The organism is Halorhabdus rudnickae (assembly GCF_900880625.1).
GTDB lineage: Archaea > Halobacteriota > Halobacteria > Halobacteriales > Haloarculaceae > Halorhabdus > Halorhabdus rudnickae.
Genome location: NZ_CAAHFB010000001.1, coordinates 2,023,717 through 2,139,059, shown reverse-complemented (window position 1 = coordinate 2,139,059; position 115,343 = coordinate 2,023,717). Strand labels below are relative to the sequence as shown.

Here is a 115,343-nt window from a genome sequence, read left to right as displayed (position 1 = left end):
ATACAGTTCCTCGATCCCGTCCTCGCGAAGGTGCTCGGGCAACCACCCGGGTACCCCCGGAATGTCCGCGACGTCCATTGAGAGGTGGTAGGGTCGTCCCCCGGTTTAAGGGTTCGCTCGCGGCCTGGGCAGTCGATTGCCCATCTGTTCGCGCGTCTACCCACCCATTCCCGAAAACACATCGAACTGGTAGTCGATCGCCCAGACCTTCCAGTCGCCATCCTCCATTCGAAGGTCGACCGTCGCCGTATACGATCCGCTCTGCTCAACCATCGGGATTTCGTAGGACAGGTCCGCAACGACGGTCGCCGTCTCGTCGCCGTCTCCGCCACCGCTTTCGAGGGTAAGTTCCTCGATCGAAGAGTTGATCGACGGGCCGCTCTCGTCGCTTTGGAGTTCCTCCTCACCGTACATCTGCATAGCCATATCGATCAACTCCTGAAAGTTCCCCTGCATCATCTCGTCGAACTGGTTTCGCTTCTCGGAGTGGGTCAGCTCCTTCGCCCGTTCGGTGTTCTCCTTGTTCAGTGCATGAAAGAAACACCGGACGGATCCCATTGGTCCGCTACAATCGGGGCCAAGCAGGACATTACTCGCCAGGACGCCACCGCCGCCGAGAGCCAGCGCCCCAACCCCACCGTACATCAACAGTTTGCGGCGGGTAAGCTCGGATCCCTGGCCCCCTCTGGGTGGGCGAGCAGTCCCGGACCCGTGAGGGGAGCCAGCCTCACCCTGGCGAGCGTTCTGGGCAGGCGGTTGTCGGCCCCCCTCGGCGGGCGTCTGGGCGGGACGGCCCTGTTGACTGGACTGGGACTGTCCCGCACCAGGCTGGCCGTGCGCTGGGGCCTGCTGTCCGCCAGGCTGTTCTCCTCCCAACGACGCCCCACACTGTCGACAGAACTGGTGCTGTTCCCCCACTGGCGCGCCACACGCCGGACACTCCACCATAGTGACAGACAGCTATCAAGGTAAGAGTAAAAAAGTGTGGGATTTGTCATGAGGGCGTTCGACGGAGACGAATCTTGGCCGTACCGTATCGCAACTCCGCCACGTGACACGTGTGGAGACGGGCATCCAGCGACATCCAGGCGAATCGATGTCGATTGGTTCAGCTGGTTGTGGGACGAACTACTCCGTCGCTGAATCAGACGATTTCGAGCACGACCAGTACGCCGAAGTCAGCAACGAGACGCGCGACGACAGCAACGAGGACAATGGGACCGACACCGGTAGCGGTGACCCGGCGATGGGGCTCTCGTACGGCGGCGAGTGGCTCCTGTTCGAGTCGAGGGCGACCGTCTTGGCCTGAGCGCCATCTGAGGGTGTTTGACGGGCCGCGCCGTCACACATTTCACTGCTTCCGCCGAATCGCCGGTATGCACATCGAATTCGACCGTGACACCTGCATCGGGATGTTCCAGTGCGTCGCCGAGTACAACGCCTTCGAACGCGACGAGGGAGCCGGCAAGGCCGTTCTCGACGGTGGGGAAGAGAGCGACGACGGCGTCATCACGCTGGAGGTCCCCGAAAGCGACGAACTCGACGCGAAGTTCGCCGCACGAACCTGTCCCGTCGACGCAATCGCCGTCTACGACGACGATGGCGAGCAACTGGTTCCGTGAAGAGACGTCCTTGCCCCCGAAGTCCGGTATACACCGTGTGAGGCCCGTCAAGTGCAGTATCGATAACCACTGGGCGGCCCCAATGTCCGCTCACGAGCAGTCTCTTCGCTACGCTCGGCTGCGAGAGGAACATAGCCCGCTTGCCGAGAGGTCGAACTATCAAACGTCGTTTCCCAAGCATTCGCGCTCGCAAGGCGAGTGCGTTTCACCGTCAGAGCAGAGCTCTGGCGAGCTCTCGTTCGCTAACGCTCCACGGGGCGCTTCGCTCACGAGAACACTGCGAGCGGGCCAACGGCCCGCGAGCAGATGTTTTTGGTCCAGCTTTTTGCAAGTCGAGCGGGACCGAAGGTCCCGCTGACCGTGCGAACGGACGCTCCGCGTCCGTGAGCAGATGGGGGTCGCTGTGCGACCTCCCGCAGTAAAAAGGTGGTATAGTGGGACCGCTCGGATTGTGAACCACGCCGAGACGTGCTCGCTATCGCTGCGCGCGACTCGTCTGATTCAAATCCTCGCTTTTCGGTTTGCGGGCGCTCGCGAGTATGCTCGCGCCACGCAAAATGGGACCGCTCGGATTTGAACCGAGGTCAACGGCACCCAAGGCCGCAAGGATACCAAGCTACCCCACGGTCCCGTATCACCCATTTACGACGACGCGAGGTAAAGCGTTTCGTTCCGGCCAGAAAGCACATGCCACCCCGAAGCGAAGTTGTCATATGGTAACACTTCTTGAAGTCGGGATACTGCTGGTCGTCCTTGGGGCCGTCCTCGGCGCTTACTGGATCATCAAGGCGGTCAAGCCCTTCATCTGGAACGCGATCGTCGGTCTCGTCGTGCTCGTACTGGTCGAGATGTTCCTCGGAGTGAGTGTAGCGATCACACCACTAGTGGTATTGATCGTCGCCGTCGGTGGCCTGCCAGGTGCGATCCTCGTGATCTTGCTGTCAGTACTGGATGTCGCGTTCGTCCCCGGGGCAATGGTCGTCCTGCTCTAAGGCGGGGTTGAGACTGATTTCGCTGGGCAGCAAGCAGAAACGAGACATCGAGAATCGCGTTCGTCGGTCAGTTCTCGGGCTCGTCGGGCGCCGAACTCACCGCGGTGGCTGCAAACACGTCGTCGTAATCGAGCCGGACCTCGCCTTCTACCGCCGGATCAGTGACGTCGAAGACCGTAAACGGAGGGGAATCTCCACGCTGGGACTCGGACGTGCCCCAGATCGGTTCGTCCGACCAGTCCCAGGCGCTGAACCGATAGGATACCGGCGCGTCGTCGGGATTCCAGACGACGAGCCGCTCGTTTCCGTCGTGATCGAGCAAGTCGACGCCGGCCCCGGTGATCGTCTCGGCGAGCGCCCGCAGCTGGGCAGTGGTAAGCGGTCGGACGTAGTCTGCCAGCCATTCGATGCCGTCGGGTTCGAAGTCCTCGAAGATAGACTCCTTCACAGTGACGTGGGTCTTGAAGGACCACAGGAGGTCCTCGATGTGCTCGCTCGTCCGATCCCGACGATCGACCAGCGACTCCTCGGCAGCTTCGACATCGACCGTCAACCCCGTCTCGATCGCGACGGGATCGAACGTGACCTCGAGTGTGGCCTCGTCGGTTCGGTAGTCCGTCTCATAGTCGACCGGGGCTTCGATGTCGACGCTCGCCGGTTCCGTGACTCCGCGGAACACGAGTTCGTACTCACGCTCGTCCGGGAGGGCCGAGAGATCACCGTCGGCTCCGTCGATCTCGAAGGTCAGCCGATCGCCGTCGAACGTCTGGACGAGTTCGGTGCTCGCGAAGGCACCGTCGCGGTGGGCCATCGTGGTCCCGTCGTCCTCGTAGAGTTCGAAGGTATTGTCCGCCCCCGGAAAGGCGACGATCCGCAGGCGCTCGGGGGTGTCGGCGTCGCCGCTCGCGTCGGCGTCCATCGGGACGATCGCGCCCGCCTTGGCGTAGACCGGGAGATCGTCGAGGTCGCCGTAGCGAGCGAGCCACCGTTCGCCCTCATGATACTCTCCGGTAAAGAAGTCGAACCACTCGCCCGCCGGGAGCCAGACCGAGCGACGTGCCAGGTTCGTCTCGTCGTCGCGCTCACTGAGGTGTGGCGCGGCGAGCAACTCACTGCCGAAGTAGTACTGGTGGACGGTCTCGTAGGCCGCTTGGGCGTCCGGGTGGTGGTAGTACATCGGCCGGACGAGGGGGACGCTCTCGGTGTGATCGCGCCACGCCATCGTGTAGAGATAGGGAATCAGTTCGTGACGTAGCGTCAGCGCGTCCTCGAGGGTTTCGGAGATCGCACCGTCGAATTCCCAGGGGCGCTTATCGACGAAGCGATGTTTCGTCGTGTGGATGCGGTTGATCGGCGAGAGCGAACCGAACTGGGTCCACCGGGCATAGAGTTCAGCGAACTCCCGGGAATCACCTTCCCCACCCATGTGCCCGCCGATGTCGTGACTCCACCAGCCGTAGGCGACGTTGGCCGAGGTGGCCGTCAGGTGGGGCTGGAAGCGGAGAGACTCCCAGCTAATGTAGGCGTCTCCGGAGAAACCGATCGGATAGCGGTGCCCGCCCAGGCCGGGCCACCGCGAGAAGATGAACGGACGCTTGTCCGTCCGCGTCCGGTCAAGCGAGTGCAGGTGGTTCAGTGCCCATAGCGGGTCCAGCCCGTCCATCTCCGGGGACTCCTCCCACTGCTGCCAGTCGAGCCACCAGAAGTCGATGCCCTCCTCGTCTTCCATCGGGTCGATCAGGTGGTCGAAGTACCCACGAAGGAATTCGGGATCGCTCGCGTCGAACTCGACCGGTTCCTCGCTGTCCGGATCGATCCCCATGAACGTCGCGAAGTCCTCGTACTGGGCCTCGTGAGGATGGACGCCCTCGGCTGGGTGGAGGTTAAGCGTCGTCCGGATATCGTTGTCGTGGAGCCACTCGACGAACCCGGCCGGATCGGGGAAGTACTCGTCGTTCCAGGTCCAGCCAGTCCAGCCGTCGTGGTAGTCGTTCTCGACGACGTGCCAGTCCATGTCGATCACGGCGACCGACAGCGGAATGTCTCGCTGTTGGAACTCCTCGACGACGCCGCGGAGTTCCGTCTGGGAATACTCCCAGTAGCGACTCCACCAGTTGCCAAGCGCCCACCGCGGGATCATCGGGACCTCGCCCGTGATCGACCGGAAGTCCGTCAGGCGAGCCTGGTAATCGGTGCCGTCGCCGAAGAAATACAGATCCTCGTATCCCTCGGGCGCGTCGCGGGGTTGTACCCAGCCGTCCTCGCCGAAGACCAGCCGGTCGGTGTCGTCGACGACGGCCCAGCCCTCTCGGGAGGCGAGTCCGTCCTCCAGGGGAGCAGCACCGTCGACCTGGTCGACCGTCCGCAACGCACCGCCGAGGTTGCCCTCGTTTTCGTCGCCGTACGTCCAGACGGTTCCGTCAGCGAGTTCGACCGACAGCGTCTCGCCGGTGAAGCCCTCCTCGGTTCCGTGGTCGTATTCGAGTTCCACTGTGTCGGTCTCGACGACGAGTCGATCCTCGTCTCGGGTGACCTCGAAGTCCGGAACCGGCTGGTCGCGATACCAGACCAACTGACTCGGTCGATCCTCGAAAGTTTCCGTCGGATCGTACTCCAGCCGGAGGACCCGAGGCGTCAGAACCGTGATACGGACGTTCGGTCCGTGGATTGTCGCGGCCTCGGAGGCAACCGGTTGGAAGTCGGGGACGTGTCTGTCTGCCAATCCGTCAGATCGATCGTTCGGTCTCTGAGTCATTGTGATGTAGTGTGTGGTGGTGTTTCGACGTGTCTCAACGCTCTGTCGAGAGCGTGATCGACTCAATCTCGTAGTCCTCGAGGAATGCACCAGGACCGCCGAGGCTGACCGAACCCCGGTCTGTCTCGATCACGATGCTGTTCTGGAGGGGGAACGAGCCGTTCCTTGGTTCGAGGAACTGCTGATTGACCTCCGTGACCGTCCCCGAGACGTGTTCGCCCTGATCAGTGTCGACCTCCGCGTGGAGCGTCAGGCCCTCGCGCTCGTGTAACGTGGCCTGGAACGTCGCATCCCGAAACCACTCGAACGTGCGAGGCAGTGGATCCGGGTCCGTCTCGTAGAGGACCTCCGAGGAGGGCCAGTACGTGCCGATGAAGACGCTGAATATGGATCCAGCGAGATTCTCCTCCGAAACGTCAACGACGTGTTCCTTGCCGTGTGGCCCGGTAACGACGGTCGAATCGCCGATCATCGCGTCGGTGTCGTCGGTCGTGTACAATACCGGGAGCTGTTCGTCCCAGTATCGGACGGCGTCGGCGAGGCCGGCAAACTCCTCGGGAACGGGATCAGTGGAGTCGACGAGCAACAGGAGGACGAATACGTCGCGTTCTTTGGCGGCCCGCAACTCGGATTTGAACTCGGCGAAGAGGTTTACGGGGATAGTGAGAGCGACCTCGTGTTCGGCGGTAGCGATCGCCTCACGGACGTGTTTGATCGCCGTTTCACGGGACCTGACGACCTGAATCTCCGGGGACTCGGTCGTCGTTTCGTTGTACGTCTCCTCGAGTTTGGGTTGGATCGATTCGAGCCGTTCAGAGAGGTTCTCGATCGCTTCGGCGGGCGGGAATGCCCGGATCGTGGTCGGAGAAGCGTGCTCGTTGACCTGGACCACCCCACGGTTCTCGAGTCGCTCGGCGATGTTGTAGACCGCCCGCTGGGTGACGTCCGCCTCTTCGGCGATCGTCCGGGTCGTCGTCGCATCCTGGGCAAGGATCGCGAGATACGTATCGATCTCCGTCTCGGAGAACCCGAAGACCGAAAGCTCATCTCGGATATCAGTCTCGTTCGATGATGACGATTGAACCATTGTATCACACTTGGAATGTAACAATGAATGGGTTTTCATTCCGTTCGGCCGGTGCCGTCAGGAACGCCCGTTCTGGATGATCTCCTCGAAGGGGTCCCAGTCGACGTAGATCATGATCGCCGAGCCGACGAGCACCACCGACAGCATACAAGCGGTGATGATCGTGATCACGAACGTCGCGGTGCCCGGCTCGATCGTCGGCACCGAGAAGGCCAGAAAGACCAACAGGACCACGCTGGCAACGAAGAACGCCCGGCGAATATCCGTCACGTGTCGATCACCCAGTGGGCCATTGTCTTGCCCGAGGATACGATGGACGTGTCGGAAGCGTCTCGCCGGCGGGGAAGCCGTCGGGACGAGTCGGGCTGAAAGATGCAATCGAGCGCTCTGTGGCCCGGCGTCCCCTGGAACATTTCAGTCGTCCACCTCGGCTGTCGCCGGCTCGGCCTCGGCGCTGGGTTCCTCGATGGGCAAGGGTTCACTGTCCCAGTAGTCGTGGTCTTCGTCGGTCCGGAAACAGGCCGCCGCTCTGGTGTCTCGCACGGACTCGTCGTTGTCGAGGGCAGGCTCTTCCCGTTTGCAGATCTCGCGTGCCTCCGGACACCGCGTGTGGAATCGACAGCCTTCTGGCGGATCGACCGGGTCGGGGATGTCGATCGACCGCACCGGCGGGTCCTCGATCTCTTGGGCACTCGGATCGAGATCGGCGGTCGCCCAGCGTAATACCTTCGTATAGGGATGTTGGGGATCGCCAAGTACCTCTTCGGGCGGACCGATCTCGACGATCTCTCCAAGGTACATGATCCCGATCCGGCCGTCGGCCTTCTCCGCAAGATACCGGGCGTTCGACAGCGTATGCGAGATAAACACGAAGGAAGTGTTGAACTCGGCCTGGAGTTCGAGCAGGAGGTCCATCGTCTCGACGCGCAGGGAGACATCCAGCGCCGAGACAGCCTCGTCGGCCAGGATGACGTCCGGGTTCATCAACAGCGCCCGGACGAGGGCGACCCGCTGTTGTTCTCCACCGGAGAGTTGGTGGGGGAACCGATGGGCGTAGTCCTGGGGGGGTTGCATCCCGACGCGGTCGAGCAACCCGAAGATCCGTGCGCGGCGGTCCTCGACCGACATGTCCGGTTCCCACTTTTTGAGTGGCGCTTCCAGACTCGTCAAGACCTTCTTGTTCGGGTTGAGTGCCGATCCCGGATCTTGGTGGATGATCTGTAACGTCCGCCTGATTTCGTCGTGGGGAATCTCGACATCGCCACGGCCGTCCTTGGCGTCCCAGACGTCCTGCCCGCGGTAGGAGACCGAGCCGTGGGTCGGTCGCTGGACGCCGATGACAGTCTTACCAAGCGTCGTCTTCCCACAGCCACTCTCACCGACCAGCGCGATGACGTCGTTCTCGCGGATATCCAGAGTGACGTCGTCGACTGCACGTACCGGCTGGGACTCGCCGAACATCGAACTGATCAGCCCCTCGTTCTGTTCGAAGTGGACTGAGACGTCGTCTAGGGACATGACGACGTCGTCGTCCTCGTCCATCGTCCAACCGTCGGCCGGAGTGTCCTCTTGTTCAGCCAACTCGGCCAGCCCCGTCTCCGTCACGTCGAACGGGACGGTATCGGCGGCCTCGTCGTAGTGGAAGCACGCCGATCGCTGGTCGTCGGCGACATCGTACCACGGCGGATCCTGGGTGTGGCACTCTTCGGTCGCCAGCGGACACCGCGGCGCGTAGTGACAGCCATCCGGGACGTGGGCCGGATTCGGCGCCGTCCCGCCGATTGGTTTCATCGTCTCTAGTGGCGCGTCCAGGTTCGGGACCGCCTTCAGCAACGCTCGGGTATAGGGGTGTCTGGACTGCCGGACAACCTGCTCGCTAGGGCCAACCTCGGCGAGTTCGAACGCATACAGAATCGCCAGCCGGTCGGCCACGCCCGCGACCAGCGGAAGGTCGTGCGTGATGAACAGCAGGGTGAGATCGTATTTCTCCTTGAGGTCTTCGAGGAGACTCAGGATCGATCGCTGCATCAGGAGGTCCAGCGCCCCAGTCGGCTCGTCCATGAGCAGGACCTTCGGTTCGAGGACCAGCGACAGCGCGATCAGTGCCCGCTGGCTCATCCCGCCGCTCAATTCGTGGGCGTACGATTGGAGGACGCGGTCGGGTTCGAGGTAAAGGTCCGAAAGGAGCTGCCGGGCCCGTTCCATCCCTTCCTCGACATCGTAATCGTGGGCTTTCAGGGTCTCCTCGAAGTGCCCACCGATCGTCAGCGTCGGATTGAACGACGACAGCGCGCCCTGGAACACCATCGAGATCTCTTCCCAGCGCAGCGAACGCAGTTCCTCGTCGTCCAACTCCAGGACGTGGACCGGGTCAGCGTCCGGTTCCGGATAGTAGCGAATCTCGCCGGTGGTGATCCCGGGCTGCTGGACGGCGTTCATCATGCTGTTTGCGAGCATCGACTTGCCCGAGCCGGACTCGCCGACGACGCCCAGTACCTCCTCCCGGCGAAGGTCGACGTCTACGTCGTCGAGCACCATCGCGTCTTGGTTTTCGAGGTCGTACGTGACGCTGACGTTACGCGCTTCGATGATCGGATCGTTCGATTCGCCGGCCATCGCAGTTTGCTCTTCGATCATGACATGCCAACTCCCTGATCCTGTTGTCCAATCCCAAGCGCGTCCGATGACGAGGAACCGCCACCGGGATCGCCGTCGCCGTCGTCACCATCGCCCTCGATCGTCTCGGCGTGTCGCGCCCGAACGCGGGGGTTGAAGATGCGATCGGCGCCCTGGGCGAGTAGCGTCAGTCCCAGTGCGAGTCCGATGACGGTGAACATCGGGACCAACAGCCAGTGGATGGCGAGCAGCGAGGAGGTCGCCCCGGCACGGTGGACGGCGGCGTCCATCATGACGCCCCAGTTCGTGCTGGTGTAGGGCAACACCCCCAGGAAGTACAGCCCGACCGAGCCGAAGATCACGGCCCGGGCCTGCTGGACGAAGTTCATCGTGATGTACGGCATCAGGTTTGGAACGATATCCCCGAGGACGATCTTCGGCGTGGAGATCCCCATGATCCGGGAGGCCTCGACGTACTCGGACTCCCGCAGAGTCAACACCTGCGAACGGATCGCCCGCGCCAGGCCGGCCCAGGCGTTGATGGTGATGAGGATCCCGATGACGATAGGATGGCCCTCGATCTGCAGGACCGACGCCAGCACGATCGTCAGCGGGAGCCCCGGGATCGTCATCGCCATGTCGTTGATCGTCATCGCGATACTGTCGAAGCGGCCACCCTTGTAGCCGCTCACGGTGCCGATCGCTGTGCCGAGGATGACCGAGAAGACGGCACCCGAAGAGAGCATCAACAGCATTGCCGGCGTCGCGTGGACCGTCTGTGAGAGCAGGTCCACGCCCGAGGCGGTCGTCCCGAGCGGGTGCTCGAGTATCCGGAACGCACCCAGGAGCCGCGGCCCCTGGTTCTGGGTCGGTTCGGCGACGACGTGCGGACCGACGATCCCCATCAGCAGGTAGAAGGTAACGACGATCAGACCCGTACGCGCTCGCCAGTCGCTCCAGACGATACGGGCCGGGGCGAAGAGCTTCTCGTCGAGCCACTGCCGGCGCCGTTCGCCCTTACTCATCGTGAACCCGGCCGTCTGCTCAAACTCCGATACCGGCGCGCCGCCGTCAGTCGCGGCCCGTCTACGACGGTCGTGGCCAGTGATCGGCGACCGATCCGGGGCGTCGGCCGGAAGCGTCGCGTCGCCGCCGACGGCGTCGACGAGCGGGTCGTCGGCCGCCCCGTCCGAGCGTGGGCTCCCGGAAGTTGCAGTCGGTTCGTCGTCAGTAGGACTCACGCGAACCACCTCCTCTGGCCCGCGGGTCGATCCAGCCGTAGGTCAGGTCGGCGACGGTGATGCCGATGACCATCGCCACGGTGATGAGGATGAACGCGCCCATCATCAGCGGGTAATCCCGGGAGTTGATCGACTGGATCATGTAGAAACCGACCCCGGGGTAGGCGAAGATGTTCTCGATGATGATTGCACCGCCGAAGGCGGTCCCGATGGCGATCATCAGGCCGGTGTACATCGGCAGAATAGCGTTGCGGGCGACGTAGCGGATCGCGATCCGGCGGGTCGTGAGTCCCCGGAGCCGGGCCACACGGAGGAAGTCCTCCCCGAGGATCCGGATGGAGTTGCCCCGCATGTTCAGTGCCCACCCACCGAAGGCGACGATCGCCATCGAAAGGATCGGCAGGGCACCGTGATGGAGTACACTCAGGATGAACGGGAGATTGAACCCCACGGTGAGCTCCGAAGCGTAGCGCCCGCCGGTCGGGAACAGTTCCAGCTGGTAGCCCAGGAACGTCAGTCCCAGCAAGGCGACGACGTAGTTGGGCGTCGAGTTCAGAAACAGGCCGACGCCGGTCGCACCGACATCGAACCGCGACCCTTCCGTATACGCCATGAAGGCGCCCAGCGAGATCCCGACAATAAACCCCAAGAACAGCGCTGTTCCCGTCAGGAAGATGGTCCACGGGACGGCCGGACCGATGATGCTGGCAACGGGGTCGCCGAACCAGACCGAGCGGCCGAAGTCGCCCTGGAGCAGCCCCGTCATATAATCGATGTACTGGACGTGTATCGGTTTGTCCGCGGTGATCCCCGTCTGGGCCTCGATCCGCATGTTGATGGCCTCCTGGGAGAGGTCGCTGCCGCCCTGTTCGATGATCTTGGCGCGCAGGTAGTCCATTGGTCCCCCGGGCAGGAGTCTGATCAAGGCGAAACTGAACGACACCACGACGAAGACCGTAAGGACGGATTGGCCGAGGCGTTTGAGTACGTAATTCATGGTAATCGGATGACGAAATCGGTGGAAGGTGTTGGTGGTGGTCGAAATGTATCGTGGTTTTGCACGTGGTGACTGGTGGTCGAGCACTGAGCGACCACAGGGGACGCCGGGTGGTGGACCATGGCAGCCGAACTGTGGGCGTCCGCCGTCAGTGGTCGCCGGTCGCGATCACTCCTCAGGCGTCGCCAGCTCCGAGATCAGGTCGACGGGGGTGACCGTCTCGCTATCGCGTACCTGATCGTGCAGGATCGGGGCCTCGTACTCGGTCGGGACGTTCCAGTAGTCCGTCGCGTCGCCGCTGTTGTAGATCCAGTCGAAGTGGAAGTACGGGTGAGCGTGGTCGTAGGAGGCCCAGCCCTGCAGGGCGAGTTTGAAGTCGCCCTCGATGTAGTCACCGCCCCAGTAGGTCGCCGAGTCCTGCATGACGGGTTCGGACTCGATCCCGAAGTCCTCGAGGTGGCTGACGATCGTCTCGACGCCGGTAACCCAGTCGGAGAAGCCGGCAGGTCCCTTGATCGGAAGTTCAAGCGGTTCCCCGTCCTTCTGCCAGGTGCCACCTTGCTTCTCGTAACCGGCGTCTTCGAGGAGGGCAGCGGCCTCGTCGGTCTGCTTTTCGGCACGGCCGTAGGTGTCGAACTCGTCGACGACGCCCTCGAGCCAGTGGCCTTCGACCTGTCCGGTGAACTCGCCGGTCAGACCGCTGGGATAGGTGACGCCGATCTTCGACCCGGTGCCTGCACCGGAGTTCTTCGCCGCTGCCTCGCGGTTGATGACGTGAGCGATCGCCTTCCGGACGCGCGGATCGTCGACCGGTTCCCGCTCGTGGTTGAAGACGATGCCCATCCCCCAGTGGCGGGAAACTAGCGCGGTCTGCATGTAATCGGGTAGCCGACGGGTCTGGTTCTCCGGCATGAACAGCGTCGCCGAACCGTCGGTCTCGCCGTTGATAAGCGACTGCCACCGTCCGGAGTTGTTGGGCTTGTAGAGGTACTCTATCTCCGGGATATCGATACGATCGGCGTCCGGATGGTCCTCAAACTTCGTGACGAGCGTCCGCTGACTGTCTGCGTCTTCCCACTGCCAGGGACCGTTGCCGATGGGTTCCTCGTCGGTGAAGTCAGTGAGATCACCCAGCGCCTGCGAACGCTCCTCCTCGGTTTCAGCGTCGTCCAGCGACTGAACGAACTCGCCGTAGGTACCTTCGTAGGCACGGAGCTGGACGGGCGCGAGCAACGAGAGGATGATGTCCTCGTTGACCGGGTTCGCCAGTTCGATCTCGGCCGTTCGATCGCCGGTTCCCCGGATCCGGTCGGGTATCGCGTTCATGTCGCCGTCCGGGACGACGTACGGGCCGAGCCCACCAGCTCCGCCGCTGTTGTACAGATCCAGCTTGATGTGGTCAGCGACTTCCTGACCGGTGACCGGATCGCCGTTGTGCCAGGTCTGGCCCTCACGGACAGTCAACGTGACGGTCGTTCCGTCGATTTCCCAGTCATCAATGAGGTAGGGGTGATACTCCCGCGTCGCGAGGTTGTACCGCATGAAGCGATCGAACATCGCACGGCGAGCCTCGCCGTCGTTGGTCCCGTTCCAGACGTTATACTGGGAGTCCGAGGGGACGGCCCACTGGGCGAACGTTAGGCGTTGTTCGTCAGACCCCTCTTTGGGATTCCAATCGCCCTGGCGTGGGAGCCAGCTGGTTGGCCAGTAGACCTGCATCTTGTCACTGCCGGCCGACGGCACGTTCCAGCTGTCGGTCGCCTGGAACGACTGAGCCAGTTTCTCCATGATCGGCAACACCGGCAGCGTCTGGTTGGTGACGTACGCCAACTCCTGGATCGTCGCCCGCGAGACACTCTCAATCTGCTCGGGCGTTTCCGTCGCCGTGCCCGCGTCGCTGTCTCCCGTGCCGTCGTCGCCAGAATCGCCGGCTGACGCGTCCGTCTCCGTCGGTGCTTTCCCGCCACAGCCGGCAAGTGTGGCCGCAACCCCCGCCACGCCGAGGCCCTGGACGAACCGTCGGCGCGAGAGTGGTGATTCGTGTGAACGTTTGTCTTTGGGACCGGGCATTGTCGTGGACAATAAATCACACCAAAATAAAAGTTTTGGTAGAATCGCTTCTTCAAAAATTTAGTTAGAATTCCTTCTTCAAGACTTAGACAGAATTAAGTGATCCGTTCGCAATGGTCTATCCATGAGACACAATCGATCCGGACAATCACGGGACGGAAAACAGCCCGACGATGAGGATCGTCCATGGTGGAAAGAGGCAGCCATCTACCAGATCTATCCCAAAAGTTTCAACGACACTGACGGCGACGGCGTCGGCGACATCCCCGGCATCCGACAGAAAGTCGACTATCTCGACGACCTGGGGATCGACGCCGTCTGGCTTTCTCCCGTCTATCAATCCCCACAGGCCGACAACGGCTACGACATCAGCGACTATCGCGCCATCGACGACCAGTACGGCGATCTCGCCGACTTCGAGGAACTCCTCGCTGAACTCCACGACCGCGACATCCGCCTGCTGATGGACCTCGTCGTCAACCATACTTCCGACGAGCACGAGTGGTTCCAGCGGTCTCGTCGCGGCGAGGAACCCTACGACGACTATTACTACTGGCGCGAGGGCGATCCCGACCAGCCCCCGAACAACTGGGATTCCTTTTTCGGTGGCTCAGCCTGGTCCTACGACGACGAACGCCAAGCCTGGTACCTCCATCTCTTCGACGAGAAACAGCCCGACCTCAACTGGCGCAATCCCGCCGTCCGCGAGGACGTCTACGAGATGATGCGCTGGTGGCTCGATCGCGGCATCGACGGTTTCCGGATGGATGTCATCAACCTCATCTCAAAGACAGAGGGTCTCCCGGACGGCGATTCGCACGGAGGTTTGGTCGGGGCCGAACATTTCATGAACGGTCCGCGGGTTCACGAGTACCTCTCAGAAATGATCGAAGAGACTATCGACACCGTCGACCGCGAGATCATGACCGTCGGCGAGACGCCAGGCGTCTCAGTCGAAGACGCTCGCCAGTACGTCGGCGCGGACGGCGACGGTCTCTCGATGGTGTTCCAGTTCGAGCACGTCAACCTGGGCGATGGCGACAGCAAGTGGGACGCCGGCGAATTCGACCTCGTGGCGTTCAAGGAGGTCTTCGATCGCTGGCAGACCGGACTCGCGGCCGACGGCTGGAACAGCGTCTATCTCTCGAATCACGATCAACCCCGGTCGGTCTCGGAGTTCGGTAACGACGGCGAGTACCGACGGAAGTCCGCCAAGCTCCTGGGGACGTTCACGCACACGCTCGGTGGGACACCCTACGTCTACCAGGGTGAAGAACTCGGCATGACGAACGCGAACTTCGAGTCGGTCGAGGAGTTACGAGACGTCGAGGCGATCAACTTTGTCGAGGAAGCCTTGGCAAGCGGGGAGGCCGACGAGTACGACGACGTGCGCGAGGCGGTCGAGGCGATCGCACGGGACAACGCCCGGACGCCGATGCAGTGGACCGACGGCACCAACGCCGGCTTCACCGACGGCGACCCCTGGCTCAAAGTCAACGAAAACCACACTGAAATCAACGTCGCGAACGAACGCGACGAACCGGATACAGTCTGGCAGTATTATCGAGAGCTGATCGACCTCAGACACGAAACCGACGTTCTCGTCTACGGCGACTTCACGTTGCACTATCCCGACCACGAGTCGGTGTTCGCTTACACCCGGACGCTCGATGACGAGCGGGCGCTGATCGTCCTGAACTGGGCGGACGAGCCCACCACGATCGAGGTTCCCCACGACGTCTCGACTGACGACCTCGAACTCGTCCTCACAAACGACACCGTGACGGCTGACCCGGACGGAGAGTTCGAACTCTCGCCTTGGGAAGCACGCGTCTACCTCACTGGGAATCGATGAGTTCCGGGAACACACCGGACACGTACGTCCGAACGGCCGACGATCCCAACGACGAGGACTGGTGGAAAGAGGCGGTCATCTACCAGATATATCCCAAAAGCTTCAACGATACTGACGGCGACGGCGTCGGCGACATCCCCGGCATCCGACAGAAAGTCGACTATCTCGATGACCTGGGGATCGACGCCGTCTGGCTTTCTCCCGTCTATCAATCCCCACAGGCCGACAACGGCTACGACATCAGCGACTACCGCGCCATCGATGACCAGTACGGCGATCTTGAGGACTTCGAGGAACTCCTCGCTGAACTCCACGACCGTGACATCCGCCTGCTGATGGACCTCGTCGTCAACCATACTTCCGACGAACACGAGTGGTTCCAGCGGTCCCGTCGCGGCGAGGAACCCTACGACGACTATTACTACTGGCGCGAGGGCGATCCCGACCAGCCCCCGAACAACTGGGATTCCATTTTCGGTGGCTCGGCCTGGTCCTACGACGACGAACGCCAAGCCTGGTATCTCCACCTCTTCGACGAGAAACAGCCCGACCTCAACTGGCGCAATCCCGCCGTCCGCGAAGACGTCTACGAGATGGTGCGCTGGTGGCTCGATCGCGGCATCGACGGTTTCCGCCTCGACGCCGTCAACCTCCTTTCGAAGGCCGAAGGCCTGCCGGACGGCGACCCGACCGACAGGATCACCGGCCAGGAACACTTCTTCAACGGCCCGGAGATCCACACGTATCTCGGCGAACTCCACGACCGGACCGTCGAGCGCTACGACGCGGTGACCGTCGCCGAGATGGGCGGGATCACCCACGAGGACGCCCTGGAGTACTGTGGCGAGGACGGCGATGGCGTCGACATGGTCTTTCAGTTCCTCTGGGACGGACTGGGTGGCGACGACGATCCCGAATGGGAGCCGATGGACTGGACGCTTCCCGAACTGGCCTCGATCGTCACGGACTGGCAGACCGGTCTCGCCGGCGAGGCCTGGGTCGCCCCGGTACTGGAGAACCACGACCAGCCTCGGAGCGTCTCGTGGTGGGGCAGCGAGGAGTACCGCCGAGCGTCGGCCACGATGCTCGGCACCTTCCTGCTGACGATGCGGGGCACCCCATTCGTCTATCAGGGAGAGGAACTCGGTATGACGAACGTCGAGTTCGACAGTCTCGACGAACTCGGCGACCCGTCGACGAAACAGCGCGTCGAAAACGCGATCGCCGACGGCGACATCGGGGGGTTCGAGGACGCCCGGACGGTGATCAACCTGGAGAGTCGCGACCACGGCCGGACGCCGATGCAGTGGACCGACGGCACCAACGCCGGCTTCACCGACGGCGACCCCTGGCTCAAAGTCAACGAAGACTACACTGAAATCAACGTCGACCGACAGCGTGACGATCCCGCCTCGACGCTGACCTACTACCGGGAACTGATCGACCTCAGACACGAGAACGACGTCCTCGTCTACGGCGACTTCGCGTTGCACTATCCCGACCACGAGTCGGTGTTGGCCTACACCCGGACGCTCGGTGACGACCGAGCGTTGATCGTCCTCAACTGGGCGGACGATCCGACGACGGTCGCCGCCCCGGACGGCGTTGCCATCGACGACTTCGAACTCGCGCTGGCCAACCACAGGACAGCCCCGGCGACCCCAGGCGAACGATTGGCACTCGATCCCTGGGAAGCACGCGTTTATCTCGCGTGATCTCGGTGCGTCTCGAGACGGGAACGAATTAGGGACCGCCGTACGTACTGCAACTGAGAACCCCCTCGCGAAGTGATCCTACCATGACCGAGAACTTACAAGAGAAAATCGAGACGCTATGGACCGACGTCTACGGGACTGAATATCCGGAGAAGCGAGCGGAACTGTTCGACTTGCTCGAACAGCGCAGCGAGGAAGTCGAGTACGTCCCCGAAGAGACCGACTGGTATCAGACCGGCGTCGTCTACTCGCTGTACGTCGATCTGTTCGCAGATGACTTCGACGGACTCGTCGAGAAACTCGACTATCTCGAGGAACTTGGCGTCACGGTCGTCTGGCTGTTGCCCGTCTTGGAGTCGCCGATGGTCGATCAGGGCTTCGACGTCTCGGACTTCACGCGCGTCCGAGAGGAACTCGGCGGCAACGAGGCGTTCCTGGAGTTCCTCGATGCGGCCCACGAGAGGGGTATCAAGGTCGTCTTCGACGTACCAATCAATCACTCCTCGGACCAGCACCGCTGGTTCCAGAACGCGCGACAGGACGAATCGGCCGAGTACCGCGACTACTACATCTGGAACGACGACACCGAGAAATACGAGGAGACTCGTCTGCTGTTGAAAGGGGTCTCAGACTCAAACTGGACCTACAGCGAGCCCACCGACGACTACTACTTCCAGCGGTTTTACGACGTCCAGCCCGACCTCAACTACAAGAATCCGGATGTCCTGATCGACATGATCCGGATCCTCACCCGCTGGAAGGTCGACGGTGTGGATGGTTTCCGGATGGACGCCGCACCCTTCCTCTGGAAGCGCGAGGGGACCAACTGCGAGAACTTGCCCGAGACTCACGCCATCCTGAAGCTCTTCCGGGCGGCCTTCGATTTCGTCGCGGACGGAACCGTCATGATCGCGGAGGCCAACCTCGAACCGGCGGACGTCGTCGACTACTTCGGCGACGGCGATGAGTGCCACGTCGCGTACAACTTCCCGCTGATGCCGACGTTCTTTCTGGCGCTCGCCGAGAACGACCCCACGTACGTCACCGACGAACTGGCGAGTCTGGAAACGCTCGATGTCCCCGCGAGCGCCCAGTGGTTCACGTTCCTGCGCGTCCACGACGAGTTGACCCTGGAGTTTGTCGATTCGGACGAGCGCCGACTGCTCAACGACGCCTACTTAGAGGACGACCAGTGGTCGTTCCGCGAAGGAGAAGGCATCTCCGGGCGGCTGTACAACCTCCTCGGGGAGGATCCAGGGCGTGTCCTGCTGGCGTACTCGATGCTGTTCTCGGTCGAGGGGACGCCGATCGTTTACTACGGCGACGAAGTCGGCATGGAGAACGACGAGGCCTTCCACGCCGAGATGAACGAGGAACTCGGCTACGACGACAGTCGCTACCTCCATCGGGGCCCCTTCGACGAGGCACGGAAGCGTGAAGCGAGAACGGACCCAGATAGCGACGCAGGCGTCATCTGGAACGGCCTCGGCGAGATGATCGAGACGCGGACGGCCAATCCCGACCTGTTCACGGAGACACCGACATACCGCGCCGAGAACGACGTTTTCGTCTCGGTCCGGGAGACTGACGGCCGGCGGCTGACGATTTACAACAACGTCTCGCCGGACCCTCGAACAGTCGACGGTATCGAACTCGACGGCTTCGATTACGAGTGGGTGGTCGAATGACCATGGGTCGATCCGAGCCGACGGTGACGGCCCAGGAGTGGGACGGGGACGCGCCGGTGGCGTTTCTGCGAGACTATCTCGCGGAGCGGTACGCCGACCATCCCGACGCGACGGTCCTCTCCAAGCGGATCGACGAACATCTCCCGACGTTCTGGGAGGCCTTTTCAGCCGTTTACGGCGATGGCCCCGAAGCCGCCGAGTGGGCGATCCGCGCCGTCGATGCCGCGATCGAGGGCTACGAGGATCGCGACGACGGACTCCGTGAACTGGATCAGGAACGTACCCGAGATCCCGACTGGTTCCAGCGGCCCGACCACGTCACGTACATGGCCTACGTCGATCTGTTTGCCGGCGACCTCCAGGGCGTCCGCGAGAAAATTCCCTATCTGAAGGAACTCGGGGTGACCTACCTGCATCTCATGCCGCTGCTGGAACCCCGAGAGGGACGCAATGACGGCGGGTACGCCGTCACGGACTACCGATCGGTGAATCCCGACCTCGGCACCATGGACGATCTCCGAAAACTGGCGGCGGATCTCCGGGAGGAAGACATCCTGCTGTCGCTTGATTTCGTGATGAACCACACCGCGCGGGAACACGAGTGGGCACAGGCCGCCCGCGAGGGAGAGGAGCGCTTCGAGGAGTTCTATCTCACCTTCGAGGACCGGACCAAGCCCGACCAATACGAAGAGACCGTCCCGGAAGTGTTCCCGGACTTCGCGCCGGGGAATTTCACCTACAGCGAGGCGATGGACCGGTGGGTCTGGACGAGCTTCTATGACTTCCAGTGGGACTTAGACTACGGGAACCCGGACGTCTTCGTGCAGATGCTCCAGGAGATGCTGTTTCTCGCGAACGTCGGGACGGATTCGCTGCGTCTCGATGCGGTCCCGTTCCTCTGGAAGGAGATGGGGACGGACTGCCGGAACCTGCCGGAGGCCCACGAGATTCTGCGGGCGTATCGCGCCCTCGTGCGAATCGCCGCGCCGGGCGTCCTGTTCAAAGCCGAGGCGATCGTCTCACCCGATGAGACGATCAAGTATCTTGGGACCGGCGGCCACGAGGGCGAGGAATGTGAGATCGCCTACGGCGCGCCGCTGATGGCCCACGCCTGGCACGCCCTCGCCAGGGAAGACACCCGGCTGCTCTCTCATGCCATGAGGGAACTCCCGCCGACGCCGGGTTCGGCGACCTGGCTCAACTACGTCCGGTGTCACGACGACATCGGATGGGGCCTCGACAACGGCGACGTCCGGGCCGCCCTGGGGCGTGATCCGACCGGCGAGCGCCGGTTCTGTGCGGACTTCTACGCCGGGGACACGACCGACAGTTACGCTGAAGGGTACCGCTTCCAGGTCGAGGAGTCGACCGGCGAGGCTCGTACCTCTGGGACGATGGCGGCCCTGACCGGCCTCCAGCGTGCCCGGATCGAAGGCGAAGACGAGGATGTCGAGATGGCCATCCGGCGCGGCCTGCTCCTCCACAGCGTCGTCTACGCGATGAAGGGAATGCCCTTGCTCTACAGCGGAATCGAACTCGGCCAGCTCAACGACTTCTCGTACCTGTCCGATCCCATCAAAACCGACGACAACCGCTGGGTCCACCGACCGTCCTTCGACTGGGACCGGGCCGCCCGTCGCGAGACGGACGGAACGGTCGAACAGCGACTCTTCGACGCGATCGCCGCCCTCTCGGAGGCCCGTAAAGGCCTGACACCGGTACACGCACAAGGCGAGGTGCGCGTTCTCGACGTCGGTCCGGACGAGATCTTTGTCGTCGAGCGCGTCTTCGAGGGCGAGCGCCTGCTTGCCCTCGGGAACTTCTCGGGAGACCCACAGGTAGTCTCTCTCGGTGCGCTCGCGGACATCTGGAACCGCGGCGGGCTGACAGATGTCCTCAACGGGGACTCGGCGGTTTTCGCCGACCGGCGGATCTTCCTGGCGCCCTATGGCTACCGATGGTTCCAGCCCGATCCCGAGTTCGAACCCGGCGATCCCGTCTCGACCACCATCGAGGTCGATGTCGAGACGGACTGGGGCGAGAACGTCTATCTCACGGGAAGCCTCGACGTCCTCGGCGGGTTCGATCCCGACGAAGCTGTTCCGATGGCTGCCGAGGAGTATCCGACGTGGACAGCAGCGATCGAGGTCCCCGAGGGAACGTACTTCGAGTTCGAGTGGCTCATAAAACGCGACGGCGAGGTCATCGAGTGGTCGCCGGATCGGTACGGCGCGAAAGCCGGCGAGGGAGCGATACTCTCCGGGCTGGATCGGCCGTAGGCTGGTTTTCGGACCTCGTCTCGTTCGAGGCGGTTCGTTCTCGTGACGTCGGCCTTCCGCTGTGTCTCTCAGATGGGTCCAACGGTTGGGTGCACACATTCGGAAACCAGTCTATCACGACGTCTCTGCCAGCAGTAATTCGACGCCGAAGACGGGTGTTACTGAGCGTATTATTACACTGTTGTCAGTACCGATTCCGGGTTGAACGGCCCTTTCGCCAACACGGCATCTTCCCGATTGACAGGACGTGTCTGCGACCGGCTGATGGACGGGTACATTGGTCCCGCCACAGTTTCAATTCTTGAAAACGACACGGAATGATTATTAGAGTCGCATAAAATCATTTATTATGAGAAGGTCCCCCATTACTCCATATACGGATGCCCTCTGGTGGATGATGGACCAGATCAGCGTCACCCAATCAGTCGAGCGGAAGGTCATCGCTGCGGTCGTGATTCAGTTCTCGATTTCGGTAACGCTGGTTCTCGTATCGCTGGTTTTCGGTGGGCTGGTCCGGATTGCGCTCACGGTCGGTCTACTGGGTGTCGCCGCCATCGCGTTCATCAATACGATCATCATCACGCGCTGGGACATCATCGAGCCGATCGAACGACTCGAGACCCACGCGAGTTCGATTGCCGAGGGGGATTTCTCGACGGATGTCACGCGGGTCGATCAGGACGACGAACTCGGCGATCTCACCGACGAGTTCGCGGATATGCAAGCGTATCTTGACGTCGTCGCCAGACAGGCTGACGCGCTCGCGCGTCAACAGTTTGAGGATGAAGTACTCGATCAAGACGTTCCAGGCGATTTCGGCGCGTCATTACGAGAGATGAAGGAGAGTCTTACGGAGTACGCCAGGGAGACGCGGGAGATGACCGAGCAACTAGAACGTCGGTCTGAGCGACTCGACGAGTTGGTCACGGCATTCGGTGGCGCTGCAGAGCGCGCACGCGACGGTGATCTCACAGCGACGATCAACGAATCCGACTTTCAGTTCGAAGACGAGGCCTACCGGGACGTCGTCGACAATTACAACGCACTGATCGGGACGCTCGCGGAAACGCTCAGAGACGTGGTCGGCTTCGCCGAGCGTGTAGACATCGCCAGTAACGAGGTTGACGCCAACGTCACAGCGATCAGCGACGCAAGCGAAGAGGTCGCCCGTTCCGTCCAAGAGATCAGTGACGGGGCCGCCGATCAGACTGAACAGCTCCAGACGGCCTCGGAAGCGATGAACGATCTCTCGGCGACCGTCGAAGAGATCGCCGCGTCCGCCGACGGAGTCGCCGGAACCGCAAGCACGGCTGCCGAGCGCGGCCAGACCGGCCAGGACGTCGCCAGCGAAGCCATCGAGGAACTGACTGTTCTCGAAGCGAGGATCGACGAGACGGCGAACGCTGTCGAACAGTTAGCGGCGGACATCCGCGAGATCGACGAGATCGCCACGTTCATCGATGAGATCGCCGCCGAGACAAATATGCTTGCGTTGAACGCCTCAATCGAGGCCGCCCGCGCGGGCGAGGCAGGCGAGGGCTTTGCCGTCGTCGCCGGCGAGATCAAAAGTCTCGCCGAAGAGACGGCCGACGCAGCGGGCGACATCTCCAATCGAATCGAGACTGTTCAGACGTCGTCTGCTTCGACAGTCGCGGACGTCGAGGACATGACCGAGCAGGTGGGAACGACCGCCCATTCAGTACGAGATGCCGTCGAAAACTTCGAGGACATCGTCTCGCTCGTCGAAGATATCGACAGCGGCCTCCAGGAGATCAGCGCGGCGACGGACGATCAAGCTCAGACCGCCACCGAGGTTGTCGATCTCGTCGATGAAGTCGCGTCGATCAGTGAGCAGACGACCACTGAAGCCGGGGACGCCTCAGCCGCGGCCCAACAACAGACGGCGACCGTCGAATCAGTCACTGACGCCATCGAGGGCTTGTCGACCGATGCTGCGAGACTCTCTAGGCGTCTGGAAGCGTTCACTGTCGAACCCTAAACGCTGACAGGCCGGATGGCCACCGGCAGCAGATTCCAACGACTGATCGCGGAAGCTCAGCACTCCCGGTGGCGATCGGGTGGTGACATTCCGGCTCGCTGTCCCGATTCGCCCAAGCAGGGACGACAGTTTTGCTCTTCGATCGTCGACTCCCAGTCGGAGTCATCCTCGCTCAGGCTAATCTATCGGCTCGTGGTCATCGCCCCGGTTACGAGCACGGCCCGACTGAGCCCTCGGGGCCACATTCGAAGAGCCGCCCGCGAGAAGAGCATTGGGAATCGAGCCGCTAGATAGCTCTCTTCCGTCTTCCACTGCCCTTCCGGCTCGTTCGATCGATGATGTTTCCTCCCTCCGCTTGCATGGAGACAACTCGGGTATGAATGCATTTATCGCCGGAGATCTCTCGAGAGTGAGAGAACGTGCGCGTCCGCCGATACGATAGATGGCGCTGCCGAACGACACTCTCGTCTCAGGAATTGTTCGGCAGTGGCTCGTCGGCGTGCCAGTGATTGTGGCCCTGATCGAACAGCGTCGGCGTCTCGAAGACGGCCAGCGTCTCGACCTCGACGGTGACCGCGTCGTCCGAGCGGTCGACGAGTAAGTCCTCGCCGGAGAACAGATCGTGCGTGTCGACCGGCAATCGGAGGTCGACCCAGTGGGGATGATCGGCGAAGTTGATGACGACGACCCGTTTTGCCTCGCCCGCGTCGCGGCCGAACACGAGTACGTCGTTGCCGGCCTCGGTCCGGTGGGCCTCTCTGACAAGATCCGATTCGGGACCCAGGACCGGCGAGTCGTGATAGAAGTCGATCAACGACGAGACGAACTCGAAGTGGGCCTCGTCGTACTCGTCCCAGTTCATGAACGCGCGCTTGTAGGGGTCAGCCTTGATGTCGCCCGTCTGATCATCGCGACCGAAATACGGACTCTCACGGCGTTCCCCGTACTCCGTGATGAGGCGCTCCTGGCCGTAATAGAGGAACGGGACGCCTGGGAGCGTGAAGGCAGCGGCAAGCGCACCGCGCTGGGCCGCCGCGGGATCCGCACGGTGACCGTGGGTTTTCGCCTCGTAGTAGAGTCGGGACTCGTCGTGGTTCTCCGTCGAGTTGATGAGGCGGGAGTACGCCGGGAAACCGTCGTTTTGCCGCACCTCGATCGCGCCGATGAGGTCCTTGGGCGGGCGCTCACCGCGAGCGACTGCGTGGGCAGTCCGCATGAACTCCGTCGAGTCGAAGTGCAGATCGAATTCGGATTCGCCCATCTCCGGAATCCGCGGGATCGACTCGTCGAGCCAGAGGAAGGCGTCGTCCTTCCCGCGAGTCAACTGCCGGGCCTCCTTCCAGAAGGAGTGGGGGACCCCCCACGCGATGTCACACCGGAACGCATCGACAGTGTCCGACCAGAAGTCCACGACGGCGAGGATATGCTCCCGCAACGCGAGATTGCCGAAGTTGAGGTTCGGGTGCAGACGGACGTCGAAGAAACTCGTCTGGGCCGGCGTGGAGTCGATACCGTTGGTCCGGGACTGGCGGTCGAACCAGTCGAAGTACGGCGAGTCGGTATCCCAGGCGTCGATCTCCGGGAACGTATAGGGATCGTCGGGTTCCTCACCCAGTTCCGCGATCGTATCCTGCCAGTGGTTGTGTTCCCAGCCGGCATGGTTGACGACCAAGTCGAAGGCCACCTTGATGTCGTGATCGTGGCATTCCTCGACGAAACGTTCGAAGTCCTCGATCGTCCCGAGATCGTCGGCGACGGCGAAGTAGTCGCTGGCGTCGTAGCCGTGGGGACCGCCCGGCGGGGTGTCGACCGTTGCGCTCCAGGCGGGGACGATCGGTGTCAGCCAGACGAGATCGACGCCCAGCTCGTCGAGGTACTCGATCTTCTCGGTGAGGTATTCGAAGTCCGTCGCGCCCTTCTCGCCTGCGAACGATCGCGTGAATATCTCGTAGACGACAGCGTCATCGATCCACTCCGGCGGACGATTCGGGAGGTCGACCGCCTCGGCGTCCGGGTCGAGGACGATCTCGTCAGTCGTCCCCAATCGCACGCCGTCGTAGGGAGCGGCGAACAATCGCGTCGGTCCTTCGAGAGCCTCGACCGGGATTCGGGCAGTGTGTCCCTCGACGGCGATGTCCTCGCGATCGAGGGCCGCGGCGTCGTGCGGGCGGAACGTCACGTCGAGATCCTCGGGGACGGCGTAGCTATCCGGAGCGAGTTCCGGGTTCGACTCGACCACGAACTCGTCGGCGTCGGTGTCGTAGTGTCCTTCGAGTTCGATCCGCGGCGGTCCGCCGGTCGTCTCCCGGGCGTCGGTCGGAAGCTCGCCCTCGATGTCGTAGAGCTCGTCGCCGTCCTCGGTGACCGGCGGCGGGAACACCTCCATTGTCAGCTCGTGGGTGCCATCAGGTGCGTCGAGTTCGAAGACGTACGTTCCCGGCCTGTCCGGCTCGAACTCGGCAGTGTTGTGATTGCCCTCGTCGTACTGCTCGGCCTCGTCCTCGAAGGGGGTCGGCGCGTACTCCAGCCCTGCCTTGCTCCCCGCCGGCTTCTCGGCGAGTCGCCAGACGAACTCCCCTTTCTCGTAGGGACCTGGGTCGCGTTCGGGCGCCCCCGCGATCGTTGGTGCGAGGTTGTCCCTGTCGTAGCCGTGGGCCATGTCGACGAAGATCGGATCGACAATGCTCTCCCCCAACTGCACGAATCGTGGCGGACCCGGATGATGGTCGTCGGAAGCGTCATATACTGTCATTGTAATAACCACATCGACGACAACAGGTGTCGATAATTATTCCGAGTGGCTGGAACGGTGTTAACTTTTACCGATGACCGCCGTGGGAGCACAGAGCACAGGTAGCCCCGGTGGCACAGATATTTTTAACATCCGTACCAAACGAATAGACGATAGACATGCACCATCCCGGACCACCTCGTTTCCTGGCCGTCGGGGAATCGACCGAACTCGCCCCCCGAGATCCCGACCCGTCTGGCACCTACACCTGGCGTATTGAAGACGCGCCGGACGGGAGTTACGCAGTGCTCGGCGACGATCCCGTCGAGACGTTCGTCCCCGACGTCCCAGGGGTCTACACCGTCGCCCTCGCGGCACCGGACGGGACACACGAACTCACGCTCCGGGTGTTCCCCGCCGACATGGCGATCGACGAGGAGGTGGCCCAGCCCGCCACGAGCGGGCAAAGCGGCGCGAGCGGGATCAGCGGTCGCTCGGGCATGAGCGGATACGGCGAGCGTTCCGGCTCGGGCATCGGCTCCGGACTGGGACGGCCCGAACCCGGCGAGGCGCGCCCGCGGCTCACGCTCGACGCCGAGCGAGACGGTGACAAGATCGTCCTGCAGGCACGTCCACAGACCGAACCACACCGAGGGGCACCGCCTACCGATCTCGACGTCGAGTTCTACGTCGATGACCGCGACGAACTCGCCGGACACACAATCGAGGGCCAGAAGTTCCGGATCCCGATCGACGCAATCGACGAGGCGGCGCGCGTCCACGCCATCGCCGTCGGCGACCAGTACAGCGTCCCCGACTCGGTTCGAATCGACGGCGACGGCGCGATCGAACGGCTCAACGACCCGCCGGCCTGGAGCACGGAGATGACGCTCTACGAGATCTACGTCCGGGGCTATGTCGATCCCGACCCCGGACAGACAGTCTTCGGGGCGATCGCCGAGAAACTCGACCATATCCAGGATCTCGGCGTCGACACGCTGTGGTTCACGCCCGTCCTCCAGCACGACGGCAACGAGCACGGCTACAACATCACCGACTTCTTCTCGATCGCCGACGACCTCGGCGGAGAAGAGGCCTTCCGGGAACTCGTCGCCGAAGCCCATGACCGGGACATGCGCGTGCTGTTCGACCTCGTTCTCAATCACTCCGCACGGGACCACGAGTTCTACCAGCGCGCGCTGGCCGGCGACGAGCAGTACCTCGAATGGTACGACTGGGAGGATCGTGAGGCCCGCGAGCCAGAGACGTACTTCGACTGGGAACTGATCGCGAACTTCGATTACGAGAATCTCGAAGTTCGGCGGCACCTGCTGGACGCCGTCGAGAAGTGGGCCGGCGTCGTCGATGGCTTCCGGTGTGACATGGCCTGGGCCGTACCCCAGCCCTTCTGGCAGGAGATACGGGAGACGGTCACGGAGATCGACGACGACTTCCTACTGATGGACGAGACGATCCCCTACGTTGCGGACTTCCACAACCTCTGTTTCGACGTCCACTTCGACGCCGGGCTGTACTTCGACCTGCTGCAGATCGGCCACGGCGATCAGCCGGGCGAGGCACTCTTTGGCTCCCTGGAGAGTCGCTATCAGATCGGCTTCCCGGACCACGCTGGCTTCCTGACGTACATCGAGAACCACGACGAGGAACGCTACGTCTCGGAAGTCGGCCACCACGCCGTCAGGGCGGCCGCGACGGCGACGTTCACACTGCCGGGCATCCCGATGATCTACGCCGGCCAGGAGATCGGCGAGCGACAGCGCCGCGGGGAGACCCACTGGGGCCACACTGACGAGGATCTACTCGACTTCTATCAGCGACTCAGCCGAACGCGCGAGGCGATCGAGGCGCTGGGTGGCGACGCTGAGTTCGAACCGGTCGAGACCGACGCCGACTCCGAGCAGGTCGTCGCCTACGCCCGCGAGAACGACGATCGGTACGTCGTCGTGTTGAACTTCGGCCACGAGGCGGTCGAGGTCGGACTCCCAGGGGAGACCGTCGAGCCGGTCGACGAACTGGCAGACGAGACCGTGGCCGCCGAGGGCGGCGTCCACGTCGAAAACGCCGTGATACTGCAGGCAGCGTAAGAGCGTGCCTCCGGCTACGAGACGCCCCACGCGTCGTGTTCCTCGACGACATCCGTCGTTTCTTCTCCATCGTACCCGTCGAAATCGGAAACCGTCCCCCGGCACTGGTGGACGACAGTAATCCGGACCGTCCCGCTTTCAACGTGCCAGCGGAGCGTATCGCCGTCGTCGATGTCGAGTTCGTTACGGATGTACGGGGGGATGTTCGTTTGGTTCCCCGACACTGTACTCTCTGCATCGACGCGGTCGCTGTCCATACACGACTGTTTGTACACTCACTGATGAATAATAGTGTGCGAGCACACTTCGTAGACGGTCAGCCAGCCAGGGATTCGCCAGCGGCTCCTCAGGCCCGATCGGCGTCCCGTGTCACGTCGGCGAGTCGGTCGGCGACTGCGGGCTCGAGTTCGGATTCGCGCATCCGCCAGCGCCAGTTGCCCTCGGCGGTCCCGGGGAGGTTGAAGCGGTGTTCGTCGCCAAGGCCGTGGAAGTCCTGGAACTGTGCGAACGTGATGACGGCCGGCGTCTCCCAGACGGTTTCGATGACGTCCCAGTTGATCGCTCCGCCCTCGTAGTCGACGGCGAAGTGCAGACACTCGCGCTGTTTCTGCGAAAGATCGTCGACCCAGCCGACCGTCGTACTCGTGTCGTGCGTGGAGGTGTAAGCGACGGAAGGTTCGTCGTAACTGGCCGGATGATGGGTTTGCTCGGCGTCACACCAGTCGGCCATCCCGGCCACGCGCATCCCGGGGAATTCGAAGGCGTCCCGGAGTTGGCGTGTCGCGTCGGTGATCACGCCCAGGTCCTCGACGACGATCGGGAGCTCCCCGAGCTGGTCCCGCACGGCCTCGAAGAAGTCCCGGCCCGGTCCCGAAACCCACTCGCCGTTCATCGCGGTGTCCTCCTCGGCAGGGACCTGGTAGTAGCTCTCGAAGCCTTTGAAGTGGTCGATCCGGAAGACGTCAAAGCGATCGAGCAGCCCCGCAAAGCGCGTCACCCACCAGTCGTAGTCCCGGTCGGCCAGGGCCTCCCAGTCGTAGACGGGCGTACCCCAGAGCTGACCCGTATCCGAGAAGTCGTCCGGCGGCACCCCGGAGACGTAGATCGGCTCGCGCTCGTCGTCAAGTTTGAAGATCTCGGGGTTGGCCCAGACATCGACGCTGTTGGTGCCGACGTAGATCGGCATGTCGCCGACGAGGTCGATCCCGCGGTCGTGGGCGTAGGCCAGCAGATCGGCCCACTGGCGATCGAAACACCACTGGCAGAACTCACGGAACCGAACGTCCTCGGCGAGTTCCTCACGATAGTGCTCAAGAGCATCGGGGTCGCGAAACTTTATGTCGTCGGGCCAGTCCATCCAGGTGTCAGCCTCGAAGTGGTCCGAAAGCGCCCGGAAAAGCGCGTAATCGTCGAGCCACTCGGCGTTCTCACTCCGGAAGGACTCGAAGGCCGCCCGTTCGTCTTCGTCGGCACCGTCTTGAAAGCCTGCGAAGGCATCACGGAGCGCACGCTGCTTGAACGGGCGGATGCGCTCGAATTCGACTTCGCGGTCGTCGAAGGTGGGCCGCTCGGGGTCCTCAAGCCAGCCCGCTTCGACCAGCGGATCGAGTTCGATAAACAGCGGATTGCCGGCGCGTGCCGAATACGCGGAATACGGCGAGTTGCCCTGGCCCGGGTCAGTCGGGCCGATCGGACAGGTCTGCCAGAGAGACTGCTCGCCATCGACGAGAAAATCGACGAATTCGCGGGCCGGTCCGCCGAGTGTTCCGATCCCGTCAGGACTGGGGAGCGACGATACATGCAGGAAGACGCCGCTTTGTCTTTCGAAGGACATATTCGGTGGTTTGTCCGGGGAGAACTTCAATGTAGGACATGCCGACGACGTGTCGAAGCGAAATATATTGACACCACTGAAATACGGGTTCCGAGGAGATTGACCACACTAGACGGGTGAATTTCTATCCACCACGACGCTTATGTTGTCGCCGAAAATATATTTACAACAGGAGTATTACTCAATGAAACAGAACTCTATCACTCTCCTAGAACAGGAGACCAAGCGACTTCTGGAGTGGCACGCCGGAGTGGTCGATCGACACGACAGCCCCTCAGGCCGCAAAGGGGGCCATCGCCCGCCTCGGCGCACACTACAGGGAAGGGTGCATGGAAGTCGGGTTCTAGACCCCGGTGCTCATCGAGGCGGTACGACCTGCTCCTCCCCGAGGACGAACAGAGCTACGCCTACACGCGAACGCGGGGCGACCTGTGCGTGCTGGTCGTGCTCAACTGGTCGGAGGACCCACAGAAACCCGGTCTCGATACGCAGGTGTCCGGAATCCTCGATTCCGAGCAACACCCATCCGACGACCTGAAACTTCCAAGCGGGAGCGACGACGCCGTCGGAACCGATCTCACGACCCTCGAAATGCGTCCCTGAGACGGGGGCGCCTATCGGCTGGCCCGAGACGCAGGATTTCGATCGTTTGGCCGTCCAGAGTGTTCTATCTCGTGGCCGGAAACAGACCAGAACTCCGAAACCAGTCAACCTCGACTTGTCTTCTCACCCAACCGCGACGTGTCTTTGAAAATTGCGTTGGTCCGCCATTTCACCCAACTGCGATCCGTCTCCGCACGCAACCTCGGTCGGTCTGCTACTGCGTGTAGGCGTCCAGGAGGTACTCCCGGACCATCCGGCGGGTGTGGTAGTAGGGACCGTTGAACGCGATCGTCTGGCGCATCATCTTGATCCACTGCTCGCGATCCTCGTAGTAGGTCGGGATGACCTCGTTCTCGAGTTGGTTGTACAGCGCCATCGCGTCCTGGCGGGTTTCCTCCTCGTCGGTGGTTTGGTCGGGCGTGCTCTCTTCGGGGGCCGGGCCGATCTTCCAGCCCGTTTCGCCCTCGATGTGTCCCTCGACCCACCAGCCATCGAGCGTCCCGAGTTGCGGGATGCCGTTGTAGGCGGCTTTCATGCCGGAGGTGCCACAGGCTTCGAGGGGCCGACGGGGATTGTTGAGCCAGACGTCGACGCCCGCGGTCAGCTTCGCGCCGACCTCCATATCGTAATCCTCGACGTACTGGGTTTCGATGACGTCGTTGAGCTGCCAGGCGTTGTGGAAGATGTCCCGGATCTTCTGCTCGCCGTTCTCGTCGCCGGGGAAGGCCTTCCCGGCGAAGACCAGCTGGATGTCCCCGACGTTCTCGGCGATGTGCCGGAGCCGATCGTTGTTGTAGAAGACCAGGTTTGCCCGCTTGTAGGGGGCCGCCCGCCGGGCAAAGCCGATCGTCAATGTCTCGGGATCGAGATCCGACCCCTCGCGTTCGTTGATGAACTCGATGGTCTCGCGCTTCTGTGTCTGGTGGGCGTCCCACAGTTCCTCGTCAGGGAGCACCGTCGCGTGCTTGAACTTGTAGGGATTGGCCCGCCAGCCCGTGATGTGCTCGTCGTAGAGGTCGCCGAAGGCATCGCCGATCCAATAGGGGACGTGGACGCCGTTGGTGATCGCGTCGATCTCGAAGTCCGGGAACATGGTCTGTGAGACTTCCTGGTGCTTCTTGGCGACGCTGTTGGCGTGCGACGAGAGATTCAACGCGAGCAGCGACATGTTCAGCCCCGCCTCGTGGCTGAACGGCCGCAGCTCGTCGGGGGCGACGGGATCGGTGACCATCTCCTCGACCATGCCCCAGTCGAATTCGTCGTGGCCGGCCTCGACGGGCGTATGCGTCGTGAAGACGCACTGCTCGCGAACCGCCTCGGCGTCCATGTCGTTGCGGGCGAGCAACTCGGCAGTGAGGAAGGCGGCATGGCCCTCGTTCATGTGATAGGTGTCGACCTCGAAGCCGAGTTCGTCGAGAATTCGGGTCCCGCCGACCCCGAGGACGAGTTCCTGGGCGAGGGTGAAATCTTCACCGTGCCCCGGCGCGTACAGCCGCTTGGTGTACTGTCGAGCGTCGTCGTCGTTATCCTCGACGTCCGTATCGAGGAAGATCACTGGCACAGTCTCCTCGCTCTGCTCGGAGACGACATCGTAGCGCCAGGCCGTCACGGTTACGTCGCGGCCATAAATCTCGACCGTCACCTCGACGTCGAGAGGCTCAGCATGCTCCTCAACCGGCCACGGGTCCGGATCACTGATCTGTGACCCATCCTCCTCGAGAGTCTGTTTACAGTAGCCCTCCTCGTTGAGCGGCGTGACACAGACACCGTCGACACCCAGGTCGGCGAACGATCGGATCGTATCTCCCGCGAGCACACCGAGCCCGCCACTGTAGGTGTGCAGGTCGTTCTCAATCCCGATCTCCATCGTGTAATACGCGATTCGGCCTCGCACGTCGGAATTCCCTGTCGGAGAATTCATTTTATCTACATAAAGTATACTGCCTCAAAAGCGTACTGATTTTCCCCAGATTATGGGATCTCATTCATAACTAGTATTTTACAATTTTTCTGAATACCACAATACAAAGGCAGCATGAGTCCTACCAGATATATTATTTATAATGGACATAAAGAATCTTTAACCGCCGCTATCATCGGACATTGAAGTCGGGGTTCGTATCGGGATCGAGTAATCGGTCTGAAGGGCCCATCCGGAACGAATGCAGTCTCTCACAGGCCCCAGAATGCGGCAATCCCCAGCGTGGTGACGACGAAGATCGCTTGCAGTGGCGCGCCCGTCCGCACGTAAATCCGAACTCGTAGCCGCCCGGTCCGTAGACGAAGAGGTTCGTCTGGTAGCCAATCGGCGTCATGAAGCCGGTCGAGGCGGCGAAGGTCACAGACAGCACAACGACAAAGAGTTAGCCCCGAGAACCACGGCAGCCTCGACAGCGACGAGTATCATCAATACCATGCTTGCGATGTGCGAGATGACGTTCGTCAGAACGCCGTCACGATGTAGATCAATCCCAGGACGCCGATCGGCGGAAGCGAGAGCTCGACAGCGACGATCCCGACCGTCGCCCCGGGTTGTCGGGTCTCGTCATCGCCGGTGAACGCTCCGACTTTCCGGCCGAGGATCTGGATCGCGCCGGTCCGCCGGATGCCTGCGCTGGGGATGAACATCACCAGAACGGATATCGTCGCCACGCTGGCGAACCCGCTGAGTCCGCACTCGACGGCCGTCACTTCGCTTCCGGGCGTACGGAGGGCGTACACCGGGTCGGCGAGCTGTCCCCAGTCGACGAATATCGTCGAGACTGGCTTGACGACCAGCAAAGACACTATAATCCCGATCGCAGTCACGTCTACGGGGACGAGCTCGGTGACGAACAGCACCAGCGCTAGATGAGAGGGAACGCGACGGCCATTCCGGGATCAAGGCCGGCAAGCGTGGCACAGAGAAACAAACGGATCGGCGAGGACAAGCTCTGTTCGGAACCGACTCGACGGCAGGACGTGATAGACAGCTTTCGGGTCGTGGAGTCGCTTATCGGAGTACATTCCGACGTGTGTCCTCCGAGAGAGAAGTCGGGCCAACGGCGTGGGGACTGCAGGATTCACACTCATAAGAGACACCGCCATCGTCGTAGCTCCAGATCGCCGCCCCGAACAGGAAGAAGGCGTCTTTCTGCCGACGTGCAACGACGGCATCGGCCTCGCCGCCGCAGTTGGGACACCAGTCTTTGTCGGCGGGTTCCTGCCAGATTAGTTTGTGACGGCCAAAGGTTGCGTCGTCGACGGCCTCGGATTTCGACGTTTCGATGACCGCTTCCGGCGGAATGGGAGCAGCCTCGATCTGGTTGTCATATCCACTGTCAACCGCCGTCGACGACGAGAGGTACGGACCGACTTGCACTCGATTGTCCCGCCCGACGAAGCAGACCGTCACCTCGGCATTTGTTCCCGTAATGTGGACCTCGTTACCCCAGCCGATCACAGAGACCGTCAAATCCTGTGTTGTCTCCCGGACGCGGATCTTGTTTTTTGCCCCGCGAATCAAGACCCCGTTCCGTGGGTCTCGTGTCTCCCGGGAGTGTTCCCATCCCGTCAGCGTCACGTCGAACCCGTCGGACCCGGCCGTGGGTGTCGCAGTGCTGTCGTGAAACACCTGTTCGGCCCCAGAGGCGTCGAGGCTGTCGGTAGCATCGTGGGCGACGAAAACGTCTTCGACATCACGGATAACGACATCGCCCGAAACGTTTTCAACATAGCCGTCTTCCAGATCGCCAGCGATCGCCTGCTGGACGGTCGGCTCCCCGGCCGTGGTTCCGGTGGCGGGAACATCAGTAAACACGTACTCGGCATCTTCGATATATAGCGTCCCAGCAACGCTATCGGGTCCGACGAAGACATCTTCGGCTCCGCGGAGTCCCGCCGGCGTCTGCTCGATACCCGAGAGGCGAACGTCGCCCGAATAGCGGTCTGTCGGTGCGTTCCAGTTGGTCATCTTCGAAGCTCCGAATTGTCTCAACGTTCGGAAGCCGGCACTTGAAAGGCAGACATCTCTTATCGGCCTGAGTGTCCGATCGGGTAGGCTGGTATCGGTCGGTTGGCCCGACCTGCCAGATCAGGCTGGTCCCGACCGATACCCGACTGATAGTGAATACTGTTGGTCTGTTCCACATCGACCGCACGCAGTTGTGCAGTCGTCGCGGTAAATCGCTACAGTAATCACGATGAGTCAGGACGGGGCCGGAATACGAAGATTCATTATTCATTGGACAATGCACCGTGAATATGCATCGACGCACGTTCCTTCGAGGAACTGGGGCACTCGCGCTCAGTGGTGGGATCGCAGGCTGTAGTGGGCTGTTGGGGTCGACGGAGCCACCGGCGAGGAAGGCGTGGCTGTTCGAGGATGTCGCCGTTGACGACACACAGATGACGATCGATATCGATTCGAATCCACGGGTCGAGTCCCGGAAAGAGCCGACCCAGAACGCTGGCATCGTCGGAATGGTCTCGGCTGGGCTCCCGATCGGCGTCGCACGAGGGGCAAAAGGAAAGGGCGCCCGGGGAAGTGGCGGATATAAGAACGCACCGAGCCACCACCGCCATGGTCGGTGGGCGATCTGGCATGGCAGCGGGCACCGTTCCTGGCGAGATGATCACGAGGACGAACTCAGGACGTACCCGGCGACAATCGCAACCTTAGGAGTTGCGTACCTCGGAAGCGACGCTGCATACGAACAGGATCCACCCGGACCGGGCCCGGGAAACGTCAGCTGGGATCGAACCTGGGAAAACGTCTCCGATGGCGCGACAAAGACCGTGGACCTCTCCGAGATTTCGCCTGCCGGGAACGTCCGTGAGGGGTGGTACCGCGTCGGGACGGAATTGAACGCGGAAAATACCGGGCTGGATTTCGAGTGGCAGAGCGTCGACTTCGAGGTCGACAAGGAGTTGGGGACGGAAGTCGATAAGGCCTGGTACGTTGCCCCGCGTGTGTGAGAAGATTTTGGTAACCGCCACGACGGTGGAGGCAGAGCCGCAGTCAGAAGTCCGGATCCGAAAGTCCCCGGTCACGAGTCTCGCGATCAACGAAAGAGAGATGTCAACCACAGCAGAAGGGTGCCACTGATGGTTCGCAGGGTAGTGACGGACAGGCGCGTCACGCTCGGGCTGACGTTCGTGGTCGCGTTCTGTTCGATCGCGTACGAGCTCGTCTACTCGGAGCTGTTGACCGTCTTCTATGGCGGGACTGTGCTGCGGTACTCGATCACGATTGGACTCTACCTGTTCTCGCTCGGGGTGGGGGCACTGCTCTCGACACATCTGGATGACCCGGTCGAGAACTTCCTGCGGACGGAAGTGTACCTCGCAGTCGCCGGACCCGCGGGTGCAGGCATCATAATCCTGCTAAATTCGTTCCCGGATGTAGTATTCGCGGGCAAGCCGGCGATCACGCTCGTGGCGGCCCACGTGCCGATCCTGCTAGTCGGCGTGCTCTCCGGGTTCGAAATTCCGCTGTTGAACGAACTCCTGGCCGACCGCGAACAGACGATCTTCGCCGCGCTCGGTCGGATCTATCCCCGGTCGGTTGTCCGACGGGTGCTGGGAGTATGTTTCGACGTATCCGACGCCAACCACGAGTCGTTCTCGGAAGTGCTCGGCGTCGACTACCTCGGGAGTCTCGCGGGGACTGTCGTCTACGCCCTGGTGTTGTTTCCGGCGTATGGCCTGGTAGTGACGGTACTCGTGCTCGGCCTACTCAATGCCCTTGGGGCGCTTACGTTCGCAGGGTGGGTGTTGTGGGGACGGTCCTGGACAGCGAGCGACAGTCGAACTGACTTCGGTGCGAGCGGCAACCCGGGAAGTTGGCGGCCGCTGCTGGTTGTCGGATTGCTGTTGACCGGGGCCTACGCGGGGCTGGTCGTCAACGCCGGCGCGGTCGATCGGGCCGTGACCGGCGCGTACATCGGTGATCAAATCGAGAGCGAATATCGCCCGGGTCAGGCCGAGGTGGCCGTCGAGTCGTTTACACGGACGCCATACCAGCGAGTTACCCGCTATGAACGGACGATCACCGGCCGGCAAAAAAGCGAAACCTGTCTGCGGCTCGATCAGGCGATACAGCTGTGTGACAGCTGGGTCGACTCCTATCACAGCGGACTGGTCGACGTGCCGATGAGTACGTTCGAAGATCCGACATCGGTGGACGTGCTCCTCGTCGGCGGTGGCGACTACATCGCCGTCGACCATCTAGAAGAGTACGGCGTCAGCATCGATCAGGTCGACATCGACGGGACGTTCATGCAGATGGCCCGCAATCACCAGTACCTGGGGCAGTTCAACGACGGCGCAGAGACGTACGATCGGTTGAACACGACCGTCGGCGACGCGTTCACGTACCTGCGGCGGACCGACGACCGTTACGATCTCGTCATTCTGGACGTTCCGGGTGTGCGCTCGGACGATTCCATGCGGCTGTACTCGACGGAATTCTACCGCCTGGTGAAGCGCCATCTCACCGAGGACGGTATTGCCGTCACCTGGGCGTACTCACCGTATTTCCACGGCCAGCATCACAAGTCCTTCGTGAATACTCTCAGGGCGGCCGGGTTCGACCGCCATCTACCCTACTCCGTCTACGAAGACTTCGACGGCGACAGCGAGCGCGAGCGAGGTGAACGGTTCTATCTCCTCTCGGACGACACGACACCGACACCCGACCTCTCGCGTGCGCGAAGTGCGTATCTCGACGCCACAGCCGAACAGTACGACGGCTGGAATTGGCAGTTCCTGACGCGGTATCGCGGTGTCGACCCGAACAGCGTCTTCAATCCAAACTACGACATCATCGTCGAGAAATGACCCGATCCACCCTCCAGTTCGTCCACAGTGCCGAGCCACCCTCGACGGACCTACGAGTCTTTGATTCACTAACGACCCGGTTTCTCGGGACGACGTTTCGGTTCCGCGTCGTCGGGAGTTCACATTACATCAGCGCACCGGCGTATGACTTTCATGAGCTGTCCTCCTGTGAGCCGGTGGCGGCCAAGGCCGTCGAAACGATCCGTTTGGACGGCCCACAACAGGACGACAACCGCGAGTGCAACGAGGCAACCACCAGCCTTGGGTATGAGACGGACGCCCTCCACTGTGAAACGATTATCGAGCGACGGCCCCTGTCAGCGTTTCCCGCCGACGCGTCGTTCGACCTCGCCTACTGGTTCGGGGATGATGCCGCGACGACGGTCAACATCCAGGCGGGCGGCTACGAAACCTACCACACCTATCCAGAATTCGATCTGGCGCTCTATACACAGACGATATTCGACGCCGTGCCGAACCCGCAGGAAGTGGATCGGGAATTCGGCGAGCAACAGCCTGTAGGTCAGCCGACCGATTGAGCCAGTTTCAGTCGGTCGATCCGTTCCGGTTCGCTTCGAATATCGGTATGTATTTGTTTGACAGAGAAGAGAGTGACAATCTATATATTGGAGTCATCCTACAGCGGTGGTATGTCTGACGGCTACGAACTCGGGGGTGGAGGCCACGGTGATCCGGGATCCGGATCGTCGGACCTCACTCGGGAGTTAAATATCCTCCAGCTTTCTCCAGCTGAACGTCGAGCGGAGGGGATCGACGAGCGGACAGTCACTGAGGCGTTTCTGGCAGTGGCACGGCGAGGCAGTGCCGAACAGAAGGATCTTCGCGGGATCACACTGCCGGAACTCGCCCTCGACCGACAGTACATCGACGGGACAAACAGACACCCGATCGATCTACGGAACGCGACAGTCGAGGGAACGATCTCGGCCGCGTTTGCGGCGATCGACTTCCCGATCCGTCTGGACGGCGCGACGGTGGGCGAAATAGACATCAGGAACGCAGAGTTTGGGGGGCGACTATCGGCAACGAACCTCACCGTTACCGGCGAAGTCGACGCCTTCGAAGCTCGCTTCGACGGGAACGTGAGTTTCGACGGGGCGACCTTCGAGGGGCCAGTTCAGTTCGACGACGCAGTCCTCGACAACGATGTGGCTTTCGACGGGGCTACCTTCGAGACGCAGGCCGCCTTCAGGGGGGCAGAGTTCCACGGCGATTCGAACCGGCTCGATGATAACACTAGCTTCACCGATGCCACGTTTCGCGGCCGTGCGGATTTCACACAGGCGGAGTTCGGGTTCGTCCACTTCGAAAACATAACCTTCGAAGGAAGCGCAGTCTTCGAGGAAACGAAAGTGTCGGGAGACATGGAGTGTTCCAACACCGTTTTCGAGTCAGTTGCGAATTTCGACGACGCACGATTTGGAGAAGACACGGATTTCGAGGCGGTAATCTTCGAGGAAAACGCGAGTTTCCGGGGAGCGGAATTCACTGGCGGTCAGCGGGCGCTCGAAGCCGATTTGACATTCGAAGAGGCACAGTTCGGCGGCGAGGCGACCTTCCGCCAGGCAACGTTCCGATCGGCAACCTTTCAGACAGCGCGTTTCGACGAGCGAGCCGACTTCGAGAACGTGGCCTTCGAAGGTGACGCCACGTTCGCCGATGTCATATTCGCGACCGAGGCGGATTTCGACGAGGCGTTGTTCGGCGGTGACGTGGACTTCTCGGACGTCAGATTCGAGGGAGAGTGTACGTTCAGAGGGGCTGAGTTTACCGGCGATGACGACTTTCTGGAGGAAGACGCGTCGTTCGTGGGGGCCTATTTCGGGACCGACGCACACTTTCACAACGCCGAATTCACTTCGGCGGCGTTTACAGACACCTTCTTCGGTGGGAAAATCGACTTCAACGGCTGTACTGTCCACGATCGGATCGACTTCCAGGCGACACAGATCGACGGCGACGCGTACGTCGACTTCACGAAAGCCTCGATCAGAGGCGGCCGAATCGGCCAGCCGGCCGAGGGATGGGTCCGGTACGACATGACGCTGGCAAGCATCGGTGACCTACGGCTGACCGTCGAGCGTGAATCCGACTCGAAGGAACTGCTGGATTACTTTCGGTTCTGCCGGACGGAATTCGACGAGTTCTCGGATTTCGAATTCAGCTTCAGTGAGCATCGGGATTATCTCGACCGCAACAGCTGGAAGCTCCACACCTTCGACGAACCGCCCGAGGCAGATCCAGACTACGCCCTGGAGATGACGCCGGAGGTGATCGAAACGACATATCTCAAGGCCAAGCAGGCCGCCGCTGAGGCCGGAGACATGAAAGTCGCCGGCGAGTTCCGCGTCAAGCGCCAACAGCACAGCCGCCGGAAGAACCTCGAAGTCGTGCGGGACCAAACAGCCGCCTTCTCGACGCGGATCAAAAACGCCGGCCGGGCCTTCGAGAATTTCTTCCTCGGTGCGACGTGCGGCCACGGGATGCGGCCGATCCGAATCGCGCTGGCATTCGTCGTCGCTCCAGTCGTGTACGTCTTCCCGTACGTCTTCGGCGGATCACTGTTCCAGACAGGTGCCGCCGACGGCCAGCAAATCGCCCTGGCAAACATCGGGCACGCGCTCTCCCCCGAAGGACTGACGATTCTCTTCGAGAACGCCCGCCTCAGCTATATTTCCTACACGACGATCGGGTACGGCGTAATGGATCCAAAGGGGCCCGTGGCCGTCGTACTGGCGGTCAGCGAGGCGTATCTGAGTGTCATCCTCTCGGCGCTGTTGATTTACGCCCTGGTCAAACGCTCGGAATTATAGCTCCTCGTCGGCGAGCTCGACCGCCGAGACGATATCGAACGGATCCTCGCCCTTCCGGATGCCGTCGAGCAACAGGAACGCTCTATCGGGCGAGAGGAAGTGTCGCGTCACGGCTCGGCCCATCGGCGTCGGGTCCAGTCCGTCGATGAACTCGTACTCCAGAAGTTTCCCGAGGGCGTGTTTGGTCGGCACCTCGCCGAGCATCCGGTCGTTGAGGCGCTTTGTAGCGCTCCCCCCGACGACGACGTTCGCCAGCGTCTCCTCGACCGCCGCGCTCTCGTCGTAGCGGTTTGTGACAGGTTCCATCTCTCCTTTCAGGAGCTTGAATGCGACCTCATCTTCGGTCATCTCCTGACTGTTGTGATAGACCCCGTCGGGTTCGACCAGCAGGTAGACCGTCCCCTTGTCGTGGTAATCGGGCCGGCCCGCTCGCCCGAGCATCTGGGAGAACTCCTGAACGGTCAACCACTCGATGCCCATCGCCAGCGAGTCGAAGATCACCTGCGACGCCGGGAAGTCGACGCCCGCCGCCAGCGCCGCCGTGGTGACGACTGCAGCCAGTTCCTGGTCGGCGAACATCGACTCAACTTTGCCGCGTCGACTGTTGTCCAGGCCGGCGTGGTAGGGCGCCGAGGAGTACTCCAGCCGGCGGGAGATCTCGTGACACCGCCGCCGGGAGTTGGTGAAGATGATCGTCTGGCCGCGATATCCTTTCGAGGATTTCGAGTCGAAAGCCCGTCTGACGAGCTTGTTCTCGATGTCGACTTTCTCGTAGTCGTCGGCGAACGTGACGTGGCGCTCGATCGGCACGGGCCGTTCCTCGAACTCGATGAGTTGGGCGCCCAGCGACTCCGCGAGCGACCCCGGATTGCCGACGGTCGCCGAAAGATAGATCCACTGAGTGTCGCCAGGATCAGTCACCTCACCGCCGCGACCGTCACGCGCTGCCGTCTGCCCGCCTTCTTCGCAGTAGTGCTTCAGCCGTGAAATGAGGCCGTCCAGGCGGTGGCCGCGCTCGCCCTCGCCGAGGGTGTGAACCTCGTCGATGACGACTGTCCCGATATGACCGAGGTTGTGGCCGACCCGCAGGGCGTGGTCGATCCCTTCGTAGGTGCCGACGATCACGTCTGCGCTCGGGTCGAATCCGCCGCCCTCGCCACGGATACGGCTCGATCCCACCCGAAGACTCACGTCGACGATGTCGCCGTACTCCTCTTGGAAGTCCTGGTACTTCTGGTTAGCCAGCGCCACGAGCGGGACCAGAAACAGCATCTTGCCGTCCCCGTTGAGCACGCGGTCGATTCCGGCCATCTCGCCGATCAGCGTCTTGCCGGTCGCGGTCGCGGAAACGACCAGTTGATCCTGGCCCTCGGTGACGCCGTGCTCGACGGCGAGGCTCTGGACCGGCAGGAGTTCGTCGAACTGCGATTCGAGCTTTTGTTGCATCCCCGGATGGAGATTCAACGAATCCGTCGGGACGAGGTCGACGTCCTCGACGGTTGCGCTGATCTCGTCGAACTTGGTGAGTTCTGGGTCGAGTTCGCCCGAGAGGAGGTTCTTGATGCGTTCGAGGTCTTGCACTTCGAGTAGTAGCTCCTCCAGCCGATCGCGGGCCGTCCCCGTCACGTCACCGTGATAGGCGAGTTCGCGTTCGAGTTCGGCGATCGCACAGTCCGGACAGATGTCCTCGCCGTCGGCCTCGATGGCTGTTTCGCTCGTTATCGGCGAGTACTCCCCCGCAGAGGCACAGTACCGGCAGGTCCGGACGACCTTCGCGTCCAGTTGATAGGCGTCGAGCATCTCGCGGGCGACGCGTCGCCCGCGACGAGATGTCTGTTCGGAGACGCGGATACGCTCGGCTCGCCGGGCGAGTTCGACGAACTGATCGGGGCTGCGCAGATCCTCCTGGCTCCCCCGCTGGACCCGCAGGCGGGCGGGTCGAGGACCGGCGTCGGTCTGTTTGACTTCGAGGCGACCGCCCAGCATTCGCTGTCCGTCCCGCTGGACGACCACCTGGAAATCCTCGCCGTCCTCGTGGAGGAACAGCGTATCGACGGCCGCAAGCTGCTCGGACACATCGTCAGTTGGGGCAGGGCGGTACTTGAGTCGCTCGGACCCGGCGGCGGAGACTCCCGGTGCTCGAGGTGAGGACACTCTCCGCGACACGGATCCTTAAGCATCGTGCGCGAGTAGTTCCTACTATGCGACGTTTCCGGATCGGCAGCGCGTTCGGGATCCCGATACAGCTGGATCTAACGTTCCTGCTCGTGCTCCCGCTTTTTGCCTGGCTCATCGGCGCACAGGTCGGGCAGTCCGTCGAGCTGATGAACGAGGTCTGGGGGGCCGGTATCCCCGTCGAACCGCTGTCCAGCGGCCAACTCCCGTGGCTGCTCGGGGTCGCGGCAGCCGTCGGGCTGTTCGTCTGTGTCGTCCTCCACGAACTGGGCCACTCCCTGGTGGCGATGCGTTTTGGCTTCCCGATCTCCTCGATCACGCTGTGGCTGTTCGGCGGGATCGCCCAGCTTGACGAGATGCCCGAAGACTGGCAGAAGGAACTGTTCATCGCGCTCGCTGGGCCAATCGTCAGCGCCGCCCTTGCGGGACTTTCGTACACTGGGTTCCGGCTCGTCCCCACGGGCGAGGCTGTCGGGATCGCCTCGGTGAAGTTCCTACTCGGATATCTCGCGCTGATGAACATCGTGTTGGCAGCCTTCAATATGATGCCGGGGTTCCCGATGGACGGCGGACGCGTCCTCCGGGCGTTGCTGGCTCGCACCCGTCCCTACGCCCGGGCGACCCAGCTTGCCGCCGAGGTCGGCAAGCTCTTTGCCCTCCTGTTGGGTCTGTTCGGCCTGTTCGGCGGGGGTGGACCCTTCCTGATCGCTATCGCCTTCTTCATCTACATCGGCGCCTCGGGCGAGGCCCAGATGACGACGATGAAAGCCGCCTTCGAGGGCGTGACGGTCAGGGACGTGATGACGCCAGTCGATCACATCCAGACGGTCGATCCCGAGCTGTCGGTCGCGGAGTTGATGGAGCTGATGTTCCGTGAGCGTCACACCGGCTTTCCCGTCGTCGAGAACGACGCGGTCGTCGGGCTGGTCACTCTCGAGGACGCCCGCGCAGTCCGGGAGATCGAACGCGAGGCCTTCAGGACCGAGGAGGTGATGACGACGGATCTGAAAGCGATCCATCCCGACGAGAACGCCATGACGGCTCTGACGCAGATGCAAGAGAACAACATCGGCCGACTGATCGTCATGGAAGACGACGAGTTCGTCGGACTGATCACGCGCTCGGACCTCATGACGGCACTTTCCATCATCAAGGAGAGTGGCCGAAACTCCGTGCGGAGCGGACAGTCCCTGGGTAACGGCCGACCGACGACGGTGTCCCAAGAGGACGGACAGAAAGCGAGTCAGGAAGACCGCCGCTTCGAGGACTGAGCTGATGGGGCCGCGTATCAGGCCGGCAGCGAAACGCTACTGGCAGGCTCTCCGCGTCGGGCGTCACGGACGGTGAGTCGCGTCACCGTCCAGGTGATCGGCTCGATCGAGCGCTCTGTGAGGCGGGCCATCGACTCGCGATCGCCACCCCGTGCGATCGTGACGTGTGGGACGTATCCGTCGCCCTCCATGCCTTCGACCGGCGGGAACACCTCAAGAAGTCGCTCGTGAATGCGGCGAAGTTCCGGACTCTCGACGGCGAGGTAGACGACTGGAGAGGGGCCGCTCGTCGCTTCGGCGAAGTGATCGATCCCGGTCACTCGCGCCTCGAAAGCGGGTTGGCCGTCGAGATACTCGCGAAGTCGGGCTGTCAGTCGTGGCACGGACCGATCCTGACCGAGCCGTTTGAGCACCAGCGTGTGCTCGCCGCGGGTTCGTTCTCGGGCCCGTGGCACCTCCCGAGCCAACTCGCTCGCCAGTCGGGCGACCGAGGAGGGGACCGGGACGTTCAGACTGTACACGTTTCTACCCGCGTGACCGAGCAGAATAAGCGCGCCGATCGATCGCAGTCGGGTGAGTCGCCCGGTGCTCGGGATGTAACCGGCCTCAGATCCGATCGAGCAACCACAGCACGATCAGGACAACGATTATCAGTCCGAGCAGCGGGCGGAACAGACTGAGGAGAGCGGCGAACCATCCGAGTACTTCGGTGATAATCTCGATGATGATCCAGACCAGGACCAACACGAGGACGATCTTCAGCAGGTCTTCAACGTCGAGGCTCATATTCGGGATCCACAGGCAAACAGCATAGGCGTTGTGGCGGACAGTGTGGGTGGACACGAGAGGTAGCGCGTCAGATACCCACATGCGAGATCGAACCCGGAAGTTATTAGTATCGCTTACCGGATACTCCGGGGTACATGACGGCGATCCACCGGTTCGACGCGGGTGTGGCCGCGACCGGCGGGTCCGTCTCCCTTCTTCGACGACGACCGGGCCGTTAGGCCCGAATACATCCACATCCAGACCGGTTTCGTATCGCTTTCATCGCCGCCCACCGTCGGGTTTCGGGGCGGTCATCTCTCACCCGACAGCATCCAGTACCCATGCCACAACAGGACGGAAACGGAACGGTCGCGCTTGCCTTCTCGGGCGGGCTCGACACCACAGTCTGCGTACCGCTGCTCAAGGAAGAATACGGCTACGACGACGTCATCGGCGTCACGGTCGACGTCGGCCAGCCCGACTACGAGTTCGACGAGGCCGAGGAGACCGCCGAAGCGCTTGGCCTCGATCACTACGTCGTCGATGCGACCGAGGAGTTCGCTGACCTCTGTCTGTCCGCCGTCGAGGCCAACGCCGACTACCAGGGCTACCCGCTGGGGACCGCGCTCGCCCGGCCGGTTATCGCCGAAGCGATCGCCGACGTCGCCAAAGAGCAAGGGTGCAGCGCCCTCGCTCACGGCTGTACCGGGAAGGGCAACGATCAGTTGCGCTTCGAGGCAGTCTGGCGTGACACCGATATGGACGTCATCGCGCCGATCCGCGAACTCGGGCTCACCCGCGAATGGGAGAACGAGTACGCCGAGGAGAAAGGCCTGCCCGTCGAGGGCGGGGCCGGCGGTCGGTACTCCATCGACACGAACCTCTGGAGTCGCTCGATCGAGGGCTCGGAACTCGAAGACCCCGCGACGATTCCCGAGGACGACATCTACCTTTGGACCGAGAATCCCTCGGGCAAGACGGCCGAACTCGTCGAAATCACCTTCGAGGACGGCACCGCCGTCGGCGTCGACGGAGAAGAACTCGGTTCGGTCGAACTCATCGAAGAGCTCAACGAGCGCGCCGGTGCCCACGGGATCGGTCGGACGGACATGATGGAAGACCGGATGCTCGGCCTGAAGGTCCGCGAGAACTACGAGCACCCCGCCGCGACGGTCCTGCTGACCGCCCACGAGGCCCTGGAAGGACTCGTGCTCACCCAGGAGGAGCGCCAGTTCAAGACCACGATCGACCAGCGCTGGGCCGAGAAGGCCTACGAGGGGCTCATCGACGCGCCGTTGATGGATGCCCTCGAAGGATTCATCGAGGAAACCCAGTCCCGCGTGACTGGGACGGTCACGGTCAAGCTTGAGGGGGGCCATTGCCGCGCAGTCTCGCGTGAATCGGCGTACTCGGTGTACAGCGAGTCGGCAGCCTCGTTCAACGAGGAGGCCGTCACCGGGAGCATTACCCAGGAAGACGCCACAGGCGTCGCGAAGTACCACGGGTTCCAGTCGCGTCTGGCCAATCGCGTCACGGAATCGCTGTCCGACGAGGACTGAACCATGAGCGAGGAACCCACGGCCAACGGTGCAGGCGACGACGATACCGGGAACGAGGGCGTCGTCCGCCGAGAGCGCTTCAGCGGCGGCCCCGCCCGGGGGTTCCTCTCGTCGCTCGCCGCTGATCGGCGCATCTTCGCCGCAGACCTCGCGGTCGATCGCGCCCACGTCGTCATGCTCGCCGAACAGGACATCGTCGACGACGGGACGGCTGGAGAGATCCTGACTGCCCTCGAAGAGATTGAAGACGCGGGCCACGATGCACTCCCCGACGGCGAGGACGTTCACGAGGCGATCGAGACAGCCGTCATCGATCGCGTCGGTCTCGACGGTGGCCGGATGCACACCGCCCGCTCGCGCAACGACGAGGTGGCGACCTGTATTCGCTACCGCCTGCGTGAGGACCTGCTCGACGCGATCGAGACGACACTCGAAGCGCGTGGCGCCCTGATCGAGACCGCCGAGGCCGAGCGCGAGACGGTCATGCCGGGATTCACCCACCTCCAGCCGGCCCAGCCGACGACCGTCGCCCACTGGGCGCTCTCCTACGAGCGCGCGCTCGCTCGCGAGACGGCCCGCCTGATCGACGCCTACGACCGCACGAACCAGTCGCCACTGGGGGCGGCGGCCTTCGCGGGGACGCCATTCGATGTCGAGCGCGAGCGCACGGCCGCGTTGCTGGGCTTTGCGGGAACGATGGACAACGCGATGGACGCCGTCTCGGCGCGGGACTTCCTCGTCGAGTCGACGGCCGCGCTGGCGACTCTCGCCACGACGCTTTCGGGACTGGCCGAGGACATCGTGATCTACGCGAACAAAGGATTCGTCGAAGTCGACGACGCCTACGCATCGACCTCCTCGATCATGCCCCAGAAGAAAAATCCCGACACGCTCGAACTCGTCCGTGCGCGGGCGGGCGATGCCGCGGCAGGTCTCAACGGTCTGCTGAATACGCTAAAGGGGCTGCCGCGGGCATACAACCGCGACCTCCAGCGTGCTGGCGGGCACGCCTGGCGGGCGATCGACGGCGTCAGCGAGGCGACCGAAGTCGCGGCTGGTGCGATCGCGACCGCCGACTGGAACGACGAGGCCCTGGCGGCCGCAGCGGGCGAGGGCTTTTCGACCGCGACGGGCGTCGCCGACGCGCTGGCGATGGCCGGCGTCCCCTTCCGGACGGCCCACGAAGTCGTCGCCAGCACAGCAGAGGCAGCAGGCGACGATGGGGACTTCGAGGCGCTGGACGCCGCCGCGCGTGACGTACTCGATGCATCGCTGACCGAGTACGTCGACCGCCAGACGATCGAATCAGCGCTCGATCCCGGCCAGAGCGTTGCCAGTCGCGACTCGGCTGGCGGTCCGGCACCCGAGGCCGTCGCCGACCAGATCGCGGCTGCACGGACGGACCACGACGCCGACAGCGATACGCTGGCAGAGCGCCGGGCGGCCATCGCGGACGCGGTCGAGAGCTTGCAGGCAGAGGTGGAGACGTATGTCTGAGACGGGCACAGCAACGACCACGACACCGATCAAGAGGACACACGACATGACCACGACACCGACAACCGAATCGTCCCGCCCGTCGACCGACGACGGGCCGGCACGCGAACCGCACGCCGGGCTGCCACCGGAGCGTGACTGCCAATGAACGTCGGGATCCTCTATTCGCGCATCCGCCAGGACGAGAAGCTGCTCCTCTCGGAACTGCGCGAGCGTGACCACGACGTGACGAAAATCGACGTGCGAAAACAGCGCTTCGGCCTCGATTCAGCCCCCGAAGCGTTCGAAGACGTGGACGTCGTGCTCGATCGCTGTCTGGCGACCAGTCGGAGCCTCTACGCGACGGAGTTCCTGAACGCCTACGACATTCCGGTGGTCAACAGCCACGAGACGGCCGAGACCTGTGCCGATAAGGTAACCAACAGCCTCGCACTTGAGCAGGCCGGCGTTCCGACCCCCACAACGGAGGTCGCGTTCACTAAGGACACGGCCCTGGAGATCATCGAGGACTTCGGGTACCCCTGCGTGCTCAAGCCTGTCATCGGCTCGTGGGGCCGTCTGATGGCCAAAATCGACACCAAGGACGCCGCCGAGGCCATCCTCGAACACAAGGCGACGCTTGGCCACTACGAGCACAAGGTCTTCTACGTCCAGGAGTTCGTCGAGAAACCGGGCCGGGACATCCGCGTGCTTGCGACCGACGGCGAGCCGGTCGGGGCGATGGTCCGCTCCTCGGATCACTGGCTGACCAACGCCGCGAAAGGGGCCGAGACCGACCCCTTCGAACTCGACGAGCGCGCCCGCGAACTCGTCGCCGAAGCCAGCGAGGCCGTCGGCGGCGGGCTGTTGGGTATTGACCTGATGGAGACAGGAGAAGATGAAGACGGGGACCCAACCGGCTACACCGTCCACGAGGTCAACCACACCGTCGAGTTCAAGGCGCTGAACGACGCCGTCGAGACCGACGTCCCCGGTCAGGTCGTCGACTGGCTGGAGACGAAAGCGGGGGTGAACGAGTGATGTCCGCGAACGAAGGCGAACCGACCCTTTCGGCTTCCGTTGTCGGCGCGAGCGGCTTTACCGGCGGCGAACTCCTGCGGTTGCTCGCCGGCCATCCCGACTTCGAGATCATCCAGGCGACCAGCCGCTCGAAGGCAAACAAGACGATCGGGCACACCCACCCGAACCTCCGGGGGCTCGACCTTCGCTTTAGCTCCCCGGAAGACCTCGAATCCGTGGACGTGCTGTTCGCGGCGACGCCACACGGCGTCTCGATGGAGCAGATCGACGCCTTTCAGGACGCTGCCGACACCGTGGTCGACCTCTCGGCGGACTTCCGCCTGGAGAGCGAAGCGCAGTACGACGAGTGGTACGATGGCCATTCGCGTCCCGAGTTGCTGGACGAATCCGAGTACGCGCTGCCGGAACTCAACCGCGAGAACCTGCCCGGAGCGGGCCTGATCGCTTCGGGGGGATGCAACGCCACGGCGACGATCCTAGGACTGCTCCCGCTGTTCGAAGGGAGCGTGCTCTCCGGGGACGAACAGATCGTCATCGACGTGAAAGTCGGCTCCAGCGAGGGTGGGGCTGGTGGCGGCGAAGCCTCCAGCCATCCCGAGCGCTCGGGCGTCGTCCGTCCCTACGCGCCGACGGGTCACCGTCACGAGGCCGAGATCGAGCAGTTCCTCGGGACGAACGTCTCCTTTACGGTCCACGCAGTGGAAATGATCCGCGGTGCGAGCGCGACGATCCACGTCTTCCCCGAGGAACCGGTCTCGAAGGGTGACCTCTGGGGAGCCTACCGCGGTGCCTACGAGGACGAACCGTTCGTCCGGATGGTCGCCGGGGGCGGTGGCGTCTATCGCTACCCCGAACCGAAAGCCGTTGCTGGCTCGAACTATGCCGAGGTCGGCTTCGAGCTCGATCCCGGCAACAAACGCGTCGTGGTCTTCTCGGCCATCGACAACATGATGAAAGGCTCGGCCGGCCAGGCCGTCCACGCGGCCAACATCGCGCTGGGCCTGGAAGAGACGGCCGGGCTGGACTTCGCGGGGATGCACCCGGTGGGGTCGCCATGACGGAGGTGACCACGGAATGACGGTGGTTGTCAAAGTCGGCGGCGCTCGCGCCGTCGACCCCGAGGGCGCGCTGGCTGACGTGGCCGATCTGGTCGCGGATGGCGAGGATATCGTCGTCGTCCACGGCGGCTCGACCGCGGTCGACGAGACGCTCGAACGCATGGGAATCGAACCGGAATACGTCGAAACACCCTCCGGCGTCGTCGGGCGGTTCACCGACGCGGAGACCATGGAGGTCTTCGAGATGGTCTTTGGCCACCTCAACACGCAACTGGTCGCGGGATTACAGAGTCAGGGCGTCGACGCGGTCGGACTCAACGGGGTCGACGGGAAACTCCTGGCCGGCCCCCGCAAGTCGGCCGTTCGTATTTTGGAGGACGGCAAGCGCAAGATCAAGCGCGGCGACCACTCGGGCACTATCAAGAAAGTCAACGACGAGCTGCTGTATACGTTGTTAGACAATGGATACACGCCGGTTGCTGGACCACCGATGGCCGGCAAAGATGGTGATGAGTGGCTGGCTGTGAACACCGACGCCGACCGCTCCGCGGCGGCGATCGCCGGAGCACTCGACGCGACCCTCATCCTGCTGACCGACGTCGACGGCGTCTACGCCGATCCCGACGATCCGGCGACGCTGATCGAGTCAGTCGAGACGGGCGAGGACTGGAAGGCACTCGAAGACGCCGCCGAGGGGTTCATGGAACGGAAGATCATGGCTGCCGAGGAGGCGCTTGACGGCGGGGCACCCGAGGTCGTCGTCGCTGACGCCAACGCCGAGGCACCGATCAGTAGTGCTCTCGAAGGCAGTGGTACACACGTTCACGAGACAGCGATCGAGACGGAGGAAGACACATGAGCGGATTCGTATTTTCCGAGAAGCCGATTCAGATCGAGAGCGGTGATGGCACCGTCGTCTACGACGACGCGGGCACAGAGTATCTGGACATGGGCGCGAGTTACGCCTGCGTCCCGCTGGGGCACAGCCACGAGGCCGTCGATTCGGCCGCCAAAGAGCAGATCGAGGACCTGACCTACGTCCAGGCGTCCTATCCCGTCGAGACCCGGACGAACCTATACGACACCCTCGCGGTCGCAGCGCCGGGCGACATCGACAACGTCTGGCTGTGCAACTCGGGCACGGAGGCCAACGAGGCGGCACTGAAGTTCGCCCGGAGCGCCACCGGCGACTCGAAGATCGTCGCCACGATGCAGGGCTTTCATGGCCGGACGATGGGCGCGCTGGCGACCACCTGGAAGGACAAGTACAAGAAGCCCTACGAGCCGCTGATCGGCGACGTGGAGTTCGTCCCCTACGACGACAGCGAGGCGCTCGCCGAGGCCGTCGACGATGAGACGGCCGCCGTCATCATGGAGCCGATCCAGGGCGAGGGCGGGATTCATCCCGCTTCGACCGAGTATCTGAAGGCGGCCCGCGAGCTCACCGAGGAGGCCGGCGCGGCGCTGATCTTCGACGAAGTCCAGACCGGCATGGGTCGGACTGGGGCGCTGTGGGCCTGCGAGCAGGCTGGTGTGGTTCCCGATATGCTTACGGCCGCGAAAGGGCTCGCCAACGGTTTCCCGATGGGTGCGACACTCGTCAAGGACTGGATCGCCGAGAACTACGGCTCTCACGCCTCGACGTTCTCCGGTGGCCCAGTCGTCTCGGCCGCGGCAGAGGCGACGGTTTCGACGCTCGTCGAAGACGATATTCCGAATCATGCCGCTGAAGTCGGTGAGTACCTTCGCGGTCAACTTCGTGAGGAACTCGGTGACAGCGCCCGAGAGATCCGTGGCGAGGGACTCATGATCGGCGTCGAGATCAAACGCGGAGCCAATCGCGTCCTCAAGGATCTCGCCTTGAACCATCAGGTGCTGGCGCTGCCGGCCGGTCGGACGGTCGTGCGGTTGCTCCCGCCGCTGATCGTCGACGAGGATCAAGCTGATGCGGTCGTCGCGGCGCTGTCGGAGGCGATCGACTGATGAGCGCGACGAGCGTCCCGACCGCAGAAGTCTCGGACGAGACAGCCCGCAAGTTGCTAATCGACCTCGTCGAGATCCCGTCGGTCTCGGGCGACGTTGCGGAAGCCGCCGAGGAACTCGTGGAGTTCTTCGAGGAGCACGACCGGGAAGTCTGGATCGACGATGTTGGGAACGTCCGCGCACCCGCAGACGATGGCGTCCTCTTGACGTCCCACATTGACACTGTCCCGGGTGACATCCCCGTCAGACTGGAGGAGAACGATGATGGCGAAGAAGTGCTGTGGGGCCGTGGAAGCGTCGACGCCAAAGGGCCACTGGCGGCGATGGCCGCCGTCGCGGTCCGAACGGGTGCGAGCTTCGCCGGCGTCGTCGGCGAGGAAGTCGACTCGACCGGTGGTCGCTATCTGGTCGAGGACCGCGATAGCGAGCCCGACGTTGTCATCAATGGCGAACCGTCGGGTTGGGACGGAATCACGCTAGGTTATCGTGGCTTGCTGGGCGGTACCTACGTCGCCACAAGCGAGTCGGGGCACTCCTCACGGCCCGAGAACAACGCGATCCAGGACGCCATCGACTGGTGGAACCGCGTCGAAGCCGAGTTTGCCAAAGACGAGTGGCACCCGGTTTTCGAGCGGGTTACGTGCAAACCGGTGGACATCGACGGCGGGATCTCCGGGGACGGTCTCTCCGTGGAGACGACGCTGCGCGTGCAATTGCGGGTCCCGCCGGAATACACGACCGACGAGATCCGCGAGTTGGCGGACGGTCACCTCCGGAACGGCACGGTCAACTGGGACGACTGGGTCGAGCCGGTGATGATGAGTCCCCGGACAGAAGTCGCTCGGGCCTTTCGCGCAGCGATCCGGAAACGCGAGGGCGACCCGCGCCTGCTTCGCAAGACCGGCACCAGCGACATGAACATCTACGCCGACGACTGGGACGCCCAGATGGTGACATACGGCCCCGGCGACTCGGATCTGGATCACGCCCCCGACGAACACCTGCCGCTACCGGAGTACGATCGCTCGGTGGCGGTGCTTGACGACGTCACCACGACCCTCCTGGAGGAGTAAGGATGCCACGCAACGTACTCGATGTGGACGACCTGACGAGCGACGAACTATCGGCCATGCTCGACCGTGCGGCCGCGATCAAGGCCGGCGAGGTGGCGGGCACTCCCCTCGAAGACGAAACGCTCGCGATGATCTTCGAGAAGCCCTCGACCCGGACCCGGGTTTCCTTCGAGACGGGAATGACCAAACTCGGTGGTCACGCGATCTTTCTCGGACCGGATGACATCCACCTGGGGGACAGCGAGCCGATCAAGGATACCGCCCGGGCGGTCTCGCGGTATGCCGACGCGATCATGGCGCGGCTGTTCGACCACGCCGACGCTGAAGAGCTGGCCGAATACGCCACCGTCCCGGTCATCAACGGGTTGACCGACGACGCCCACCCCTGCCAGACGCTGGCAGACCTGCTGACGATCCGTGAGGAGTTCGGCGGTTTCGACGAGGTCAGAGTCGCGTGGGTCGGCGACGGCAACAACGTCGCCCAGTCGTTCGTCCTCGGTGCGGCAATGGTCGATCTCGAGTTGACCGTTGCGACGCCGGAGGGATACGGGATCGACGACGACGTGCTTGAACGGGCGGCAGAAATCGGGACCGCCCCCGAGACGACACACGATCCCGAGGCCGCCGTCGAAAACGCCGACGTGATCTACACGGATGTCTTCGTCAGCATGGGCGAAGAAGACGAACGCGAGGAGAAACTCGACGCCTTCGAGGAGTTCCAGATCACAACAGAGCTGCTCGGCGACCGTACGCTAATGCACTGTCTGCCGGCCCATCGCGGCGAAGAGGTCACCGACGACGTAATCGAGAGTGACAACGCCATCGTCTGGGACCAAGCGGAGAACCGGCTGCACGCCCAGAATGGATTGCTGGTGTGGTTGGCTGAGCGGTAACGTTGTGGATGTGAAAGCATACGCCGTCGAAGACGGCGTTTGACTGCTCGCGAGCAGGTCGTTTTTCGCCACCGGGAGAGCGATATCTCCCGAGCTCACACTCACGTCGTCCGTGTGAACCACGTTTTCCGAGTCGAGCGGGACCTCTGGTCCCGCTGACCATGCGAATAGCGTGGAAGCTTCGCTTCCACGTACATGCGAGCGGGCCATCGGCCCGCGAGCATACGGCGGCGAAGCCGCCGTGAGCAGAGAGTGGTGCGCCGGAGGCGCACCCGACGAAGTAAAAAGGTGGTCGCGTGGATCCGCGGCTTTTTTCCACTGCGCTGCGTCGGGTGACACAATGAGCTATCTGGAGATCACCCAGGACGAACCAGCTGAGTCGACTGACGGCGTCTGGCTGACCTGTATCGAGTGTGGCGAGACCTTCGCGCCGTTTTCGGGGATCCGTTACACCTGCGACGAGTGTGAGGGGTTGCTGGAAGTCCGGTACGCCGACCTGCCGACCTTCGAGGACTTCGGCGACGACGAGACGGCGTTCCACGGCGGCGTCTGGCGGTATAGCGATGCCCTGCCATTCGAAGAGGGCGTGACGCTCCCGGAGGGCAACACCCCGCTGCACGAGGTCCCGCGACTCGAAGACGAAATCGGGGTCGAACGCCTCCGGGTCAAACACGAGGGGATGAACCCGACGGGGAGTTTCAAGGATCGCGGGATGACCGTCGGCGTCCGCGTCGCCCAGGAGGTCGGGGTCGATCGGCTGGCCTGTGCCTCGACGGGGAACACCTCCGCCGCGCTGTCGGCCTACGGGTCACGGGCTGGACTGCAAGTACTCGTCCTCCTTCCGGAGGGGAAAGTCGCAGCCGGGAAGATCGCACAGGCAAGCCTCCACGGCGCACGTATCCTCGAGGTCGACGGCAACTTCGATCGGTGTCTGGACATCGTCCAGAACCTCGCCGACCGCGGCGAGGCCTACCTCCTGAACTCGCTGAACCCCTTCCGACTGGAAGGCCAGAAGACCATCGGCTTGGAGATCATGGAACAGTTCAACGCCGAGGAGGGTGGGTTCCCCGATCGGATCGTCCTGCCGGTCGGCAACGCGGGCAACACCGCCGCGCTGTACAAGTGCTTTCGCGAACTCGAGACCAGCGGCGCGATCGACGAGAGTCAGATCCCGAAACTGACCGGCGTCCAGGCCGAGGGGTCGGCCCCAATGGTCGAGGCCATCGAGGAAGGCTGGGACCACATCGAACGCTGGGACGACGTCGAGACGAAAGCGACGGCGATCCGAATCGGTAACCCGGTGAACGCACCGAAGGCCCTCCCCGGGATCCGCGAAACCGATGGGACGGCCGTCGCCGTCAGCGACGACGAGATCACCGACGCCCAGCGGACGCTCGCCGAGGAGGGAGTCGGAGTCGAACCCGCTTCCGCGGCGTCGATCGCCGGCCTGCGGAAACTCCGTGAGGAGGGCGTCGTCGACGACGACGAGCGGGTGGTCTGTCTGACGACCGGCCACCTCCTGAAGGACCCCGACGCCGCCGTCGAGGCCGGTACCGAACCCGAGCCGGTGCCCGACGACACCGACGCGGTGCTGGAACACTTACGCTCCTGACGGGGCACGGCCCGGTCGATCCACGTCCGACGGACGCCCGTCGTGCCGAAAGCCGACGCTCGTCTGCCGACGTTTTTTGCGGCCCGAAGTGGGAGATGAGTTGCCATGTCAGCCGAGCACGATCAGGGATCGAAAGCAACCGAGCGGTCGCTGTCGACTGAAAAGCAAACGGGTGACGAACCGCGGGCCGGGACGCGTTCACAGCCCCGAGAGTCTGGATCGGTACCAGGAGCCGAGAAAGAAGTACGGACAGCGATCGTCGATCGTGGCGGTCCACCGATCGAAAACCCATCGGACGCCCATTGTGCCGTCGCTGCAAGCGATCGTCTCTGGCAGACCTACGGAGGGGGCGACATCGACGGGTGTTTCGTCTGGACGACACCGGACGGCGATGGCGGTCACTGGGAGGACTGACAACGGGACCGTCCGACGTCGATCAGAGGCCGTTGAGTTCGACGACCGTCGTATCGAGGATGCGCTCGTCGTCGTTGAGCGCCTCGAGGACGGCATCGGTCGGCCGGGAGTCAAGGTTGTACACTGACAGGGCTTCGCCGCCGAACGCCTCGCGGCTGTTGAACATACCGGCGATGTTGACGTCGTGCTCGCCGAGGACGGTCCCGATGTAGCCGATGACACCCGGTGCGTCGGCGTTGCGGACGATGAGCATGTGGCCGTGAGGGACCGCTTCGACGCGGTAGTCGTCGATGCGGACGATCCGCGGATCTCCGTTGGCGAACTGCGTGCCTTCGACGCTGAGTTCGGTCCCACCGCTACGGACGGTGAGTGTAACCAGACTCCGGAAGTCCGGCGTCCCGTGATCGGTGACGACATCGACATCGATACCCTCGCGGTCAGCGACTTCTCGGGCGTTGACGGCGTTGGCGTCGAGCCCGAGGGAATCAAGGACACCGGCGAGTGCGCTTGCCGTGATGGGGTCGAGAGTCTCTGTCGCGATCTCGCCCGCGTAGGCCACCTCCACGCCGTCGACATCGCCCTCGAACAGCTGGACTGCGATCCGGCCGGCCGTCTCTGCCAGGTCGGCGTACGGTCGGATCGTCGGGTACTGATCCGGCGACATCGCCGGGACGTTGACGGCGTTCTCGACCGGTTCGTCGGCGAACGCAGCGAGCACCTGACGAGCGATTGCCGTCGACACCGATTCCGTCGTGCCGACGGTGCTGGCGGCGACGCCTGGCGTCACGATGACGTCTTCGACGTCCCGGAGTGGGCTGTCATCGGGAAGTGGCTCGACAGAGACAGCGTCCAGCGCGGCGCCGTGGAGGTCGCCGTCCGCCACTGCATCCGCGAGGGCAGCCTCCTCGAGGAGTGCCGGGTCCCCGCAGTTGACCACGTATCCTTCCCCGAGCGTCTCGAACTCGGACTCACCCAGGCGGGGCACGGCGTCGCTGCTGGCGTGCAACGAGAGGAAGTCTGCCCGCTCGAGACACGTCTCGAGATCAACTGACTCGGCACCGATCCGAGCGATCCGGTCGTCGGCTGCCTCGGGGGCGGCGACCACGAGATCCACGCCGAGATTGTCCAGGCGCTTTCCGACCTCTTGGCCGACATCGTCGAAGCCGATGAGACCGGCGGTCTTGCCTTCCAGTTCCGACCCGAGGATGTCCCCTTTCGCCCAGTAGCCATCCTTGAGTTTGACGTGGCCCTGTGGGATCCCGCGGGCCGTGGCAAAGAGCAACCCGACGACGTACTCCGCGACCGATCGAACCGCCTCCTCCGGCGCGTTCGCGACGATCACGCCGTGTTCGGTCGCCACCGGAACGTCGATCGTCCCGACGTCGATCCCCGCGCGACCGACGATCTGCAGGTTCGAGGCGCGTTCGAATACCTCGGCGGTCACCGCCACGTCGCCCGCAACGATCAGTGCGTCGGCACCGACCGCGGCCGACGCCAGGTCCGATGGTCCCTCGGCCTCGACGGTCCGCACGTCGTGGCCTGCCTCCGTGAGCAGCGCCAGTCCGGCCTCCTCGACCGGCCCCGTTACTACGATCTCCATATCAGGGGTGACTGCACGACCCGGCATAACGCTTGTTTTCTCACGCGCGAGGAAAGAACACTGACACGACGGACCGAAACCGAGCCGCAGGACGACCGATCGTTCGAGCCCCTATCGCCACGCCGACAGCGTCGCCGCTTCCGAGAGCGGCGTCGACAGATACGCCCCATCGCGTGTGACGTCCGCGATGACGAAGACGTCCGCTTCGCCCTCGTCGATCGAGGCCATGACTTCGCCGTCCGATCGACTGTCTGCCGCGAGCGCGTCGGGCTCTTGCGACATACTATGTGAGTAAGTAACATTCATACATAAACGTGCCGAAAACCAACAGACAATGCCGAGGACTATCCGACAGCTGTCAGACGGGTTCGCCGGCTCGACTGGCGACTGCGGACTTCGAGAGTCACGGAGATGGGCCGCCACGCCTGACACCGTGACTAAACAAAGATTTTGTACGTGGACCAAGGAGTAACTGCCAGTATGAACGTCGCGGACGTCATGACGCCACGTGAAGACGTCGTCACGGTCGACATCCCGGGGACCAGAGACGACGTTCTGGAGTACTTACAGGAGCGGGAATTCTCGTCGGTGCCGGTCGTCAAAGAGACCGACGACGGCGAGGAATTCCGCGGGATCGTCACGCGGGACGCCCTGATCGAACACCCCGACGAGGACCAGCTGGCGTTGCTCGTCGAAGAGGTCCCGACGACCACGGCCGAGACGACTCTCCAGGAGGTAGCCCGGACGATCATCTCGACGGGTGAGCCCCGGATCCCCGTCGTCGATGGTCACCTCGAGGGAATCGTCACCATCACCGACCTCATCCGGGCGATCGCCGAGGGTGACGTCGACGACGGCGATACGTCCGTCGGCGACCTTGCCCGTCGGGACGTCAACTGTGTCTACGCCGAAACCCCGTTGACGGTCGCCGAGCGGGAACTCAGTCACGCTGACGTCCCATACGGGGTCGTCCTCGACGACGATGCGGAAGTGTGTGGCATGCTGACCGAGGTCGACGTACTGACGGTCGCCGAGGTCGTCGAGGGCGAAGCCGAGACCGGCGAATCCATCGCCAACCAGGACGACGAGTGGATGTGGGAAGGCATCAAGGCTGTCGGGAACAGCTACATGCCGACCCGGAACGTCGAGTTCCCCGACGAGCCCGTCAGCGAGTACATGACCGGGGACCTCGTGACAGTCAGCAGCCGCCGGACTGCACAGGAGGCGGCCCAATTGCTCATCCGCCACGACATCGAGCAGGTCCCGCTGGTATCGGGCGACGACCTCGCGGGTATCGTCCGCGACATCGACGTACTCAAAGCGCTACGATGACCCAGGTCAGCGCCGAGCAGCTGGTCGAACTAGCCAAGCGCCGCGGGTTCTTCTTGCAATCGGCCGGCGCCTACGGCGGCGTCTCGGGCTTCTATACGTTCGGTCCGCAGGGAGCCGCCCTCAAACGCAACATCGAGGACACCTGGCGCGAGCGCTTCGCCATCCAGGAGGGCCACATGGAGGTCGACGCACCGACCGTCCTGCCCGAGCCCGTCTTCGAAGCCTCGGGCCACCTCGACGGCTTCGACGACATGCTCGTCGAGTGTCCCGAGTGCGGGGAGTCCCATCGGGCCGATCACATCGTCGAAGACGACCCGGCGACCGGGATCGAAGAAGCCGAGTCACTGGCCCCCGAGCGCGTCGAAGAGGTCATCGCCGAGTACGAACTCACGTGCCCGACCTGCGGGACGGGACTGGCCGGCCAGGCCATCGAGCAGTTCAACCTGATGTTCGAGACCAATATCGGCCCGGGTTCGTCCTCGCCTGGCTACCTGCGTCCCGAAACGGCCCAGGGGATCTTTATCGAATTCCCGCAACTCGCCGAGTACGCCCGCAACCAGCTTCCCTTCGGCGTGACCCAGATCGGCCGGGCCTACCGCAACGAGATCAGCCCCCGGAAGTCACTGCTTCGCGTGCGGGAGTTCAGCCAGGCCGAACTCGAACTGTTCGTCGACCCCGAAGAAGACGAACCGGACCTCTCGTCGGTGGCCGACGTCCGAGCACGGTTTTACCCGGCCGAAGCACAGGACCGCGCGGACGGCGACGTCATCGAGACCACGATCGGCGAGGCCGTCGCCGAGGGGATCGTTGCCGACCCCTGGATCGCGTACTATCTGGGCGTCGCCGCCGAGTGGTACCAGCGCATCGGCCTGGACATGGATCGCTTCCGGTTCCGCCAGCACCGTCCGGGAGAACTGGCCCACTACTCCGAGGACTGCTGGGACGCCGAGGGCGACGTCAGCGACCCCGGAGACGAACCGGACTGGATCGAACTCGGCGGGTTCGCTTATCGGTCCGATTACGACCTCTCGAAACACGACGCTCACTCCGAGGAGGACTTCACCGTCTTCAAGCAGTACGACGAACCCGTTACCGTCGAGAAGCCGACCGTCGATCCGGACATGAGCTACCTCGGGCCGGAGTTCGGCGGAAGCGCCGGGGACGTGGCCGACGCGCTGGCCGAGTTGGCCGAGTCAGATCCCGATGCCTTCGAAGGCGAGGAAGTCACGGTCGAAGTCGACGACGAGTCCTACACCGTTCCAGTCGAGAAGACGGGTTTCGCCATCGAGGAGATCACCGAATCCGGCGAGCACGTCACGCCCCACGTCGTCGAGCCGTCACTGGGTATCGACCGGGCGCTCTATACTGCGCTGGATCACTCCTATCGCGAGGACGAGATCGACGGCGAGGAGCGGACGTATCTTGCACTCCCCCCGGAAGTCGCGCCGACGACCGTCGGTGTCTTCCCGCTGATGGACAAGGACGGCCTGGGCGAGCGCGCTCGCGAACTCGCCGCCACGTTGCGCGACGCCGGGTTGTCCGTGGCCTACGACGACTCCGGCGCGATCGGTCGGCGGTACCGGAGGCAAGACGAGATCGGAACGCCGTACTGCGTGACCGTCGACTACGACACGCTCGAAGACGGAACAGTGACGATCCGGGATCGGGATAGCACCGCACAGCGGCGGGTCGCGGTCGACGATCTCGCGGCGACGATCGACGCGCTGGTCGCCGGCGAAGACGACTTCGAGGACCGCTAAACCCGTGATCGACGGCGCGCTCGAGCGGCTCGACGACGAGATCGCCCGGCGACTCGTTCACGCGAGCACAAGCGCCGTCCCGCTGTCGTACGTCTTCATAGAAGCAGTGTCCTGGCAGGTCGTACAGGTGTTTCTCGGGCTGGCCGTACTGGGTGCGTTCGGTCTCGAAATCGTCCGTCTGTACGTAGGCTTAGACTGGGCGATCTTCGACCGACTTACCCGGAGTTACGAACAGGAGAACTTCGCGGGGTACTTCCTGGGCGCGTTCGGGCTCGCCATCGTCGCCTTTGCGTTCACGCCGCCGGGATCCGACCACCTTGTAGCAGGGCTCACCGAGTCAACCGCAGCGGTGCCGGCAATGTTGATGTTGACGATCGCCGACCCCTTCAGCGGGCTGCTCGGTTCTGGCGAACTCCGACCAGCCAAGCAGACGTGGGTACTGCTTGCGACGTTCGGCCTCAGCACGTTGCTGGCCGCGCCGTTCGTACCGACACTGCCGGCGGTGCTGGGCGGGATCGCCACGACGGTCGCAGACGGGATCAAACCGGTCGTACGAGGATACGTCATCGACGACAACCTGACGATTCCGATCACCGCGGCGGTGACGATGCACCTGGCCGTCGAATTCCTCACGGCGCTCCCACTGTAGGGACACTTTCACCGCGGTACGCGAACGCTTAACCGCGATCATCTCGAATCGCTCGTCAAATGGCGACGACCGACGCCGCCGGCGAGTTCGTCGACCGCCCGCTCGTCGAGCCGGGCGTCCTCCAGCGCCGCGAGTACCAGCTCCAGCTGGCCGAAACGGCCCGCTCGGCCCACACGCTGGTCTGTCTCCCGACTGGGCTGGGCAAAACGACCGTCAGCCTCCTGGTGACCGCACACCGCTTACAGGAGGCCGGCGGCAAATCTCTCTTGCTCGCGCCGACGAAACCGCTGGTCCAGCAACACGCCGACTTCTATCGGGAAGCCCTGACGATTGACGACGAGGAGATTGTCGTCTTCACCGGGGAGGTCAAACCGGACGACCGTTCCGAATTGTGGGAGGAAGCGACGGTCGTCATCGCCACACCTCAGGTCGTCGAGAACGACATCCTGGGCTCGCGGATCGACCTCTCGGCCGTGACCCACTGCACGTTCGACGAGTGTCACCGCGCCAGCGGCGAGTACCCCTACACGTTCATCGCCGAACGCTACCACGCCGAGGCCGAGGAGCCCCTTGTCACGGGCATGAGCGCCTCGCCCGGCGACGACGAGGAAGCGATCCTCCAGGTGTGTGCCAACCTCGGCATCCGCGAGGTCAAGGTAATGACCGAAGACGACGCCGACGTGGCCGAGTATACCCACCAGACCAGCGTCGACTGGGAGCGCGTCGAGTTGCCCGAGCCGGTCGTCGAGATCCGCGACGCGATCCAGGACGTGATCAAAGAGCGGATGACCCAGCTGAAGGAACTCGGCGTCACCTCGAAAACGCAACCCGATGTCTCCGAACGCGAGATCCGCAAGATCCAGGCCAAAATCCAGGAGTTGATGGATGCAGACCAGTCGGAGGGCTACCAGGGGATGAGCCTGCTGGCGGAAGTCCGGAAGCTCCGGACGGCCGTGACCTACGCCGAGACCCAGAGCGTCGAGTCGCTGCGACGGTATCTCGAACGCCTGAAAAACGCCGCCCGCTCCTCGGGTGCCTCGAAAGCCGACCAGCGGCTCGTCAGCGAGCCGAAAGTCCGGGAAGCAGTCCGGAAAGCTGAGAACTTCGACGATCTGCACCCGAAATTCAGACGGACCCGGATGTTGATCGCCGAGACCCTGGGGATCAACGACGGCGAGCGTGTCATCGTCTTCACCGAGTCCCGCGATACTGCCGAGACGCTGACGGACTTCCTGGGCGAACACTTCGACACCCGGAAGTTCGTCGGTCAAAGCGACACCGACGGCAGCGACGGGATGACCCAGACCCAACAACAGGAGACCCTCGACGCGTTCCGGGCCGGCGACTTCGAGGTGCTAGTCTCGACTAGCGTCGCCGAGGAAGGGCTGGACGTCCCCGAAGTCGATCTGGTACTGTTCTACGAGCCCGTCCCGACGGCTATCCGGTCGATCCAGCGCAAGGGCCGGACCGGCCGCCAGACCGAAGGGGCCGTGGTCGTGCTGATCGCCGAAGACACCCGCGACGAGGCTTATTTCTGGAAGTCCCGCCAGGACGAGAAGCGCATGGAGGAAGAACTCCGGTCGCTGAAGGACGTCACTGGCGAGATCGAATCGCGCCTTGACGAACAGGTCGATCTGACGACCTTCGACGGCGACAAAGACAATGCTGACGCCACCGCGGATGACGATTCCCACAAAGGTACTAAATCGCGAGACGGGGCTGGTGAGAGTGATCCGAGTGACGAAAATACCGCCACGAGCGACACCGACGGCCAGACTGGCCTGGACGCGTTCGCACCGACCGGTGACGATGCGGTCGAGTCAGCCAGTGACGACGGAGACGAAGACGACGGGAGGGTGTCAGACGGAACGGTCGCCACCGCCGGAAGCGAGGAGGGGAGCGAAATCGTCATCGACCAGCGTGAACTCGACAGCGCAATCGGCCGTGACCTCGCACGCCGCGAGGGTATCGAAACACGCCTCGAGACGCTACAAGTCGGCGACTACGTGCTCTCGGATCGCGTCATCGTCGAACGAAAGACGGTCTCGGACTTCCTTGACACGCTGACGGGTGGCGACCGATCGGTCTTCGAGCAGGTCAAAGACGACGCTCGCTATTACGACCGGCCAGTCGTGATCTTGGAAGGCGAGGGACTCTACGAGAAGCGCAACGTCCACCCCAACGCGATCCGAGGTGCACTGGCGTCGCTGGCGGTCGACTTCGGCGCGAGCGTCCTCCGGACCGCGGACGAAGACGGGACTGCTGATCTGCTGGCGACGATCGCGACCCGCGAGCAGGAGACGGCCGATCGGGAGATCAGCGTCCACGGCGAGAAGCAATCGAAGACGCTGGCCGAACAGCAGGAGTACGTCGTCGCCTCGATCGCCGACGTCGGGCCGGTGACTGCCCAGGCCTTACTCGAGGAGTTCCGGACGGTCGAAGCGGTGATGGCCGCCAACGAAGACGACCTGCTCGAAGTCGATGGGGTCGGCGAAGTGACAGCGGAACGTATCCGCGAAGTCATCGGGAGCGAGTACGAGGGGTGACCGGAGTGGGAACTGTCAGGCCGATCAAGGAAGACGAACTCGACGCGCTGCGGGATCTCTACGGGATGCTCTTCGAGGAGACACCGGCCCAATCCCCGGCCGTCGAGGCGGCCTGGGACACAATCCAGAACGAGGAATCAACGGTCGTCCTGGGCGTCGAGTACGAGGGGACGCTTGTCTCGACGTGTCAGCTCTCGATCGTCCCGTCGATCTCCCACGGCGGCCGGCCGTTCGGCGTGATCGAATACGTCGTGACCCACGAAGACTACCGCGGGAATGGGTTCGGTCGGGAGTGCATCGAGGGAGCGATCGAGCGCGCACGCGAGCGTGACTGCTACAAAGTCTTACTCCAGACAGGACGGGACGACTCGCGCGTACACGACTTTTACGAAGCCTGTGGGTTTGACCCCGATGCCAAGACGGGATACTCGCTATTGCTCGATGAGACGTAAGCGGAAGTGAACGACGCCCCTGCGGTGGTGTTCGAGCGACCGCGGACCTACCGGTCCTCAGTGGTGATCGCGCCATCCCGAGCCGAGGCCACCAGTAGCTGGCTCACTCGATCCCGAGTGCCGTCGAGAACACCCAGTAGAGGCCGTATCCGACGCCGACCGAAGAGGCCAGCGTTATTAACCAGAACGAGACAGTAACGCCGATCTTCCGCCGGGAGACGCCCGCCGAGCCCGCCGCGAGGCCGCCGCCGATCACCCCAGAGATGATGATGTTGTTGAACGAGATAGGGATCCCCAGCGCGATTGCCGCCTGCGCGATGATGAACCCCGGGACGAGGGCGGCGATCGACCGGCGAGCACCGAGTTGAGCGTACTCTCTGGAGGTGGCCTGCAAGAGGCGCGGGGCACCCATCCAGGCGCCGGCGAGGATCCCCGCCGCGCCGATGGCCAACAGCACGAGCGTCGGCAGGCCCAGTTCCGAGACGAACAGCGATTCGAGGGGACCGGTCGCCAGGCCGACCTGACTGCCGCCACTGGAGAAGGCGACGACGCTGCCTAACAGGACCAGGAAGGTCCGGATGCCACCCTCAGTCGAGGCCTGCGTTCGTCGCCGGATCGCGACGAATCCCAGCGCGGCAAACCCGACGGTGACCGCGACCCGAACGAGCGGCTGTGGCAACTCGACGAGCATCGTAGCGAACCCCGCCAGGGAGTTCTGCGTGCTCCCGGCCGGAGAAGGGATGACGCCGAGTTCGACGTTCGCGACGATTCCCGCGACCACGGCCGCCAGTAACGGGACGCCGACTGTCTCAGGGATATCGTCACGACGCAGGATTGTCGCTGTGCTGTAGGCCAGCCCACCTGAAACGGGGGGCACCAGAAGCCAGAACAGCGCCAGTTGCTGATACTTCGCCATGGCCGGGTCGCCCCCCAGCGACAACCCGACCCCGACCATCGCACCAGTCGTTGCGAAGGCGGCAGGGACCGGATACCCCGACCGGACGCCAAAGGCCATGAACGCCGCGGAAGTGAGCAACCCGGCCGTGGCCGCAAGCGGGGTGATCCCGACGTTCAAGATGAGGTCTCTGCCGACAGTCTCGGAGATCGATCCACCCTGTAAGAGTGCGCCCAGGGCCGCGAGGATACCGATGAGAAATGCCGCCCGCATCGTCGAGATGGCGTTTGCACCGATCGCCGGGGCGAACGGCGGCGAATTCGAGTTCGCGCCGAGTGCCCAGGCCATCCCCACACACGTCAGCGTCGCTAGAACTGCCAGCAGCCCGGAACTCAGTGCCATGCGTCAATCACTCTACTGGTCTCGAGAGCCGTCAAGCGGTCCCTGGGCGTGGCGTCCATTGATCCGATATCGGGAGATAGCCCGCCGCCCTGTTAACCTTATCCCACACTATGATGGATTTCCGTGATAGATTAGCGTCCGGAGACGGACGCCGGGGGGAAACGAGAACACGTCCGTCCGGTCACGTGGCTTCGCGCCACTCCCCGTCGTAGACGTACCCGGCGAGTTCGCCTTCCCCGGCCAGTTGCTCGAAGAGATCAGCCAGTTGGGACCGGCCTTCTGGGACACGGTTCAGAAAAGCACCTTCGAGTAAGTACACGCCAGCGTTGATCAGGTGAGACTCCGACTCTTCTGGTTTCTCAGTGAACCCGACGATCTGGTTGCCCTTCATCTGGACTACTCCGTACTCGGATGTTTCCCCGGACGTGGTCAACGCCATCGTCGCGAGGACGTCCGAATCCCAGTGTGTCCGTGCCATATCGCCGACATCGATGTCACAAAGAACGTCGCCGTTCATCACCAGGAACGTTTCATCTTCGGCGATGTCGATCCGATCGAGACTCCCGGCGGTCCCCATGGCTTCATCCTCATAGAGGACGTTCACGTCTGGGGCCTCCGCCTCGAGGTAAGTCCTGACCGGCGGATCCGCGGTGGCGACGTAGACCCGCTCGATCCCCGCTTCCGTGAGGAATGTAAGTGCGTGTGCGATCGCGGGCTCGTCGTCGACTTCGACGAGACAGGAGCTCTCCCGCCCGCCCCCCAAAATAACGGCGGTACGTACCCCCTGGCTGCGGAGATAGTCCCTGAGAAACGTCTCGACGCCCTTCGACCGGTTCCCGATCCCCTCCTCCTCGATCCGGCGGTCCAACGTCTCCACCAGATCCTCGTCGAGCGTCAGGGAGATCCGCTTTTTGGCCATACCCCATCATATTACCGCCCGAAATAAAATACGTCGGTCCGTGGACGGCACCGACATCACTCTAACGTCATCTGACCGATACTGCGCTACGCTCCGGTCGTGAGAGCCTGCCGTCACTCGACGCTTCCGACCGGCGTCGCCTGCGCGACTGGTTTCGAGGAATCCATGTGCTCCCACTCCTCGCTAAGCGTGTCCATAATCTCCGGTAACGTCGTGTATTCGAGTTCCCCAAGGGGTAACCGATGAGGTTCAAACGGCCCGTGTTCCCGCAGATAGTCGGCCTGTTCGCTTGCCTGCTCGCGTGCCCGATCGAAGGCAACATCGTCGAAGAGGTCGTTCGGGCCGACGAGATTACCATCCGTGATCTGAAAGCCGGCTGCGATACATCGTGGCGGCCCGTCAAAGCGGGATGTCTGAGAGTGTTCCATCGAGACAGGCATCATGGGTCCGACGTGGCTCCCGCGCATCCACCCTGACACCATATGCGGAAACGTAAACGGCTCCAGGACCTCACCAATCGCCGGGAGACCGGACTGTGATCGGACGATCGCCACGGGGTCGTCCTTGCCGACGTACTCACCGGCGACATCGACCAGTTTCTCGGTCGACACCGAGGCGACCGGTTCGTCGGGGTCGTTCTTGTTGCCCTCACGGGGATAGACGCGCTTGATGACATACCGAGAGGGCGCACCGATCAGTGCCAGCAGCTCGTGGGCGTCTTCCGGCGTGTCCAAGAAGACCCTCCGATCTTCCTCAATATCCCAAACCTCGAAGGTGAATCCTTCGTTCATGCTGGGATCGATAACGAGTCCCGCGGTGTTGAACGGGTCACCAAAGACCTTGTACATAGGGAAGTTGAACGCCCCAGGCTCGGTCTTGTCCATCGCGAAGACGACGATCGGATCCGATGGGCGTTCAGTGAATTCGATCTCGGCCGCCCCGGGACCAAGCCCACGAACGTTCCCTGAAAACGCGTCCGAAAGCAGGTCCTGCCCCGCCCCATACAGCCCCAGGTCCTGGGCGACCGCTGTCCCGGACTCGAAAGCGTTCCAGGCGAGTTCGTGGATTCGCTCATCGTCGCTGCCCCGACGATGGGTCAAGATGAGTTGGAGATCGTCACCAGCACTGGTGACGTGATAGTTCTCCAAAACGTCCGCGTGATCCTCGAGGTGAGACTCGATCGCATCCTGAACGCGAGGGTGGGTGTCTGAATGTCCAACGTAGCCGCCAACGTCCGCCTTGATCGCGGACACGGTGATTTTTGTCATTTGACCTCACCAGGTAATACGTCGTAATACTTCCCAAGATTAAATACGTTGTGCTAGCGGCGGTCCTCGATCGAACGGCGAGTTCGGCGAGAAGGCGAGACGAAAACCACGAGAAGATGATCCCGAAACGGCCAGAGAACATATGAGAGTGTCCCGAGTCGAGACAGAGGTCTGCGTGCGATTGACCGTGTCTGGACCCGAAAAGGAAGATCGAGCCGAGAACGCCGGTACGGTTTTGTGACAGGCACCTGAAAATCCGCTATGGACGACCGCGAGGTCGACGTCTCGACGGGCGGGGAGAATATACGGGATATCCATCACCTACTTGCGAAGAAGAAGATCGAAGTTCGGATGTTTTCAATTAGTACATTTACAAATATGAAAATAAAATATATTATTGATGAGTGAATAAAAATATATATATATATATATAGTTAATGTATTTTGAATTGTATGTCGGAGAAAACACGACGTGACGTACTGAAGATGAGTGCAGTAGCAGCAGGAACTGGTCTGTTTTCCACTGTTGGAGCTGCACGGAAACGGACTGGACACAATCGAGGCAATGGTAAGGGCAAGAATAGACACAATCGAGGCAATGGTAAGAGCAAGAATAGAGTCGTCGAAACAGAAACGATTGTTGATGAAAGCGGGAAAACTATTGCAGGAGTTATCATCGACAACGATGGGACAAAAGAACACTATATCGGGCAAGTAGATGCTGAACAAGAAAATGTGAAGGTGAAACAGACATCCCAATCCCAATACCAATCAATGACCTCTGGGGTCGGAACAATGTCGTATGATACTGCTGAGAGGCAGATTTCAACTATGGACAGCGAAAATGAGGACGTCATCAAACGATTCGAGGTCTACAAGAACACGAATGGAGATTGCGGTGCGTATGACTACACGCATCGACGGGACCGGATTGCCTTCGAACTGTTTTCCGAACTGGACGAAGTTGGTGCAGGATCAGTGGCTGCGGCGCTGAGCTCAGCTATCGGAGCCTCTTCCCTAGGTGGTCCGGCTACCGTTGCCCTTACTGGTGCTGTCACGTTTGTCCTCTTAGGAGGCGCTGCACTTACCGAGTATACGTCATACACTATCGGCGCAATCGAATTTGACAAAGGTGCATGGGGTCACACACAGACGATGAGTGGTGCCAAATGGGGTACTGGTTACGGAGTTACGATGCCAAACTTGATTCCGGCCGGTTATACTCCGGGTCATCCAGGGCGCTTGTGAAAATATATTAATATCGAAACATGAATACTCGAATGAGACAATGACCGCATATCGCCATCGAATCGACAACTGGCAATTCGTTGCGTTCTATGTTGGAATCACCGTTGTCATCGGTGGTGTTGCATACGTCGCTCTCGGTGCAATCGATCGGACGGTGACAGAACTTCCGAGACTGTCGCTCGTGCTGGGAGGGGTGACTGGTGCTGCCAGCATGGGGATGGCGTATGTCGAGACACTCGAAAACTGGTTCGAACTATACGAACCATACGGGATCAATGTGGTGGTCTTCCTGCCGTTGCTGTTCGTCTGGATCGAGTCCCTGGCGTGCTTCGCAGGGTTTACGATCGGTTACCTCGTCGGACTCGTCGCGACGCTCGCGGTCGGTGAAGTGTCGCTGGCTCTACGATCGTCGATGTAAATACCTCCCATATCCCTGTCGTTCTGATACCCCCAGCTGGAACAATCTGAAAGAATTCGCCAGCCCCACGCACGCCAGCATTGTCAGGACCGCCAGCAGCCAGAAGGTTGCCGCCAACGTCCTCACCCCCTCAGTACGTTAAATCATATTTTGGCTGCGACACTTCAAGACGGTTCACCCACGGCGTGTTAACAGTCCTCTCCCGGTGGTGAAATGCAGCTGATAGAGCGTTCCTAGTAGAAGACCTGTTGAGCCTGGGGAATTTTATCCCATGCGAGAGAATCCCACGTATGGACGACCGCGAGGTCGATGTCTCGACCGGCGGCCAGAACATCGAGGGTGAGCAGCCCGAACCCGAACCCGAGTCGGTCACCGACGAGACGACGACCCACGGCGAGGGCGTCGAACTCGAACGGACGATCGGTCTGGTCGGAGGGCTAGCGATCGGTATCGGGACGATGATCGGTGCGGGGATCTTCGTCTTTCCCGGCCTCGCCGCCAACCAGGCCGGCCCGGCGGCGGCGCTGTCCTTCGGGATCGGGGGTGTCATCGCCTTGCTGGTCGCGCTGCCGGCCTCGGAACTCGCGACTGCCATGCCCCGCAGCGGCGGCGGCTATTACTTCATCTCCCGTAGTCTGGGGACCGCGGGCGGGGCGATCGTCGGTCTGGGGCTGTGGCTCGGACTGGTCTTCGCCGCGGCCTTCTATCTCGTCGGTCTGGGCCACTACGTCGTTGCTGTACTCGCCGAAGTCGGCATCACGCTCTCGCTCGGGCCAGCCCGCCCCCACGTTGTGCTTGGCCTGATCGCCGGGGCCGCACTCACCGCACTCAGCGTCGCCGGGACCGAGCGCACGGCCGCGCTACAGAACGGCATCGTCGTCATCTTACTCGTCATCCTGACGGGTGTACTCTCCTATGGCGTCCTCGATGCGCTGGGTGTCTTCGGCCGGGGGACTGTCCCCGATACGTTCTTCTCGCGGGGCTATTTCCCGGTTCTTGAGACTGCTGCGCTGGTGTTCACGTCCTATCTGGGATTCGCCCAGGTCGCGACCGTCGCTGGCGAGATCAAGCGCCCGAGTCGGAATCTGCCAGTGGCGATGGTCGGGTCGGTCATCATCGTCACCGTCTTTTACGCGGTGACGATCCTCGTCGCGACCAGCACGTTCGGGGCGGATCGTCTCGGGACCTTCGGCGAAACGGCCATGGTCAACGTCGGCCGGGACCTCCTCGGGTTACCCGGCGCAGTCCTGATCCTGGTGGCTGGTCTGCTCGCGACGTTCTCGAGTGCGAACGCCTCGATCCTGAGCGCCTCGCGATCGATCTACGCGCTGAGCCGCGACGCCCTGCTTCCGAAGAAAGCCAGCGAGATCAACCTGCAATACGGCACGCCCCACGTCGCCCTGGCGATGGCCGGCGGGCCGATTCTCGTCCTCGTGGCGACCGACAGCGTCGAGATCCTGGCGGAGGTGGCCTCGTTCCTGCACCTGGTGATGTACGCGCTGATCTGTCTCGCGTTGCTCGTCCTCAGGCGACGTGATCCGGCGTGGTACGATCCAGACTTCCGGATGCCAGGCGCACCAGTCCTGCCGGCGATCGGTGGCCTCGCGAGCGTCGCCCTGATCGCGTTCATGAATCCAGCCTCGATCGTCATCGGCGTGCTGATCATGGTACTGTCCTACGGCTGGTATCGCTACTACGCCGACGACGTGCAACTCAAAGGAGACATCTAAGATGACCCGACCATCAGTACTCGTCCCGATCCGCATCCTCGAAGGCGAATCGCTCCCGGAAGGCGTCCCAAAACTCCTCGCGAACGCCCACGTCGTCCTGCTGGGGTATCACGTCGTCCCCAGCCAGACCGCGCCCGGCCAGGCCCGGATGCAGTTCGAGGACCGCGCTCTCGATCGGCTCGAAGAGTTCGAAACCGCCCTAGCCGACGCCGGTGCGACTATCGACCACCGGCTGGTGTTCACCCACGATGCCCAGCAGACGATCGACCGCCAGATCACCGAGAACGATTGCCTCGCCGCGCTGGTGCCGCGTGCGCTGGCTGACCTCGAGGACATCCTCGTCGCCGTCCGGGGCACTGTCGGCATCGATCGGCTGGCACGCGTGGTCACGGGGCTGTTCGGCGACCGTGACATCGACATCACGCTCTATCACGTGACAAGCGCCGACGAGACCGACGAAGACGCCGACGTCCTGCTCGACGGACTTACCGACCGGCTGGTCGAGGCCGAGATCGATCCCGCCCGGATCAAGACCCGGACCGACCGGGACGTGAAACCGATCGAGGCGATCGCCGACCTCGCCGAAACGTACGATGCCGTGGTCATGGGTGAATCCGATCCGACGCTCGCGACGTTCGTCTTTGGCATGCCCGCCGATCAGGTCGCAGAGCGGTTCCTCGGCCCCGTGTTGGTTGTCCAGCGAGAACCGACCGACGGCGAGTAATCCTGGTCGGGACCACTGTCATCTCGTCTGCTATCGATTGAATCGTCTCGAATCCGAGTGGTTGGAGAAGCTTCGTCTCTCGGCGTCCGCTCGGGAACCATGCGTGGCCCACAGCGCCGCGAGCTTGAGGCGGTGAACTTGCCTCACCCCGGTCGCTGGTTCGTCGGACGTGCGCCGACGCTCATCACGAAAGGATACCTCTCTGACCCCGAGTATTCCCGGTTCTGTGACGGGATTTACGGATGTCCCCCGGTTGCCTTGTCAGGACGAAAGATCCAACCGAAGTTCGAACATACCCCCATATTTCAAATATACCCGTAATGTAACCCTGTAGCAACAGTTTGATGTTATCCTTCACTAACTACTATCAGCATGTCAAATACGAGAAAAACTATCAATGTATCGAGACGGAGCGTACTGAAAGGCCTCGCCGGGGCGGCCACAGCAGTGACGACGGGCGTTGGCGGTTTCGTACCGGCTGGGGCTTCGGGGGGCGAGTCGGTTGCACTCCAGTATTTTCACGAGGATTGGGAGAGGACCACGAACGACCTCGATCGAGTCGCATCGAGAGGATACGACGCGATCTGGATCCAGCAGCCCGCCAAAGGCGCAGTGACGAAAGAGGAGCAGAACGGTCGGAACGACCCGCCGCTGGGGTACCAGCCGGTCGATCTGCGGAACTTCGACAGCGAACTGGGGACCAAGGCTGAACTCAAGACGCTGATCGACACTGCACACGACAAGGGCGTCGAGGTGTATCTGGACACAGTCATGAACCACATGGCGGCCGAGCCTTACGATACGTTCCCATATTTCTCCTCGCAGGACTTCCACAACGAAGGCGGGATCGAAGACTGGTCCTATCAGTTCGATTCGCGTGACGAACGCTGTTTCGAGAACGGGACCCCGAAAGATCCGGGCAGGATCGAATGTGACCCGGACATGGTCGAGAACGGCAACCTGCTCGGACTGAAGGATCTCGACCAGGACAAGCAGTACGTCCGAGACCAATTGAAGCGGTACATGGAAGACATCGCTGCGCTCGGTGCCGACGGCTACCGCTTCGACGCCGTCAAGCACATCCCAGAGTCGTTCTTCGCGAATTACGCCAACCAGTGGGCGCAGAACCTGGACATGTTCCGGGTTGGCGAGGTACTCAGCGGTTCGACTGACTACCTCTCCGGGTACGTAAACGCCGGCCCGGGTATGCACGCCTTCGATTATCCGCTGTATTTCGTGCTGCAAGGGGTCTTCGACTATGGCGATATGAGTCGGCTCCAGGGGGCTGGATTGGTCGCCCAGAACCCGATGCGAGCGATGCCCTTCGTCGAGAACCACGACCAGAACGGCCCTACACAGTACGAACTGGCCCACGCGTTCGTGTTGACGATCGAAGGGTACCCAGTCGTCTACAACCGCTACCCCGACTGGGTTCTGGAAAACGACGCCATCACCAACATGGTCTGGGTGAAGTCGAATCTCGCTGGCGGGGAGACGCGCTGGCGATACACCGACGCCGATCTGGCGGTCTACGAACGCGAGAAAAACCTGCTCGTGGGACTCAACAACAGCAGCTACGACCGGACCCAGACGGTCCAGACGTCCTGGTCCCGACAGGATCTCAAAGATTACGCCGGCAATGGCAACCCGGTGACGACCAACTCAGATGGGACGGTCCAGATCACAGTCCCATCGGAGGGATGGGTCTTCTACGCGACGCCGGGACAATGACGACGGCACCGGCGTGGTAAGGCATTCTGACGCTCCGGATCGAGGTGCGACCGCCGAGGCGTGTCCGTGTTGATCACCAGTAACACCGATTCCCGAGGGGAGACATTTTCGCTATCTCCAACGACGATGAGCGCCGCGGAACCCGATTTCAATATATTGCTATACAGTTTATCGCCATCGCCCGGGCAAAACGACGAGCAGCAGGGGTGCGACGACCCTACCGGGACAATGAGGCCGTCACTTGGCCCGAGAAATACGCGACTCGAAACCAATGACGGGGCCACACGGCTCGGGCCTTGCGCGTGAGCGCCGACACGGATTCGGATTGGTACCGTCACGGAACATCGCTACACAGTATACGACGCGTCCGAGCTCCTCACGCCGTTCGGATCAGATACATCGTGGCCGGGGCAGAAGACCAGACAGATCGGTATCGATTCAGCACTCTGTCGCATCCGGAAAGAATGTGGGAGAGATCGCCCCAGCTCTTCGTTGCCATTGAGTGGCCTGAGCACCCGTCTTACGGGGACTACGACCGAGCAGCGTGGTGACCCGACCGTAGCCCACATAAACCATATATGGCTATACTAAAATCAGGCTCGCCGCCTGAGTCGACCCCGAACGAACGGCCGGACTGGCGTGACACCGAGCTCGAATCGGTCCATCTCGACGACGTCGAACGCCTCATTACTGGCGAACAGCGAGGCGGTGCGACGCGTGAGATGACACCCGCCGGCGAGTCGCTTCCAGGCCGGTGCGACAGTCGTCTGGACCGCCTCCCGCCAGCCATCATCGGCGACGTGTTCGAGAAACCGGAATTCCCCGCCCGGACGCACCACCCGCCGGACCTCCGAAAGCGAGGCCGCGACATCCGGTACCGTACAGAACACCATCGAGGATACCACGGCGTCGAAGTGGTCATCCGGGAACGGCAGGTCGGCCGCACCGGCGTCGTGGAGTTCGATCTCGGATGCAGCGTCTGGGAACCGGTTTCGGGCTCGATCCCGCATGTGTCGATCAGGTTCAGTAGCATGGACCGACGCGCGCCCGTCAAAATAGGGGAACATCGCGCCGGTGCCCGCGCCGAGATCCAGCACGGTCCCCGTGAGGTCACGGGCGAGGTACTCCCGGTGCGGTTTGAGGATCGTTCGTTCGACGAGAGCCATCGCCGGGTCGTAGATCATAGCGAACAGCGGATGGGCGGGGTCGCCGTTTTCGGTCATTGGTTCCGGTAGCTGCCGTTGAGGCGTGGGACTTGGCTTCCCGGCTGTTCTTGACCCCTCTCTATATTTCCCGAACGATTTCACACCTCGGTTCCCACAGGACGTATGGAGTTGCGCAGCGAACCCGCGGAGTGGCAGGAAGACGATCCGGAGCCGGTGTCCGTCCGCATCCAACGCGCCGATGAGACCGTCGAGACATCCATCTCCGTGGATGGCGAGTCGTATACGATGCTTCGCCAGGGGTAGCTGACGGACACCGAGACGCTTCGCGTCGGGATGATGGCGGCAGCGCCGGCTGGAGATGGGTTCGAGGTGATGTTCGGGAACTTCACGGTCGAGTGAGCACGGAGCGTGATCGGCACCAGTTGCGGCCCAGTAGTGAACCGATTGCTTTACTATCTGGAACACACAGGTCCCGGTATGAACGAATTCACGGACCGGTTCACCGATCGATTCGAACCGCTTGGCGTCACACTGGGCGCTTTTCTCGTCGTCGTGGCGCTCGGAACGATTGCGGGGATGCCCTGGACGACCAACGGTAGCGTCCTGGTATCGGCCATACAGTTACTCGGCATCGCAGGCATGATTGCGATCGGTGTCGGTCTCGCCTGGCTGGCCCGTCTCGAGTAAGAGTCGCCGGCTCGTTTTTAGCCCCTGACAGGCAGGTAGGCCAGTCCAAGCAACAGGATCGCAGCGAGCAGACTGAGGATCGCCACACCCCAGAGACCGAGCATCCGTTCGTGGTAGTAGTCGATCTCCTCGAGTTGTTGCTGGTAGGACTCGTAGTCCTCTCCGTGTTGGAGGATCTGGACCGACGAACTGCCGGGGAAGTGCGCGAAGTACGACTGTCCGTTCAGCGTGACGTTCGCTCCTTCCGAGAGGGAGATCGTATTCGTGCGCTCGTCCGACCAAGAGAGGGGGACGGTCCCGGCCGTGATGTTGCCGACCGTGACCGTCGACCCCTCGTAGGTCAGGGTAGCACCCTCAGAGAGAGATGCCGTGTCTGGTTCGGGTAGATACGTCGCAAGCGGCGTCGTCGAGTCGTTCGCTCGCCAGACGACCGATTTTACGCCGTCGACTGTGACTGTCTCGTTGTAGACGGCCGGATCGTTCACCAGCCGGGTCGAGACGTCGAACTGCTGGTGGAACGATACAGAGTCCGGATCCGTGGCGTTGGGGACGGACACGAGGTACGGTTCGCCCCAGGTCAGCGTCACGCCCTCAGCGTCGACAGTCGTCACTGTCGTCTCGTTGCCGCGGTAGTTCAGGGTATCGCCGACCGCGATCGTTGCGGTCTCGGAGTCGTTCCCGACGGGTTCGAGTGTGGCCGTCGGCGGATCGGTCGACGTGTTCACGCCGAGCTGGAACGTCCCGTCGGCGGTGGATATCTCTGCGCCGTCCGCAAGCGTACTCGACCAGCGGGCCGCCTGGCCGTCCCAGGTGAGCGTCAACGGCGAGACGGTGGTTCCGTTCTCCAGGGTAGCCGAGAACTCGGCCGCGGGGTTACGCCAGGTGAGTTCGCCCGATCCGTCATCGACGGAGGCCACAGTGTACGTCCGATCGCCCACTGAGAGCGTGTCGCCAGCGGCGTAGGCGTCACCGGCCAGCGACACCGACGGTTCCTCGGTCACGCCCATGAATCCGTAGGCGCCGGCCCCGACGACGAGGAAGAGCGCGATGTAGATCGCCGCAGCACGTCGTTGCATATCACGTCGATGCGGCGGGCCGACCGGTAAACGTTACGACACCGGGGAAATCGGTCGACAACGGGCGGTCCCCGTCACGTCGGTCGCGGGACCGGTAACGCCCGATGACGCCGCGGCGGCACGAGAAAGTTACCTCGATTCGTGGTAAAGATGTACTCCAGGATCCCGTTGTTGACCCGCTGGCGGATCGCCGGCTCGTCGGTCAGGTCAGCCCCGTTCATCGCTTCTCGGACCGCCTCGAACGCCGAGATACCGCGCTGCAACGACGGGAAGTGCAGCGCGGCGACGTCGCCGTCGGTCGACTCGACGTGGCGTCGCAACAGCCGGACGTTGCCCTCCGCGTCGCGGTTCGCCCGGGCTGCCTTCTGGGCGTGGCCGACCCGTCCGAACTCGCTGGCATGCTCGCGGACGTTCTCGATCATCTCCGGGGTGAGTCCGCTGTCGCCCCCCAGGTTCTCGCCGACGCCCTCGACGAGAGCGTCTTCGGCGTGGGCGGGACTGAACAGTTCCGCGACGCGTTGTTCGAAGTCCTGTTCGACGTACCAGTCCTCGAGTCGCTGGCGGAGCCGCGAGACGTGTTTGGTCGTCCCGCCGGCGAACGGGCCCGAATCGATCGTGACGTAGTCCTCGGTGGCCTGGTTGCCCCGGAATCCCGCCTCGAACCCCATGAACAGGGGGGCAGCCTCGGGGACGGGTTCGGTGTCCGGGATCCCCGCAACGTCCTGTCGGTCGGCCGGCATTCCGGGACCGACGAAGCCCGAACGGCGGTCGTCGACGGTCAGCGCGTCCGTGATCGGAGGCGCGACGGTGACGCCGTTTGCCTGCTCGCGCTCGCCCGTCAGGGCTGCCTCGGCTTCCAGAATCACGTCGGCGCGGTCGCTTGCGAGGTGCAACAGGGCGTCCTGGGTGTCGAATTCGGGTTCCTCGAAAGGAGAGAGCCGCCGGGGTTGCGGAAGGTCGATCTCGTCCGGCAACGATGTCTCAAAGCGCTCGAAGTACGCCGGCGAGTAGGCGATCGAATAGACCAGGCCCTCGTTCGAGCGCTCGTAGGCGTGATCGAGCGTCCGGAGCGCCTCACGAACGGCCCCGCGGTCGGCGTCGGTCGGTGGCCCCTCGCGGTCGAGTGTCAGGTACAGCAACGACTGGTGACGTGGCAGTTCGGCGTTGCCGTGCTCGTCGGTCCGGATACGATCGTTCCAGGCGTGCTGACGTTCGCCCAAAGTCTCAGGGTCCTCGACGCCACTCGGTACGGGTTCGTCAGTGACGTCGAGACACGCGCTCAGTGCGGCCGCTCCGCCAGCAGCCACGGCGGCCTTCAGGAACTGCCGGCGGTCGTATCCCGGTCTCGAGTCCATCACTTTCCTTTGACGATCCGGGGCCAAAACCGCGTCGGCACCGGCGATCCGGATCGTCAGTCCTCTCACAGCGACAGATCAGCGGTCGGTACGTCGAAAAAGGCTGTCTCGTAGCCCTCGTGGCGGGCGACCTGGGGTGGAGTGTCGACGGTGAGTGACAGTTCCCCGCCGTCGCCAGTGGGAACTGTCGTGCCGTAGTGGTATCCCAGGTCAGGGTCGATCGTCCGGGTCAGTTGGCCGTCGGTGACCGGCCCGCCATCTTCGAGCGTCGCCGAGAGACCCATCCGCGAGAGCGAATAGCCGTTGTACCGCGTGCGTGGCGAGACCGCGAGATACGATCCCGATCCGTCGACGCCGGTGGGCGGATCGACGAGCGCCGCGACGTAGCGGACATCGTCCGCCATCGTCGTCGCCGTTCTCTCGGGCAGTTCCTCGGGAGCGGGAGCGATGCCTGTCGGGACCGCGTCCATCGACATCGGTTCGAGCGCGTCGCGTTCGCCGGCACGGTCGAGGCGTTCGAACCGGATCTCCCGCATTGCACTCTCGTCGAACGTAAACGTGAAAGTCGCCGTCGCGGGTTCGGTGAACCGGCCGGCGAACGCCCCTGTCGGGCGGCTCGTCGTGGCTCCGACGCGGACGTTCACCTCGTAGGTCTCGCCGTCGGAAAGCCCGGTGAAGTTTGCGCCGTGGTGGACGCCCATCGGCTGGGAGAGCATCGCATAGATAGTCTCCTGGGAGACCAGCGACCCGTCCTGCATGATCTCGATTGAAACGCCCACGTCAGGGAGGACGAGTCCGGTCTGAGGATCCCAGACAGTCGCCATCAGGTGCACCGAATCGTCGTCTGCGATCGACGTGCGCTCGCGCCCGTCACCGGTGACCGTCCAGAAACGATGGGGGTAGCTATAGGAGAGGGCAACGGCATAGTCGCCGACCGTCATCGTACCGACCATCTCCATCCCCTCGACGTGGCCGGGGACGTAGACTGCATCGGGCCGATCGTCGAGCACCGGCGGGACATCGATCGCACGCGACTCGAGCGATCCACAGCCCGCGATCGCGGCGACGCCAAGCACCGATCCGGCGCGAAGAAACTGCCGTCTGAACACGGTTGCCATACGCGGCGATCCCCAAAACGGATTGCGATTGCGGCGGTCGCTACCGCGAGGCCGGCGATCCGCCGGCCCCGAGTTCGCGGCGTTTCGTCCGGGCGGCGTACAACGTCGCGACCGTCAGCGAAATCATCGCGGCGTCGAGGATGTGTTCGAGTGCGTGGAACGAGCCGATCCCCAGACCGGCGAACGCCAGCCCCAATCGGCCAGCCATCACCACCAGCACCCCAAGGAGAAACGCACGGATCCAGGCCACCTCCGGGCGCCGATCGACCGCCACCCGGGCGAGGGCGAGACCCACAAGCGTCCCGCCAGCGACGACCACGACAGTCAGCCCGCCGTCGATCGTCCCGGTCTTGGGGGCGTGTAATACCCACGAACCGAACGCTACCATAGAAGGGTTGACGTCGGCAGGCGTACAAACGGTTTCGGTTCGCTCCGATTCATAGTTCTCATGCTACAGCTCCGGCAAACCATCAGTCCGAACGTTCGGGCCTGACCACGTCCCGACAGTCCGGACAGGTCGCGTACATCGCCTCGCCGTCAGTGCGTTCGTACCGGATAATGACGCGGCCGGGGTCGATCGCGGCCCCACATTGGGGACAGCGGCCGACGATACGGGTATCTGAGTGCATTGTGTCGAAAGGGGAACGACGGAGCGTGCGACTGCGTGTCACCAGCGACGCTCCACTTTCGAATGGGTCGGGAGGGAGTAAATAAGCCATCCCACCGGAGTGAAAGTGAAACTGCGCGACTGCGTGGCGAGGGTGTAAATTCGCGAAACTGGTTTCACCACGCCAGTCGAAGTCACTGCAGTGACCGACGAACGCTATCGCACGGTCGCCGGCCCCGGCGAAGCGCGCTTTACGATTTCGGGCTCGGAGTTCATCGGCCACGCCCGCCCTGTCGAAACCGTCGAGGCAGCCGAGTCGTTCGTCGATTCGATCCGGGCGGAATACGACGACGCGACCCACAACGTCCCGGCCTACCGGGTGCGGGCCGATCCGCTCCGGGAGTGGGCCAGCGACGACGGCGAGCCCTCGGGTTCGGCGGGGAAACCGGCGCTCAACGTCCTCGAAGGGCAGGATCTGGAGAACGTGGTCGTCGTCGTGACGCGATTCTTCGGCGGGACCGAACTCGGCGTCGGCGGCCTGGTGAGTGCCTATTCGCGAGCGGTGAAAGAGGCGATCGACGACGCCGACGTCCGGGAAGAACGACCACACGAGCGCCTGGCGATCGAAGTTGCGTACGACGATTCCGGGACTGTACGGGGGATTCTGGAGAGTGAAGGTGTGGAGTTCGAAGCCGCATACGAGGAGGTCGTTTCCTTCGAGGTTCGGGTGCCGACCACCGAGACCGACGCCCTTCGCGATCGGATCGCGAGCGCGACCAGCGGCCGGGCGACAGTCGGAGCGACAGCCGATTCTCCAATGTGACCGCCGGCACACGGTGACGCCTTCGCGCTGGCGACCGCCGAAGACGCCGACGCGACGCTACTGATCGGTGAGGTCGACGATTACGACGGGATAGCGGAGGTTCCGATGGGCGGTTCCGCGACGGTGGCGTCTAATCGGTGTCGTTGCAGACGCACGTACAACCATGCACCATGTGATGTAATATACTATTCGAAACACTAATGAATGCATAGGAATGACACCTTCCCAAGGAATATTCATGTCCAAGCCGCCAGGCCGGGATGATCGCGGTCAGTTCACGTCCGGCTTCGACGATCAGGACATCATCCGGTACTTCGCCGTTGGACGGCCGTTCCACACCGCCGGAGAGGTCGCCGACCGGTTCGACATCGACCGATCGACCGCCTATCGTCGTCTCCGGAAGCTATCGGAGGCGGGGCGACTAGAGAAAGTCTCCCTCGGCAGTCGTACCGTGGTGTGGTGGTACACGGACGACAGCGAGGGCAACGAGGACGACGCCGGGGATACGCTGTTCGATGCCCCGGCGTTTGCCATCGATGACCCGGTCGGCGACGACGAGATTGACGATGTCCTTTACGGACCAGTCGAGCAATGAGCGGGGTCGGGGCGACACCGTTGTTCGTCGACACGGGTGCGTTTTTCGCGTACTTCGTTTCGAACACGCCACGCCACGACCAGGCGCGGGCAGTCATGGACGCGATCGGGGACGATAGACTGCACTTTCGACCGCTGTACACGACGAACTACGTCATGAGCGAACTAGCGACGCTCGTGTTGCGAAAGGCCGGCCACGAGCGGGCGACAGCGACGCTGTCGTGGATTCAGGACTCAGACGCAGTGACGATCCTGCACCCGGACGCGACGACGTTCGGTGCCATCTGCGAGGAATTCGAGCGCTACGACGACCAGCAGATTTCGTTCGTCGATCACGCGACGGCGACGCTGGCACGTGAGCACGACATCGAACATGTCTTTGCCTTCGACACTGACTTCCGGACGCTGGGACTGTCGCTCGTTCCTGCCGGCATTGATGGACCCGACGTGTAGTCAGGTCAGTGGATGCAGACACTACTGTAAGCTGTTCACTCAGTGACTGCAGGCAACCATTACGGGCAGACATACAGTCGACTAAGCAAAGAAAGCGTGTCTCTGCGGGGAACGATTATCGAACGGACAATCGACCTGACAGCGGACGTCTGTTGACGAACGGCGCTTACGTCGTCCGGAACGCCCGATCACCGGCGTCACCCAGGCCGGGGACAATATAGCCGTCATCGTCCAAGTGGTCGTCGACGGCGACGGTCAACAGTTCGATATCGGGGAACTCCTCGCGCAGTCGGTCCAGGCCCTCGGGGGCGCTGACCGCCGAAAGGACGATCACGCGCTCGGGATCGGCCCCGTCGAGGATCTCATCGAGGACGGCACACATCGTGCTCCCGGTTGCGAGCATCGGGTCAGCGAGGATGAGGGTGTCCTGGTCGTGGATTTCGGGCATCTTGACGTACTCGATAGAGATTTCGAACTCGCCTTCGCTGTTCATGCCACCTTCTTCATCGCGACCGGCACTGATGACGCCCTGTTTCGCGCGCGGGAACGCCTTGAGGAGGCCCTCGACGAACGGCGTCGCCGCCCGGAGGACGTTGACGATCACGACATCGTCCATCTCGCCGACGCGTTCGCCCTCGGTCGTGGTCAGGGGCGTCTCGACGGTGACGGTTTCGCTCTCGAGCAGGCCATCGACAATCTCGTAGCCACAGATTCGGCCGAGCTTGACGAGGCCCTTCCGAAAGGCGACTTGTTCTGTTTGGACGTCTCGGAGCCGTGTGAGGGTGTCTCTCGCCAGCGCGTGGGAGACGACCTTCGCGTGTCCGTGGTCTTCGATAGTCATCGTCGACACTGAGAACACGCCACCTCAAAGGCGTTGATATTCCAGTCGACTCCAACGGGTCGGTAGAGAGTCTCACGCGCCGACAAGCCTTATGAACGAGCACGCCAAACCCTCGCCACTAATGGGAGCTATTCCGTCCAGTGCTCCCGGATAGCTAATGGAAGAGAGCGTCTCCGGCTTCAAGGTTCGCGGCGACTGGATCGATATCGTCGAACACGGCGAGCGCATCATGCGTGCCCTGGAGGAACTCGCCGACGAGTACGACGTCGACACCGAGGCCCTTGCAGAGTTCGACGAGTGGCGACCGAAAAGCCACGAACGCCTCGACGAAGACGTCAATGAGAAAACGGCCGCGCAAGCCCGCGTCAACGAGGGTGAAGGCGAGAAGAAAGGCAAAGATCCAGACGAGGATCTCCGGACGGCCGGCGAAAAACTCGCCGACTCCTACGAGAACTTGGACGAACCCGACGAGGCCGTCGACGCCTGGAGCGAGTCTATCGACTACGTCGCCCGCGCTGCGGACTCGGCCGGCCGGAAGGCGATCCGGGCGGTCGAGGACCGGGTCTATCGAAACGTCATGACCCGGATGGCACCCTATTACTTCGACAACGACCTGATCAGCGCGAACGTCCGGCGGATCGACGACGAGAACCCCGAGTACGTCCTCGAGGTCAACGTCAACGACGACGACCTGAAGATCCGCGTCTCGAACAAGCTCGCCGACTACGAGCAGACTGTCGACCGCTGGCACGTCGACATCGAAAAGGAAACCGACGCGCCGGAGGCCGCCGAAGGCGTCGAGGCCCCGCCGGAGAACCACGACGAGACCGACGCCAAAACCAACTGATCGGTCTCCGTTTGCCGGTGTTAACCAGTCACCTGCCCGGAATCTCCGACATCGAAGCGTATTACCGGACACGGAGGCAACGCCGAGCAAATGGGACTGGTGGTAACGCTGGGGACTCTCGTCGTCGCAGGGCTTGCGAGTCTCTTTATGGCGTGGGCCATCGGCGCGGGATCGTCCGGCTCGACGCCCTTTGCCCCCGCCGTTGGCGCGAACGCTATCTCCGTGATGCGAGCTGGACTGATCGTTGGGATCCTGGGACTCGCCGGTGCTGTCCTCCAGGGCGCAGCCGTCACCGAAACGGTCGGCCGTGGCCTGGTCCTCTTTCCCGACGGCGGCGGGCTGACCTCGACGGCCGCGATTCTGCTGTTGCTGATCGCCGGTGGGCTCGTCGCCGTCGGCGTCTTCGCCGGCTACCCGATCGCGACGGCCTTTACTGTGACCGGCGCGGTCGTCGGCGTCGGGTTGGCCCTTGGCGGCGAGCCGGCCTGGGGGACTTACCAGGAGATCGTCGCGCTGTGGGTCGCCGTCCCGTTCGTCGGCGGCGGCGCGGCCTACGCGACAACCCGGTGGCTCCGAAGCGGTGTGGGCGGCGAAGCCCGCATCGTCGCCGTTCTGGCCGGTCTCGTCGGCGTGATCCTCGCGAACGTTCGTTTTAGCGTCCTCGCTCCGGAGGGCGAACAGGCCTCGATCGCCACCGCAGTCACCGAGGCGTTCGACGGCCCCCCATGGGTTGGCGTCGGCGTCACGCTCCTCATGGCGGCGATCGCAGCGGGACTGCTTTATCGGGGGGCTAGTCGGGATCGAGAAACGAGTCAGCGGCGGTTCTTACTCGTGCTCGGCGGTCTCGTGGCGTTCTCGGCGGGCGGGAGCCAGGTCGGCCTGGCGATCGGGCCGGTCCTGCCGGTCGTCGATCCCTACGACATCCCACTCGCGGCAGTCCTCTTCGGCGGCGGACTCGGATTACTGGCTGGCTCCTGGACCGGTGCGCCGCGGATGATCAAGGCACTGAGCCAAGACTACTCCTCGCTTTCCCCACGGCGGTCGATCGCCGCGCTGATTCCCGCGTTCGTCATTGCCCAGACGGCTGTCTTCTTCGGGATCCCCGTCTCGTTCAACGAGATCATGGTGAGTGCGATCGTTGGCAGCGGCCTGGCGGCTGGTGGCAGCGGGATTAGCAGACAGAAGATGGGGTACACCGTCCTGGCCTGGGTCGGTTCGCTCGTGCTCGCGCTGGTTGCAGGGTACGTCGGCTATACGTTGCTTGCGGCGGTCTGAATCAATGTTCCTCCTCGGCGTCGGCCCCGCCGGAACCATCCTCGGCGTCGTCCTCGAGCGTCTCCTCGTCGAGACGGGTGATGCGGGCTTTCATGATCCTGGTGTTCTCGACCTGTTCGACCCGGATCTCGACGCCGTCGTACTCGATGGACTCGCCCTCTTCGACGAGTCGCCCTGCCCGGTTGAAGATAAATCCAGCAATGGTCTCGAACTCTTCGCCCTCTGGGAGGTCGATCGATAGCGCCTCGTTGACCTCCTCGATATTGACCTCGCCTTTGACAATCACGGTATCGTCGTCAAGGAAGTCGATCGGATGTTCCTCTTCCCCTTCGAGAATCTCGCCGACGATCTCCTCGGTGAGGTCTTCCATTGTCACCAGCCCTTCGGTCGTCCCGAACTCGTCGATGACGATTACCATGTGGAGACGTTCATGACGCATTTCAGACAAGAGACTGTCGACATTCTTGCTCTCGGGCACGTGCAACGTTGGTTCGATGACATCCGCGAGGTCAACGTTGTCGGCACCTCCATACTGGGAATCGCGGACGAGATCGCGGATATTGACAACGCCGATAACGTTGTCGAGGCTCCCCTCGTAGACGGGGAGACGAGCGTGGCCACTGTGGACACACTCCTCGATGGCCTCGTCGATCGATGCGTCGACGCTGATGGCGTCCATGTCCAGGCGCGGCGTCATGACTTCCTTGGCGATCGTCCGGTTGAACCGGAGAGTGCGCTGGAGCATCTGTCGTTCCTCCTCGTCGAGGACGCCCTCCCGTTCGCCGGTCTGGATGATATCCCTGATCTCTGATCGGCTGAGATACGACGACTCGATAGCCGGACCGCCACCGGTGACCCGGTTGACGATTTGGGTTAAGTGGTGGAACAGGGTGATGAGCGGCCACAGCAGCGTCTCGACGATCTGCAAGAGAGGTGCGACCCGGCGGGCATGTAACTCGGTGTGCTCGACAGCATAGGACTTCGGCGCACTCTCGCCGAACAGCAGGACGAGTGAGGTGATGCCGAACGACGAGATGATTACTGCCGGTCCGGGATCGAAATAGAAAGCGACGATAGTGGTCGAAATAGACGACATCGTGATGTTAACGAGGTTGTTCCCGACGAGAATGGTCACGAGCAAGCGATGAGGGTTGTCCTTGAGGGCTTTGACTGCCTTTGCACCACGCATTCCTTGCTCGACCATCGGGTCGATCCGGTGGGCCGGCAGCGAGAACATCGCGATCTCCGAGGAGGAGAAGAACCCTGACCCCATGATGAGAAACAGAATCATGAGGGCGCCGACGATCGTGACGCCCGTCTTCGACAGTTCGACGCCGACGATCGGAACAGTGTACAGTTGGATGCCGAGTCCAGACACTGCTGTAAGTACAGATATACCCATCAACACCTCTTGTTGCCATGCCGGGAAATTAACTCTTGTGTGAAACACTGCATAACCCCGACAGCCCAAAGCCGTCCGAGAAAGCCTCCGCCGACAGACTTAGCCAACACCGGCCCCAACTTCGGGACATGCCAAGAACTGATCCAGCGATCACGCTCTACCGGCTGCAGGCGTGCCCGTTCTGTGAGCGAGTCGTCCGTGTCCTGAACGACCTCGACCTCGAATACCGCTCGCGATTCGTCGAACCGCTCCACTCCCGACGGAACGCCGTCAAACGCCTCACCGGGGCACGAACCGTTCCCGCGATCAAAGACGAGAACACGGGCGTGACGATGAGCGAGAGCGCCCGGATCGTCGAATACCTCGAAGGAACCTACGGCGACGAGGCGACGGGCGAACCCGCAATCGACCACGCGGAGGGTGATGCCTGATGGACCTCGAGTTCGACATCGTCGACCTGCCGGAGACCGGCCACGTCGCCGAGGGCGAGCAGGCACCCGGGTTCACCCGGCCGCTAGTGAACGACGAGTACTGGGAAGACGTCCCGCTTGCGAACCTGCTCGACGATCCACCCGTGGTCCTGGTGTTTCACCCGATGGACGGGTCGTTCCCGGCGACGTACGTCTGGAACGAGATCGCCGACCGCGAGTGGCACGAGTACGCGACCGTCGTCGGCGTCTCGATCGCGACGCCGTACGCCCACGAGCGACTCATCGAAGACGAAGGACTCGCGGACTATCGCCTCTATGCTGACCCCGCCAACGAGGTGGCCCGGAAGTACGACGTCGTCCACGACTTGGACGGAATGGCCGGCATCGAGGAGCCCCGGCCGGCCGTGTTCGTCCTCGACGGCGAGGGCGTTGTCGAATACGCCTGGGTCGCCGATGAGTGGCCTGATTTCCCGCCCTACGACGAAGTCGAAAACGCACTCACGTCGCCATAATATGTCCGGCGAGGAAGACCTCACGACCGCGGCGGACATCGTCGCGTCCGGCGGGCTCGTCATCTATCCAACCGAGACAGTCTACGGACTTGGCGCCGACGCGCTTGAACCGGACGCCGTCGAACGCGTCTTCGAAGCGAAAGGCCGCGATCGTTCCGAACCCATCTCGCTCGGCGTCCCGGACATCGAGTGCGCCCTGGAGCACGTCCACGCGTCGGAGCACGAACGGGATTTCATGCGGGCGTTCCTCCCCGGCCCCGTCACGGTCGTCCTCGAGGGACGCGAGACCGTCCCGGACGTCCTCACCGGCGGGCGCGACCGGGTCGGGATCCGCATCCCCGATCACGACCTCGCGCGCGAACTGCTCGACCGGGCCGGACCGCTGACAGCCACGAGCGCGAACGTCAGCGGGCGGGAAAGTGCAACTCGGGTCGCCGATGTCGATCCTGAGATCCGCGACGCGGCGGGGGCGATCCTCGACGGCGGCGAGACAGCCGGCACGGCGAGCACCGTCGTCGACGTGGCTGCTGGGGAGATTTACCGCCGTGGCACGAATGCGAACGCGGTCGAACGCTGGCTCCGGAACCACTCAGAGTAACGACCGCAACGAGCGAGTCCGGACACCACACTCCTCGCGGTAGTCACACGAGTTGCATTTCCGTCTGTTGTCGACCCGCGAGGGCGGACCGTCGATCGACGCGACCGTTCGCAGCGTCGCCCGATACGTCGCCCGCCGATGGGCTGACAGGTCGATCTGGCGGACGACACCGTGAGCCGGGTACTCGACGAACGCGACCTCGATCGGTCGCTCGCGCTCGTAAGACAGCGCCAGCGCGGCCGCGACCAGGCGGACGGACTGTGGCCCCCAGACACCATTCTCGGGTGGCTCGCCGGCGAACACCAACGACGGCGCCAGCGGATCCTCGATCACTTTGTGGGCGATGCCCCGACAGTCCCGCCCCTCGAGGAAGACGTCACGTCCTGCAGGATCGACGAGGCGATCCCAGCAATCGAGGCAGGCCTTTGCCCGATGCAACGCCGAGCTGTACTGCGTACCCGTCACGGCGATGGGTTCGGCAGAGAGGTCCGCCCGGGCGAGCAAACGCGGATACTCGAAGGCCAGCGCGCGCGTCTCCGCGACCTCCGCAGGAATCTCGGGGTCTACATCTGCCCGGCGGCGGTAGTACAACTGGCGCGGGCAGTAGGCGGCGATTTCCAGATCGCGAAAGGTTGGCACGACGGTTCTGGCTGCGATCTCGTACTTAAACCCACAGACCCTCTGCTAAATGGGACCGCTATCAAAAGGAAACGTCCGTCTCGATGTCCGCAGCAGCCTCCTCGAGGCCGTCCTCGGTAACGTCTGCCGTCAGCCGCTCGGCGAGGTCGGCGTCGGGAATGACGTCCCGGAACGCACTCTGAAAGCGATAGCTCACCCCTCTGGCCTCCTCGCGAGCTTCGAGAACACGTCGATATTGGGCGATCGCGTCACGGTCGAGGTCCAGTTCCTCGACCAGGACTGTCTCCTCGTCCTCCTTGAGCCGGCGGCGGAGTTCCTCCCAATCAACCGGCGCGTCCGTATCGGCCTCCCGGAAGAGGTGCAGCTCCAGCCTGGCCCTGCGGGCCGTCTCCTCGTCGATCGACAACCGATCGGCCAGTTCGGCGTCGGAATCGCCATGATAGAACGCCCGGACCAGCGCCACACGCTGGTCGTCTCCGATGGCAGTCTCGAAAGAGAACCGCTCCGCCATGCCCTCGAGCACCGCCCGGAGCTGACGGTCGACGGTCTGCTCGTCCGGATTGGACAGCGTGCCACTGGACGGCTCTTGATCCTCTGTGACGGTATCGGTCCCGGCCACGTCGACGAAGAGGTCCCGAAGTTCGTCTGTCTTCTCGCCCATTGCGGTCGAACGTTTGTATCTGAAGACCAATGTAGGTGTTGGGACCCACCGATGTCCGCGTGCAAAGACGATTTGGCCACGAAACTGCAATCGGCACCAACAGGGGCCGAAGACGGCCGATCCCGCGGCGAGACCGACAACAGACAACCGATCCACAATAGTCATGCACAGCAACGCTCGCGATATTGTCGTATTCACCGGAGTTTCACATGCGATCATCCACACCTACGAGCTGTCGATTCCAATCCTCGTCGTCATCTGGCTGCTTGAGTTCCCGGTGACGACAGCGACGCTCGGAATCGTCGTCACCGTCGGCTACGGTCTGTTTGGCATCGGTGCTCTCCCCGGCGGTGTCCTGGCCGATCGGTTCAGTGCTCGAACCCTCATCATCGCCGGTCTCGGCGGGATGGGACTTTCGTTTCTTGCCTTGAGTTTCGCGGAAAGCGTGCTGACGATCGCGATCGCGCTCGGGGGCTGGGGGATTGCAGCGAGCGTCTATCACCCGGCTGCCCTCTCGCTCATCTCCACCGGTGTCAGGGACCGCGGTACCGGTTTCGCGTACCACGGCATGGCCGGGAACGCCGGGATCGCCCTCGGGCCGCTCCTGACTGCCTCGTTGCTGATACTCTTCGACTGGCAGACGGTCACTCGATTGCTCGTGATCCCGACCATCGGCGTCATCGGCTACGCGCTGACGACGGATTTCGACGAGATGGCCGCAGTGAACACTGACGACGAACGAGCGACCGATCGATCGATATCACTGTCCGGATTTGTCGCCGATAGCCGCGCGCTGTTCACGGTCGGATTCCTCCTCGCGCTCGGGATCGTGATGATGAACGGCCTCTTCTACCGCGGGACGCTCACCTTCCTGCCGGAGGTCCTCGGTGAGTTTCTCCCTCCAATGGGCGACCTGATCCAGCCGTCCGGCGAAGGAAGTCCGGTCGCCGAGGCGTTCGACACGTCCTCGTACCTCTATGCAGTGCTGTTGACGGTCGGTATCGGTGGACAGTACGTCGGCGGTAAACTCTCCGACCGCCTGGCTCCGACGCGGGGGTTGACTGTCGTCTTCGGGTCTCTCGTCGTGATCGCGATCGGATTTGTCCCGGCCGCACGAGCGGGACTGCCGTCGCTGCTGCTCGTCAGTGGATTGCTTGGGTTCTTCCTGTTCGCCCTCCAGCCGCTGTACCAGGCAACTATCGCCGAGTATACCCCACCCGACGGCCGGGGAGTCTCCTATGGGTACACGTACCTCGTCTCCTTCGGCGTCGGCGCCGCCGGGGCGGCTATCGCCGGTGTCCTGCTTTCCACCTTCGACGTGCTGGGAACGTTGCTCACCCTCAGTGCGTTCCCCGCGGTTGGCGTCGTGTTTTCGGTGCTGCTCTCCCGATGGGACGACTGAAATAGGGCCGAGGAATTGTGTGAACCAACCAGGGGCCGGATTTGAACCGGACGAAGAATCGCTTCGCTCGTCCTCTAGGGTTCAAATCGCAGCGATGTCTCTCACGCCTCGTGTTGCTCGGCGAGAAGAGCCAAGGGCCGGATTTGAACCGGCGATGGGCGGCTCTGCAGGCCGCTGCGTTAGGCCGGACTCTGCCACCTTGGCGCACTCTCCTCTAACCGAACCAATCCAATAAGCATAGCGGTCTCCTACGGGAGTCGATGACGTCACCGCTCAATCCTGCACAAACGATTAATATCCACAAGTATTTATCAGGATGTAAAAACGTTCTTGAGCGGCGACTCCCTGACTGCACATACATGTCTACACTCAACAGATCGTTCCGGGGCGAAACAAACGATTGGCAACTGATCACCCTAGGTGTAGTACTCGTAGTGGCGAGTCTGCTGGTGGCCGGTTGGCTATTGCTGGTTTCGAGTGACCTGCCTGGCGGCATCAGTACACTCTTGCTGACGGTCTCGGGCGCACTCTTGACCGCGATTGGGATCACAGAGCCTTCACACACGTCAGCCTAACTGTCGCATCAACCAGTCTACTGCTCGTTTTCGCCAACGAGGCGTTCGGCGTCGAATCGAAAAGTGTGGTCAGCGGAGAATCAGTCGTGACAGTGCCGCTTGCGCGTTTACCACTCACGGCAGCTATGGCTGTACTCGACTGTACTGTATAACGATAAACAACCCACCCGGAGGAGACAGATGTCTCTCCCGGATGGGTTGAATGTAGTATGAATGGAGGCGGCGAACCGGATTTCCCAGAGGGTCTCCCACTCCAGTACTCGCCGGAACGCAGGCGGGCTTAACTTCCGTGTTCGGAACGGGTACGGGTGTTGCCCCGCCGCTGTGGCCGCCTTAACGCCGATCCGTGGAATCGAACCACGCGAGGCCAGCGATCGGTCGATGCACTGCCACGTGTACGTGCGATCCAGTTTGCGCCTGGACGCGACTACGTCGCGTTCACATGCGGTATGAATGGTGGCTTTGGTCAGTTAGTTCTCGCGGGCTAAACACCTCGTTACCTCGGTGCGTACACCCCGAGTCTATCGAACTCCTCTTCTAGGAGCGACCTCAGCGGTACCTCTTTTCCAGGTGGGTTTCCGGCTTAGATGCGTTCAGCCGTTACCCCGTGTGGCGTGGCTGCCCGGCAATGCTCTCTCGAACAACCGGTACACCAGTGGCCACCAACCGTAGTTCCTCTCGTACTATACGGTCGTTCCCGTCAGGTACCAAACACCCCCAATAGATAGCAGCCGACCTGTCTCACGACGGTCTAAACCCAGCTCACGACCTCCTTTAATAGGCGAACAACCTCACCCTTGCCCGCTTCTGCACGGGCAGGATGGAGGGAACCGACATCGAGGTAGCAAGCCACTCGGTCGATATGTGCTCTTGCGAGTGACGACTCTGTTATCCCTAGGGTAGCTTTTCTGTCATTCATTGCCCGCATCAAGCGGGCAAATGAGTTCGCTAGACCACGCTTTCACGTCAGCGTTCCTCGTTGGGAAGAACACTGTCAAGCCATCTTTTGCTCTTGCGCTCTTCTCCGGATCTCTGACCCGGATGAGATGGCCTTAGGGCGCGCTCGATATTCTTTCGAGCGCGTACCGCCCCAGTCAAACTGCCCGGCTATCGGTGTCCTCCTCCCGGAGTGAGGGTCACAGTCACTAACGGGTAGTATTTCAATGCTGACTCGGTGGCGTGCTGGCGCACGTACCTGTGTAACGTCTCCTACCTATGCTGCACATTAGCGACCATGTCCCAGCGACAGCCTGCAGTAAAGCTCCATAGGGTCTTCGCTTCCCCTTGGGGGTCTCCAGACTCCGCACTGGAATGTACTGTTCACCGGGCTCAACGTTGGGACAGCGAGGCTCTGGTTAATCCATTCATGCAAGCCGCTACTGAAGCGGCAAGGTACTACGCTACCTTAAGAGGGTCATAGTTACCCCCGCCGTTGACGGGTCCTTCGTCCTATTGTACTAGGTGTTCAGATACCCGCACTGGGCAGGATTCAGTGACCGTACGAGTCCTTGCGGATTTGCGGTCACCTATGTTGTTACTAGACAGTCCGAGCCTCCAAGTCACTGCGACCTGCTCGTTTCCCGAGCAGGTACCCCTTATCGCGAACTTACGGGGCTAAATTGCCGAATTCCCTAACGTCGATTGATCCCGACAGGCCTTGGCTTTCTCCGCCAGAGCACCTGTGTCGGTGCTGGGTACGAGCACCGTACTGTCTTTTCATGGGCCCCAGGTTGAACCAAATTTCTCTATCTCGCCGTTCGCCCGCTTCGTGCCATTACGGCTTCCACGAGCTTTGACGATTTGACCGGGCGAATACCCGGCTCGGTCTACCCCGAGGCGTCGACATTGAATGTACGGTGGCACTGGAATATTAACCAGTTTCCCGTTCGATCCGCTCGAGTTGCGACGGATCTTAGGATCGGCTAACCCTCGGCTGACGAACAGTGCCGAGGAACCCTTGCTCTTTCGGCCGTCAGGATTCTAACCCGACTTTCGCTGCTACTAAGACCAGGATTTTCGTTTCTACGCGGTCCACACGAGTTCTCACCCGTGCTTCCACCCGCGCAGAACGCCAACCTACACAGCCACCCTTTGACAGGTGTGGCTAGGTATCGGTGGTGGACTTGAGCCCCGATCATTTTGGGCGCCTCAAACCTCGGCCGGTAAGCTGTTACGCTTTTCTTGGAGGGTAGCTGCTTCTAAGCTCACCTCCCGGCTGTCTAGGGCTTGAGACCACCTTCGATCGCACTTAGTCCACACTTGGGGACCTTAACCCAGCTCTGGGTTGTCTCCCTCACGGTACACAGGCTTACCCCGCATACCGGACTCCTCGCGTCGACAGCGTCCGTAGGTTCGGAGTTTGACAGCCGCGCCGACTCCTCTCGGAGGCGGACACGGCAATCGGTCGCTCTACCCCACGGACTACCTCGGCGAAGGTCATGCTTCGACATGTTTCGGTTGGAACCAGCTGTTGCCGGACTCGATGGGCCTTTCACCCCTACACATAGATCACGAGAGGGTATTGTAGGACACCAACTCTAACAGGCTTCCACGTAGCTTTCGCCACGCTTCACCTTGTCCATGCGTAGATCGTCCGGATTCGGGTCGTGCCCGTATGACTCCCCGCCCTTGAAGACGGCGGCCCTCGTGCAAAGCACTGCGGCCATGTCGGTTTCCCTATGCCTTCCCCGATGATCGGGTTAGACTCGCCATACAAGCACACTCCCTGGTTCGTTTTTCAAAACGTACGACTGAACACCGGCTTCCCTTGAGTCCTACTGTATCCTCGCGGATAGGTCGTTTATCAAGAGACCTTTTGTGCCCAGTCGCTCCATCGTCAACTGATTTCAGGCCCTATTTCGCCTCCCTTCTGAGGGTACTTTTCAGCGTTCGCTCACGCTACTTGTTCGCTATCGGTCTCGGGACGTATTTAGTCTTAGCAGTAGATGCCTGCCAAATTCACGAGGGATTTCCAACCCCCGATACTCAGGAACTGGCGCACGTCGTACTTGACCTCGTTACGGGGCTGTCACCCTGTATCGCGCTCCATTCCAGGAGACTTCAAGAGGACGTTCCGACGATGCGTGCCAGTCCACACACCACATTGGCCGTAAGGCCTTCGGTTTGGACTGTGTCGCGTTCACTCGCGGTTACTGACGACATCACGTTCGTTTTCTCTTCCTGCCGATACTGAGATGTTTCAGTTCTCGGCGTTCCCCATTGCGCAAGGCAATTGCGGTGAGGAGTTCCCATTCGGGAATCTCAGGTTCTACACCTCCGTGCGGCTCCCCTGAGCTTATCGCAGCTTGGCACGCCCTTCGTCGGCGCCCGAGCCGAGCCATCCACCAGCTGACATAGCAGCCACGTCGAGTGTGAACTCGACGTAACGCGTCCAGTGGACGCCTGGATCGCACGTACACGCGGTATCATTTACACGCCTGTCGGTGGCAGTGCGTGCATCAACCCTTCCCATCCACGCGTTGACGCGGGATGGTGCATCGGTCTTCCGTACCCGAATTCGAGTGTCGTGACCCACTTAAGGGACACGGATTCGATCGGGCACGGAGGTATGGACCCACTGGGATTCGAACCCAGGGCATCCTCCTTGCAAAGGAGGCACTCTACCACTGAGCTATGGGCCCATCCGCCGTACAATGTTAGCCCTGGTAGTTCATAGGTGCCCGACTGCGTGTCGGCGAACGTGCGTGGTGGGTCGAGGCAACGCCTCGATCCCGGTCAGTAGGAGGTGATCCAGCCGCAGATTCCCCTACGGCTACCTTGTTACGACTTAATCCCCCTTGCGGAGCCCAGATTTGACCGTCGCATGACGGCCTCATCCGGACCCCACTCGGGTGATTTGACGGGCGGTGTGTGCAAGGAGCAGGGACGGATTCACCGCGCGCTTCTGACACGCGATTACTACCGAATCCAGCTTCATGAGGGCGAGTTTCAGCCCTCAATCCGAACTACGACCGGGTTTCGGGGATTAGCGCGTCCTCTCGGACTGGCATCCCACTGTCCCGGCCATTGTAGCCCGCGTGTCGCCCAGCACATTCGGGGCATACTGACCTACCGTTGCCCGTTCCTTCCTCCGCTTTGGCAGCGGCAGTCCTCCTAGTGTACCCAGCCATCGCGAGATGCTGCTGGCAACTAGGAGTGCGGGTCTCGCTCGTTGCCTGACTTAACAGGACGCCTCACGGTACGAGCTGACGGCGGCCATGCACCTCCTCTCAGTAGCTCAGGTAAGCTCATCAGACTGACCGTCACTGCTACTGTCGGTGCTGGTGAGATGTCCGGCGTTGAGTCCAATTAAACCGCAGGCTCCTCCGGTTGTAGTGCTCCCCCGCCAATTCCTTTAAGTTTCATCCTTGCAGACGTACTTCCCAGGCGGCTCGCTTCGCGGCTTCCCTACGGCACAGCGCAGGCTCGTAGCCTGCGGCACACCTAGCGAGCATCGTTTACGGCCAGGACTACCCGGGTATCTAATCCGGTTCGAGACCCTGGCTTTCGTCCCTCACCGTCGGGTCCGTCTTCCTGAGGCGCTTTCGCCACCGGCGGTCCGTCCGAGATTACGGGATTTCACTCCTACCCCGGACGTACCCCTCAGGTCTTCCGGCCCCAAGCCAGACAGTTTCCGCCGGACGCCGACGCGTTGAGCGCGCCGATTTCCCAACGGACTTGTCTGGCCGGCTACGGACGCTTTAGGCCCAATAATAGCGGCCATCACTCGGGCTGCCGGTATTACCGCGGCGGCTGGCACCGGTCTTGCCCAGCCCTTATTCTTGTACCACCTTACGGTACAGAAAAGCGAGGACTATATGCCCTCGCACTCGGAGTCCCCCTATCGCACTGTCGTGCAGTGTAAAGGTTTCGCGCCTGCTGCGCCCCGTAGGGCCCGGCATCTTGTCTCAGATACCGTCTCCGGGTTCTCACTCTCATGACCCGTACCGATTATTGGCACGGTGAGCCGTTACCTCACCGTCTACCTAATCGGCCGCAGCCACATCCTGTGGCGCCAGAACATTTCCGGCTCGCTGCACTCCAGCATGAGAGCCGTATCGAGAATTGACCTCAGTTTCCCGAGGGTATTCTCGTCCACAGGGTAGTTTGGCCACGTGTTACTGAGCTTTCCGCCACGGGCCTAAACCCGTGCGACTAGCATGGCTAAATCGGACTCCGATAGCAATGGCCTCCGGCAGGATCAACCGGAATGTCTCCCCAGAATGGGGAGGGTTAGGCGGGAACACACCCAAAAGGGTGTGATCGCTATCGTAAGCACGTTCGCTGACACCCAGTCGGGTGTCACCGAACTACCAGGGCTAACATCAGATCCCATCTATACGGCGGACCGCAGGGGTGGAATCCTCATGTCTTCCGGACCACATCGTAGACCGAGGAAGGGTATAAACCCTTCGAGTTGGCCCCGAACTGGCGTTCGGATGGTCCGTCGCGACCGGGGCAAGTCGAGCCCCGCCCGAGCCGCGTTCGTATTCAAACCGAAGTGCCCTGTTACACTTAAGGGCGTCGGATTGAATCGCACCACGCGAGTGGCACGACGCGACCGGAGGGGCGTCGACCGCCCTTCGTCGCTGCGTATCTACTCAGATGGGAGGTTAATACTTAAGCCCGTCGAAGGAGACCCGCCACGTCATGCGATTACAAGCGGATCGGGATGACCTACCTTAGCACACTCCCGGCGATGATCGGAGATCGAACGAGAGAGACGAGACTGTACAGAAATGGTGTTGCGCGGCCGGAGGTCGAGCGGTCATCCCGCGCATCGTGCGCGAACAGTCACGTCGAGTGGGAGCCGCGCAGACTGACTTGTCCGTCGATGTCCGAGAGAGTATCGACTTGCGATTGATATGCAAGAAAGGTTCTGAGAAGAAACCCCGATCAGATCTCTTCGAGATGCTCGACGCCCTGCTTGGAGACGTTACCTTTCGTGATGTCGCCCGGCATCCAGTCAGGCTTGTCATCGGGTGCTTCCTGTTCCCAGGCCCAGCCCTCGTAGACGTGGACTTTCTTGGTGCCTTTCTCGCGGAGGCGGATCGGTTCCGGGTCCGCGTCGTCCTCACTCGGTGCTGGGTCGAGTCGACGTGCTGCTTTCAGAGCGGCCTGCCGAGGAGTCCCCCCGGAAAAGACGCTCGACTCTGTACCATCCTCCTCGCGCAGCGCAAAGTTACGCTTGTCCGTATCGCGTGCCATGGTTTTCGACTCTCCATGTCAACTCAGAACATGACCCATTATAAAAATACCCCCCGACTTGGGGGGCAGGCGACACAAAGTATTTATCTGATGAACAGAAGGACCACGGTATTTGGAGAAAACACCCACCAGAACCGGGATTTCGGCGCTCGCGCGCGGTACTGAAGGGGCGCCACCGGACAGCACGTGAACTGGAGCCGGCACGGTAAACTTAAGTGTATGGTCCGGCGAGCCACAGGGTGAGATACCGCGATGGTGCGCAAGAAGAAGCTCAGCCCGAGTGGCGCGAAGGACGAAGACGGGGAGTACCACAACGTCCACATCAATCTCCACGAGGACGAGCTGGCCGTCGCCGGACTGGAGATCGGCGACGAGGTGTTCGTACGGGTTCGGGACAGCAAGATCATCATCCAGAAGGCGAACCCGGAGGACGTCGAACACGAGTTCTAATTTCGTCGACGGCAGGGAACCCATCCGATTCATGACACTATACGACATTGCCAAGCCGCTGTTGTTTCAGCTCTCTCCCGAGACCGCTCACTGGCTCGCTCACGGTGGGCTCCACGTCGTCGATGGGACAGTTCTCGAGGCGATTTTGAAGCGAACGTTCGTCGTCGAGGACGAGCGGCTGGAAGTCTCGGCGTTCGGCCAGGAGTTCCCGAATCCCATCGGCGTCGCAGCCGGTTTCGACAAGACAGGTCAGGCGCCGGGCGCCCTGCAAGCGCTGGGCTTTGGCCACGTCGAAGTCGGGGGCATAACGGCCGAGCCTCAGGAGGGCAACCCGCGCCCGCGCGTGTTTAGGCTAGTGGAAGACGAGGCGATCATCAACCGGATGGGGTTGAACAACCCGGGTGCAGCCGTCCTCGGTCGGCGCCTGGCCGAGACGGACGTGGAGCACCCCGTCGGCGTCAACCTGGGAAAATCCGAGTCGGTACCATTGAGAGAGGCTGCTGACGATTACCGTGAGACCTACGAACGGGTGGCCGGCCACGGTGACTTTTACGTCGTCAACATCTCCTGCCCCAATTCAACGGGCATTCGAGAGTTGCAAAACCGGGATTCGATGGCAGATATTTTCGCCGCGCTGACGGAGGCCGGCGCAAGTCCATTGTTGGTCAAGCTCTCGCCGGATCTGCCGGAACCCGCCGTCGAAGACGCCCTCGATTTAGTCGACGAATACGACCTCGACGGGGTGGTGGCGACGAACACGACGACCGACCGACCGAAGAACCTTTCGAGCCCGGATCGCGTCGAGAAGGGTGGCCTCTCGGGGAAACCCCTCGAAGACGAAGCGACGGAGATGGTTCGGTTCGTTGCCCAGCGGACGGACGTGCCCGTGATCGGTGTCGGTGGCGTGTTCACGGCGGCCGACGCCTATCGGAAGATCAGGGCCGGCGCGAGCCTGGTTCAGATCTACACGAGCTTCATCTATCGTGGACCGACTGTTGCCCGAAATGTCAATCGAGGTCTGGCGACGCTACTGGAACGTGATGGCTTCGACAGCGTCGAGGACGCGGTCGGCGTAGATCTCTGATTGCTTTGGAAAACTGAACTGCGACCGTGCTCAGCGGTAGTCACTCGCCGGAACGGCGTGCTCGACATCGACGCTGATCCAGGTCGTCCCGATCTCCGGCCACTCTGCGTCGACCGGAAACACCGTCATCGTCGAGGGGTCCTCACGATCGTCGTAGGCCCGGTCGAGTTCGATAGACGGGCCCTCGCCCGGCACGTCCGCCGAGGGATCGAACGTCGCCTCAGAACCGGATTCGTCGGTCGTTGACATACGCTGTGTCTCCTGTTTCTGTATGAGAGAGGAACACACAAATACCGGACTGTACCGGAAATATTGGCCAAACCGTGAAACAGGAGCGCGAATCGAATGAAATGACCACCATTGTCGGCACATATCACATCACACGACCACATTTTCCCAAATACATGAACATATGACCACCCAATATCCGGATGCAGCTGGAACTCATCGGTCCTGGCCTGCGTGCTGATACAAACGGTCACGAGCGAACCGTCACGCGAAAAGCGTGGTCCACACGAACGAAGTGAGTGTGGGCTCGGGAGAGCTTGCTCTCCCGGTGGCGAAAAACCGCTACTGCAACGCTACCAGCTCGAACTCGAAGGCGACCACTGGCAGTTCTAGATCGTGTTCGACGAGGACTGCGGGATGCACTTCGCCGATCACGCCGACCGCCTCCCCGTCGATCTCGACGGTGGCGGTCCGACCGTCGATGAACGACGGATGTTCCGTGGGTGGGGTCGCCAGGTCGGCATCGAACTCCGCAACCAGCGCCTGGAGGCGTGCCTTGGCGTCCTCGTAGGAGACGTCGTGACGCGCGAGCGCACCTGCGACGTGTCGCGCCTCGGCGACGCTGGTGTCCGCCTCGTCGTCTCGCCGGGCGACGAACCCGACCTCCGCGAGGTCCTGGGGGTAGCGGCGATGGGTGTTGTTCGAGAACACTTGCATAATGGAGGGAAGCAACCACGTCCGGACGACCGTGTAGTCCTCGCTGTAGGGGTTGCGGACCGCGACGGGATCGCCGCCGCCCAGGACGGCAGTCCCCGGATCGACCCCCATGCGATCGTGCAGTTCGTCCGCGCTCGTGAGGTGGAAGTTCAATAGATCCTGGAAACCGAGTCCGACCAGGGTAGTCCGGACGGCCTCTTCGAGGCGGGCGCGCTCGTGTCGGCCGCCGATCGTCCCCACCTCGGGGTAACGCGGTTCGAGTTCATTGAACCCGTAAGCACGCCCGACGTCGTCGATCACGTCGACAGGGTGGAGGACATCGACGCGATAGGGCGGGATCGTCACGTCGTAGCCTGGCCCATCGTCGGCCTCAGTAGCGTCGCCGTCCAGTCCGGATCGTTCGAAGAGGTCGATCACGTCTTCCGCCGCGAGCTCGATCCCGAGCGTGCGCTCGATCCGGTCGTGAGCGACCGTCTTGGTTTTCGTCGAGAAGTCGGGACGAACCAGCTCGGTGCCGTACTCCTCGGGGCCGTTCGCGTACTCGACGCGGACCTCTTCGATCGTCCCGCCGCGGGCGTCCAAGGCGTAACAGACGACATTGAGCATGTGGTCGATCGTCCACTGGTCGGTCCCGGTCATCTCGATGAAGAGGTCTCGCGACTCGGTCGAGACCTCGGTCCGGCGACCGTTGACCACCGGTGGGAACGAGAACAGCCCGATCGAGTCGTAGATCGCCGGGACGGTGTCGTAGTCGGCGACCAGATCGGCGTATTCCGTGCCGATGTGGTGGCCTTCGAGGACTTCGCCCGGCGTCATCGCTTCGTCGCCCTCGAGTGGAACGAATTCCTCGCCGTCGCGGTCGATACCGGTGTAGCGGATGGACTTCTCGCTGTCACCGGCCGATCCCCCCTTGAGCATGGTCAAATCGTGAACTCCGATCGCACCCTTCGCGCGCTTGCGACCCATCGTCGCGTGGAGCTTCTCCTGAAGCTGGATCAACGAGTCCAGGGAAGCCTCGTCGAGATCCAGCCCGCGGACGATCGCACCCGTGACGTAGGGTCGATCCTCGGGGACGTCCTCAACGCGGATCGTCCAGTCGGGATCGTTAGTGTTCGGGACGTAGATGCCGCGATCGTCGCCGTACTGGTAGCGCAGCGACCGGGCGACCCCCTCGACGGAGAGACGATCCAGCCGGTCGGGCTCGAACTCGAAGCGCAGCTCACCGTCCTCGGTCTCGCCCTCGTACTCCAGGCCCAGTTCGAAGAGATCATCGCGCAGGTCGGCGTCGCTCTTCTCCTCGTGGCCGGTCAGCGTCCGGAGTTCGTCGGTGTCGATGTCGACAGTGGGCATCAGTAACGCACCTCCTCGGTGCGGAGATAGTCGAGGTCGACCAGCGTCCCGTGGACATCACGGATGTCCTCGGCGCCGGTGACCAGCATCATCAGTCGTTCGAGGGCAAGTCCCCAGGCCATCACGTCACACTCGACGCCGAGAGGGTCGAGCATCTCGGGCCGGAAGATCCCGGAGTTGCCGATCTCGACGACCTCGCCGGTGACGGGATGTTCGCCGAACAGCTCGAAACTCGGCTCCGTGTAGGGATTGTACGTCGGCTTGAACTCCAGGTCAGTGATCCCGAACTGTTCGTAGAACTCCGTGAATGTCCCCATCAGATCCCGCACCGAAAGATCCTCGGCCATCACCCACCCCTCGATCTGGAAGAACTCCAGCAGGTGGGTCGAGTCGATCTCGTCGTTGCGATAGGCCTTCTCGACGGAGAAAAAGCGCTGCGGGGGTTCGAGGTCACCCTTCGCGACGCCAGCGAGGTGACGGGCCGACAGAGAGGTAGTATGGCCACGCAGGTCGATCTGACGGGCCATCTCCTCACCCCACGGCGAGTGATAGCCCTCGCCGTCTTCTCCGACGCCCTCGCGGTGGGCGTGCTCGACATCGTGGCGGATTTCCGCGGGCAGGTTGTCCATCGGCGGGACCTCCAGTGCGAACTGATCCCAGTGCGTGCGCGCGGGATGATCCTGGGGCATGAACAGCGCGTCGTTGATCCAGAACTCCGCGTCGGCATGAGGCCCCTCCATTTCCTCAAAGCCCATGCCCACGAGGACTTCCTTGACGCGCTCGGCCATCCCGCGTAGTGGGTGAATCTTCCCGCCGTCGATCGCCTCGGCGTCGGCTTCGACGTTGTAGTCGGCGAATTCGACGTCCTCCCACTCGCCGCTGGTGAGAAGATCGGAGGTCAGTCGATCGACCCGTTCGGCTTCCTCGACGCCGGCCATGAGTTCCGTCACGCCCGCGTCGGTGAGTTCGACCGATCGGACAGTTCGTTCGGAGCGCTCGATCAGCTCACGCCGGTCGAGTTGATCGAGAGCGTCGTCGTCATCGACGGGTTTGCCGGCGTCGATGGCCTCCAGGGCGCTCGCTTCCGCATCAGCACCGAGATCAGCGTCGGGATCGGCAGTGATCTCGCCGGATTCGATCTCGCCGTACCCCTTCCGAGCGAAATTCGACAGCGCAATGTCGACGGCCTCGCCGCCCAGATCGGCGGCGCCGATGACCTGGCCCATCGAGACGGCATGCTCGTCGGCCCCCTGCTCGATGGCGGCCCGATAAAGGCGGTGTTCGGGCAGGCCGGCGTCGAGATACGACTGACCCTCGTCGGTCAGCGAGACGGATTCGTCGGTCGTTTCGGTGACGGAGACTAGACCCTCGGCTTCGAGTTCGAAAGCGGCCCGCGTGACGGCTGCCGTGGCGAGGTCCGTCTCCTCGCTCAGCTGTGCAACGGTGCGTCTGTCGTCGGCGCTCGCGGCCTCCAGGACCGCGAGTTGGTCGGTCGGGAGTTCCATCAGTTGTTGTCGGATACACTGGGGTTGCTCAGTTAACGGTTCTCACTCGGCCCTGCGGGCGAAGAACCCGGGCGATCGGTTTCGTCCCCGACTCAGTTTCCCGAATGCGGGGAGTCCACCGATCGTCAGAACCCCTCGAAAAAGCCGAACGCCCGAGCGGCTCTCGGCTGACTGGCGGTCCACCGAGCGTGGACGTCCGGTGCCATACCACAGGGTTGGTGAGCACCCACACAAAAACGTTCCGTCCTGTGACCGTACCGATCAGCCCACCTGTGCGGCTTTCAGACAGTTCTGTGGACGGATGATCTTGCACGACCCAGTCGAAATGGAGGGTGATCCCCAACGGAAGACAAACGTCTCCGGGATCTGCTTCGATACCTACGGACTGATTATTACGATGAGACTTATGACGACGCCAGCGACAATAAGTGGCCAAAATGGCTCGACCACTGCACCAATGATCGTGAGTTGAATCGCGAAAAGGACGTACAAGAGCTTCCGGATACCAGTATTAGACGCATTCGTTTCTGCCATGGTTGTCGTTGGATTCACGAAATCGTGACACCAGTGTGTCCCGTCGTGGGTTGTTTGGGAGCCAGTATGATAGTGACGAAACCAATTCAAATGAGTTTTTTCAATTTCATCTCATTGATCGGCAGTTATCGCGATCAAATGGCGTCGAAAACGCCCGTGGCCTGATCACTGGACCCAGAGAACGTTCCGTCGCGGTCGGCAATCAGTCGTCCAGAGCCGTCTCGGGGCGGTACTCCCGACTGATTGCCTTCCACTTGCCCGTCGAGAAGCGGTAGTAGTTGCCCACCGCGGGGACGAGCGTCTCGCCGAGGAAGGCGATATACAGTCCCCAGACGCCGATCGTGGTCGTTGCACCGAGGTAGGCCGCCGGGATCGAGACGACGAACACCCCGAGAGCCTGGTAGACGAACGGCCAGTTCGTGTCGCCGGTGGCGTCTAAGGCTCCGGCGATAGTGCTGTTGACTCCTTGCGGGATGATCGCAACACAGGCTGCAAAGACGAGGCCGACGGCGATCGGGACGGCCCCGGCCTCGGTTCCGAACAGGACAACAGTAGGATGGGCGACCAGCGCGACGATCGCTGCCGAGACGGTGTAGGTCGCGACCGCCATCAGGACGATCTCTCGGCCGTAGATCTCGGCGGTCTCCTCGTCGTCGGTCCCCAGATGCTGGCCCACTAGACTGGACGCCGCAAGCCCGAAGCCCCAGCCGGGCACGTTCATCAGCCCCCAGAGACGCCGGGCGACGGTATAGGCCGCGAGCGTCGTCGTTCCAAACATCCCGACGATTGCGAGCATGGGGAAACGAGCGACCGTCCAGGTCATGTTCCGGCCGACGACGGGCGTCCCGATCGAGACGATGTCGGTGACGTCCCCCCAGTGAATGTACGTCCCTCGGGGGGAGACCGAGACCGGGAACTGCCCGATGAGGGGAAGCCAGCCGACGATCAAGCCGACGACGAACAACGACGTGACCATGACGTTCGCCAGGACAGTCCCCCAGGCCGCACCAGCCACGCCCAGCCCGAGACCGAAGATGAACACGGCGTTGAGGGCGATATTCAGGACCGCACCGCCACCTCGGAGGATCATGGGAATCTGGGCGTCGTCAGCGCCGATGAGCACGCGGCTTCCTACGAGGTTGAGTCCGGCAAAGGGCACGCCCAGTCCGAGGATCTTGAGATACGTCGCGCCATAGGTGATGACCTGCGGATCGCTGTTCAGCAGGCCGATGAGCTCCTGGGGGACGAGCCAGAACGCGGCGCCGATGGGTATCGTCGCCGTGACGACGACCAAGAAACTCGAACGGACGGCCTGGCTCAATTGGGCGAACTCCTCGGCACCAAAGCGCTGAGAGACAAGTGCGATCGTCCCGGCCGCGAACCCACCGCCGAAAGCGAAAGCCAGACCCCAGAACGGGCCGGCCAGTCCGATCCCGGAGATCGCGGGATTGGCGACGATCCCCGAGGCCGCCCCGACCATGGCGACGTCGGCGGCGTTTTTCGACATCCGGGCGATCCCGGTGACAACGCGCGGCCAGGAGAGATCCGTCGCTCGGCGTGCCCGCGAGGCGTCGATCAACCCGAGACGAGCAAGCCCCAGACCGAGCAAGAGAATGACGCCACGAACGGGATTCACGCGAGAACCAACGCGCTTGATCGACTGGACGGCGCTGTCGATCGAAAGCGGAAGGCGTGACACGAAGTGAGCGGACGTAGTTCGTCGGCGGAAAAAGACCTTCCTATCTCGAAAGGGCCGAGTGAGTTGGTGACTTTCATTGAAGCGGAGTGGCCGGGCAAACCGACCACCCAGAACGGCACACAACAATAATTATATAATATGGGATAGGATTTGGCTGTGGATGGCGGTTACTGATCTCGATGCACGAACGACGGTGTTCATCGTTGCACTCGTGCTGGTTCTGGTCGGTAGTGGTACAGCCTATTGGGTAGAGACGAACGGCCAGACGGTGGAGGTCCGGGACGTTCAGTTCGAGGCAACGAACGGGACGATGATGACCGGAGAGCTGTACGTCCCTCCCGGTGTCTCGACGGCCGACCCGGCGCCGGCGATCCTCGCGACACACGGCTACATCAATTATCACGAGACTCAATCGCCGTTCGCGATCGAGTACGCCAGACGCGGGTTCGTCGTCCTGGCGGTCGATCAGACCGGCCACGGGGGATCCGATCCGCCGGCGTTCGCCCACGGGTTCGGCGGCCCGCCGGCCCTGGAGTACCTCCGGTCGCTGTCGATGGTCGATACGGACAATATTGGCCTCGAAGGCCACTCGATGGGCGGATGGGCAAGCGTCGCTGCGGCGGCCGTCCACCCTGACGGCTACGAGTCGATGGTACTGTACGGATCGTCCACAGGGTCGTTCGGTGCACCCGAAGGAACTCCCGAATTCCCGCGTAATCTCTTGGTCGACTACGGCGAGTACGAGGAGTTCCCCTACATGTGGGAACTAAACAAGGCACGGAACGTCGAGAACAGTGGGAAGTTGCAGAGCGTCTTCGGGACCGACAGCACCGTCGAAGAAGGGCGCGTCTACGGAAGTATCGAGGACGGGACGGCCCGAAAACTCATTACGCCGGGGACGACCCATCCAGGGCTGCACCTCTCGCCGACCGCGACCGCAGACTCGATCGAGTGGTTCCAGACGACCTTAGATGGTGAGGACCCGCTGCCACCCGGCGATCAGACCTGGTACTTCAAGGAACTGGGCACGTTGCTGGCGATGCTCGGCGGCATCGTGTTCATGTTCCCGCTCGGGTCGCTGCTTGTCGAACGGTACGATCGCTCGGCCGGATTCAGCCGGGAACTGCCCGAATCGGTCGGACTCGAAGGGGTTGCTCGGATCGGTACGGCACTCGTCGCGTTCTTCCTGCCGATCCTGACCTACTATCACCTCCAGGAATGGGGCCAGAGCACCTTTGCGGCGAGTTCGCTCCTGCCCCAGGAGATTACGACCGGCGTCGCGGTGTGGGCGACGTTCAACGCGATCGTGATCCTAGTGGGCTTTGCCGTGTTCCACTATACCAAGGACGGATCGTTCGCCGATCTTCGAGCGTCATACGGGCTAGGAACCGATACCGGCCTCCGGACGATCGGGCGGGCAGCGCTTTCGAGTATCGGCATCGTCGGTGGGTTGTACCTCCTGCTCTCGATCACCGAATACCTGACCGGACAGGGCTTTCGCTTTTGGGTCTTCGGGATCCGACCACTCGAGACCTTCCAGTTTTGGATCGTCCTGCGGTATCTGATCCCGTTCACTGTGTTCTTCGTCGCGCTCGGAATCCTGCTACACGGCGAGTTACGGCCGCGTGACGGCTATGCGTCCGTCCGGCGGGAGATGGCGACAAACTGGGCGATAGTCGGGGGGCCGTTCGTCCTCCTGCTTGCCGTCCAGTACGGGTGGATGGTCACGACCGGCCATCTGATGAGTAACTTCCTGACGGCCGGCGTGGACCTGCTGACGATCCTCGCCTTCCAGTTCCTCGTGTTGCTCTCGATCGCACCGCTAATCTCGACGTATTTCTTCCGGAAGACGGGACGTATCTGGACGGGCGCGTTCACGAACGCGCTGTTCGTGACTTGGGTCATCGTTGCCGGGACGGCCACCCACTACCCGATAGCGATCTTCTAATCAGGGTCTGTCCGCTCGTCTCACGTCGATTGGAACGGCGACGATCCGACACCCCGGGCCGTCACCGGTTCCGATCGGAGTCGAATTCGATGTCCAGTTCGTCGAGTTTCTGGGCCCACTCCTCGCGCTTCTCCTGATGATCCCCGAGAAACGCTTCCATGAGTTCGGCCGCCTGCTCCTTACAGCCGCCACAGAGCCGTTCGCCACCGGCACACTCCTCGTAGACCTCCGTCGCGAGTTCGTCGTCGTCATCCGCGAGCAGGTAGGCGTACAGTTCGTAGACTGGACACTCGTCCGGTTTGCCGCCGAGTTCGCGCTGTTCGTCGGCCGTTTCGCGGCCGCCCGTCGTCGCCGACCGGACCTTGTCGTAGCCGTCTTCGGGGTCGTCCAGCAGGCTAATGTGACTCGCCGGGACTGACGAAGACATCTTCCCGCCGGTGAGCCCAGTCATGAAGCGATGGTAGATCGACGACGGTGGGAGGAAGCCATAGCCACCGTGATCGAGTTCGACCTCGCGGGCGAGTTCCTCGGCCGCTTCCCGGGAGAGGTCGAACACGTCGATATGCTCGTCGTAGACGCGCTTCTCGCCGTCGATGGCTTCGATGAGGGTGTCGAACGCTTCCTCGGTGGCGTTGCGATCGAGGAACCGGACCCGGGGACGGAGGGGTTCCTTGCCCGCCTCCCGGAGCATCGTGATGACGCGATCGACGATCATGGTGTCGGGATCGGTCGCGTCGCGATCCCGCCCATTGTCGAGGTAGGTTGCGGCGTCGCCACACCGGACGGTCTGGTCGGGGTGTTGTTCCGAAAGGGTCTCGTAGGCTTCCGCGATAAGTTGGCGTTCCGCGTCGTCGGTCTCGAAAGAGGCATACGCTTCTGTAACGCCGAAGTACCGCATCCGGGCGGCCACGTCACGCGCCAGCCGCATATGGGGATCCTGGTCGGGACCCACGGGAATGACGGTCGGTTTCGGCTCGTCGAGTTGCGGGTAGAGAATGTCGGCCATCTGTGTGACGACGCTTTGCATGTGAGAGACGTCAGTCTCGCCGTCGAAGCCGTAGATGCCTTCGAACTCGGCGAAACGGGCCTCCACGCCGAGTTCGAACGCCAGATCCTGTAACTCCCGGTTCTCGGACTGGCGATAAAGGGTCCCCTCTTCGGGGTCGAAACCCAGTGCGAGCAGTGAGAGGACGTAATCTCTGGCGTGCTCGTCGATCTCGTCCCAGGTCAGCCCGCGGGCGGCGTGGGCCTCCAGATCGGCGATGAGACCGTAGGCGTCCCCGCCCTGCTGTTGATGCCAGATGATCTCGTCGAAGACGAGTTTGTGTCCGATGTGGGGGTCACCGGTCGGCATGAAGCCCGAGAGAACAGCGAAAGGTTCGTCCTCGCGCATGGCACGGGCGATGGGCCGGTAGTCGCGGTGGCCGAAGATGACCCCTCGGCGCATCAGATAATGTGGGTCAGGTACCTCGGGAAGTAACGCCTCGAACTCCTCGATGCCGAACTCCTCGAAGAGGTTGCGATAATCGGAGACAGTCGAGGAACCCCACGGGTCCAGCGTCGTGTCGTCGGCACCGGCGGCCGCCCCGCCGTCGGGCCGCAGTTTCGGGTCGGTCGACTCGGACCGTCGGTCGTCTGGCGATTCGTCGTCGGAGTGTGTGTCTCGCGTCATTGCTGTGATAGTCTGGATGATTAGTGCTTGAGGCCACCGAGCCGAGAAAGCGGAGGGAGCGTCGCCCGCCGGGCGGCGAGTTACGCCCGCCAGCCGGCGACGGCGACACTGTCCACTTCCCGAGGGTGCCAGCGACGGATGTCGGGGGAAGTGGACGCCATATGCGTAGGTCTCCACCAGCAGAGGTTTAATGGTTTTCCATCGGTCGTTCACGGCGTCAGTCGACCGACTTCGAGCCACTCGATCCGGGGAGAATCGGTATTGTCGGCGCGGGTCACCAACGCGAACACCATCTGTTTCCGGACGCCGTGAGCCAGGCGTACATCCAGGGCGAGATCACGCGGCGAGAAGGCGTGATCGGCCGGCAACACCCGCACGAGCAGCTCGGAGTGGCCAAGCGAATCGACGCTTTCGACGTCGGCGTAAGTCCGGAAGTCAGCACCGAATTTGTAGCCCGTCTTGGGGACGACGCCACGCTCGCGGAGCGAACGATAGACAGCCAGCCGCCGGTCGAAGCGCTCGCCTTCGACCTCGCGGCCACACTCGACGATCGCAGCCTCGCCGTCCGCGAGGTCGATGACGCCACGACCGGCCAGCGCGGCGGCCTCGATCAGCGATAGCTGAAGGGGATCGCCAGTTTCGTCGTCGAGCGGTTGTCCGTAGAACCCTTCGTGATAGAGCGCTTCGGGCGGACTCCAGACAAGTACCCGATCGCCCAGCAAGTCGGCCCCAACGCCGGTCGGTAGGTCGACCGCGGTCGACCCGTCGATCTCACGACGGCTGGTTTCGAGGTAAGTGATCGCCGATTCCTCGTCGACGACCGCCAGGACGCTATCACCCAACGTGGCCGCGTCGATGGCCGTCCGCTCGCTTTCGGCCCGGACGCGGTAGGCAATATCGTCGTCCCAGGGACCCTGTCCGCGCGGATAGACGACGAAATCCGCCCCCGTGGGATCGTCGACCCATCCCTCCCGGGCGGGCGAGAGATAGAACCCCCGATCCCGGAGGTCCTTGTAGACCAGAAAGTCGATTTCCGAGACGGCAGCCGAAGAAAGCAATGCTCGGAAGGCGAGCGAATCGCCACTGTCGGCGTCGCGGACGGCTTGGATGTCGCCCCGATAGAGGAGGTGGGCGGCTTCGACGGGGGCCAGGGTAAGCCCGCCGGCGTCGGCCCGGCCGTAGCCCCGTGAGTCGTAGAACCGCTCGCGGGCCTCGCCGTTGCCCCGGACCGTGTTCTCTTCCAAGACCAGTTCCATGGTCCGACCTGCCGGCGGGCGGTCAAAGGCGCTACGATCGAAGTCGAATCACTGCCCGTCGGTTGCTTGGACACCGACCTCGTGCCAGGCCTCACAGGTGGCGTCCAGACAGCGCTTGCCGCCGGCGGTCTCGAACAACGGGAGCCCACATGAACACTCCTCGACCACCACGCCGGCAGGAAAAGCAAAACCGGTGTCACAGTTAGGATAGTGCTCACAACCCGCCAGCAGACCGCCACGCCGGAGGACCCGAAGGTCACCCTCGCAGTTGGGACAGTCCCACTCTCGATCGAAAACGCCGGCGACTGCCTCGTCCATCGATTCGCACTCGCGGTCGACACAGACCTCGAAGGCGCGGCCGCGCTCGACGCGGATCCGGGGGAGGCCACAGTCGCAGTGATCGTCCAGTATCTCGGCGTCGCCGGGCAGTCCGTGCCGGGCGTCACAGCCCGTGCAGACGACGGCGTCGGCGACGCGAACGAGGGCGTCCCCACAGTCCGGGCACTCGCCGACCGGCGTACCGGCTGCACTGACAGGGTAGCGACCGCTGGCTGTCTCCTCGTGGATGGTGACTTCGAGACGCTGGTTGCCATCACTGGCCGCGAGGTGGGTGCGGTCGATGGTCACCGTCTCCGCACGCGTGAGCCAGGCGACCGGCTGATACCCCTCGGCGTCGTGGACCAGCACGGTGTTGTCGGGCTTGACGACGACCAGGACCTGTCCGCACTGTTCGTGTTCGCGGACGCGCGAACCCTCGAAGGTAGTCGTACACTCCCCGGCGACGACGTGGATACCATCGTGCATACCCCGGCTGCCCTCACTCTCCGATATAAACGCGCGGCCGGTTTCTGATCGTTACCGGGGCCAACGGGAAAGGACCTCCACGCACCCAGAGTCCGAACGTTCGTGCTTCCGGTCCATCTGAAAGCAGTATGCGCAGACGCGTCGTCGCCGTCGTGATCGCGGGCGTGGTGCTCGCCGGCTGTACGGGACTGCCCGAGTCCGGGCCGGACGCCCAGACGGCCACGTCACCAGCGTTCGGCGGGGAAACGACAGTTGAAATGCCCTCCGACGGCTCGAGCTCACCGACGGTCCCGTCGGGCGACAGCAGGACCGCCACGGTCGTCGAAGTGGTCGACGGCGACACAATGGAAATCGAATACGCGAACGGCACCCGCGAGACGATCCGGTTGCTGGGCGTGGACACGTCGGAACCCTATGCCGAAGTGGCCCCAGGAGAGTGAGACAGGGTTCCCGACACAGGCGCGGGACGGGCGTGGCTCCGCGGGTGGGGTAAAACGCGAGCGGGTTCGCCGAGCAGCGACTGGCCGGCAAAGAAGTGCAGATCGTCACCGGCGAAGCGGCGGGCCGCGGCGGGTACGGTCGGTTGCTCGCCTACGTCGTGGCACGTCGACATTTATATACCAAGACGAGACTACGATGGGTATGACCGGCAAATACGCCATCCAGGGCATCGAATTGACCGGCGACCGCTACACCGTTGTCCAGTCACTGATTCGAAACAAGTATCGAGCCGAGGACGGCCGTGGCAACGTCGTCCTCCGCGGCAAGCAGAAAATGTTCAAGATGAAAGAAGAGTTCCCATTCGTCGACGCCAACGGCGAGGAGGTGTTCACGGTGAAAGCGGGCGGCATCCTCGACGTGGCCGGCGATTACGTCCTCAGTGACGCCCGGACTGGCGAGGAACTCGTCATCCTCGACAACGATTACTCGATCTTCCAAGATACGTGGAAGATTCGGGACGCACGGACAGAGGCCAAACTCGCCGAGATCAACTCGCGTGGTGCGACCGTCACTCTGGCCCGGTCGGTCGTCCCGTTCGGTGGTTGGATCCCACACAAGTACGAGATCACGGACCTCGACGGGAATCACGTCGGGCGGATCGAGGGCCAGTTCTCGCTGAAAGATCAGTACGATATCGTCATCGACGACGCGAGCGACGTCCCAAAAGAACCGATCGTCGCCGCGGCGATGGTCGTCGACGCGATCCAGGAGAACTGAGATCGAGAACACGCCGACAGGCGGATCACTGCATGGCCCGGACTGGCTCGCCCGTGACAGCATCGACCAGTGCCCACAGGTGGGGTGCCGTATCGATCAGTTCGACCGGGCCAGTCGGACCGCACGAGAGCGCGTTGGGGTGTACACTGTCGATCCCAGCTCAAACAACGGCCATTCAGAGCCCCTCGCTGGCAGCGCGTACGACAGGAGATGGCGATCGGGGCCGGCGAGACACGTCACCGCCTGACGTCGAACCGCCACCGCTTTGTCCACGCTGACGTACGTCCGGGTATGACTGCAGTCCTCTGTGACATGGACGGCGTGATAATCAGCTCCGAGGCCCACTGGAAGCGCCACGAGAGCGAGGACATCTACCCGAAAGTCGTCCCCGACCAGGAAGTTCCGCCCGAGGAGACGACGGGGATGTACTACCGCGAGATCTACGACTACCTCGACGACAACTACGGTGCGGCCATCTCTCAGGAGGAGTTCCTCGAGCTGTTCGAGGCGGCGGGTCGCCAAATCTACGGCGAAGAAGCCGATATTGTCGCTGGCGTCCCCGAACTGCTCCGAGACGTTCGCGCCGACGGCCACGGCATCTCGCTGGTGACCTCCTCGCCACACCACTGGATCGATGTCGTTCTGGACCGCTTCGAGTTGGAAGACGATTTCGACGCGATCGTTAGCGCCGCCGATGTCGAAGCAGGCAAGCCAGCGCCTGACGTCTACCAGCGGGCTGGGCGACTGGCGGGCGAGGACCCGGCCGATTGCATCGCCATCGAGGACTCGACGAACGGGGCGTCGGCAGCGAAAGCCGCCGGCGCGTTCACCATCGGCTTCACTGGCGTCCACAACGGCATCGATCGCTCGATCCCGGACGTGGTCGCCGAGGACATCGACGAGCTGCGGGAGCTATTGGTCGAGCGGCTCTAGACCAGTATCGTCACGGATCCTGTATTCAAACACGGAACTGATGGCGGACGTTGTCGTGATTAGCTCACTTCACCGCGACCGTCCGCGTCTCGACGACCGGCCGAAGCGGGAGTTCCGGGAACGCGACCTCGACGGCGAACTGAAGTGCCTCAGCATCGCCACCGAAGACGCCAACCGGGAGCGTCGCCTCACCAAGGTAGGTCTCGCTCGCGGTCATTTCGACACCGTTGACGGTGACGCGGACGCCGGCCCGTGCGCCGCCGCTTTTGTTCCGGACGCTTACCTCGCACATCTCGTTCTCGCCGCGGGCGATCGTCTCGGGGAATTCGCCCCACTCGACATCGATAGCGGGTAACTCCCCAGCGCTGTCGTGGACGCGCTCGGCCACGCCCTCGCTCAGACCCACATCGACGAGGGCGTCGGCGCCAGCGCTCACCACGTCGGCGGGCGTAGCGAACCCCTCGGCGGCGAGTTTACTCGCCCGCCCGGAACCGACGCCGTCGATGGCCGTCAGGCCGACAGCGTCGCTCCCGATCCCGTGTTCGACCCTGGCCTCGACCCGGCGGGCGAGGTTGGCCGCCCGCGAGCCATCGAACTCGTCGAGGAAGGCCCGCAGCGCCGCCAGCAGGCGCATCGCGTTCTGCCGGATGACCCAGGCGTCGCTCTGCAGTTCGGCCGGGGTCGTCCCGCGGGTGCTGGCCTCCAGGATCGCCAGGACCTTCCGCTGACCGGCATCGAGATCGACGTCGACGACGGTGCCGGGATCGCTCGCCTCACCCAGCACCGCACGGACGGCGTCGCGTTCGTCGGTCCGGGCGCTGACACTGTCGAACTCGCCGGCACCCGCGACGACGGTAAGTACGTCGCGCTCGCCGAGTTCCTGCTCGCTCGCGGCCTCGGCCAGGTCGGCGAAGTGCCGGGCCGTATCGAGCCGGAGGTAAAACCGCGAGGCGAGTCGGCCCAGCGCGGTCGCCGAAACCCGGAGGTCGTCGTCCATCTCGACGAACCCCCGGTCGACCAGTCCCCGAAGCGTCGAACTGGCCTGCTCACGGAGCGATCCGGCGGCCTCGTACCGGTCGGGCGCGTTCCCCGCACGGACGTAGTAGAAGGTCGTTTCGAGCCAGTCCAGCACGTCGTCCAGATCGCCGATCGTCCCCATCGCGATCTCGGCGTTGAGATGCGCATCGAGACTCTCGGCCAACCGGGACTCGATCTCCTTGCCGTCCCGGAGCAGTTGCCGGTACTTGTCGGCCTCGCTACGATCGGTAATCACCCACGCATAGCCCTGATCGTCGTATCCCGGCCGCCCTGCCCGCCCGAGCATCTGGAGGACATCGAGCGGACTCATATCAACCTCACCCTCCAGTGGATCGTGCAATTTGGTATCACGGATTACGACACAGCGGGCTGGGAGGTTGACGCCCCATGCAAGTGTCGACGTCGAGAAGAGAATGTCCAGTTTCCCCTCGCGAAACCACGCTTCGACGCGATTCTTGTCCTCCCGGGAGAGGCCGGCGTGGTGGAAGCCGACGCCATCGAGCACCGACTGCCGGAGCGTATTGTTGTTCAACTCCGAGGCGTCGTTGTGGAAATCGTAGTCCCCGCGGGCGCCGATAGGGATGTCCCGTTCGGCGAGTTCGTCGCGGGTCTTCTTTGCGGCCTGGACAGTGTCCTGGCGGGAGGAGACGAACACCAAGGCCTGCCCGTCCTCCCGGAGGTGGGGTTCGGCGAGGTCGAGCGCCCGGTAGAGCCGCCGATATTTGTCGGCGAAGGCGTTCTCGCCGTGGCTGTAGGTCTTGACGTCGGCGTTGAGCGGGACGGGCCGGTAGTCGTCGCCGAAGGCAAAGGTACTCTCGGGGGGCGAATCGAGCCACTCGGCGACGTCGTCGATGTTGGTCATCGTCGCCGAGAGGGCGACAATCCGTGGGTCACAGAGTCGTCGGAGGCGAGAGATGGTGACTTCGAGGACGCTCCCGCGGCGGTCGGCGTCGAGCAGGTGCACCTCGTCGATGACCACGCAGTCGACGTCGGTGACGAACCCGTACCGCCGAGAGTCGTGCTTGCGGGTCGCCGAGTCGGCCTTTTCGGGAGTCATCACCAGCACGTCCGCGCGCTCGGCCCGGCGCGGATTGAGGTCGCGCTCGCCAGTGACGACATAGACGGAGTAGCCCAGCTCCTCGAAGCGCTCCCACTCGCTCTCCTTCTCGTTGGTGAGAGCTCTGAGAGGAGCCAGAAAGAGGGCCGTCCCGTCGGCGTCGATGGTCTTCGAGATAGCGACCTCGGCGACGGCGGTCTTCCCGCTGGCGGTGGGCGCGCTGACGACGACGTTCTCTTCGGTCTCCAGCAGGGCCGGCAGCGTCTCGGCCTGCATTGCGTTGAAGCTCTCGAAGGGGAACGCGTCGGCGAAATCGGGCAACACATCGGCGACGGGCACCTCTGTTCGGCTTTCGACTGGCTCTGCCACTGTGGGTCAGACAGGGGGCGGGCCGTGCATAGGCGTTTCTGTCCAGGGTTGGCTAGTGTGTTCAGTCATTCAATCTGGTGTGAAGGAATGCCACGATGTAGAGATTGCCTGCACGGTGAACAACTCATGCTATTCGATGATGGTCTCGCCATAGAATAGAGAAGGATGAGATTGTCAAATGACAACCCTTAATATACACTAATTGAACTACCAAAATGGCTTTCCAGTATAGCAGACCAGAATATGTCTCGTAAAACGATCCGACGATCGGTTCTCAAGACAACTGTCGCTTCGATTGCCGGGTTTTCTGGGGTAGGGAGAAGACGCTCTAAAAAAGTAAATACTGAACACGCCTATTTAACTTGAGAGACACAATGGATACCGAAGCATTCATTTTCAATTGCGGCGAGCTCTGGTTTTTAGCTCTAATATACATTGAACTCTATCCACATCCAGGTGACGTTCCATCTTTGGGGGCCTTCATTACTTTGATAGCCCTCGGACTGATCTATGCGATTCCGCTATATTTCGCGTGGAAGATCGTCTCTGAGCTATACGATACCGCTTTATCTCGCGTAGAAGATCGTCTCTGAGCTATGATTTTCGATGATTTGGTCTTGCTCGGCAACGAACGGGATTCAATGTCAAGGATGCTCACCGGCTACTCGGCGATGCCACAGCCGAGCGGGAGCAAAAGCGTGTGGCCCGCGAATCGCTGAAAGATATCTGGACAGATGTCGAGATCAAATCCCAGACCAAATCTTGGCGGGCGATCCAAAGACAACGCGAGAATGGGGGAGAGAACATTCACGCGGTCGGTACTCTGACAACGACATTTTCGTCGGACTCCAGCAGGGCCGGCAGCGTCTCAGCCTGCATCGCGTTGAAAGTCTCGAAAGGGAACGCATCGGCGAACTCGGGCAACACGTCCGCCACGGCGACCTCGCTGGCGCTCTCGGCTTGTTTTGCCACGCGTGTCTCGTTGAGGGGGCGGCGTCCGCATAGGCGTTTCTGTCGCGGATGGCCGATGTGGCCGCTCACGCAATCTGGTTTGGCAGAACGCTATGAGGAAGATTGTGACCGAATGGCCAATTATTTTTGTGTTTCTATTATAGTATTTCATCAGTCGCCAGAAGGTTTAAGGCCGCTAAATATCAAAATTTAATACACACCGGTAAGATTGCCAAACTGGTTGTTCAGAATGGCTGAACAGAATTGGTCCCGCGGAACGAGTCGACGAACGGTCCTCAAAACGACTGCCGCCTCGATTGCTGGGCTCTCCGGAGTGGGAAGCTCACTGGTGTCCCTCGGCCGGGGTGCCGAAGGATCGGATCCGCAACCAGTTACCGATCTCGAGCCTGCGCCTGCGCCGA

General features: G+C 62.5%; 98 protein-coding genes, 3 tRNA genes, 3 rRNA genes and 1 pseudogene (2 of these 105 only partly in view). 56 read left to right on the top strand and 49 right to left on the bottom strand.

Features of this window, described 5'->3' with window-relative positions:
- Nucleotides 1-78 carry the 5' portion of an ATP-dependent DNA helicase gene (locus BN2694_RS10690; protein ID WP_135665048.1) on the bottom strand. Its footprint begins 2,385 nt before the window's first position, so the window shows 78 of its 2,463 coding nt (coding positions 1-78); its start codon is at nt 76-78; the stop codon falls past the left edge of the window.
- 78 nt (nt 79-156) lie between these two features.
- Nucleotides 157-948, bottom strand: a complete 792-nt coding sequence (locus BN2694_RS10685; RefSeq protein ID WP_135665045.1) for a zinc ribbon domain-containing protein — start codon at nt 946-948, stop codon at nt 157-159.
- A 103-nt stretch (nt 949-1,051) separates the two neighbouring features.
- Here BN2694_RS10685 and BN2694_RS10680 point away from each other — a divergent pair, with 103 nt between their 5' ends.
- On the top strand, nt 1,052-1,309 hold the full coding sequence (locus BN2694_RS10680) for a hypothetical protein (protein ID WP_135665041.1): 258 nt from the start codon (nt 1,052-1,054) through the stop codon (nt 1,307-1,309).
- A gap of 67 nt (nt 1,310-1,376) precedes the next feature.
- The gene (locus tag BN2694_RS10675) at nt 1,377-1,622 is read left to right on the top strand and encodes a ferredoxin (protein WP_135665038.1); all 246 of its coding nucleotides are present in this window, start codon (nt 1,377-1,379) and stop codon (nt 1,620-1,622) included.
- Nucleotides 1,623-2,180: 558 nt separating this feature from the next.
- Here the strand turns inward: BN2694_RS10675 and BN2694_RS10670 are convergent.
- Nucleotides 2,181-2,253, bottom strand: a tRNA-Pro gene (locus BN2694_RS10670).
- Between the two features lie 82 nt (nt 2,254-2,335).
- On the opposite strand from BN2694_RS10670, the gene BN2694_RS10665 reads away from it, so the two are divergent.
- Nucleotides 2,336-2,614 (top strand): pro-sigmaK processing inhibitor BofA family protein, encoded by a 279-nt coding sequence (locus BN2694_RS10665; RefSeq protein ID WP_135665035.1) that lies wholly within the window; start codon nt 2,336-2,338, stop codon nt 2,612-2,614.
- A gap of 67 nt (nt 2,615-2,681) precedes the next feature.
- On the opposite strand, the gene BN2694_RS10660 is transcribed toward BN2694_RS10665, so the two are convergent.
- The 7 genes from BN2694_RS10660 to BN2694_RS10630 form a co-directional block, all read right to left on the bottom strand.
- Nucleotides 2,682-5,369, bottom strand: a complete 2,688-nt coding sequence (locus BN2694_RS10660; protein ID WP_135665032.1) for a glycoside hydrolase family 31 protein — start codon at nt 5,367-5,369, stop codon at nt 2,682-2,684.
- A gap of 34 nt (nt 5,370-5,403) precedes the next feature.
- The gene (locus BN2694_RS10655; protein ID WP_135665029.1) at nt 5,404-6,456 is read right to left on the bottom strand and encodes a TrmB family transcriptional regulator; all 1,053 of its coding nucleotides are present in this window, start codon (nt 6,454-6,456) and stop codon (nt 5,404-5,406) included.
- Between the two features lie 57 nt (nt 6,457-6,513).
- Complete coding sequence (locus BN2694_RS10650; protein ID WP_135665026.1) at nt 6,514-6,726, bottom strand: hypothetical protein; 213 nt, start codon at nt 6,724-6,726, stop codon at nt 6,514-6,516.
- Nucleotides 6,727-6,870: 144 nt separating this feature from the next.
- Nucleotides 6,871-9,093 (bottom strand): ABC transporter ATP-binding protein, encoded by a 2,223-nt coding sequence (locus BN2694_RS10645; protein ID WP_210408941.1) that lies wholly within the window; start codon nt 9,091-9,093, stop codon nt 6,871-6,873.
- Nucleotides 9,090-10,313, bottom strand: coding sequence for an ABC transporter permease (locus BN2694_RS10640; protein ID WP_244605401.1), 1,224 nt, complete (start codon nt 10,311-10,313; stop codon nt 9,090-9,092). The genes BN2694_RS10645 and BN2694_RS10640 overlap by 4 nt, the downstream gene beginning before the upstream one ends.
- Nucleotides 10,300-11,310 carry an ABC transporter permease gene (locus BN2694_RS10635; RefSeq protein ID WP_135665023.1) on the bottom strand — a complete coding sequence of 337 codons (1,011 nt, stop codon included), beginning with the start codon at nt 11,308-11,310 and terminating at the stop codon, nt 10,300-10,302. Before BN2694_RS10635 ends, BN2694_RS10640 begins: the two co-directional genes overlap by 14 nt.
- A 168-nt stretch (nt 11,311-11,478) precedes the next feature.
- Nucleotides 11,479-13,380, bottom strand: coding sequence for an ABC transporter substrate-binding protein (locus BN2694_RS10630; protein WP_135665019.1), 1,902 nt, complete (start codon nt 13,378-13,380; stop codon nt 11,479-11,481).
- 124 nt (nt 13,381-13,504) lie between these two features.
- Between BN2694_RS10630 and BN2694_RS10625 the strand changes: the two genes are divergently transcribed.
- From BN2694_RS10625 to BN2694_RS10605, 5 genes are all read left to right on the top strand, one after another.
- A complete protein-coding gene (locus BN2694_RS10625; RefSeq protein ID WP_135665016.1) occupies nt 13,505-15,235 on the top strand; it encodes a glycoside hydrolase family 13 protein in 1,731 nt (576 codons plus the stop codon).
- Complete coding sequence (locus BN2694_RS10620) at nt 15,232-16,950, top strand: glycoside hydrolase family 13 protein (protein WP_135665013.1); 1,719 nt, start codon at nt 15,232-15,234, stop codon at nt 16,948-16,950. Before BN2694_RS10625 ends, BN2694_RS10620 begins: the two co-directional genes overlap by 4 nt.
- 83 nt (nt 16,951-17,033) lie before the next feature.
- Nucleotides 17,034-18,638 (top strand): alpha-amylase family glycosyl hydrolase, encoded by a 1,605-nt coding sequence (locus BN2694_RS10615; protein ID WP_135665010.1) that lies wholly within the window; start codon nt 17,034-17,036, stop codon nt 18,636-18,638.
- Nucleotides 18,639-18,640: 2 nt separating this feature from the next.
- The gene (locus BN2694_RS10610; RefSeq protein WP_135665007.1) at nt 18,641-20,917 is read left to right on the top strand and encodes an alpha-amylase family glycosyl hydrolase; all 2,277 of its coding nucleotides are present in this window, start codon (nt 18,641-18,643) and stop codon (nt 20,915-20,917) included.
- A gap of 349 nt (nt 20,918-21,266) precedes the next feature.
- Complete coding sequence (locus BN2694_RS10605) at nt 21,267-22,916, top strand: methyl-accepting chemotaxis protein (protein WP_135665004.1); 1,650 nt, start codon at nt 21,267-21,269, stop codon at nt 22,914-22,916.
- Between the two features lie 469 nt (nt 22,917-23,385).
- On the opposite strand, the gene BN2694_RS10600 is transcribed toward BN2694_RS10605, so the two are convergent.
- Complete coding sequence (locus tag BN2694_RS10600) at nt 23,386-25,668, bottom strand: alpha-amylase family glycosyl hydrolase (protein ID WP_135665001.1); 2,283 nt, start codon at nt 25,666-25,668, stop codon at nt 23,386-23,388.
- A gap of 158 nt (nt 25,669-25,826) precedes the next feature.
- Between BN2694_RS10600 and BN2694_RS10595 the strand changes: the two genes are divergently transcribed.
- Nucleotides 25,827-27,752, top strand: coding sequence for an alpha-amylase family glycosyl hydrolase (locus BN2694_RS10595; protein WP_210408940.1), 1,926 nt, complete (start codon nt 25,827-25,829; stop codon nt 27,750-27,752).
- 14 nt (nt 27,753-27,766) lie between these two features.
- Here BN2694_RS10595 and BN2694_RS10590 read toward each other — a convergent pair whose 3' ends face one another.
- Both BN2694_RS10590 and malQ read right to left on the bottom strand, forming a co-directional pair.
- Nucleotides 27,767-28,009 carry an AbrB/MazE/SpoVT family DNA-binding domain-containing protein gene (locus BN2694_RS10590; protein ID WP_135664998.1) on the bottom strand — a complete coding sequence of 81 codons (243 nt, stop codon included), beginning with the start codon at nt 28,007-28,009 and terminating at the stop codon, nt 27,767-27,769.
- Nucleotides 28,010-28,098: 89 nt separating this feature from the next.
- Nucleotides 28,099-29,586 (bottom strand): 4-alpha-glucanotransferase, encoded by a 1,488-nt coding sequence (gene malQ, locus BN2694_RS10585; RefSeq protein ID WP_135664995.1) that lies wholly within the window; start codon nt 29,584-29,586, stop codon nt 28,099-28,101.
- Nucleotides 29,587-30,021: 435 nt separating this feature from the next.
- Between malQ and BN2694_RS17125 the strand changes: the two genes are divergently transcribed.
- Nucleotides 30,022-30,189: a hypothetical protein gene (locus BN2694_RS17125; protein ID WP_167879922.1), complete on the top strand. Its 168-nt coding sequence runs from the start codon at nt 30,022-30,024 to the stop codon at nt 30,187-30,189.
- Between the two features lie 214 nt (nt 30,190-30,403).
- Here the strand turns inward: BN2694_RS17125 and glgP are convergent, their stop codons facing one another.
- The 3 genes and pseudogenes from glgP to BN2694_RS10565 form a co-directional block, all read right to left on the bottom strand.
- Nucleotides 30,404-32,110, bottom strand: coding sequence for an alpha-glucan family phosphorylase (gene glgP, locus BN2694_RS10575; protein ID WP_135664989.1), 1,707 nt, complete (start codon nt 32,108-32,110; stop codon nt 30,404-30,406).
- Between the two features lie 251 nt (nt 32,111-32,361).
- A pseudogene (locus BN2694_RS18240) lies at nt 32,362-33,030 on the bottom strand (SLC13 family permease).
- 151 nt (nt 33,031-33,181) lie between these two features.
- Nucleotides 33,182-34,141, bottom strand: a complete 960-nt coding sequence (locus BN2694_RS10565; protein WP_135664987.1) for a hypothetical protein — start codon at nt 34,139-34,141, stop codon at nt 33,182-33,184.
- Between the two features lie 290 nt (nt 34,142-34,431).
- Between BN2694_RS10565 and BN2694_RS10560 the strand changes: the two genes are divergently transcribed.
- From BN2694_RS10560 to BN2694_RS10545, 4 genes are all read left to right on the top strand, one after another.
- On the top strand, nt 34,432-35,145 hold the full coding sequence (locus tag BN2694_RS10560; RefSeq protein WP_135664984.1) for a twin-arginine translocation signal domain-containing protein: 714 nt from the start codon (nt 34,432-34,434) through the stop codon (nt 35,143-35,145).
- A gap of 129 nt (nt 35,146-35,274) precedes the next feature.
- Entirely contained in the window at nt 35,275-37,008 is a 1,734-nt protein-coding gene (locus tag BN2694_RS10555; protein WP_135664981.1) for a spermidine synthase, read from the top strand.
- Nucleotides 37,005-37,547, top strand: coding sequence for a DUF2617 family protein (locus BN2694_RS10550; protein WP_135664978.1), 543 nt, complete (start codon nt 37,005-37,007; stop codon nt 37,545-37,547). Before BN2694_RS10555 ends, BN2694_RS10550 begins: the two co-directional genes overlap by 4 nt.
- A gap of 111 nt (nt 37,548-37,658) precedes the next feature.
- A complete protein-coding gene (locus BN2694_RS10545) occupies nt 37,659-39,842 on the top strand; it encodes a pentapeptide repeat-containing protein (protein WP_135664975.1) in 2,184 nt (727 codons plus the stop codon).
- Here the strand turns inward: BN2694_RS10545 and BN2694_RS10540 are convergent.
- Nucleotides 39,837-41,918, bottom strand: coding sequence for a DEAD/DEAH box helicase (locus BN2694_RS10540; protein WP_135664972.1), 2,082 nt, complete (start codon nt 41,916-41,918; stop codon nt 39,837-39,839). The two genes, BN2694_RS10545 and BN2694_RS10540, sit on opposite strands and share 6 nt — an antisense overlap.
- 125 nt (nt 41,919-42,043) lie before the next feature.
- Here BN2694_RS10540 and BN2694_RS10535 point away from each other — a divergent pair, with 125 nt between their 5' ends.
- Complete coding sequence (locus tag BN2694_RS10535) at nt 42,044-43,288, top strand: CBS domain-containing protein (RefSeq protein ID WP_135664969.1); 1,245 nt, start codon at nt 42,044-42,046, stop codon at nt 43,286-43,288.
- A gap of 17 nt (nt 43,289-43,305) precedes the next feature.
- Here BN2694_RS10535 and BN2694_RS10530 read toward each other — a convergent pair whose 3' ends face one another.
- Together BN2694_RS10530 and BN2694_RS10525 are read right to left on the bottom strand one after the other, a co-directional pair.
- Nucleotides 43,306-43,809: a 2'-5' RNA ligase family protein gene (locus tag BN2694_RS10530; protein WP_135664966.1), complete on the bottom strand. Its 504-nt coding sequence runs from the start codon at nt 43,807-43,809 to the stop codon at nt 43,306-43,308.
- An 85-nt stretch (nt 43,810-43,894) separates the two neighbouring features.
- Nucleotides 43,895-44,074 (bottom strand): DUF7554 family protein, encoded by a 180-nt coding sequence (locus BN2694_RS10525; RefSeq protein WP_135664962.1) that lies wholly within the window; start codon nt 44,072-44,074, stop codon nt 43,895-43,897.
- Nucleotides 44,075-44,397: 323 nt separating this feature from the next.
- Between BN2694_RS10525 and BN2694_RS10520 the strand changes: the two genes are divergently transcribed.
- From BN2694_RS10520 to BN2694_RS10475, 11 genes are all read left to right on the top strand, one after another.
- Nucleotides 44,398-45,615, top strand: a complete 1,218-nt coding sequence (locus BN2694_RS10520) for an argininosuccinate synthase (RefSeq protein ID WP_135664959.1) — start codon at nt 44,398-44,400, stop codon at nt 45,613-45,615.
- A gap of 3 nt (nt 45,616-45,618) precedes the next feature.
- Complete coding sequence (argH, locus tag BN2694_RS10515) at nt 45,619-47,112, top strand: argininosuccinate lyase (RefSeq protein ID WP_135664956.1); 1,494 nt, start codon at nt 45,619-45,621, stop codon at nt 47,110-47,112.
- On the top strand, nt 47,105-47,260 hold the full coding sequence (locus tag BN2694_RS17115; RefSeq protein ID WP_167880008.1) for a hypothetical protein: 156 nt from the start codon (nt 47,105-47,107) through the stop codon (nt 47,258-47,260). Before argH ends, BN2694_RS17115 begins: the two co-directional genes overlap by 8 nt.
- Nucleotides 47,257-48,132, top strand: coding sequence for a lysine biosynthesis protein LysX (gene lysX, locus BN2694_RS10510; protein WP_210408939.1), 876 nt, complete (start codon nt 47,257-47,259; stop codon nt 48,130-48,132). The genes BN2694_RS17115 and lysX overlap by 4 nt, the downstream gene beginning before the upstream one ends.
- The gene (gene argC, locus BN2694_RS10505; protein ID WP_135664950.1) at nt 48,132-49,190 is read left to right on the top strand and encodes an N-acetyl-gamma-glutamyl-phosphate reductase; all 1,059 of its coding nucleotides are present in this window, start codon (nt 48,132-48,134) and stop codon (nt 49,188-49,190) included. Before lysX ends, argC begins: the two co-directional genes overlap by 1 nt.
- A gap of 16 nt (nt 49,191-49,206) precedes the next feature.
- Complete coding sequence (locus tag BN2694_RS10500) at nt 49,207-50,049, top strand: acetylglutamate/acetylaminoadipate kinase (RefSeq protein WP_135664947.1); 843 nt, start codon at nt 49,207-49,209, stop codon at nt 50,047-50,049.
- Nucleotides 50,046-51,173, top strand: coding sequence for an aspartate aminotransferase family protein (locus BN2694_RS10495; protein WP_135664944.1), 1,128 nt, complete (start codon nt 50,046-50,048; stop codon nt 51,171-51,173). The genes BN2694_RS10500 and BN2694_RS10495 overlap by 4 nt, the downstream gene beginning before the upstream one ends.
- Nucleotides 51,173-52,246, top strand: coding sequence for a [LysW]-lysine hydrolase (locus BN2694_RS10490; RefSeq protein WP_135664941.1), 1,074 nt, complete (start codon nt 51,173-51,175; stop codon nt 52,244-52,246). Before BN2694_RS10495 ends, BN2694_RS10490 begins: the two co-directional genes overlap by 1 nt.
- Nucleotides 52,247-52,248: 2 nt before the next feature.
- On the top strand, nt 52,249-53,139 hold the full coding sequence (gene argF / locus BN2694_RS10485) for an ornithine carbamoyltransferase (RefSeq protein ID WP_135664938.1): 891 nt from the start codon (nt 52,249-52,251) through the stop codon (nt 53,137-53,139).
- A 340-nt stretch (nt 53,140-53,479) separates the two neighbouring features.
- Nucleotides 53,480-54,751, top strand: a complete 1,272-nt coding sequence (gene thrC, locus BN2694_RS10480) for a threonine synthase (RefSeq protein WP_135664934.1) — start codon at nt 53,480-53,482, stop codon at nt 54,749-54,751.
- 105 nt (nt 54,752-54,856) lie between these two features.
- Nucleotides 54,857-55,165 (top strand): hypothetical protein, encoded by a 309-nt coding sequence (locus BN2694_RS10475; protein WP_135664931.1) that lies wholly within the window; start codon nt 54,857-54,859, stop codon nt 55,163-55,165.
- A gap of 22 nt (nt 55,166-55,187) precedes the next feature.
- Here BN2694_RS10475 and BN2694_RS10470 read toward each other — a convergent pair whose 3' ends face one another.
- On the bottom strand, nt 55,188-56,765 hold the full coding sequence (locus BN2694_RS10470; RefSeq protein ID WP_135664928.1) for an NAD(P)-dependent oxidoreductase: 1,578 nt from the start codon (nt 56,763-56,765) through the stop codon (nt 55,188-55,190).
- 111 nt (nt 56,766-56,876) lie between these two features.
- Complete coding sequence (locus BN2694_RS17110) at nt 56,877-57,047, bottom strand: DUF7556 family protein (protein WP_167880007.1); 171 nt, start codon at nt 57,045-57,047, stop codon at nt 56,877-56,879.
- Nucleotides 57,048-57,245: 198 nt separating this feature from the next.
- Here BN2694_RS17110 and BN2694_RS10465 point away from each other — a divergent pair, with 198 nt between their 5' ends.
- From BN2694_RS10465 to BN2694_RS10445, 5 genes are read left to right on the top strand one after another with little or no spacing between them, the layout of a single operon-like run.
- Complete coding sequence (locus BN2694_RS10465; RefSeq protein WP_135664925.1) at nt 57,246-58,097, top strand: CBS domain-containing protein; 852 nt, start codon at nt 57,246-57,248, stop codon at nt 58,095-58,097.
- Nucleotides 58,094-59,857, top strand: coding sequence for a glycine--tRNA ligase (glyS, locus tag BN2694_RS10460; RefSeq protein ID WP_135664923.1), 1,764 nt, complete (start codon nt 58,094-58,096; stop codon nt 59,855-59,857). The genes BN2694_RS10465 and glyS overlap by 4 nt, the downstream gene beginning before the upstream one ends.
- Nucleotides 59,858-59,861: 4 nt before the next feature.
- Nucleotides 59,862-60,506 (top strand): dolichol kinase, encoded by a 645-nt coding sequence (locus BN2694_RS10455; RefSeq protein WP_135664920.1) that lies wholly within the window; start codon nt 59,862-59,864, stop codon nt 60,504-60,506.
- A gap of 59 nt (nt 60,507-60,565) precedes the next feature.
- Nucleotides 60,566-63,052 (top strand): DEAD/DEAH box helicase, encoded by a 2,487-nt coding sequence (locus BN2694_RS10450; protein ID WP_135664917.1) that lies wholly within the window; start codon nt 60,566-60,568, stop codon nt 63,050-63,052.
- Nucleotides 63,053-63,057: 5 nt separating this feature from the next.
- A complete protein-coding gene (locus BN2694_RS10445) occupies nt 63,058-63,504 on the top strand; it encodes a GNAT family N-acetyltransferase (protein WP_167880006.1) in 447 nt (148 codons plus the stop codon).
- A 103-nt stretch (nt 63,505-63,607) separates the two neighbouring features.
- On the opposite strand, the gene BN2694_RS10440 is transcribed toward BN2694_RS10445, so the two are convergent.
- The 3 genes from BN2694_RS10440 to fbp form a co-directional block, all read right to left on the bottom strand.
- Complete coding sequence (locus BN2694_RS10440; RefSeq protein ID WP_135664910.1) at nt 63,608-64,801, bottom strand: inorganic phosphate transporter; 1,194 nt, start codon at nt 64,799-64,801, stop codon at nt 63,608-63,610.
- 181 nt (nt 64,802-64,982) lie between these two features.
- The gene (locus tag BN2694_RS10435) at nt 64,983-65,720 is read right to left on the bottom strand and encodes a sugar phosphate nucleotidyltransferase (RefSeq protein ID WP_135664907.1); all 738 of its coding nucleotides are present in this window, start codon (nt 65,718-65,720) and stop codon (nt 64,983-64,985) included.
- Nucleotides 65,721-65,833: 113 nt separating this feature from the next.
- Complete coding sequence (gene fbp, locus BN2694_RS10430; protein WP_135664904.1) at nt 65,834-66,988, bottom strand: fructose-1,6-bisphosphate aldolase/phosphatase; 1,155 nt, start codon at nt 66,986-66,988, stop codon at nt 65,834-65,836.
- Nucleotides 66,989-67,441: 453 nt separating this feature from the next.
- Between fbp and BN2694_RS10425 the strand changes: the two genes are divergently transcribed.
- From BN2694_RS10425 to BN2694_RS10405, 5 genes are all read left to right on the top strand, one after another.
- A complete protein-coding gene (locus BN2694_RS10425; RefSeq protein ID WP_135664902.1) occupies nt 67,442-68,236 on the top strand; it encodes a twin-arginine translocation signal domain-containing protein in 795 nt (264 codons plus the stop codon).
- 40 nt (nt 68,237-68,276) lie between these two features.
- On the top strand, nt 68,277-68,654 hold the full coding sequence (locus tag BN2694_RS10420; protein WP_135664899.1) for a hypothetical protein: 378 nt from the start codon (nt 68,277-68,279) through the stop codon (nt 68,652-68,654).
- A 290-nt stretch (nt 68,655-68,944) separates the two neighbouring features.
- Nucleotides 68,945-70,384 (top strand): APC family permease, encoded by a 1,440-nt coding sequence (locus BN2694_RS10415; RefSeq protein WP_135664896.1) that lies wholly within the window; start codon nt 68,945-68,947, stop codon nt 70,382-70,384.
- Between the two features lies 1 nt (nt 70,385).
- Complete coding sequence (locus tag BN2694_RS10410) at nt 70,386-71,108, top strand: universal stress protein (RefSeq protein ID WP_135664894.1); 723 nt, start codon at nt 70,386-70,388, stop codon at nt 71,106-71,108.
- A gap of 372 nt (nt 71,109-71,480) precedes the next feature.
- Nucleotides 71,481-72,839, top strand: a complete 1,359-nt coding sequence (locus BN2694_RS10405; RefSeq protein WP_135664891.1) for an alpha-amylase domain-containing protein — start codon at nt 71,481-71,483, stop codon at nt 72,837-72,839.
- A gap of 593 nt (nt 72,840-73,432) precedes the next feature.
- Here the strand turns inward: BN2694_RS10405 and BN2694_RS10400 are convergent.
- A complete protein-coding gene (locus BN2694_RS10400; protein WP_135664888.1) occupies nt 73,433-74,062 on the bottom strand; it encodes a class I SAM-dependent methyltransferase in 630 nt (209 codons plus the stop codon).
- Nucleotides 74,063-74,167: 105 nt separating this feature from the next.
- Here BN2694_RS10400 and BN2694_RS17105 point away from each other — a divergent pair, with 105 nt between their 5' ends.
- The gene (locus BN2694_RS17105) at nt 74,168-74,308 is read left to right on the top strand and encodes a DUF1349 domain-containing protein (RefSeq protein WP_167880005.1); all 141 of its coding nucleotides are present in this window, start codon (nt 74,168-74,170) and stop codon (nt 74,306-74,308) included.
- A 174-nt stretch (nt 74,309-74,482) separates the two neighbouring features.
- Nucleotides 74,483-74,692: a hypothetical protein gene (locus BN2694_RS10395; RefSeq protein ID WP_135664884.1), complete on the top strand. Its 210-nt coding sequence runs from the start codon at nt 74,483-74,485 to the stop codon at nt 74,690-74,692.
- A 17-nt stretch (nt 74,693-74,709) separates the two neighbouring features.
- On the opposite strand, the gene BN2694_RS10390 is transcribed toward BN2694_RS10395, so the two are convergent.
- The 5 genes from BN2694_RS10390 to BN2694_RS17100 all read right to left on the bottom strand — a co-directional run bounded on the left by BN2694_RS10390 (nt 74,710) and on the right by BN2694_RS17100 (nt 78,870).
- The gene (locus tag BN2694_RS10390; RefSeq protein WP_135664882.1) at nt 74,710-75,768 is read right to left on the bottom strand and encodes a hypothetical protein; all 1,059 of its coding nucleotides are present in this window, start codon (nt 75,766-75,768) and stop codon (nt 74,710-74,712) included.
- A gap of 74 nt (nt 75,769-75,842) precedes the next feature.
- Nucleotides 75,843-77,126, bottom strand: a complete 1,284-nt coding sequence (locus tag BN2694_RS10385) for a DUF7405 family protein (protein WP_449272218.1) — start codon at nt 77,124-77,126, stop codon at nt 75,843-75,845.
- A 62-nt stretch (nt 77,127-77,188) separates the two neighbouring features.
- Nucleotides 77,189-78,232, bottom strand: a complete 1,044-nt coding sequence (locus tag BN2694_RS10380; protein ID WP_394346585.1) for a DUF7350 domain-containing protein — start codon at nt 78,230-78,232, stop codon at nt 77,189-77,191.
- Nucleotides 78,233-78,281: 49 nt separating this feature from the next.
- Nucleotides 78,282-78,629 (bottom strand): hypothetical protein, encoded by a 348-nt coding sequence (locus BN2694_RS10375; RefSeq protein WP_135664873.1) that lies wholly within the window; start codon nt 78,627-78,629, stop codon nt 78,282-78,284.
- Nucleotides 78,630-78,711: 82 nt separating this feature from the next.
- A complete protein-coding gene (locus BN2694_RS17100; RefSeq protein ID WP_167880004.1) occupies nt 78,712-78,870 on the bottom strand; it encodes a DUF7837 family putative zinc-binding protein in 159 nt (52 codons plus the stop codon).
- 180 nt (nt 78,871-79,050) lie between these two features.
- On the opposite strand from BN2694_RS17100, the gene BN2694_RS10370 reads away from it, so the two are divergent.
- The 3 genes from BN2694_RS10370 to BN2694_RS10360 all read left to right on the top strand — a co-directional run bounded on the left by BN2694_RS10370 (nt 79,051) and on the right by BN2694_RS10360 (nt 80,718).
- Nucleotides 79,051-79,671, top strand: a complete 621-nt coding sequence (locus BN2694_RS10370) for an IMPACT family protein (protein WP_135664871.1) — start codon at nt 79,051-79,053, stop codon at nt 79,669-79,671.
- A gap of 238 nt (nt 79,672-79,909) precedes the next feature.
- The gene (locus BN2694_RS10365) at nt 79,910-80,266 is read left to right on the top strand and encodes a winged helix-turn-helix domain-containing protein (RefSeq protein ID WP_135664868.1); all 357 of its coding nucleotides are present in this window, start codon (nt 79,910-79,912) and stop codon (nt 80,264-80,266) included.
- On the top strand, nt 80,263-80,718 hold the full coding sequence (locus BN2694_RS10360; protein ID WP_135664865.1) for a type II toxin-antitoxin system VapC family toxin: 456 nt from the start codon (nt 80,263-80,265) through the stop codon (nt 80,716-80,718). The genes BN2694_RS10365 and BN2694_RS10360 overlap by 4 nt, the downstream gene beginning before the upstream one ends.
- Nucleotides 80,719-80,884: 166 nt before the next feature.
- Here the strand turns inward: BN2694_RS10360 and upp are convergent, their stop codons facing one another.
- A complete protein-coding gene (upp, locus tag BN2694_RS10355; RefSeq protein WP_135664862.1) occupies nt 80,885-81,559 on the bottom strand; it encodes a uracil phosphoribosyltransferase in 675 nt (224 codons plus the stop codon).
- Between the two features lie 157 nt (nt 81,560-81,716).
- Between upp and BN2694_RS10350 the strand changes: the two genes are divergently transcribed.
- A complete protein-coding gene (locus tag BN2694_RS10350; protein ID WP_135664859.1) occupies nt 81,717-82,406 on the top strand; it encodes a DUF5828 family protein in 690 nt (229 codons plus the stop codon).
- 90 nt (nt 82,407-82,496) lie between these two features.
- Nucleotides 82,497-83,681: an inorganic phosphate transporter gene (locus BN2694_RS10345; protein WP_135664857.1), complete on the top strand. Its 1,185-nt coding sequence runs from the start codon at nt 82,497-82,499 to the stop codon at nt 83,679-83,681.
- 1 nt (nt 83,682) lies between these two features.
- Here the strand turns inward: BN2694_RS10345 and BN2694_RS10340 are convergent, their stop codons facing one another.
- The gene (locus BN2694_RS10340; protein WP_135664854.1) at nt 83,683-85,083 is read right to left on the bottom strand and encodes a hemolysin family protein; all 1,401 of its coding nucleotides are present in this window, start codon (nt 85,081-85,083) and stop codon (nt 83,683-83,685) included.
- A gap of 128 nt (nt 85,084-85,211) precedes the next feature.
- On the opposite strand from BN2694_RS10340, the gene BN2694_RS10335 reads away from it, so the two are divergent.
- Genes BN2694_RS10335 through BN2694_RS10325 form a run of 3 tightly spaced genes read left to right on the top strand, consistent with a single transcriptional unit; the run spans nt 85,212 to nt 86,624 of the window.
- Nucleotides 85,212-85,514 carry a glutaredoxin family protein gene (locus BN2694_RS10335; RefSeq protein ID WP_135664850.1) on the top strand — a complete coding sequence of 101 codons (303 nt, stop codon included), beginning with the start codon at nt 85,212-85,214 and terminating at the stop codon, nt 85,512-85,514.
- Nucleotides 85,514-86,026: a redoxin domain-containing protein gene (locus BN2694_RS10330; protein ID WP_135664847.1), complete on the top strand. Its 513-nt coding sequence runs from the start codon at nt 85,514-85,516 to the stop codon at nt 86,024-86,026. Before BN2694_RS10335 ends, BN2694_RS10330 begins: the two co-directional genes overlap by 1 nt.
- Nucleotide 86,027: 1 nt before the next feature.
- Nucleotides 86,028-86,624 (top strand): L-threonylcarbamoyladenylate synthase, encoded by a 597-nt coding sequence (locus BN2694_RS10325; RefSeq protein ID WP_135664844.1) that lies wholly within the window; start codon nt 86,028-86,030, stop codon nt 86,622-86,624.
- Here BN2694_RS10325 and BN2694_RS10320 read toward each other — a convergent pair.
- Both BN2694_RS10320 and BN2694_RS10315 read right to left on the bottom strand, forming a co-directional pair.
- Complete coding sequence (locus BN2694_RS10320; protein WP_135664841.1) at nt 86,616-87,263, bottom strand: CRISPR-associated protein Cas4; 648 nt, start codon at nt 87,261-87,263, stop codon at nt 86,616-86,618. The genes BN2694_RS10325 and BN2694_RS10320 overlap by 9 nt on opposite strands.
- 61 nt (nt 87,264-87,324) lie before the next feature.
- Complete coding sequence (locus tag BN2694_RS10315) at nt 87,325-87,924, bottom strand: hypothetical protein (protein WP_135664839.1); 600 nt, start codon at nt 87,922-87,924, stop codon at nt 87,325-87,327.
- 163 nt (nt 87,925-88,087) lie between these two features.
- Here BN2694_RS10315 and BN2694_RS10310 point away from each other — a divergent pair, with 163 nt between their 5' ends.
- The gene (locus BN2694_RS10310) at nt 88,088-89,326 is read left to right on the top strand and encodes an MFS transporter (RefSeq protein WP_135664836.1); all 1,239 of its coding nucleotides are present in this window, start codon (nt 88,088-88,090) and stop codon (nt 89,324-89,326) included.
- Nucleotides 89,327-89,454: 128 nt separating this feature from the next.
- Here the strand turns inward: BN2694_RS10310 and BN2694_RS10305 are convergent.
- Nucleotides 89,455-89,530 (bottom strand) — tRNA-Cys (locus BN2694_RS10305).
- A 155-nt stretch (nt 89,531-89,685) separates the two neighbouring features.
- Between BN2694_RS10305 and BN2694_RS10300 the strand changes: the two genes are divergently transcribed.
- The gene (locus BN2694_RS10300; protein ID WP_135664833.1) at nt 89,686-89,901 is read left to right on the top strand and encodes a hypothetical protein; all 216 of its coding nucleotides are present in this window, start codon (nt 89,686-89,688) and stop codon (nt 89,899-89,901) included.
- Between the two features lie 214 nt (nt 89,902-90,115).
- Here the strand turns inward: BN2694_RS10300 and rrf are convergent.
- From rrf to BN2694_RS10275, 5 genes are all read right to left on the bottom strand, one after another.
- Nucleotides 90,116-90,237, bottom strand: a 5S ribosomal RNA gene (gene rrf / locus BN2694_RS10295).
- Nucleotides 90,238-90,352: 115 nt separating this feature from the next.
- Nucleotides 90,353-93,270, bottom strand: a 23S ribosomal RNA gene (locus tag BN2694_RS10290).
- Between the two features lie 200 nt (nt 93,271-93,470).
- Nucleotides 93,471-93,542: transfer RNA gene (locus BN2694_RS10285), tRNA-Ala, on the bottom strand.
- A 99-nt stretch (nt 93,543-93,641) separates the two neighbouring features.
- Nucleotides 93,642-95,112, bottom strand: a 16S ribosomal RNA gene (locus BN2694_RS10280).
- The 16S, 23S and 5S rRNA genes sit together here with 1 tRNA gene alongside, the layout of an rRNA operon.
- A 684-nt stretch (nt 95,113-95,796) precedes the next feature.
- Entirely contained in the window at nt 95,797-96,108 is a 312-nt protein-coding gene (locus BN2694_RS10275; RefSeq protein ID WP_135664830.1) for a non-histone chromosomal MC1 family protein, read from the bottom strand.
- Between the two features lie 252 nt (nt 96,109-96,360).
- Between BN2694_RS10275 and BN2694_RS10270 the strand changes: the two genes are divergently transcribed.
- Both BN2694_RS10270 and BN2694_RS10265 read left to right on the top strand, forming a co-directional pair.
- Nucleotides 96,361-96,558 (top strand): hypothetical protein, encoded by a 198-nt coding sequence (locus tag BN2694_RS10270; protein ID WP_135664827.1) that lies wholly within the window; start codon nt 96,361-96,363, stop codon nt 96,556-96,558.
- A 31-nt stretch (nt 96,559-96,589) separates the two neighbouring features.
- Entirely contained in the window at nt 96,590-97,642 is a 1,053-nt protein-coding gene (locus tag BN2694_RS10265) for a quinone-dependent dihydroorotate dehydrogenase (protein WP_135664824.1), read from the top strand.
- Nucleotides 97,643-97,672: 30 nt separating this feature from the next.
- On the opposite strand, the gene BN2694_RS10260 is transcribed toward BN2694_RS10265, so the two are convergent.
- The 4 genes from BN2694_RS10260 to BN2694_RS10245 all read right to left on the bottom strand — a co-directional run bounded on the left by BN2694_RS10260 (nt 97,673) and on the right by BN2694_RS10245 (nt 103,633).
- Complete coding sequence (locus tag BN2694_RS10260) at nt 97,673-97,891, bottom strand: hypothetical protein (protein ID WP_135664821.1); 219 nt, start codon at nt 97,889-97,891, stop codon at nt 97,673-97,675.
- A gap of 321 nt (nt 97,892-98,212) precedes the next feature.
- Nucleotides 98,213-99,937, bottom strand: coding sequence for a phenylalanine--tRNA ligase subunit beta (pheT, locus tag BN2694_RS10255; RefSeq protein WP_135664818.1), 1,725 nt, complete (start codon nt 99,935-99,937; stop codon nt 98,213-98,215).
- Complete coding sequence (gene pheS / locus BN2694_RS10250; RefSeq protein WP_135664815.1) at nt 99,937-101,442, bottom strand: phenylalanine--tRNA ligase subunit alpha; 1,506 nt, start codon at nt 101,440-101,442, stop codon at nt 99,937-99,939. The genes pheT and pheS overlap by 1 nt, the downstream gene beginning before the upstream one ends.
- A 736-nt stretch (nt 101,443-102,178) precedes the next feature.
- Nucleotides 102,179-103,633: an MATE family efflux transporter gene (locus BN2694_RS10245; RefSeq protein WP_394346584.1), complete on the bottom strand. Its 1,455-nt coding sequence runs from the start codon at nt 103,631-103,633 to the stop codon at nt 102,179-102,181.
- A 202-nt stretch (nt 103,634-103,835) separates the two neighbouring features.
- Here BN2694_RS10245 and BN2694_RS10240 point away from each other — a divergent pair, with 202 nt between their 5' ends.
- Nucleotides 103,836-105,623 carry an alpha/beta hydrolase family protein gene (locus BN2694_RS10240; protein WP_135664810.1) on the top strand — a complete coding sequence of 596 codons (1,788 nt, stop codon included), beginning with the start codon at nt 103,836-103,838 and terminating at the stop codon, nt 105,621-105,623.
- Between the two features lie 61 nt (nt 105,624-105,684).
- Here the strand turns inward: BN2694_RS10240 and BN2694_RS10235 are convergent, their stop codons facing one another.
- The 3 genes from BN2694_RS10235 to BN2694_RS10225 form a co-directional block, all read right to left on the bottom strand.
- Nucleotides 105,685-107,295: a tryptophan--tRNA ligase gene (locus tag BN2694_RS10235; RefSeq protein ID WP_135664807.1), complete on the bottom strand. Its 1,611-nt coding sequence runs from the start codon at nt 107,293-107,295 to the stop codon at nt 105,685-105,687.
- A gap of 209 nt (nt 107,296-107,504) precedes the next feature.
- The gene (gene endA, locus BN2694_RS10230; RefSeq protein ID WP_135664804.1) at nt 107,505-108,551 is read right to left on the bottom strand and encodes a tRNA-intron lyase; all 1,047 of its coding nucleotides are present in this window, start codon (nt 108,549-108,551) and stop codon (nt 107,505-107,507) included.
- Nucleotides 108,552-108,599: 48 nt separating this feature from the next.
- Nucleotides 108,600-109,355 carry an endonuclease NucS domain-containing protein gene (locus BN2694_RS10225; RefSeq protein ID WP_135664801.1) on the bottom strand — a complete coding sequence of 252 codons (756 nt, stop codon included), beginning with the start codon at nt 109,353-109,355 and terminating at the stop codon, nt 108,600-108,602.
- 128 nt (nt 109,356-109,483) lie between these two features.
- On the opposite strand from BN2694_RS10225, the gene BN2694_RS10220 reads away from it, so the two are divergent.
- The 3 genes from BN2694_RS10220 to BN2694_RS10210 all read left to right on the top strand — a co-directional run bounded on the left by BN2694_RS10220 (nt 109,484) and on the right by BN2694_RS10210 (nt 111,506).
- Entirely contained in the window at nt 109,484-109,795 is a 312-nt protein-coding gene (locus BN2694_RS10220) for a thermonuclease family protein (protein WP_135664798.1), read from the top strand.
- A gap of 202 nt (nt 109,796-109,997) precedes the next feature.
- The gene (locus tag BN2694_RS10215) at nt 109,998-110,573 is read left to right on the top strand and encodes an LURP-one-related/scramblase family protein (RefSeq protein WP_394346578.1); all 576 of its coding nucleotides are present in this window, start codon (nt 109,998-110,000) and stop codon (nt 110,571-110,573) included.
- A gap of 291 nt (nt 110,574-110,864) precedes the next feature.
- Nucleotides 110,865-111,506 carry an HAD family hydrolase gene (locus BN2694_RS10210; RefSeq protein ID WP_135664792.1) on the top strand — a complete coding sequence of 214 codons (642 nt, stop codon included), beginning with the start codon at nt 110,865-110,867 and terminating at the stop codon, nt 111,504-111,506.
- A 64-nt stretch (nt 111,507-111,570) separates the two neighbouring features.
- On the opposite strand, the gene BN2694_RS10205 is transcribed toward BN2694_RS10210, so the two are convergent.
- The gene (locus tag BN2694_RS10205; RefSeq protein WP_135665556.1) at nt 111,571-113,940 is read right to left on the bottom strand and encodes a DEAD/DEAH box helicase; all 2,370 of its coding nucleotides are present in this window, start codon (nt 113,938-113,940) and stop codon (nt 111,571-111,573) included.
- Nucleotides 113,941-114,344: 404 nt separating this feature from the next.
- Here BN2694_RS10205 and BN2694_RS10200 point away from each other — a divergent pair, with 404 nt between their 5' ends.
- The gene (locus tag BN2694_RS10200; RefSeq protein ID WP_135664790.1) at nt 114,345-114,563 is read left to right on the top strand and encodes a hypothetical protein; all 219 of its coding nucleotides are present in this window, start codon (nt 114,345-114,347) and stop codon (nt 114,561-114,563) included.
- 214 nt (nt 114,564-114,777) lie between these two features.
- Here BN2694_RS10200 and BN2694_RS17095 read toward each other — a convergent pair whose 3' ends face one another.
- A complete protein-coding gene (locus BN2694_RS17095) occupies nt 114,778-114,942 on the bottom strand; it encodes a hypothetical protein (RefSeq protein WP_167880003.1) in 165 nt (54 codons plus the stop codon).
- A 229-nt stretch (nt 114,943-115,171) separates the two neighbouring features.
- Between BN2694_RS17095 and BN2694_RS10195 the strand changes: the two genes are divergently transcribed.
- Nucleotides 115,172-115,343, top strand: the start of a protein-coding gene (locus tag BN2694_RS10195) for a hypothetical protein (protein WP_135664787.1). It continues 1,241 nt past the right edge of the window; 172 of the gene's 1,413 nt are visible here — the first part of the coding sequence; the start codon lies at nt 115,172-115,174; the stop codon falls past the right edge of the window.

Bases quoted from the DNA above. Each gene is read 5' to 3' on its own strand.
- thrC (WP_135664934.1), top strand. From the start codon at position 53,480: ATGAGCTATCTGGAGATCACCCAGGACGAACCAGCTGAGTCGACTGAC.
- BN2694_RS10500 (WP_135664947.1), top strand. From the start codon at position 49,207: ATGACGGTGGTTGTCAAAGTCGGCGGCGCTCGCGCCGTCGACCCCGAG.
- BN2694_RS17115 (WP_167880008.1), top strand. From the start codon at position 47,105: ATGTCTGAGACGGGCACAGCAACGACCACGACACCGATCAAGAGGACA.
- BN2694_RS10440 (WP_135664910.1), bottom strand. From the start codon at position 64,801: ATGGCACTGAGTTCCGGGCTGCTGGCAGTTCTAGCGACGCTGACGTGT.
- BN2694_RS10520 (WP_135664959.1), top strand. From the start codon at position 44,398: ATGCCACAACAGGACGGAAACGGAACGGTCGCGCTTGCCTTCTCGGGC.
- BN2694_RS10615 (WP_135665010.1), top strand. From the start codon at position 17,034: ATGACCGAGAACTTACAAGAGAAAATCGAGACGCTATGGACCGACGTC.
- BN2694_RS10665 (WP_135665035.1), top strand. From the start codon at position 2,336: ATGGTAACACTTCTTGAAGTCGGGATACTGCTGGTCGTCCTTGGGGCC.
- BN2694_RS17100 (WP_167880004.1), bottom strand. From the start codon at position 78,870: ATGCACTCAGATACCCGTATCGTCGGCCGCTGTCCCCAATGTGGGGCC.
- BN2694_RS10550 (WP_135664978.1), top strand. From the start codon at position 37,005: ATGACCCGATCCACCCTCCAGTTCGTCCACAGTGCCGAGCCACCCTCG.
- upp (WP_135664862.1), bottom strand. From the start codon at position 81,559: ATGACTATCGAAGACCACGGACACGCGAAGGTCGTCTCCCACGCGCTG.
- BN2694_RS10600 (WP_135665001.1), bottom strand. From the start codon at position 25,668: ATGACAGTATATGACGCTTCCGACGACCATCATCCGGGTCCGCCACGA.
- argH (WP_135664956.1), top strand. From the start codon at position 45,619: ATGAGCGAGGAACCCACGGCCAACGGTGCAGGCGACGACGATACCGGG.
- BN2694_RS10260 (WP_135664821.1), bottom strand. From the start codon at position 97,891: ATGTCAACGACCGACGAATCCGGTTCTGAGGCGACGTTCGATCCCTCG.
- BN2694_RS10425 (WP_135664902.1), top strand. From the start codon at position 67,442: ATGTCGGAGAAAACACGACGTGACGTACTGAAGATGAGTGCAGTAGCA.
- BN2694_RS10270 (WP_135664827.1), top strand. From the start codon at position 96,361: ATGGTGCGCAAGAAGAAGCTCAGCCCGAGTGGCGCGAAGGACGAAGAC.
- BN2694_RS10450 (WP_135664917.1), top strand. From the start codon at position 60,566: ATGGCGACGACCGACGCCGCCGGCGAGTTCGTCGACCGCCCGCTCGTC.
- BN2694_RS10215 (WP_394346578.1), top strand. From the start codon at position 109,998: ATGACCGGCAAATACGCCATCCAGGGCATCGAATTGACCGGCGACCGC.
- BN2694_RS10490 (WP_135664941.1), top strand. From the start codon at position 51,173: ATGAGCGCGACGAGCGTCCCGACCGCAGAAGTCTCGGACGAGACAGCC.
- BN2694_RS10655 (WP_135665029.1), bottom strand. From the start codon at position 6,456: ATGGTTCAATCGTCATCATCGAACGAGACTGATATCCGAGATGAGCTT.
- BN2694_RS10470 (WP_135664928.1), bottom strand. From the start codon at position 56,765: ATGGAGATCGTAGTAACGGGGCCGGTCGAGGAGGCCGGACTGGCGCTG.
- BN2694_RS10210 (WP_135664792.1), top strand. From the start codon at position 110,865: ATGACTGCAGTCCTCTGTGACATGGACGGCGTGATAATCAGCTCCGAG.
- BN2694_RS10340 (WP_135664854.1), bottom strand. From the start codon at position 85,083: ATGGGTATATCTGTACTTACAGCAGTGTCTGGACTCGGCATCCAACTG.
- BN2694_RS10200 (WP_135664790.1), top strand. From the start codon at position 114,345: ATGGATACCGAAGCATTCATTTTCAATTGCGGCGAGCTCTGGTTTTTA.
- BN2694_RS10645 (WP_210408941.1), bottom strand. From the start codon at position 9,093: ATGATCGAAGAGCAAACTGCGATGGCCGGCGAATCGAACGATCCGATC.
- BN2694_RS10360 (WP_135664865.1), top strand. From the start codon at position 80,263: ATGAGCGGGGTCGGGGCGACACCGTTGTTCGTCGACACGGGTGCGTTT.
- lysX (WP_210408939.1), top strand. From the start codon at position 47,257: ATGAACGTCGGGATCCTCTATTCGCGCATCCGCCAGGACGAGAAGCTG.
- BN2694_RS10535 (WP_135664969.1), top strand. From the start codon at position 42,044: ATGCGACGTTTCCGGATCGGCAGCGCGTTCGGGATCCCGATACAGCTG.
- BN2694_RS10335 (WP_135664850.1), top strand. From the start codon at position 85,212: ATGCCAAGAACTGATCCAGCGATCACGCTCTACCGGCTGCAGGCGTGC.
- BN2694_RS10590 (WP_135664998.1), bottom strand. From the start codon at position 28,009: ATGGACAGCGACCGCGTCGATGCAGAGAGTACAGTGTCGGGGAACCAA.
- BN2694_RS10345 (WP_135664857.1), top strand. From the start codon at position 82,497: ATGGGACTGGTGGTAACGCTGGGGACTCTCGTCGTCGCAGGGCTTGCG.
- BN2694_RS10405 (WP_135664891.1), top strand. From the start codon at position 71,481: ATGTCAAATACGAGAAAAACTATCAATGTATCGAGACGGAGCGTACTG.
- BN2694_RS10465 (WP_135664925.1), top strand. From the start codon at position 57,246: ATGAACGTCGCGGACGTCATGACGCCACGTGAAGACGTCGTCACGGTC.
- BN2694_RS10595 (WP_210408940.1), top strand. From the start codon at position 25,827: ATGCACCATCCCGGACCACCTCGTTTCCTGGCCGTCGGGGAATCGACC.
- BN2694_RS17105 (WP_167880005.1), top strand. From the start codon at position 74,168: ATGGAGTTGCGCAGCGAACCCGCGGAGTGGCAGGAAGACGATCCGGAG.
- BN2694_RS10265 (WP_135664824.1), top strand. From the start codon at position 96,590: ATGACACTATACGACATTGCCAAGCCGCTGTTGTTTCAGCTCTCTCCC.
- BN2694_RS10410 (WP_135664894.1), top strand. From the start codon at position 70,386: ATGACCCGACCATCAGTACTCGTCCCGATCCGCATCCTCGAAGGCGAA.
- fbp (WP_135664904.1), bottom strand. From the start codon at position 66,988: ATGACAAAAATCACCGTGTCCGCGATCAAGGCGGACGTTGGCGGCTAC.
- BN2694_RS10630 (WP_135665019.1), bottom strand. From the start codon at position 13,380: ATGCCCGGTCCCAAAGACAAACGTTCACACGAATCACCACTCTCGCGC.
- BN2694_RS17110 (WP_167880007.1), bottom strand. From the start codon at position 57,047: ATGTCGCAAGAGCCCGACGCGCTCGCGGCAGACAGTCGATCGGACGGC.
- BN2694_RS10330 (WP_135664847.1), top strand. From the start codon at position 85,514: ATGGACCTCGAGTTCGACATCGTCGACCTGCCGGAGACCGGCCACGTC.
- BN2694_RS10675 (WP_135665038.1), top strand. From the start codon at position 1,377: ATGCACATCGAATTCGACCGTGACACCTGCATCGGGATGTTCCAGTGC.
- BN2694_RS10240 (WP_135664810.1), top strand. From the start codon at position 103,836: ATGGCGGTTACTGATCTCGATGCACGAACGACGGTGTTCATCGTTGCA.
- pheT (WP_135664818.1), bottom strand. From the start codon at position 99,937: ATGCCCACTGTCGACATCGACACCGACGAACTCCGGACGCTGACCGGC.
- BN2694_RS10325 (WP_135664844.1), top strand. From the start codon at position 86,028: ATGTCCGGCGAGGAAGACCTCACGACCGCGGCGGACATCGTCGCGTCC.
- BN2694_RS10220 (WP_135664798.1), top strand. From the start codon at position 109,484: ATGCGCAGACGCGTCGTCGCCGTCGTGATCGCGGGCGTGGTGCTCGCC.
- BN2694_RS10395 (WP_135664884.1), top strand. From the start codon at position 74,483: ATGAACGAATTCACGGACCGGTTCACCGATCGATTCGAACCGCTTGGC.
- BN2694_RS10365 (WP_135664868.1), top strand. From the start codon at position 79,910: ATGTCCAAGCCGCCAGGCCGGGATGATCGCGGTCAGTTCACGTCCGGC.
- BN2694_RS10605 (WP_135665004.1), top strand. From the start codon at position 21,267: ATGAGAAGGTCCCCCATTACTCCATATACGGATGCCCTCTGGTGGATG.
- BN2694_RS10625 (WP_135665016.1), top strand. From the start codon at position 13,505: ATGAGACACAATCGATCCGGACAATCACGGGACGGAAAACAGCCCGAC.
- argC (WP_135664950.1), top strand. From the start codon at position 48,132: ATGTCCGCGAACGAAGGCGAACCGACCCTTTCGGCTTCCGTTGTCGGC.
- BN2694_RS10565 (WP_135664987.1), bottom strand. From the start codon at position 34,141: ATGACCAACTGGAACGCACCGACAGACCGCTATTCGGGCGACGTTCGC.
- BN2694_RS10560 (WP_135664984.1), top strand. From the start codon at position 34,432: ATGCATCGACGCACGTTCCTTCGAGGAACTGGGGCACTCGCGCTCAGT.
- BN2694_RS10300 (WP_135664833.1), top strand. From the start codon at position 89,686: ATGTCTACACTCAACAGATCGTTCCGGGGCGAAACAAACGATTGGCAA.
- BN2694_RS10610 (WP_135665007.1), top strand. From the start codon at position 18,641: ATGGGTCGATCCGAGCCGACGGTGACGGCCCAGGAGTGGGACGGGGAC.
- BN2694_RS10375 (WP_135664873.1), bottom strand. From the start codon at position 78,629: ATGGTAGCGTTCGGTTCGTGGGTATTACACGCCCCCAAGACCGGGACG.
- argF (WP_135664938.1), top strand. From the start codon at position 52,249: ATGCCACGCAACGTACTCGATGTGGACGACCTGACGAGCGACGAACTA.
- glgP (WP_135664989.1), bottom strand. From the start codon at position 32,110: ATGAATTCTCCGACAGGGAATTCCGACGTGCGAGGCCGAATCGCGTAT.
- BN2694_RS10660 (WP_135665032.1), bottom strand. From the start codon at position 5,369: ATGACTCAGAGACCGAACGATCGATCTGACGGATTGGCAGACAGACAC.
- endA (WP_135664804.1), bottom strand. From the start codon at position 108,551: ATGGAACTGGTCTTGGAAGAGAACACGGTCCGGGGCAACGGCGAGGCC.
- BN2694_RS10555 (WP_135664981.1), top strand. From the start codon at position 35,275: ATGGTTCGCAGGGTAGTGACGGACAGGCGCGTCACGCTCGGGCTGACG.
- BN2694_RS10235 (WP_135664807.1), bottom strand. From the start codon at position 107,295: ATGACGCGAGACACACACTCCGACGACGAATCGCCAGACGACCGACGG.
- BN2694_RS10685 (WP_135665045.1), bottom strand. From the start codon at position 948: ATGGTGGAGTGTCCGGCGTGTGGCGCGCCAGTGGGGGAACAGCACCAG.
- malQ (WP_135664995.1), bottom strand. From the start codon at position 29,586: ATGTCCTTCGAAAGACAAAGCGGCGTCTTCCTGCATGTATCGTCGCTC.
- glyS (WP_135664923.1), top strand. From the start codon at position 58,094: ATGACCCAGGTCAGCGCCGAGCAGCTGGTCGAACTAGCCAAGCGCCGC.
- BN2694_RS10495 (WP_135664944.1), top strand. From the start codon at position 50,046: ATGAGCGGATTCGTATTTTCCGAGAAGCCGATTCAGATCGAGAGCGGT.
- BN2694_RS10475 (WP_135664931.1), top strand. From the start codon at position 54,857: ATGTCAGCCGAGCACGATCAGGGATCGAAAGCAACCGAGCGGTCGCTG.
- pheS (WP_135664815.1), bottom strand. From the start codon at position 101,442: ATGGAACTCCCGACCGACCAACTCGCGGTCCTGGAGGCCGCGAGCGCC.
- BN2694_RS10275 (WP_135664830.1), bottom strand. From the start codon at position 96,108: ATGGCACGCGATACGGACAAGCGTAACTTTGCGCTGCGCGAGGAGGAT.
- BN2694_RS10635 (WP_135665023.1), bottom strand. From the start codon at position 11,310: ATGAATTACGTACTCAAACGCCTCGGCCAATCCGTCCTTACGGTCTTC.
- BN2694_RS10390 (WP_135664882.1), bottom strand. From the start codon at position 75,768: ATGCAACGACGTGCTGCGGCGATCTACATCGCGCTCTTCCTCGTCGTC.
- BN2694_RS10525 (WP_135664962.1), bottom strand. From the start codon at position 44,074: ATGAGCCTCGACGTTGAAGACCTGCTGAAGATCGTCCTCGTGTTGGTC.
- BN2694_RS10620 (WP_135665013.1), top strand. From the start codon at position 15,232: ATGAGTTCCGGGAACACACCGGACACGTACGTCCGAACGGCCGACGAT.
- BN2694_RS10420 (WP_135664899.1), top strand. From the start codon at position 68,277: ATGACCGCATATCGCCATCGAATCGACAACTGGCAATTCGTTGCGTTC.
- BN2694_RS10415 (WP_135664896.1), top strand. From the start codon at position 68,945: ATGGACGACCGCGAGGTCGATGTCTCGACCGGCGGCCAGAACATCGAG.
- BN2694_RS10310 (WP_135664836.1), top strand. From the start codon at position 88,088: ATGCACAGCAACGCTCGCGATATTGTCGTATTCACCGGAGTTTCACAT.
- BN2694_RS10545 (WP_135664975.1), top strand. From the start codon at position 37,659: ATGTCTGACGGCTACGAACTCGGGGGTGGAGGCCACGGTGATCCGGGA.
- BN2694_RS10400 (WP_135664888.1), bottom strand. From the start codon at position 74,062: ATGACCGAAAACGGCGACCCCGCCCATCCGCTGTTCGCTATGATCTAC.
- BN2694_RS10350 (WP_135664859.1), top strand. From the start codon at position 81,717: ATGGAAGAGAGCGTCTCCGGCTTCAAGGTTCGCGGCGACTGGATCGAT.
- BN2694_RS10225 (WP_135664801.1), bottom strand. From the start codon at position 109,355: ATGCACGATGGTATCCACGTCGTCGCCGGGGAGTGTACGACTACCTTC.
- BN2694_RS10315 (WP_135664839.1), bottom strand. From the start codon at position 87,924: ATGGGCGAGAAGACAGACGAACTTCGGGACCTCTTCGTCGACGTGGCC.
- BN2694_RS10435 (WP_135664907.1), bottom strand. From the start codon at position 65,720: ATGGCCAAAAAGCGGATCTCCCTGACGCTCGACGAGGATCTGGTGGAG.